The 114,606-nt window shown below is 54.6% G+C and carries 111 protein-coding genes, 2 tRNA genes and 3 pseudogenes (1 of these 116 cut by a window edge); 69 read left to right on the forward strand and 47 right to left on the reverse strand.

The window, feature by feature from the left end:
* From JK231_RS20135 to JK231_RS20185, 10 genes are all read left to right on the forward strand, one after another.
* A tRNA-Met gene (locus JK231_RS20135) sits at positions 1–43 on the forward strand; it begins 34 nt to the left of the window's first position.
* Positions 44–255: 212 nt separating this feature from the next.
* The gene (gene rimP / locus JK231_RS20140; RefSeq protein ID WP_034826528.1) at positions 256–708 is read left to right on the forward strand and encodes a ribosome maturation factor RimP; all 453 of its coding nucleotides are present in this window, start codon (positions 256–258) and stop codon (positions 706–708) included.
* A 24-nt stretch (positions 709–732) separates the two neighbouring features.
* Positions 733–2,220 (forward strand): transcription termination factor NusA, encoded by a 1,488-nt coding sequence (gene nusA / locus JK231_RS20145; protein ID WP_034826526.1) that lies wholly within the window; start codon positions 733–735, stop codon positions 2,218–2,220.
* A gap of 17 nt (positions 2,221–2,237) precedes the next feature.
* Entirely contained in the window at positions 2,238–4,928 is a 2,691-nt protein-coding gene (gene infB / locus JK231_RS20150) for a translation initiation factor IF-2 (protein ID WP_034826524.1), read from the forward strand.
* A gap of 66 nt (positions 4,929–4,994) precedes the next feature.
* Entirely contained in the window at positions 4,995–5,402 is a 408-nt protein-coding gene (gene rbfA, locus JK231_RS20155; RefSeq protein ID WP_034826517.1) for a 30S ribosome-binding factor RbfA, read from the forward strand.
* A complete protein-coding gene (gene truB, locus JK231_RS20160; RefSeq protein WP_058959446.1) occupies positions 5,402–6,346 on the forward strand; it encodes a tRNA pseudouridine(55) synthase TruB in 945 nt (314 codons plus the stop codon). Before rbfA ends, truB begins: the two co-directional genes overlap by 1 nt.
* Before the next feature lie 135 nt (positions 6,347–6,481).
* Positions 6,482–6,751 carry a 30S ribosomal protein S15 gene (gene rpsO / locus JK231_RS20165; protein WP_211729326.1) on the forward strand — a complete coding sequence of 90 codons (270 nt, stop codon included), beginning with the start codon at positions 6,482–6,484 and terminating at the stop codon, positions 6,749–6,751.
* A gap of 311 nt (positions 6,752–7,062) precedes the next feature.
* Positions 7,063–9,198: a polyribonucleotide nucleotidyltransferase gene (gene pnp, locus JK231_RS20170; protein ID WP_097118208.1), complete on the forward strand. Its 2,136-nt coding sequence runs from the start codon at positions 7,063–7,065 to the stop codon at positions 9,196–9,198.
* 129 nt (positions 9,199–9,327) lie between these two features.
* On the forward strand, positions 9,328–10,212 hold the full coding sequence (gene nlpI / locus JK231_RS20175) for a lipoprotein NlpI (RefSeq protein ID WP_008104288.1): 885 nt from the start codon (positions 9,328–9,330) through the stop codon (positions 10,210–10,212).
* A 176-nt stretch (positions 10,213–10,388) separates the two neighbouring features.
* Positions 10,389–12,272: a DEAD/DEAH family ATP-dependent RNA helicase gene (locus tag JK231_RS20185; RefSeq protein ID WP_097118209.1), complete on the forward strand. Its 1,884-nt coding sequence runs from the start codon at positions 10,389–10,391 to the stop codon at positions 12,270–12,272.
* 69 nt (positions 12,273–12,341) lie between these two features.
* Here JK231_RS20185 and JK231_RS20190 read toward each other — a convergent pair whose 3' ends face one another.
* On the reverse strand, positions 12,342–13,088 hold the full coding sequence (locus JK231_RS20190; RefSeq protein ID WP_058959444.1) for a glucose 1-dehydrogenase: 747 nt from the start codon (positions 13,086–13,088) through the stop codon (positions 12,342–12,344).
* Between the two features lie 183 nt (positions 13,089–13,271).
* Between JK231_RS20190 and JK231_RS20195 the strand changes: the two genes are divergently transcribed.
* Positions 13,272–14,189, forward strand: coding sequence for an AraC family transcriptional regulator (locus JK231_RS20195; RefSeq protein ID WP_097118211.1), 918 nt, complete (start codon positions 13,272–13,274; stop codon positions 14,187–14,189).
* A 3-nt stretch (positions 14,190–14,192) separates the two neighbouring features.
* Here the strand turns inward: JK231_RS20195 and JK231_RS20200 are convergent, their stop codons facing one another.
* The 3 genes from JK231_RS20200 to JK231_RS20210 all read right to left on the reverse strand — a co-directional run bounded on the left by JK231_RS20200 (position 14,193) and on the right by JK231_RS20210 (position 17,208).
* Positions 14,193–15,203 carry a luciferase-like monooxygenase gene (locus tag JK231_RS20200; protein WP_211729327.1) on the reverse strand — a complete coding sequence of 337 codons (1,011 nt, stop codon included), beginning with the start codon at positions 15,201–15,203 and terminating at the stop codon, positions 14,193–14,195.
* A gap of 115 nt (positions 15,204–15,318) precedes the next feature.
* Positions 15,319–16,203 carry a U32 family peptidase gene (locus tag JK231_RS20205; RefSeq protein ID WP_211729328.1) on the reverse strand — a complete coding sequence of 295 codons (885 nt, stop codon included), beginning with the start codon at positions 16,201–16,203 and terminating at the stop codon, positions 15,319–15,321.
* 9 nt (positions 16,204–16,212) lie between these two features.
* Positions 16,213–17,208: a peptidase U32 family protein gene (locus tag JK231_RS20210; RefSeq protein ID WP_058959441.1), complete on the reverse strand. Its 996-nt coding sequence runs from the start codon at positions 17,206–17,208 to the stop codon at positions 16,213–16,215.
* A gap of 203 nt (positions 17,209–17,411) precedes the next feature.
* Here JK231_RS20210 and JK231_RS20215 point away from each other — a divergent pair, with 203 nt between their 5' ends.
* Positions 17,412–17,936, forward strand: coding sequence for an SCP2 domain-containing protein (locus JK231_RS20215; protein ID WP_058959461.1), 525 nt, complete (start codon positions 17,412–17,414; stop codon positions 17,934–17,936).
* The gene (locus JK231_RS20220) at positions 17,930–18,436 is read left to right on the forward strand and encodes an N-acetyltransferase (RefSeq protein ID WP_034826492.1); all 507 of its coding nucleotides are present in this window, start codon (positions 17,930–17,932) and stop codon (positions 18,434–18,436) included. The genes JK231_RS20215 and JK231_RS20220 overlap by 7 nt, the downstream gene beginning before the upstream one ends.
* Here JK231_RS20220 and JK231_RS20225 read toward each other — a convergent pair.
* Positions 18,420–18,707 (reverse strand): GIY-YIG nuclease family protein, encoded by a 288-nt coding sequence (locus JK231_RS20225; protein WP_034826490.1) that lies wholly within the window; start codon positions 18,705–18,707, stop codon positions 18,420–18,422. The two genes, JK231_RS20220 and JK231_RS20225, sit on opposite strands and share 17 nt — an antisense overlap.
* Positions 18,708–18,787: 80 nt before the next feature.
* Between JK231_RS20225 and JK231_RS20230 the strand changes: the two genes are divergently transcribed.
* Together JK231_RS20230 and JK231_RS20235 are read left to right on the forward strand one after the other, a co-directional pair.
* Complete coding sequence (locus JK231_RS20230; RefSeq protein ID WP_058959439.1) at positions 18,788–19,228, forward strand: YhbP family protein; 441 nt, start codon at positions 18,788–18,790, stop codon at positions 19,226–19,228.
* Positions 19,229–19,355: 127 nt separating this feature from the next.
* Complete coding sequence (locus JK231_RS20235; RefSeq protein ID WP_160833912.1) at positions 19,356–20,393, forward strand: permease; 1,038 nt, start codon at positions 19,356–19,358, stop codon at positions 20,391–20,393.
* Here the strand turns inward: JK231_RS20235 and nrdG are convergent.
* Positions 20,388–20,852: pseudogene (gene nrdG / locus JK231_RS20240) on the reverse strand (anaerobic ribonucleoside-triphosphate reductase-activating protein); the annotation flags it as partial. The gene JK231_RS20235 and the pseudogene nrdG sit on opposite strands and share 6 nt — an antisense overlap.
* Positions 20,849–22,987: an anaerobic ribonucleoside-triphosphate reductase gene (gene nrdD, locus JK231_RS20245; RefSeq protein WP_211729330.1), complete on the reverse strand. Its 2,139-nt coding sequence runs from the start codon at positions 22,985–22,987 to the stop codon at positions 20,849–20,851. The pseudogene nrdG and the gene nrdD, both read right to left, overlap by 4 nt.
* A gap of 274 nt (positions 22,988–23,261) precedes the next feature.
* Here nrdD and JK231_RS20250 point away from each other — a divergent pair.
* Positions 23,262–25,646, forward strand: a pseudogene (locus tag JK231_RS20250) (family 20 glycosylhydrolase).
* A gap of 180 nt (positions 25,647–25,826) precedes the next feature.
* Here JK231_RS20250 and ridA read toward each other — a convergent pair.
* The 4 genes from ridA to argF all read right to left on the reverse strand — a co-directional run bounded on the left by ridA (position 25,827) and on the right by argF (position 28,942).
* Positions 25,827–26,213: a 2-iminobutanoate/2-iminopropanoate deaminase gene (gene ridA, locus JK231_RS20255; protein ID WP_211729331.1), complete on the reverse strand. Its 387-nt coding sequence runs from the start codon at positions 26,211–26,213 to the stop codon at positions 25,827–25,829.
* Positions 26,214–26,291: 78 nt separating this feature from the next.
* Entirely contained in the window at positions 26,292–26,756 is a 465-nt protein-coding gene (pyrI, locus tag JK231_RS20260) for an aspartate carbamoyltransferase regulatory subunit (protein WP_034826475.1), read from the reverse strand.
* A gap of 10 nt (positions 26,757–26,766) precedes the next feature.
* Positions 26,767–27,702: an aspartate carbamoyltransferase gene (gene pyrB / locus JK231_RS20265; protein WP_034826472.1), complete on the reverse strand. Its 936-nt coding sequence runs from the start codon at positions 27,700–27,702 to the stop codon at positions 26,767–26,769.
* Positions 27,703–27,934: 232 nt separating this feature from the next.
* Complete coding sequence (gene argF / locus JK231_RS20270) at positions 27,935–28,942, reverse strand: ornithine carbamoyltransferase (RefSeq protein ID WP_211729332.1); 1,008 nt, start codon at positions 28,940–28,942, stop codon at positions 27,935–27,937.
* Positions 28,943–29,105: 163 nt separating this feature from the next.
* On the opposite strand from argF, the gene rraB reads away from it, so the two are divergent.
* Together rraB and miaE are read left to right on the forward strand one after the other, a co-directional pair.
* Positions 29,106–29,528 carry a ribonuclease E inhibitor RraB gene (gene rraB / locus JK231_RS20275; RefSeq protein ID WP_034826466.1) on the forward strand — a complete coding sequence of 141 codons (423 nt, stop codon included), beginning with the start codon at positions 29,106–29,108 and terminating at the stop codon, positions 29,526–29,528.
* 59 nt (positions 29,529–29,587) lie between these two features.
* Positions 29,588–30,349 (forward strand): tRNA isopentenyl-2-thiomethyl-A-37 hydroxylase MiaE, encoded by a 762-nt coding sequence (gene miaE, locus JK231_RS20280; RefSeq protein WP_211729333.1) that lies wholly within the window; start codon positions 29,588–29,590, stop codon positions 30,347–30,349.
* Between the two features lie 33 nt (positions 30,350–30,382).
* Here miaE and JK231_RS20285 read toward each other — a convergent pair whose 3' ends face one another.
* The 4 genes from JK231_RS20285 to pepA all read right to left on the reverse strand — a co-directional run bounded on the left by JK231_RS20285 (position 30,383) and on the right by pepA (position 35,985).
* Entirely contained in the window at positions 30,383–30,886 is a 504-nt protein-coding gene (locus JK231_RS20285; RefSeq protein ID WP_211729374.1) for a GNAT family N-acetyltransferase, read from the reverse strand.
* Between the two features lie 66 nt (positions 30,887–30,952).
* The gene (locus JK231_RS20290) at positions 30,953–33,808 is read right to left on the reverse strand and encodes a valine--tRNA ligase (protein ID WP_166935957.1); all 2,856 of its coding nucleotides are present in this window, start codon (positions 33,806–33,808) and stop codon (positions 30,953–30,955) included.
* Between the two features lie 2 nt (positions 33,809–33,810).
* Entirely contained in the window at positions 33,811–34,272 is a 462-nt protein-coding gene (locus tag JK231_RS20295; RefSeq protein WP_097118221.1) for a DNA polymerase III subunit chi, read from the reverse strand.
* A gap of 201 nt (positions 34,273–34,473) precedes the next feature.
* Positions 34,474–35,985, reverse strand: a complete 1,512-nt coding sequence (gene pepA / locus JK231_RS20300; protein WP_034826455.1) for a leucyl aminopeptidase — start codon at positions 35,983–35,985, stop codon at positions 34,474–34,476.
* Between the two features lie 267 nt (positions 35,986–36,252).
* Here pepA and lptF point away from each other — a divergent pair, with 267 nt between their 5' ends.
* Together lptF and lptG are read left to right on the forward strand one after the other, a co-directional pair.
* On the forward strand, positions 36,253–37,353 hold the full coding sequence (gene lptF, locus JK231_RS20305) for an LPS export ABC transporter permease LptF (RefSeq protein WP_097118222.1): 1,101 nt from the start codon (positions 36,253–36,255) through the stop codon (positions 37,351–37,353).
* Complete coding sequence (gene lptG, locus JK231_RS20310; protein WP_034826451.1) at positions 37,353–38,429, forward strand: LPS export ABC transporter permease LptG; 1,077 nt, start codon at positions 37,353–37,355, stop codon at positions 38,427–38,429. The genes lptF and lptG overlap by 1 nt, the downstream gene beginning before the upstream one ends.
* 69 nt (positions 38,430–38,498) lie before the next feature.
* Here lptG and JK231_RS20315 read toward each other — a convergent pair whose 3' ends face one another.
* The 3 genes from JK231_RS20315 to JK231_RS20325 form a co-directional block, all read right to left on the reverse strand.
* The gene (locus JK231_RS20315) at positions 38,499–39,776 is read right to left on the reverse strand and encodes a DUF445 domain-containing protein (RefSeq protein WP_211729334.1); all 1,278 of its coding nucleotides are present in this window, start codon (positions 39,774–39,776) and stop codon (positions 38,499–38,501) included.
* Positions 39,777–39,934: 158 nt separating this feature from the next.
* Complete coding sequence (locus JK231_RS20320) at positions 39,935–41,437, reverse strand: helicase HerA-like C-terminal domain-containing protein (RefSeq protein ID WP_211729335.1); 1,503 nt, start codon at positions 41,435–41,437, stop codon at positions 39,935–39,937.
* 117 nt (positions 41,438–41,554) lie between these two features.
* Positions 41,555–43,126 carry an ABC transporter substrate-binding protein gene (locus tag JK231_RS20325; protein ID WP_211729336.1) on the reverse strand — a complete coding sequence of 524 codons (1,572 nt, stop codon included), beginning with the start codon at positions 43,124–43,126 and terminating at the stop codon, positions 41,555–41,557.
* Positions 43,127–43,659: 533 nt separating this feature from the next.
* Here JK231_RS20325 and JK231_RS20330 point away from each other — a divergent pair.
* The 3 genes from JK231_RS20330 to JK231_RS20340 are packed head-to-tail and all read left to right on the forward strand — an operon-like array spanning position 43,660 to position 47,461.
* A complete protein-coding gene (locus JK231_RS20330) occupies positions 43,660–44,391 on the forward strand; it encodes a gluconate 2-dehydrogenase subunit 3 family protein (RefSeq protein ID WP_038649342.1) in 732 nt (243 codons plus the stop codon).
* Between the two features lie 39 nt (positions 44,392–44,430).
* Positions 44,431–46,200, forward strand: a complete 1,770-nt coding sequence (locus JK231_RS20335; protein WP_034826431.1) for a GMC family oxidoreductase — start codon at positions 44,431–44,433, stop codon at positions 46,198–46,200.
* A 4-nt stretch (positions 46,201–46,204) separates the two neighbouring features.
* Positions 46,205–47,461 carry a cytochrome c gene (locus tag JK231_RS20340; protein WP_058959422.1) on the forward strand — a complete coding sequence of 419 codons (1,257 nt, stop codon included), beginning with the start codon at positions 46,205–46,207 and terminating at the stop codon, positions 47,459–47,461.
* Positions 47,462–47,491: 30 nt separating this feature from the next.
* Here the strand turns inward: JK231_RS20340 and JK231_RS20345 are convergent, their stop codons facing one another.
* From JK231_RS20345 to JK231_RS20365, 5 genes are all read right to left on the reverse strand, one after another.
* Positions 47,492–48,169 (reverse strand): MarC family NAAT transporter, encoded by a 678-nt coding sequence (locus JK231_RS20345; protein ID WP_034826427.1) that lies wholly within the window; start codon positions 48,167–48,169, stop codon positions 47,492–47,494.
* Positions 48,170–48,251: 82 nt separating this feature from the next.
* Positions 48,252–48,887 carry a hypothetical protein gene (locus JK231_RS20350; RefSeq protein ID WP_211729337.1) on the reverse strand — a complete coding sequence of 212 codons (636 nt, stop codon included), beginning with the start codon at positions 48,885–48,887 and terminating at the stop codon, positions 48,252–48,254.
* A 95-nt stretch (positions 48,888–48,982) separates the two neighbouring features.
* Positions 48,983–49,462 (reverse strand): carboxymuconolactone decarboxylase family protein, encoded by a 480-nt coding sequence (locus JK231_RS20355; protein ID WP_097118227.1) that lies wholly within the window; start codon positions 49,460–49,462, stop codon positions 48,983–48,985.
* 14 nt (positions 49,463–49,476) lie between these two features.
* A complete protein-coding gene (locus JK231_RS20360; RefSeq protein WP_211729338.1) occupies positions 49,477–50,082 on the reverse strand; it encodes an NAD(P)H-dependent oxidoreductase in 606 nt (201 codons plus the stop codon).
* Positions 50,079–50,519: a GNAT family N-acetyltransferase gene (locus JK231_RS20365; protein ID WP_211729339.1), complete on the reverse strand. Its 441-nt coding sequence runs from the start codon at positions 50,517–50,519 to the stop codon at positions 50,079–50,081. The genes JK231_RS20360 and JK231_RS20365 overlap by 4 nt, the downstream gene beginning before the upstream one ends.
* Before the next feature lie 169 nt (positions 50,520–50,688).
* Between JK231_RS20365 and JK231_RS20370 the strand changes: the two genes are divergently transcribed.
* Positions 50,689–52,065, forward strand: a complete 1,377-nt coding sequence (locus JK231_RS20370; RefSeq protein ID WP_211729340.1) for a PLP-dependent aminotransferase family protein — start codon at positions 50,689–50,691, stop codon at positions 52,063–52,065.
* A gap of 204 nt (positions 52,066–52,269) precedes the next feature.
* On the opposite strand, the gene JK231_RS20375 is transcribed toward JK231_RS20370, so the two are convergent.
* A complete protein-coding gene (locus JK231_RS20375; protein WP_160833927.1) occupies positions 52,270–52,782 on the reverse strand; it encodes a DUF2501 domain-containing protein in 513 nt (170 codons plus the stop codon).
* A 266-nt stretch (positions 52,783–53,048) separates the two neighbouring features.
* Between JK231_RS20375 and JK231_RS20380 the strand changes: the two genes are divergently transcribed.
* Positions 53,049–53,133, forward strand: a tRNA-Leu gene (locus JK231_RS20380).
* Between the two features lie 218 nt (positions 53,134–53,351).
* Here the strand turns inward: JK231_RS20380 and JK231_RS20385 are convergent.
* The 8 genes from JK231_RS20385 to fliE are packed head-to-tail and all read right to left on the reverse strand — an operon-like array spanning position 53,352 to position 60,270.
* Positions 53,352–53,759 carry a flagellar protein FlhE gene (locus tag JK231_RS20385; RefSeq protein WP_160833930.1) on the reverse strand — a complete coding sequence of 136 codons (408 nt, stop codon included), beginning with the start codon at positions 53,757–53,759 and terminating at the stop codon, positions 53,352–53,354.
* Positions 53,759–55,846: a flagellar biosynthesis protein FlhA gene (flhA, locus tag JK231_RS20390; protein ID WP_211729341.1), complete on the reverse strand. Its 2,088-nt coding sequence runs from the start codon at positions 55,844–55,846 to the stop codon at positions 53,759–53,761. Before flhA ends, JK231_RS20385 begins: the two co-directional genes overlap by 1 nt.
* On the reverse strand, positions 55,839–56,990 hold the full coding sequence (gene flhB / locus JK231_RS20395) for a flagellar biosynthesis protein FlhB (RefSeq protein ID WP_097118234.1): 1,152 nt from the start codon (positions 56,988–56,990) through the stop codon (positions 55,839–55,841). The genes flhA and flhB overlap by 8 nt, the downstream gene beginning before the upstream one ends.
* Positions 56,991–56,996: 6 nt before the next feature.
* Positions 56,997–57,635, reverse strand: a complete 639-nt coding sequence (gene cheZ / locus JK231_RS20400) for a protein phosphatase CheZ (RefSeq protein WP_034826394.1) — start codon at positions 57,633–57,635, stop codon at positions 56,997–56,999.
* 5 nt (positions 57,636–57,640) lie between these two features.
* The gene (cheY, locus tag JK231_RS20405) at positions 57,641–58,027 is read right to left on the reverse strand and encodes a chemotaxis response regulator CheY (protein ID WP_211729342.1); all 387 of its coding nucleotides are present in this window, start codon (positions 58,025–58,027) and stop codon (positions 57,641–57,643) included.
* 30 nt (positions 58,028–58,057) lie between these two features.
* Positions 58,058–59,104 (reverse strand): chemotaxis response regulator protein-glutamate methylesterase, encoded by a 1,047-nt coding sequence (locus tag JK231_RS20410; RefSeq protein WP_097118235.1) that lies wholly within the window; start codon positions 59,102–59,104, stop codon positions 58,058–58,060.
* Positions 59,101–59,946, reverse strand: a complete 846-nt coding sequence (locus tag JK231_RS20415; RefSeq protein WP_211729343.1) for a CheR family methyltransferase — start codon at positions 59,944–59,946, stop codon at positions 59,101–59,103. Before JK231_RS20415 ends, JK231_RS20410 begins: the two co-directional genes overlap by 4 nt.
* A 12-nt stretch (positions 59,947–59,958) precedes the next feature.
* On the reverse strand, positions 59,959–60,270 hold the full coding sequence (fliE, locus tag JK231_RS20420) for a flagellar hook-basal body complex protein FliE (RefSeq protein WP_097118236.1): 312 nt from the start codon (positions 60,268–60,270) through the stop codon (positions 59,959–59,961).
* A gap of 181 nt (positions 60,271–60,451) precedes the next feature.
* Here fliE and fliF point away from each other — a divergent pair, with 181 nt between their 5' ends.
* The 13 genes from fliF (at position 60,452) to fliR (ending at position 70,829) form a co-directional block, all read left to right on the forward strand.
* Entirely contained in the window at positions 60,452–62,101 is a 1,650-nt protein-coding gene (gene fliF / locus JK231_RS20425) for a flagellar basal-body MS-ring/collar protein FliF (protein ID WP_097118237.1), read from the forward strand.
* A complete protein-coding gene (gene fliG, locus JK231_RS20430; protein WP_097118238.1) occupies positions 62,098–63,084 on the forward strand; it encodes a flagellar motor switch protein FliG in 987 nt (328 codons plus the stop codon). Before fliF ends, fliG begins: the two co-directional genes overlap by 4 nt.
* The gene (locus tag JK231_RS20435) at positions 63,071–63,763 is read left to right on the forward strand and encodes a flagellar assembly protein FliH (RefSeq protein WP_160833934.1); all 693 of its coding nucleotides are present in this window, start codon (positions 63,071–63,073) and stop codon (positions 63,761–63,763) included. The genes fliG and JK231_RS20435 overlap by 14 nt, the downstream gene beginning before the upstream one ends.
* On the forward strand, positions 63,760–65,124 hold the full coding sequence (gene fliI / locus JK231_RS20440; RefSeq protein ID WP_211729344.1) for a flagellar protein export ATPase FliI: 1,365 nt from the start codon (positions 63,760–63,762) through the stop codon (positions 65,122–65,124). The genes JK231_RS20435 and fliI overlap by 4 nt, the downstream gene beginning before the upstream one ends.
* 2 nt (positions 65,125–65,126) lie before the next feature.
* A complete protein-coding gene (gene fliJ / locus JK231_RS20445) occupies positions 65,127–65,576 on the forward strand; it encodes a flagellar export protein FliJ (protein ID WP_097118241.1) in 450 nt (149 codons plus the stop codon).
* Positions 65,577–65,578: 2 nt separating this feature from the next.
* Positions 65,579–66,766, forward strand: coding sequence for a flagellar hook-length control protein FliK (locus tag JK231_RS20450; RefSeq protein WP_249221770.1), 1,188 nt, complete (start codon positions 65,579–65,581; stop codon positions 66,764–66,766).
* 123 nt (positions 66,767–66,889) lie between these two features.
* A complete protein-coding gene (locus JK231_RS20455) occupies positions 66,890–67,378 on the forward strand; it encodes a flagellar basal body-associated FliL family protein (protein WP_211729345.1) in 489 nt (162 codons plus the stop codon).
* A gap of 5 nt (positions 67,379–67,383) precedes the next feature.
* Entirely contained in the window at positions 67,384–68,394 is a 1,011-nt protein-coding gene (gene fliM, locus JK231_RS20460) for a flagellar motor switch protein FliM (protein WP_097118243.1), read from the forward strand.
* Positions 68,384–68,752 carry a flagellar motor switch protein FliN gene (gene fliN, locus JK231_RS20465; RefSeq protein WP_097118244.1) on the forward strand — a complete coding sequence of 123 codons (369 nt, stop codon included), beginning with the start codon at positions 68,384–68,386 and terminating at the stop codon, positions 68,750–68,752. Before fliM ends, fliN begins: the two co-directional genes overlap by 11 nt.
* On the forward strand, positions 68,752–69,042 hold the full coding sequence (fliO, locus tag JK231_RS20470; protein ID WP_211729346.1) for a flagellar biosynthetic protein FliO: 291 nt from the start codon (positions 68,752–68,754) through the stop codon (positions 69,040–69,042). Before fliN ends, fliO begins: the two co-directional genes overlap by 1 nt.
* A complete protein-coding gene (gene fliP, locus JK231_RS20475; RefSeq protein WP_211729347.1) occupies positions 69,039–69,770 on the forward strand; it encodes a flagellar type III secretion system pore protein FliP in 732 nt (243 codons plus the stop codon). The genes fliO and fliP overlap by 4 nt, the downstream gene beginning before the upstream one ends.
* A 10-nt stretch (positions 69,771–69,780) precedes the next feature.
* The gene (gene fliQ / locus JK231_RS20480) at positions 69,781–70,050 is read left to right on the forward strand and encodes a flagellar biosynthesis protein FliQ (RefSeq protein ID WP_211729348.1); all 270 of its coding nucleotides are present in this window, start codon (positions 69,781–69,783) and stop codon (positions 70,048–70,050) included.
* Positions 70,050–70,829, forward strand: coding sequence for a flagellar biosynthetic protein FliR (fliR, locus tag JK231_RS20485; RefSeq protein WP_097118248.1), 780 nt, complete (start codon positions 70,050–70,052; stop codon positions 70,827–70,829). The genes fliQ and fliR overlap by 1 nt, the downstream gene beginning before the upstream one ends.
* A gap of 9 nt (positions 70,830–70,838) precedes the next feature.
* Here the strand turns inward: fliR and JK231_RS20490 are convergent, their stop codons facing one another.
* The 3 genes from JK231_RS20490 to JK231_RS20500 form a co-directional block, all read right to left on the reverse strand.
* Complete coding sequence (locus JK231_RS20490) at positions 70,839–71,363, reverse strand: hypothetical protein (protein WP_097118249.1); 525 nt, start codon at positions 71,361–71,363, stop codon at positions 70,839–70,841.
* Positions 71,329–72,093: a helix-turn-helix domain-containing protein gene (locus tag JK231_RS20495; RefSeq protein WP_097118250.1), complete on the reverse strand. Its 765-nt coding sequence runs from the start codon at positions 72,091–72,093 to the stop codon at positions 71,329–71,331. Before JK231_RS20495 ends, JK231_RS20490 begins: the two co-directional genes overlap by 35 nt.
* A gap of 358 nt (positions 72,094–72,451) precedes the next feature.
* On the reverse strand, positions 72,452–73,891 hold the full coding sequence (locus JK231_RS20500) for a flagellin (protein WP_097118251.1): 1,440 nt from the start codon (positions 73,889–73,891) through the stop codon (positions 72,452–72,454).
* Between the two features lie 267 nt (positions 73,892–74,158).
* Between JK231_RS20500 and fliD the strand changes: the two genes are divergently transcribed.
* From fliD to JK231_RS20515, 3 genes are read left to right on the forward strand one after another with little or no spacing between them, the layout of a single operon-like run.
* Positions 74,159–75,664, forward strand: coding sequence for a flagellar filament capping protein FliD (gene fliD / locus JK231_RS20505; protein ID WP_211729349.1), 1,506 nt, complete (start codon positions 74,159–74,161; stop codon positions 75,662–75,664).
* A 10-nt stretch (positions 75,665–75,674) separates the two neighbouring features.
* Complete coding sequence (gene fliS / locus JK231_RS20510; protein ID WP_034826350.1) at positions 75,675–76,076, forward strand: flagellar export chaperone FliS; 402 nt, start codon at positions 75,675–75,677, stop codon at positions 76,074–76,076.
* On the forward strand, positions 76,066–76,365 hold the full coding sequence (locus JK231_RS20515; protein WP_097118253.1) for a flagellar protein FliT: 300 nt from the start codon (positions 76,066–76,068) through the stop codon (positions 76,363–76,365). Before fliS ends, JK231_RS20515 begins: the two co-directional genes overlap by 11 nt.
* A gap of 35 nt (positions 76,366–76,400) precedes the next feature.
* On the opposite strand, the gene flgN is transcribed toward JK231_RS20515, so the two are convergent.
* The 3 genes from flgN to flgA form a co-directional block, all read right to left on the reverse strand.
* A complete protein-coding gene (gene flgN / locus JK231_RS20520) occupies positions 76,401–76,844 on the reverse strand; it encodes a flagellar export chaperone FlgN (RefSeq protein ID WP_211729350.1) in 444 nt (147 codons plus the stop codon).
* A gap of 12 nt (positions 76,845–76,856) precedes the next feature.
* Entirely contained in the window at positions 76,857–77,135 is a 279-nt protein-coding gene (flgM, locus tag JK231_RS20525; RefSeq protein ID WP_097118255.1) for a flagellar biosynthesis anti-sigma factor FlgM, read from the reverse strand.
* 63 nt (positions 77,136–77,198) lie between these two features.
* Entirely contained in the window at positions 77,199–77,888 is a 690-nt protein-coding gene (flgA, locus tag JK231_RS20530) for a flagellar basal body P-ring formation chaperone FlgA (RefSeq protein ID WP_211729351.1), read from the reverse strand.
* Between the two features lie 213 nt (positions 77,889–78,101).
* On the opposite strand from flgA, the gene flgB reads away from it, so the two are divergent.
* The 20 genes from flgB (at position 78,102) to JK231_RS20630 (ending at position 96,337) form a co-directional block, all read left to right on the forward strand.
* Positions 78,102–78,515, forward strand: a complete 414-nt coding sequence (gene flgB / locus JK231_RS20535; protein WP_211729352.1) for a flagellar basal body rod protein FlgB — start codon at positions 78,102–78,104, stop codon at positions 78,513–78,515.
* A gap of 4 nt (positions 78,516–78,519) precedes the next feature.
* Complete coding sequence (flgC, locus tag JK231_RS20540) at positions 78,520–78,924, forward strand: flagellar basal body rod protein FlgC (RefSeq protein WP_097118258.1); 405 nt, start codon at positions 78,520–78,522, stop codon at positions 78,922–78,924.
* Between the two features lie 12 nt (positions 78,925–78,936).
* Positions 78,937–79,614, forward strand: a complete 678-nt coding sequence (locus JK231_RS20545) for a flagellar hook capping FlgD N-terminal domain-containing protein (RefSeq protein ID WP_211729353.1) — start codon at positions 78,937–78,939, stop codon at positions 79,612–79,614.
* 27 nt (positions 79,615–79,641) lie between these two features.
* Positions 79,642–80,847 (forward strand): flagellar hook protein FlgE, encoded by a 1,206-nt coding sequence (gene flgE / locus JK231_RS20550; RefSeq protein WP_211729354.1) that lies wholly within the window; start codon positions 79,642–79,644, stop codon positions 80,845–80,847.
* Positions 80,848–80,858: 11 nt separating this feature from the next.
* Positions 80,859–81,596 (forward strand): flagellar basal body rod protein FlgF, encoded by a 738-nt coding sequence (locus JK231_RS20555; protein ID WP_211729355.1) that lies wholly within the window; start codon positions 80,859–80,861, stop codon positions 81,594–81,596.
* A 21-nt stretch (positions 81,597–81,617) separates the two neighbouring features.
* Positions 81,618–82,400: a flagellar basal-body rod protein FlgG gene (gene flgG / locus JK231_RS20560; protein ID WP_097118262.1), complete on the forward strand. Its 783-nt coding sequence runs from the start codon at positions 81,618–81,620 to the stop codon at positions 82,398–82,400.
* 20 nt (positions 82,401–82,420) lie between these two features.
* Positions 82,421–83,101, forward strand: coding sequence for a flagellar basal body L-ring protein FlgH (locus tag JK231_RS20565; RefSeq protein ID WP_211729356.1), 681 nt, complete (start codon positions 82,421–82,423; stop codon positions 83,099–83,101).
* A gap of 7 nt (positions 83,102–83,108) precedes the next feature.
* Positions 83,109–84,218, forward strand: coding sequence for a flagellar basal body P-ring protein FlgI (locus JK231_RS20570; RefSeq protein WP_211729357.1), 1,110 nt, complete (start codon positions 83,109–83,111; stop codon positions 84,216–84,218).
* Positions 84,218–85,093, forward strand: coding sequence for a flagellar assembly peptidoglycan hydrolase FlgJ (flgJ, locus tag JK231_RS20575; RefSeq protein WP_211729375.1), 876 nt, complete (start codon positions 84,218–84,220; stop codon positions 85,091–85,093). The genes JK231_RS20570 and flgJ overlap by 1 nt, the downstream gene beginning before the upstream one ends.
* A gap of 74 nt (positions 85,094–85,167) precedes the next feature.
* Complete coding sequence (gene flgK, locus JK231_RS20580; RefSeq protein WP_097118264.1) at positions 85,168–86,802, forward strand: flagellar hook-associated protein FlgK; 1,635 nt, start codon at positions 85,168–85,170, stop codon at positions 86,800–86,802.
* Between the two features lie 11 nt (positions 86,803–86,813).
* Positions 86,814–87,710 (forward strand): flagellar hook-associated protein FlgL, encoded by an 897-nt coding sequence (flgL, locus tag JK231_RS20585; protein WP_160833950.1) that lies wholly within the window; start codon positions 86,814–86,816, stop codon positions 87,708–87,710.
* 50 nt (positions 87,711–87,760) lie between these two features.
* Positions 87,761–89,398, forward strand: coding sequence for a methyl-accepting chemotaxis protein (locus tag JK231_RS20590; protein ID WP_211729358.1), 1,638 nt, complete (start codon positions 87,761–87,763; stop codon positions 89,396–89,398).
* Positions 89,399–89,518: 120 nt separating this feature from the next.
* Positions 89,519–90,247 (forward strand): RNA polymerase sigma factor FliA, encoded by a 729-nt coding sequence (fliA, locus tag JK231_RS20595; protein ID WP_097118404.1) that lies wholly within the window; start codon positions 89,519–89,521, stop codon positions 90,245–90,247.
* A 311-nt stretch (positions 90,248–90,558) separates the two neighbouring features.
* Positions 90,559–90,900 (forward strand): flagellar transcriptional regulator FlhD, encoded by a 342-nt coding sequence (flhD, locus tag JK231_RS20600; protein ID WP_097118267.1) that lies wholly within the window; start codon positions 90,559–90,561, stop codon positions 90,898–90,900.
* Between the two features lie 10 nt (positions 90,901–90,910).
* The gene (flhC, locus tag JK231_RS20605; protein ID WP_211729359.1) at positions 90,911–91,489 is read left to right on the forward strand and encodes a flagellar transcriptional regulator FlhC; all 579 of its coding nucleotides are present in this window, start codon (positions 90,911–90,913) and stop codon (positions 91,487–91,489) included.
* 83 nt (positions 91,490–91,572) lie between these two features.
* Positions 91,573–92,466, forward strand: a complete 894-nt coding sequence (motA, locus tag JK231_RS20610; protein WP_160833952.1) for a flagellar motor stator protein MotA — start codon at positions 91,573–91,575, stop codon at positions 92,464–92,466.
* Entirely contained in the window at positions 92,463–93,362 is a 900-nt protein-coding gene (motB, locus tag JK231_RS20615; protein WP_097118270.1) for a flagellar motor protein MotB, read from the forward strand. The genes motA and motB overlap by 4 nt, the downstream gene beginning before the upstream one ends.
* Positions 93,349–95,436, forward strand: a complete 2,088-nt coding sequence (gene cheA / locus JK231_RS20620) for a chemotaxis protein CheA (RefSeq protein ID WP_211729360.1) — start codon at positions 93,349–93,351, stop codon at positions 95,434–95,436. The genes motB and cheA overlap by 14 nt, the downstream gene beginning before the upstream one ends.
* Positions 95,433–95,927: a chemotaxis protein CheW gene (locus tag JK231_RS20625; RefSeq protein WP_034826310.1), complete on the forward strand. Its 495-nt coding sequence runs from the start codon at positions 95,433–95,435 to the stop codon at positions 95,925–95,927. The genes cheA and JK231_RS20625 overlap by 4 nt, the downstream gene beginning before the upstream one ends.
* 80 nt (positions 95,928–96,007) lie before the next feature.
* The gene (locus JK231_RS20630) at positions 96,008–96,337 is read left to right on the forward strand and encodes a DUF1493 family protein (RefSeq protein WP_249221771.1); all 330 of its coding nucleotides are present in this window, start codon (positions 96,008–96,010) and stop codon (positions 96,335–96,337) included.
* Between the two features lie 37 nt (positions 96,338–96,374).
* Here JK231_RS20630 and JK231_RS25555 read toward each other — a convergent pair.
* Together JK231_RS25555 and JK231_RS20645 are read right to left on the reverse strand one after the other, a co-directional pair.
* Positions 96,375–96,875: pseudogene (locus JK231_RS25555) on the reverse strand (DUF4411 family protein).
* Positions 96,872–98,017 (reverse strand): ImmA/IrrE family metallo-endopeptidase, encoded by a 1,146-nt coding sequence (locus tag JK231_RS20645; RefSeq protein ID WP_160833957.1) that lies wholly within the window; start codon positions 98,015–98,017, stop codon positions 96,872–96,874. Before JK231_RS20645 ends, JK231_RS25555 begins: the two are co-directional and overlap by 4 nt.
* 377 nt (positions 98,018–98,394) lie before the next feature.
* On the opposite strand from JK231_RS20645, the gene JK231_RS20650 reads away from it, so the two are divergent.
* Positions 98,395–99,444 carry a DUF1176 domain-containing protein gene (locus JK231_RS20650; RefSeq protein WP_097118275.1) on the forward strand — a complete coding sequence of 350 codons (1,050 nt, stop codon included), beginning with the start codon at positions 98,395–98,397 and terminating at the stop codon, positions 99,442–99,444.
* Between the two features lie 137 nt (positions 99,445–99,581).
* Here JK231_RS20650 and JK231_RS20655 read toward each other — a convergent pair whose 3' ends face one another.
* Positions 99,582–100,259: a YecA family protein gene (locus JK231_RS20655; RefSeq protein ID WP_097118276.1), complete on the reverse strand. Its 678-nt coding sequence runs from the start codon at positions 100,257–100,259 to the stop codon at positions 99,582–99,584.
* A gap of 208 nt (positions 100,260–100,467) precedes the next feature.
* On the opposite strand from JK231_RS20655, the gene JK231_RS20660 reads away from it, so the two are divergent.
* From JK231_RS20660 to JK231_RS20675, 4 genes are all read left to right on the forward strand, one after another.
* Complete coding sequence (locus JK231_RS20660) at positions 100,468–101,484, forward strand: isopenicillin N synthase family oxygenase (protein ID WP_211729363.1); 1,017 nt, start codon at positions 100,468–100,470, stop codon at positions 101,482–101,484.
* Between the two features lie 18 nt (positions 101,485–101,502).
* The gene (locus JK231_RS20665) at positions 101,503–102,285 is read left to right on the forward strand and encodes a MetQ/NlpA family ABC transporter substrate-binding protein (protein WP_211729364.1); all 783 of its coding nucleotides are present in this window, start codon (positions 101,503–101,505) and stop codon (positions 102,283–102,285) included.
* A gap of 147 nt (positions 102,286–102,432) precedes the next feature.
* On the forward strand, positions 102,433–103,611 hold the full coding sequence (locus JK231_RS20670) for a serine hydrolase domain-containing protein (RefSeq protein WP_211729365.1): 1,179 nt from the start codon (positions 102,433–102,435) through the stop codon (positions 103,609–103,611).
* 160 nt (positions 103,612–103,771) lie between these two features.
* On the forward strand, positions 103,772–104,266 hold the full coding sequence (locus JK231_RS20675) for an RcnB family protein (protein ID WP_034826295.1): 495 nt from the start codon (positions 103,772–103,774) through the stop codon (positions 104,264–104,266).
* A gap of 30 nt (positions 104,267–104,296) precedes the next feature.
* On the opposite strand, the gene JK231_RS20680 is transcribed toward JK231_RS20675, so the two are convergent.
* A complete protein-coding gene (locus JK231_RS20680; RefSeq protein ID WP_097118279.1) occupies positions 104,297–105,748 on the reverse strand; it encodes a PLP-dependent aminotransferase family protein in 1,452 nt (483 codons plus the stop codon).
* Positions 105,749–105,854: 106 nt separating this feature from the next.
* Here JK231_RS20680 and JK231_RS20685 point away from each other — a divergent pair, with 106 nt between their 5' ends.
* Positions 105,855–106,559 carry a GNAT family protein gene (locus JK231_RS20685; protein ID WP_211729366.1) on the forward strand — a complete coding sequence of 235 codons (705 nt, stop codon included), beginning with the start codon at positions 105,855–105,857 and terminating at the stop codon, positions 106,557–106,559.
* A gap of 32 nt (positions 106,560–106,591) precedes the next feature.
* Here the strand turns inward: JK231_RS20685 and JK231_RS20690 are convergent, their stop codons facing one another.
* The 3 genes from JK231_RS20690 to JK231_RS20700 all read right to left on the reverse strand — a co-directional run bounded on the left by JK231_RS20690 (position 106,592) and on the right by JK231_RS20700 (position 110,344).
* Positions 106,592–107,251, reverse strand: coding sequence for a hypothetical protein (locus JK231_RS20690; RefSeq protein ID WP_211729367.1), 660 nt, complete (start codon positions 107,249–107,251; stop codon positions 106,592–106,594).
* Positions 107,252–107,450: 199 nt separating this feature from the next.
* On the reverse strand, positions 107,451–109,742 hold the full coding sequence (gene opgB, locus JK231_RS20695; RefSeq protein ID WP_211729368.1) for a phosphatidylglycerol--membrane-oligosaccharide glycerophosphotransferase: 2,292 nt from the start codon (positions 109,740–109,742) through the stop codon (positions 107,451–107,453).
* 212 nt (positions 109,743–109,954) lie between these two features.
* The gene (locus tag JK231_RS20700; protein WP_034826287.1) at positions 109,955–110,344 is read right to left on the reverse strand and encodes a tautomerase family protein; all 390 of its coding nucleotides are present in this window, start codon (positions 110,342–110,344) and stop codon (positions 109,955–109,957) included.
* 120 nt (positions 110,345–110,464) lie between these two features.
* Here JK231_RS20700 and JK231_RS20705 point away from each other — a divergent pair, with 120 nt between their 5' ends.
* Positions 110,465–111,388 (forward strand): LysR family transcriptional regulator, encoded by a 924-nt coding sequence (locus tag JK231_RS20705; protein ID WP_045832974.1) that lies wholly within the window; start codon positions 110,465–110,467, stop codon positions 111,386–111,388.
* Here the strand turns inward: JK231_RS20705 and JK231_RS20710 are convergent.
* Positions 111,362–112,375 (reverse strand): capsular polysaccharide synthesis protein, encoded by a 1,014-nt coding sequence (locus JK231_RS20710; protein WP_211729369.1) that lies wholly within the window; start codon positions 112,373–112,375, stop codon positions 111,362–111,364. The two genes, JK231_RS20705 and JK231_RS20710, sit on opposite strands and share 27 nt — an antisense overlap.
* A 416-nt stretch (positions 112,376–112,791) precedes the next feature.
* Between JK231_RS20710 and JK231_RS20715 the strand changes: the two genes are divergently transcribed.
* On the forward strand, positions 112,792–113,742 hold the full coding sequence (locus tag JK231_RS20715; RefSeq protein ID WP_211729370.1) for a WD40 repeat domain-containing protein: 951 nt from the start codon (positions 112,792–112,794) through the stop codon (positions 113,740–113,742).
* A 70-nt stretch (positions 113,743–113,812) separates the two neighbouring features.
* On the opposite strand, the gene JK231_RS20720 is transcribed toward JK231_RS20715, so the two are convergent.
* Complete coding sequence (locus JK231_RS20720) at positions 113,813–114,367, reverse strand: histidine phosphatase family protein (protein ID WP_097118285.1); 555 nt, start codon at positions 114,365–114,367, stop codon at positions 113,813–113,815.
* Between the last annotated feature and the right edge of the window lie 239 nt (positions 114,368–114,606).

The following is a 114,606-nucleotide window of genomic DNA, read 5'->3' on the forward strand; positions in this document are numbered from 1 at the left end:
CATAACCCGAAGGTCGTCGGTTCAAATCCGGCCCCCGCAACCACTTTCCCTTAGAGTTCTTTTTCAAATATACTGTATGCATCGACGGACGCATCCTCAGTGTTTTTTTGAAAAAAATTCTTTTGGATTGTGTGCCGATGCCGCTCTGCGGCGTACAGGGTCCAGTGATAAAAAGCCCCGAATTTTCGGGGTTTTTTGTTATCAGGAATCGCAATACTGGGCTATAGGCCCTTTTTTTATGTCTTGGGGGTGGGCTTGTCCACATTAGAGCAAAAATTGACTGATTTGATCACCGCTCCAGTAGAAGCGCTTGGCTACGAATTGGTCGGTATCGAATTCGTTCGCGGTCGCACATCGACTTTGCGCATCTATATTGATAGTGAGAATGGTATCAATGTTGATGATTGTGCCGATGTTAGCCACCAGGTCAGCGCGGTAATGGATGTGGAAGATCCCATTACGGTGGCTTACAACCTTGAAGTCTCCTCGCCAGGTCTCGAGCGTCCTCTTTTCACTGCTGAACACTATGCACGTTTCGCCGGTGATGAGGTGAGCCTGACACTGCGTATGGCCGTACAGAACCGCCGTAAATGGCAGGGGATCATCAAATCCGTGGAAGGTGAGATGATCACGGTAACCGTTGAGGGTAACGATGAGGTGTTCGCGCTGAGTAATATTCAGAAAGCGAACCTGGTCCCCCACTTTTAAAAGTCCGGATTGAGGCTAACCAGGATGAACAAAGAGATCTTAGCTGTAGTAGAAGCCGTTTCTAACGAAAAAGCCCTGCCACGTGAGAAAATCTTCGAAGCGCTTGAGAGCGCTTTGGCCACTGCGACTAAAAAGAAGTATGAGCAAGAGATCGAAGTGCGCGTCAGCATTGACCGTCGCAGCGGTGATTTCGATACTTTCCGTCGCTGGCAGATTGTGGAAGAAGTAACACAGCCGACTCGTGAAATTACGCTGGATGCGGCCCGCTTTGAAGACGAAGCGTTCAATCTGGGCGAATACGTTGAAGATCAGATCGAATCTGTCACCTTTGACCGTATCACCACCCAAACCGCTAAACAGGTTATCGTGCAGAAAGTCCGTGAGGCTGAGCGCGCGATGGTGGTTGATCAGTTCCGTCAACACGAAGGTGAAATCATCACCGGCGTGGTGAAGAAAGTAAACCGCGACAGCATCTCACTCGATCTGGGCAGCAATGCTGAAGCCGTGATCGGACGCGAAGATATGCTGCCACGTGAAAACTTCCGCCCAGGCGACCGTATTCGCGGCGTGTTGTACGCTGTTCGTCCGGAAGCGCGTGGTGCACAGCTGTTCGTCACCCGTTCTAAGCCAGAAATGCTGATCGAACTGTTCCGCATTGAGGTGCCAGAAATCGGTGAAGAAGTTATCGAGATCAAAGCGGCAGCGCGCGATCCAGGTTCACGCGCTAAAATCGCGGTGAAAACCAACGATAAACGTATTGATCCGGTCGGTGCTTGTGTGGGTATGCGCGGTGCGCGTGTCCAGGCTGTATCAAGCGAGCTGGGTGGCGAGCGTATTGATATCGTGCTGTGGGACGATAACCCGGCACAATTCGTCATTAACGCCATGGCGCCAGCCGATGTGGCGTCAATTGTGGTGGATGAAGACAATCACACCATGGATATCGCTGTTGAAGCCGGCAATCTGGCTCAGGCGATCGGCCGTAACGGCCAAAACGTGCGTCTGGCTTCCCAACTGAGTGGTTGGGAACTGAACGTGATGACCGTCGATGATCTGCAGGCTAAGCATCAGGCTGAAGCCCACGCAGCGATCGATATGTTCACTAAACATCTCGACATCGACGAAGAGTTCGCCACCGTACTGGTGGAAGAGGGCTTCTCTTCGCTGGAAGAATTGGCTTATGTGCCAATCAACGAGTTGCTGGAAATCGACGGCCTCGACGAAGAGACCATTGAAGCCCTGCGTGAACGAGCAAAAAATGCGTTGACCACCCTGGCATTAGCGAAAGAAGAGAGCCTTGGTAATCAGGAGCCCGCTGAGGATCTTCTGAATCTTGAGGGCCTGGATCGTGCGCTGGCGTATCGCCTGGCGTCCAAAGGCGTTTGCACGCTGGAAGATCTCGCTGAGCAAGGTGTTGACGATCTGACAGATATTGAAGGGCTGGATGATGAGAAGGCCGGTGCGCTGATTATGGCTGCACGTAATATCTGCTGGTTCGGCGATGACGCGTAATAACAGGAAGGAACAGCATGACAGATGTAACCGTAAAATCGCTGGCCGCCGAAATTCAGACTCCGGTCGATCGCCTGGTACAGCAATTTGCTGACGCAGGGATCCGCAAGTCTGAAAACGATGCGGTGTCCCAGCAAGAGAAAGAAACCTTACTGTCCCATTTGAATCGTGAGCACGGTCAGACCGGTTCAAGTAAACTGACATTACAGCGCAAAACGCGCAGCACCTTGAATATTCCCGTCACCGGGGGTAAAAGTAAGTCGGTGCAAATCGAAGTCCGCAAAAAACGCACATATGTGAAAGGTGATGCTGAGTCTGAGCAAGCTCAGGCAGAAGCTGAAGCCGAGGCGCAGCGTGAAGCGGAAGAGCAGGCGCGTCGCGAGGCAGAAGAACAAGCCCGTCGCGAAGCTGAACAAAAAGCGCAACGTGAAGCCGAAGATAAAGCCAAGCGCGAAGCCGCTGAAAAGGCCAAGCGTGAAGCAGCGGAAAATGAGAAAGTGACTAATCAACCTACCGATGAAGTAACCAAGGCTGCGCAGTCTGATAAGGCGCGTCGTGAAGCCGAAGCGGCTGATCTGAAACGCAAAGCGGAAGAAGAAGCACGCCGTAAGCTGGAAGAAGACGCTCGCCGTGTGGCAGAAGAAGCCCGCCGCCTGGCTGAAGAGAAATCAGCTGAATGGGAAAAACCAGAGGAAGAAGACAAAGGCGACTACCATGTCACCACTTCCACTCATGCCCGTCAGGCTGAAGACGAAAACGACCGCGAAGTTGAAGGCGGACGTGGACGTGCGCGTACCACCAAAGCAGCGCGCCCAGCCAAAAAAGGCAACAAGCATTCTGAAGCGAAAACTGATCGCGAAGAAGCGCGTGCGCAGTTCCGTGGTGGTAAAGGTGGTAAAAACCGTAAGCCAAGCGCACTGCAGCAGGGTTTCAACAAACCCGTTCAGGCTGTTAACCGTGATGTGATCATCGGCGAAACCATTACTGTTGCCGAGCTGGCAAACAAAATGGCGGTGAAAGGCTCACTGGTTATCAAAGCGATGATGAAAATGGGCGCAATGGCGACCATTAACCAAGTCATCGACCAGGAAACAGCCCAGTTGGTTGCGGAAGAAATGGGTCACAAAGTGATCCTGCGCCGCGAGAACGAACTGGAAGAAGCGGTGATGGACGATCGTGATACCGATGCAGCGCAGGAGTCACGCGCTCCGGTGGTCACTATCATGGGTCACGTTGACCATGGTAAAACCTCGCTGCTGGACTATATCCGCTCAACCAAAGTCGCTTCAGGCGAGGCTGGCGGTATTACACAGCATATCGGTGCTTACCACGTTGAAACTGACAACGGTATGGTAACCTTCCTGGATACCCCGGGCCACGCCGCGTTTACCGCGATGCGTGCACGTGGTGCGCAGGCAACGGATATCGTAATTCTGGTGGTTGCTGCCGATGACGGCGTGATGCCACAGACTATCGAAGCCATCCAGCACGCCAAAGCGGCCAAAGTGCCGGTTGTGGTTGCAGTGAACAAGATTGATAAGCCAGAAGCAGACCCGGATCGCGTGAAGAATGAACTGACCCAGTACGGAATCATTCCGGAAGAGTGGGGCGGTGAAAACATGTTCGTTAACGTCTCTGCGAAAGCGGGTACCGGTATTGATGACCTGCTGAATGCGATTCTGCTGCAGGCTGAAGTTCTGGAACTGACCGCCATTCGTGAAGGTATGGCGAGCGGCGTGGTCATCGAATCCTTCCTCGACAAAGGTCGTGGCCCGGTTGCGACCGTGCTGGTGCGTGAAGGTACGCTGAACAAAGGCGATATCGTACTGTGCGGCTTCGAATACGGCCGTGTCCGTGCGATGCGTGACGAACTGGGTCGTGAAGTGCTGGAAGCGGGTCCATCCATTCCAGTGGAAATCCTCGGTCTGTCTGGTGTGCCAGCAGCGGGTGATGAAGCGACTGTTGTGCGTGATGAGAAGAAAGCACGTGAAGTTGCACTGTATCGTCAGGGCAAATTCCGCGAAGTGAAACTGGCGCGTCAGCAGAAGTCGAAGTTGGAGAACATGTTCGCCAACATGACCGAAGGCGAAGTGTCCGAGTTGAACATCGTGCTGAAGTCCGACGTACAGGGTTCGGTGGAAGCGATCTCCGACTCGCTGCTGAAACTCTCCACCGACGAAGTGAAGGTGAAGATTATCGGTTCGGGCGTGGGTGGTATCACCGAAACCGACGCGACCCTGGCAGCGGCTTCCAACGCCATCATTCTCGGCTTTAACGTCCGTGCTGACGCTTCTGCGCGTCGCGTGATTGACGCTGAAAACGTGGACCTGCGCTACTACTCCGTTATCTATAATCTGATTGACGAAGTAAAAGCAGCCATGAGCGGCATGCTGGCACCGGAATTCAAACAGCAGATCATTGGTCTGGCCGAAGTGCGTGACGTGTTCAAGTCACCGAAATTTGGCGCCATTGCTGGCTGTATGGTCACCGAAGGCAACATCAAACGTCACAACCCGATTCGCGTACTGCGCGACAACGTGGTGATTTACGAAGGCGAGCTGGAATCTCTGCGTCGCTTTAAAGACGATGTCAACGAAGTGCGTAACGGCATGGAGTGTGGTATCGGCGTGAAGAACTACAACGACGTTCGCGTTGGTGACATGATCGAAGTCTTTGAAGTGATTGAAATTAAACGCACCATCGATTGATCATCACTTGATGTGTTGCAATTTGGGAGGCCTCTGGCCTCCCGAATTATTTGGGAGAAAGAAAAAATGGCAAAAGAATTTGGCCGCCCACAGCGCGTATCTCAGGAACTGCAGAAAGAAATCGCAATTATCCTGCAACGTGAAATTAAAGACCCGCGCCTCGGCATGATGGTAACGGTATCCGGCGTAGAAGTGTCGCGCGACCTGGCGTATGCCAAAGTCTTCGTGACCTTTTTGAATGACCAGGATGAAGATGCGGTAAAAAATGGTCTGAAGGCGCTGAAAGAAGCCTCAGGTTATATCCGTATTCTGGTGGGGAAAGCGATGCGTCTGCGTATCGTACCTGAACTGACCTTCTTCTATGACAACTCGCTGATCGAAGGGATGCGCATGTCTAACCTGGTCAGCAACGTGATCAAAAGTGACGTTGAGCGTCGTGGCGAAAGCCCGGCGGAAGATGACAAGGAGGACTAATGAGTCGTCCTCGTCGTCGCGGTCGCGACGTCCACGGTGTGTTTTTGCTGGATAAGCATCAGGGCGCATCCTCGAACGATGTGCTGCAGAAAGTGAAGCGTCTGTTCCATGCTAACAAAGCGGGTCACACGGGTGCGCTTGATCCCCTGGCAACAGGCATGCTGCCGATCTGCCTCGGTGAAGCGACGAAGTTCTCGCAGTTCCTGCTCGATTCCGATAAACGCTATCGCGTTATTGCCCGCCTCGGCGAGCGTACCGATACCTCAGACGCTGATGGCAATATCGTCGAAACGCGCCCGGTGACCTTCAATCAAGCCCAGCTTGATGCGGCGCTGGAGAGCTTCCGTGGTGACACCTTACAAGTACCCACCATGTTCTCTGCGTTGAAGTACCAGGGCCGCAAGCTGTATGAATACGCGCGTGAAGGCATTACCGTACCGCGTGAAGCACGACCGATCACCGTGTTTGAACTGCAGTTTATTCGCTGGGAAGGGGATGAGCTGGAGCTGGAAATTCACGTTTCCAAAGGCACTTATATTCGCACCATCATCGATGACCTCGGCGAGAAGCTCGGCTGCGGCGCACATGTGATTATGTTGCGTCGTTTGCAGGTGGCAAAGTATCCGATTGATCGCATGATCACCTTTGAGCAGTTGCAGGCGATGGCGGCTGAAGCCAACGCAGCAGAAACGCCAGACTACCGTGCACTGGATGCACTGCTGCTGCCAATGGATAGCCCTGCGGAGGAGTTCCCCATCGTCAATTTGCTGCCCTCTGTCGCCGCTTATTTCAAACAGGGGATGCCGGTGCAGGTGGCGAATGCGCCTGAACAGGGATTGGTGCGTGTTACCGAAGGTGAAGAACATAAATTTATCGGCATGGCAGAAATCGCTGAGGATGGACGCGTGGCGCCGCGTCGTCTGGTGGTCGAGTTTCCCGCCTAATCAACACATTCACGTTTGAGCTAACGGCGCATTTGCGTTGCAATCAGGCGAAGAGTAGAATAGCGCGGCTTTTAAAGCGGGCTGCTGAATTAGAGATCGGCACCCAACCATTCATTTATTATTTCGGAGTTTATTATGTCTCTAAGCGTAAAAGCTAAAGCAGAGATCGTTGCTAAATTCGGTCGTGGTGCTAACGACAGCGGTTCAACTGAAGTTCAGGTTGCTCTGCTGACTGCTCAGATTAACCACCTGCAGGGTCACTTCTCTGAGCACAAAAAAGACCACCACAGCCGTCGCGGTCTGCTGCGCATGGTATCTCAGCGTCGTAAGCTGCTGGACTACCTGAAGCGTAAAGACGTTGCACGTTACACCAGCCTGATCGAAACCCTGGGTCTGCGTCGCTAAGTCTGAAGAATCTGATCAACGATGTAGCACATGCACTATGCAGAAAAGCGCATCTGACGATCAGATTTGTGCGAGTTTCGCGAAAAGGGGGCCTTTATGGCCCCTTTTTTCGAGCAATCCGCAGCATTCCGTACCAAACTCATGTATTGTTGCTGAGAGTGATCTTTGCTTGCAGCGTTTCGCGCGGCTAATGAGAGGCTTTACCGCATGAGCGGTTGAAGATTGTCATTAGTCGCGAGGATGCAACTAAAGATCGGTAAACCCCGGCGAGCTCAAAAGTGCTCTGCCCCTCGAATTTAAGGACTTAAATTTTGCTGAACCCGATCGTACGCAAATTCCAATATGGTCAGCATACCGTCACGCTGGAAACCGGCATGATGGCGCGCCAGGCCACTGCAGCAGTTATGGCGAGCATGGACGACACCGCGGTATTCGTGACTGTTGTTGGCCAGAAAAAAACCAAACCAGGTCAGGATTTCTTCCCGCTGACGGTTAACTATCAGGAGCGTACTTACGCTGCTGGTCGTATCCCGGGTAGCTTCTTCCGTCGTGAAGGCCGTCCAAGCGAAGGCGAAACCCTGATTTCTCGTCTGATTGACCGTCCAGTGCGTCCACTGTTCCCGGAAGGTTTCATCAACGAAGTGCAGGTGATTGCGACCGTTGTGTCTGTTAACCCACAGGTTAACCCGGACATTGTTGCGATGATCGGCGCATCTGCCGCGCTGGCGCTGTCAGGCCTGCCATTCAACGGCCCAATCGGTGCAGCACGTGTGGGTTATATCAATGACCAGTACGTTCTGAACCCAACCGCTGATGAAATCAAAACTTCACGTCTGGACCTGGTGGTTGCAGGTACTCAGAACGCGGTTCTGATGGTTGAATCTGAAGCAGAAGTACTGACAGAAGACCAGATGCTGGGCGCGGTGGTGTTCGGCCACGATCAGCAGCAGGTTGTTATCGAAAACATCAACGCACTGGTTGCTGAAGCAGGCAAACCACGTTGGGACTGGCAGCCAGAGCCAGCGAACGATGCACTGATTGCACGTGTTGCTGCACTGGCAGAAGCCGGTATTGCTGATGCTTACCGCATCACTGATAAGCAAGAGCGTTACACTCAGGTTGGCGCAGTTAAAGACGCGACTATCGCTGCCCTTCAGGCTGAAGACGAAACGCTGGATGCTGGCGAAATCGCTGACATCGTTCACGATCTCGAGAAGAGCGTCGTGCGTAGCCGTATCATCCGTGGTGAGCCACGTATCGATGGCCGCGAAAAAGATATGATCCGTGGTCTGGATGTACGTACTGGCGTGCTGCCACGTACTCACGGTTCTTCTCTGTTCACCCGTGGTGAAACGCAGGCACTGGTTACCGCAACACTGGGTACCGCCCGTGATGCGCAGAACCTGGATGAGCTGATGGGCGAGCGGACTGATAGCTTCCTGTTCCACTATAACTTCCCTCCATACTCAGTGGGCGAAACCGGCATGGTTGGCTCACCGAAGCGTCGTGAAATTGGTCACGGCCGTCTGGCGAAGCGTGGCGTGCTGGCAGTGATGCCGAAGCAGGAAGAGTTCCCGTACACCGTCCGTGTGGTGTCAGAAATCACCGAATCTAACGGTTCTTCTTCAATGGCTTCTGTGTGTGGTGCTTCTCTGGCACTGATGGACGCAGGCGTACCGATCAAAGCAGCCGTAGCCGGTATTGCGATGGGTCTGGTTAAAGAAGACGAAAACTTCGTGGTTCTGTCTGACATCCTGGGCGATGAAGATCACCTCGGCGATATGGACTTCAAAGTAGCGGGTAGCCGCGACGGTATCACTGCACTGCAGATGGATATCAAAATTGAAGGTATCACCCGTGAGATCATGCAGGTTGCACTGAATCAGGCTAAGGGCGCGCGTCTGCACATCCTGAGCGTGATGGAGCAGGCCATCAGCACCCCACGTCAGGAAATCTCTGAGTTCGCACCACGTATCTATACCATCAAGATCAGCTCTGACAAGATCAAAGATGTTATCGGTAAAGGCGGTTCTGTTATCCGTGCGCTGACCGAAGAAACCGGCACCACCATCGAAATCGAAGATGATGGCACCGTGAAAATCGCAGCAACCGACGGCAACAAAGCGAAGGAAGCGATTCGTCGTATCGAAGAGATCACCGCTGAAATCGAAGTGGGTCGTATCTACTCTGGTAAAGTGACGCGTATCGTTGATTTCGGTGCCTTCGTGGCAATCGGCGGCGGTAAAGAAGGTCTGGTCCATATCTCTCAGATCGCTGATAAGCGTGTTGAGAAAGTGACCGACTATCTGCAGATGGGTCAGGAAGTTCCAGTGAAAGTGATGGAAGTGGACCGTCAGGGCCGCGTACGCCTGAGCATCAAAGAAGCGACAGAGCAGAAACCAGCGGAAGAAACCCCTGCTGCAACGAATGCATCTGACGCCGAGTAAGCGTTTACTGATTGGCCTCTCCCTGCAATTTGGGGAGAGGTATTTGGATCATCGCGAGGGCGGGAATCCTTGTGCACAGCAGGCGGATGACAGGATGGTTATCCCAATGTTTGTATTCGGGAGTGGGAAATGAAGCCTTTTTTGCGCTGGTGTTTTGTTGCGACAGCTATCACGCTGGCAGGATGCAGCAACTCCAATTGGCGTAAGAACGAAGTTTTGGCAGTACCTTTGCAGCCCACACTGCAGCAAGAGGTGATCCTGGCGCGAATGGAACAAATTCTTGCCAGTCGTGCCCTGACCGATGATGAACGCGCACAGCTATTATATGAGCGCGGAGTGTTGTATGATAGTTTGGGTCTGAGGGCATTAGCGCGGAACGATTTCTCGCAAGCGCTGTCTATAAGACCGGATATGCCTGAGGTGTTTAACTACCTCGGTATATACTTAACGCAGGCAGGCAATTTTGATGCTGCCTATGAAGCGTTTGATTCTGTACTTGAGCTTGATCCAACTTACAATTATGCGCATTTAAACCGTGGTATCGCCCTCTATTACGGCGGTCGATACAAGTTAGCGCAAGATGATCTGCTGGCGTTTTATCAAGACGATCCTAACGATCCTTTCCGCAGCCTTTGGCTCTATCTCGTTGAAAGCGATATGGATGCCGACAAGGCCAAAGTCACGCTGAGACAGCGACATGACAAAGCGGTCCGGGACCAATGGGGATGGAATATTGTCGAGTTCTACCTTGGCGACATCAGTGAAAAAACGCTGATGGAACGTCTCAAGGCGGACGCAACGGATAACACCTCGCTCGCTGAACATCTCAGTGAAACCAACTTCTATTTAGGTAAGTACTACCTAAGTCTGGGGGAGAAGGACGACGCGAAAGCGTTGTTCAAACTGGCGGTCGCTAACAATGTTAACAACTTTGTTGAGCACCGATACGCATTGTTGGAACTGGCGCAACTCGGCCAGACACAAGACGATTTATCAGAATCTGACCAGCAATAGCTGACGAACTTTTATTGCCTGAATACTTGTAAAGTCATCATCTTCGAGGTGAGGGCTTTTCTGTTCGTCAAAACTTCTAATTTGAGCCGGTTCACACTTTTTGATGAAAATGACTGAAAATTTTCACGACGAGTTATGTAGACTGGCCGCCGCAATCTAAGAGGCACGTGTACTACATGACTGATATTCAAACCACTTTTTCTGACCTTGGCCTGAACGCTGACATCCTCGAATCACTGAACGGTATGGGCTACGAAAAGCCATCCCCAATCCAGGCTGAGTGTATTCCTCACCTACTGGCGGGCCGTGATGTGCTGGGTATGGCGCAGACCGGGAGTGGTAAAACAGCGGCATTCTCCCTGCCGTTACTGAACAACATTGATCCATCTGTCCGCGCACCACAGATCCTGGTGCTGGCTCCAACCCGTGAACTGGCTGTTCAGGTTGCTGAAGCCATGACGGAATTCTCTAAACACATGCGTGGCGTGAACGTGGTTGCCCTGTACGGCGGCCAGCGCTATGACGTTCAGCTGCGCGCACTGCGCCAGGGACCACAGGTTGTCGTAGGTACGCCTGGTCGTCTGCTGGATCACCTGAAACGCGGCACGTTAGATCTGTCTAACCTGCGCGGCCTGGTGCTGGACGAAGCTGATGAAATGCTGCGTATGGGCTTCATCGAAGACGTTGAAACCATCATGGCGCAGATCCCAGACGGTCATCAGACCGCGCTGTTCTCAGCGACCATGCCAGAAGCGATTCGTCGTATCACCAAACGCTTCATGAAAGATCCACAGGAAGTGCGCATTCAGTCAAGCCTGACCACGCGTCCTGACATTTCTCAGTCTTACTGGACCGCTTATGGCCGTAAAACTGACGCGCTGGTGCGTTTCCTGGAAGCGGAAGACTTTGATGCTGCCATCATCTTCGTGCGTACCAAAAACGCTACGCTGGAAGTGGCTGAAGCGCTGGAGCGCAGCGGCTATAACAGCGCAGCACTGAACGGTGACATGAACCAGGCTCTGCGTGAGCAGACACTGGAGCGCCTGAAAGATGGTCGTCTGGATATCCTGATCGCGACCGACGTTGCAGCACGTGGTCTGGACGTTGAGCGTATCAGCCTGGTTGTTAACTATGACATCCCAATGGATGCTGAGTCTTACGTTCACCGTATCGGTCGTACCGGTCGTGCGGGTCGTGCTGGCCGTGCGCTGCTGTTCGTTGAGAACCGCGAGCGTCGTCTGCTGCGTAACATCGAACGCACCATGAAGTTGACTATTCCAGAAGTTGAACTGCCAAATGCAGAACTGCTGAGCGAGCGCCGTCTGGCTAAATTCGCCGCCAAAGTACAGCTGCAGCTGGAAAGCAGCGATCTGGATATGTACCGTGCACTGCTGAGCAAAATGCAGCCGGGCGAAGATCTGGATCTCGAAACACTGGCCGCAGCACTGCTGAAAATGGCACAGGGCGAACGTCCACTGATTCTGCCACCAGAAGCACCACGCCCACCACGTCGTGAGTTCCGCGACCGCGATGATCGTCGCGATTCACGTGACTCACGTGGTCCACGCGAAAGCCGCGGTGACCGTGATGGCGCTCCACGTCGCGAACGTCGTGACGTTGGCGAAATGCAGCTGTACCGCATTGAAGTGGGCCGTGATGATGGTGTTGAAGTTCGCCATATCGTGGGCGCGATTGCTAACGAAGGCGACATCAGCAGCCGTTACATCGGTAACATCAAGCTGTTTGGTACGCACTCAACCATCGAGCTGCCTAAAGGTATGCCGGGCGAAGTTCTGCAGCACTTCACTCGCACGCGCATCCTGAACAAGCCGATGAACATGCAGTTGATGGGTGATGCTCCTGCGTTCGAGCGTAGTGAACGTCGTCCAGGCGGTCGTGATGGCGAGCGTCGTGGTAATGGCGCTCCGCGTGGCGAAGGAGCACCACGTCGCTTCTCTGAACGTCGTGAAGGTGGCCGTGAAGGCGGACGCTTCAACCGTGAAGGCGGTCGTGGCCCACGTCCAGAAGGTGCTTCTGCACCACGTCGTCGTGACGCGTAAGCGATAAAACGCTAAATAGTAAAAAGGGACGCCGCGGCGTCCCTTTTTTTTATGCTCGTAAATTAAACGTTACACGCCGCCGGCAATTAACACCCGCTCTCCACTGACGTAGGCTGACTCTTCTGATGCCAGAAACAGGGCAACCTGCGCCACATCTTCTGGCAGACCAAATCGGCCTAGCGGCGTCGCGGCGATCAGTTTCGCTTTGACATCCGGATTCATCTTCTTCGCTGCCAGTAAACCTTCGGTCAGGATGATTCCTGGTGCCAGCGCATTGACGCGAATATTACGTGGCCCCAATTCACGAGCCAGACCTTGCGTTAAGGTATCGATTGCGCCTTTGGTCGCGGCCCACAGCACTGAGCCAGGCGTGCTCTGCTTACTGTGAAGCGCACTCAGGTTAATGATCGATCCACCCCGCGCAGGGAAGTGTTTTGCCGCCTGCTGGCACACTAACACTGTACCTAACAGGTTCACATTGAGTTGCTGCTGCATTTCGCTAAGGCTGAGCTCGGCAAAGTCACCGTGATGGAAGATGCCAGCATTATTGACCACAATATCCGGTGCGCCAAACTGCTCGATGCTGCGAGCGAACAGACGCTGCACATCGGCCTCGCGTGAGATATCGGCCTGAACGGCGATGGCGTCGCTGCCCAGCTCGCAGATGTCAGTGACCACATCTGCCGCGCCCGCCTCATCCTGTCGATAGTTAACCACGACCCGAGCACCGGCCGCCGCGAAAGTCATAGCAATGGCGGCGCCAATGCCTTTCGACGCGCCCGTTACCAGCGCAATTTTGCCTTCAAGTGCTTTCATTGTGTCTCTCCACCTGAGAATTCGGGGAAGGGTAAGCATGCGCTGTCCATACAATTTTGCGGTAGCGCAATCCTGCAAGCTTTTTGCACAATCCTGCAAATGTGTTGTGCAGGGACTAGGCGTCACGCGAGCGAAAGGCGAGAATGCGGAGACAGTGATCACTCATCACGGAGTGCGCAACGCATGATTCATCAGGAACAGTGGCAGCAGTTGGTGGCGATGATTGCGCGCCATACCCCGGAAGATGGCCGTCACTTCAGCCCCATCGATTTTCTCTCATTTGGCCGAAGCTCCAAACCCACGAGCCTGTCGCATATTGCGACCTGGGCCAGCTTTGCACTGGTGGCGCAAGGGCAAAAGGCATTGCGCATGGGTGAAGACGTGATGCATTACGGGCCGGGCGATCTGCTACTGGTGACGCTGGATATGCCAGTGCAATCCTGCGTGGTACAGGCCACGGAGGAAAAACCGAATCTGGGCGTGGGGATCACCATCAACGAAACGCGCCTGATGCACTACCTCGAACATTTCCCGTTGCAGCAGATCGGCGCAGCGGTGACCAACGAACGTGGTATCACTGTGCACAAAGTGGCCCCGCCGTTAGTCGATGCGGTGATCCGCCTGATTGAGCTGTTGGATCAACCTCAGGATATTCCAGCGCTGGCACCGTTAATTGAGCAAGAGATTTTCTATCGACTCCTTACCGGGCCGGAAGGACCTCGCATCCTCAACATGGCGTTGACGGAGCGGCCGGGCAACAAAGTGGCGCGCGCGGCACGCTGGCTACGTGAAAACTTTCATCAGCCGCTCAAGATGGATCAACTGGCCAGTAGCGTGGGCATGAGTATTTCGTCGCTGCACCATCACTTCAAATCGGTCACGGCCATGACACCAATGCAGTATCAAAAGCAGTTACGTCTTAACGAAGCGCGGCGTTTGATGTTGATTGATAAGTTAGATGCGGGAACCGCAGGTTATCGCGTGGGGTATCAGAGCGCTTCGCAGTTTAGCCGTGAATACAGCCGTTTTTACGGGCAATCGCCGGCTCGTGATGTGCGTATGGTGGCTGTGGGGCCAGAAGGATTGACCCCACAGCAGTAAACGTTACAGCGAGCGTGCCGCTTCCATCGCCAGTGCGAAGGAACGCAGACGGGCCTGTGAATCGAAAATCTGGCCATTAACCATGATTTCATCGGCCTGCGTTTCGCGCATCAGCGCAGCCAGCCCCTGACGCACTTTATCGCTGTCACCGACAATCGACATGCTCAACGCCTGCTGTACACCGTACTGCTCTGATGGTGACCAGAGGTTATCCATGTTTTCGACAGGAGCTGGCAGCGGGCCCGGTTTGCCCCGGCGCAGATTAATAAACTGCTGCTGCATCGAGGTAAACAGGAAGCGCGCATCGCGCTCGCTATCCGCCGCGACCACGTTGACGCACACCATGGCATAAGGTTTCGCCAGACGCGCAGAAGGCTTGAATTTCTCACGATAGAGATGCAAAGCCTGGAACAACAGGTCCGGTGCAAAGTGGGAAGCAAAGGCGAACGGCAAGCCGAGCTGTGCAGCCAGTTGTGCGCTGTAGAGGCTGGAACCCAATAACCAGACTGGAATCTTTAAGCCTAAACCCGGTACCGGTTGTACCGGAGGATGCTCACCCTCTTCGGCATCAAACCAACGAATCAGTTCTGCTACATCTTCCGGGAAGCTGTCCGCCTGGGCGCTGGAGAGATGGCGGCGCAGTGCGAGCATGGTGCGCTGGTCAGAACCTGGCGCACGGCCCAGCCCTAAATCAATACGGCCAGGGTATAAGGATTCGAGCGTACCAAACTGTTCAGCGATCACCAGCGGTGCGTGGTTGGGCAGCATAATACCGCCAGATCCGAGGCGCAGAGTTTCGGTATTCGCGGCCAGATAGCCAATCAACACGGAGGTTGCCGCACTGGCGATACCGGTCATGTTGTGGTGCTCAGCGAGCCAGTAACGATGGAAACCAAGGGCTTCAGATTGACGCGCCAGCGCCAGCGAATTGTGGAAAGCTTCGCGCGCAGCAGAACCTTGCGGGATAGGTGCAAGATCCAGCACGGACAGGCGAACGTTTTTTTTCTCAGACATGGGCACTCCAGATAATGATGGCGCAGGTGTTATCAGACCTGCGCCAGTCAGTATTACGCATCATTACCCATATTAAAACTGCTATTAACAGCAGGAATATAGCCGGAATGTGCCTTTACCGTCCGCCTTCAAGCGCCATACCCGCTAAACGACGCCAGTAACCATTGCATTCACTGCCGCGCGCCATCATCAGCGGCGCTTCACCGGCTTCGTTCGCACGGAAGCGAGCAACCTCTGTTAGCGTGGTTTCATCCTGCGGCGAGAGGCGTACGATGTCGATCCAGTTATGCATGCCGGCCAAATCGTTACCAAGGTTATAACAGTAGCCGCTCATGGTCTGGATGCCATTCAACACAAACACCTGTTGGCCCTCCTGTGACAGCACGCGGCGACCAGTGGGATAGTGAATACAGCAAGTTTGACAGTCATCTTTGGCGCGATTTTCGGAACGGGCGGTAAAGCAGCGTGCCGACAGCGCCAGCGGCAGATGGCCATAGCCCAATACCTCCACTTCGAACTTGTCGCGCAGGCCTGCGGCATCGCACTGCTGCAACAGTTGAATCAGCCAGTCGCGCGACATCTCGACCGGTAAACACCAGCGCGTCATACCCTCTTTGAGCAGCAACTGTAGCGTTTGCGCGTTGTAGACGTTAAGCGTTGGCCCGGCGACAAACGGCAGCTTACGTTCGGCTGCCATGTTAACGGTGCCGATGTCGTTGGCTTCCAGCAAAAACTCACCGTTCTCCACATAGCGCCGCAGCTCTTTGACTTCCGAAGGCGACTGCAACAGCGCCAGCGTGCTGAGCACGACCTGTTTATCGTGTTGTGCCAGGTGGCGTGCTAATTCCATCCATTGCTGGAATGAGGTTGCACGACGTTTACTGCATACCGCTTCGCCGAGGTAGATGATGTCAGCAGAGCTGACGGCAGCCTGCTGATAAAAGCGTTCCAGCGTTTCCGTTGGCCAGTACCACAGCACCGGCCCGATGGCATATTTCATAGCATCTCCTCACTGCCAGCTGCGGTGATAGGCACCGAGCGTGGTCTGGCTACCTTCAGAAAGTTCGCCCAACGCGCGCATCCAGGGTTCCTGCACCGCGAATTGCTCGGGCGAGGCCATGCAGCGATCAATCGCCTGGCGCCACACTTTTGCTACTTGCGCCACATAAGCCGGACTGCGCTGGCGGCCTTCAATTTTTACCGAAGCGATATTGGCGCGAAGCAACTCCGGCAACAGCGATAAGGTATTCAGGCTGGTGGGTTCTTCCAGCACGTGATAGCGCTGGTCATCCACTTGATAGCGCCCTTTACACAGCGTGGGATAACCGGCGCTCTCATCGGCGCTGTAACGATCAATCAGCACTTCATTCAGGCGTGATTCCATCCCCAGCGGCGTTTGCTGCCAGCGCACGAATTTTGCCGGCGAGCAGGCACCCGCACTGTTGGGTGATTCCCCCGTCAGCCAGGAGGAGAGATAGCAACGGCCTTCCGCCATAATGCACAGGCTGCCAAAGGCAAAGACTTCCAGCGGCACCGGTGTTTCACGCGCCAGCTGTTTAACCTGATGCATCGACAGTACGCGCGGCAACACCACGCGGCTGAGATCGAAATGGCGATGGTAAAAGTGGATGGCCTGCAAATTTGTCGCCGAAGCTTGCACGGAAAGATGGCGTTCCACCTGCGGATAACGCTGCGCGGCATACTCCAGCGTAGCGATATCGGCGAGAATCAAGGCATCTGCGCCGTTCTGCGCCGCCACATCAATGGCCGTTTGCCAGCGATTCATCCCATCAGGATGGGCAAAGGTATTGATGGCCACGTGCAGCTTGCGGCGATGCTGGTGCAGGAAGCGCGCCGCTTCTGCCAGCTTCTTGTCAGTAAAATTAAGGCCAGCAAAGTGGCGGGCATTGGTGTCATCTTTCAAACCGACATACACTGCATCGGCGCCATGCTCCACCGCCGATTTCAGCGCAGGTAAATTCCCCGCTGGACACAGCAGTTCCATACATTTCCTCCCCCGAATTCCGAAGCGTTAAAGTGTAGGGAAGGCGACAGGCGTGAATGTTGATTTAAGGCAGTGAAAGCGTCAGTCAGCATGCAGAGTGAAGATTATTTAATCAATTCTTCCGCAATTTCCTTGATCTCAGTGGAGGCGAGGGCGTCTGGATGTGGCAATATAGGTAAAATTTTCTGAAGGGATTGTTGATGATGTTTTCGCGCTTACGCGGCCTGATGGTGAAAAAAGGCCCAGAATTCCTTGCCTTACCTATTTCATTCACCCCATTCCCTGTAAAAAAAGTGGTTTTGCAACAACTCTTAAACTGGCAATTTCGTCATGCTTTGTCTGAAGGTGAGTTAGACTTTCTGGAAGGGCGCTTTCTTGGGATTGAGATTGCAGATGTGAATCTGCGCTGGATCACCACCTTGCAGAATGGACGCCTGACCGTTTCACGCGACGCCGAGGCAGATGTCTGGTTCCGCGGTGAAGCCAACGACTTGTTGCTGGTGGCAGCACGCAAAGCAGACCCCGATATGTTGTTCTTCCAACGCCGTCTGGTGATTGAGGGCGACACGGAGCTGGGTTTGGAGGTGAAGAATTTGATGGATGCCATTGAACTGGAGGCCATGCCCACGTCTTTGCGCACGGGGTTGCAGCAGCTGGCTGCCTTTGTTGAGGCAGGAATGAAACAGGACGCGGAGGCCGCTGAGGCGCGCGCGGGGATCTCATGTTGATTCGTACTGAAATTGGTGTGGATGCGGCGGGCATCGACAGCTTATTGAAGCGTAGTTTTGCGACCTCCGCCGAGGCTGAACTGGTGCAGCAGCTGCGTGAAGATGGTTTATTAACGCTAGGTGTAGTGGCCACGGATGATGAAGGGCAGGTATTAGGTTATGCCGCCTTTAGCCCGGTGACCTTACAAGGTGAAGACCGCAATTGGGTGGCGCTGGCGCCTCTGGCGGTGGATGAATCCGTGCGCAAGCAGGGCATTGCCAAACAGCTGGTGTATGAAGGGCTCGATTCCCTGAACGAGTTCAGCTACAGCGCGGTGGTGGTCTTGGGCGATCCCGAATTCTACAACCCGTTGGGCTTCGAACCGGCGGCACGTCACGGCTTGCACTGTCGCTGGCTGGGCAGTGAAGCGGCATTTCAGGTGTATAAATTAGCGGATGATGCATTTACGGGCGCAGAAGGATTAATCGCTTTCTCCGAACCTTTTAATCGTTTCGATTAAACCACGCATTCAGGCATGAAGGCTGCTGCGATACCAGCAGCAGCTTTTGCGTGCGACTGAGCTGCTTCACCTGATATTCCAGGCGCGAAGCGGCTGCGCGATCGCCGGCATCACAGTTAAACACCAGCGTCAGCGGACCCTTGCCACGCAATGCGCGCGCACCTTTCCCGGATTGATGCTGCTGCAGGCGGCGATGAACATCTGTGGTAATGCCTGTATAAAGCATCCCGGCGGCGGTTTGCAGCATATAGAGCTGCCAGCCCTGTTGCATATGACTTTTCCTGTTCAATGGCTGTTGGGCAGTGTAGCGCGCTTAGGCTAGCCTCGCTATCTGCCACATGGAGTTGCATTGTGTCTGACCATTCTCATCTTATTCGTTTTCTTAAAAAACAGCGTGCCCTGTCATTGTGCGCCAGTCATGGCGACGATCTGTGGTGTGCCAACTGCTTTTACGTGCTGGATGAAACACGAATGGCGTTTTGGTTGATGACCGAACCCGATACGCGACACGGCACCCTTATGCAAGCTAATCCGCGCGTGGCGGGGACGGTTAACGGCCAGCCGAAAACCGTGTTGCTAATCAAAGGCGTGCAGTACAGTGGCCGTATTCAGCAGCTTACTGGAGAGCGTGAAGCGCAGGCGCGGCATGCCTACCAGAAACGTTATCCGATTGCCCGCAAGGTTCAGGCACCCTTGTGGGAGATTATGTTGGATGAGCTGAAGATGACTGACAACGCGCTGGGCTTCGGCAAAAAAATCCTTTGGCAGCGCGATAAAACCGGCGAAAGTTAATTTTCCGCGCCCGATCAAACTTACGCTAACTTTGCGTAGCAGATTCCAATAACCTGAATAACACTATGGATTAACCGCCTCACTTCCCAGTGCGGCATTCGTTATTCTGTAGAATACGGAATCTGCTATGACCCAACTTGCATCTTCTGCACCAGCGGCGCGCTTCGCATGGTGGAAACCCTTGCTGTTCCTCGCCGTCGTCGTCATTGGCCTGTGGTACGTCAAATGGCAGCCCTATTACGGCAAAGCCTTCACAGCGGCTGAAACCCATTCAATCGGCATATCCATTTTGGCGAATGCCGCGGATTCACCGTGGCGCGCGGCGCTGGATTACGCGATGGTTTACTTCCTCGCCGTCTGGAAAGCCGCAGTGCTGGGTGTGATTTTGGGATCGCTGGTACAGGTGCTGATCCCACGCAACTGGCTGCTGCGCCTGATGGGCAACTCGCGGTTTGGATCGACGCTGATCGGCACCGGTTTAGGCTTGCCGGGGATGATGTGCACCTGTTGTGCCGCGCCGGTGGCGGCGGGTTTGCGTCAGTCGCAGGTATCCAGCGGGGCGGCGATGGCCTTTTGGCTGGCCAATCCGCTATTAAATCCCGCCACGCTAATCTTTATGGGATTTGTGCTGGGTTGGCACTTCGCGGCGATTCGGCTGGTGGCGGGCGTGATCATGGTGCCAGGCATTGCATCGCTGGTGCAGCGTAGCGTGCCAGAACAAACCATTGCCGCGCCCATGGTGATGGCTGCCGACAGCGAGCAGCCGTTTCTGACTCGCTGGCTGCGCGTGATGTGGCGGCTGTTCTGGAACACCATCCCGCTGTATATCGTTGCCGTGCTATTATTGGGTGCTGCGCGAGTCTGGCTGTTCCCGCATGCCGATGGCGCAGTGGGCAACACGCTGTTTTGGGTGATGCTGATGGCGATAGCGGGCTGTTTGTTTGTCATTCCCACCGCTGCAGAAATTCCCATTGTACAGACCATGATGCTGGCGGGCATGGGGATCGCGCCTGCGCTGGCGCTGCTGGTAACCTTACCCGCCGTGAGTGTGCCATCGCTACTGATGCTGCACCGTGCCTTCCCGGCGCGCGCGCTGTGGATCGCGCTGATTGGCGTGGCGCTGAGCGGTATGATCCTCGGTACGATCGCCCTGTGGCTGACGTAAATACCAGATCTTCTGATTGCGGCTGCCGCGCCATAGCAGCCGCGCATCTTTCTCCGCTTCCACAAACCGCCCGTCGATCAGCACATCAATTTCATCCACCACTTCACGCTGTGCCGCGCTCAGTTCCGCCATCTCATAGCCGGTCCACAGCCAGATATCTTTGTCCGGGCATTCACGCCGCACGCGTTTCACCAGACGACGGATGTGCGGCACATTGTGCGGATGCAGGGGATCGCCGCCGCTGAGCGACAACCCCTGACGCGGAATGCGCTGATCCTTGAGATCGGCAATCAACTGCTCTTCCATCTCCAGCGTGAAGGGATCACCGGAATCGAGGCGCCAGGTACTTTGGTTGTAGCAGCCGCGACACTGATGCTCGCACCCGGCGACAAACAGCGTGCAGCGCGTGCCCGGCCCATTGACGATATCGACGGCGTAATAGCGATGAATACGCATCATCCTAACTGTCCGGCATCCAGATGTTTAACGCGGCGCTGTACCTCTTCCTGCTTACCGGCGTTAAAGGGGCGCGCGTCGGGGCTGCCCAGATAGCCACAAACACGGCGCGTGACGGAAACCCGTGCCGGATTGTGGTTACCACAGCACGGACAGGTAAAGCCTTTGCTGGTGCAACTGAATTCACCCGTAAAGCCGCATTCGTAGCACTCATCGATTGGCGTATTGGTGCCGTAATAGGGCACGCGGTGATAGCTGTAATCCCACACATCCTCCAGCGCCTTGAGGTTGTGTTGAATATTGGGGTATTCGCCGTAACAGATGAAGCCGCCATTGGCGATGGCCGGGTAGGGCGCTTCAAAGTCGATCTTGTCGTAGGGATTCACTTTCTTTTCGACGTCGAGATGGAAGCTGTTGGTGTAGTAGCCTTTGTCGGTCACGCCCGGCACCACACCAAATTCGGCGGCATCGAGCCGGCAGAAGCGATCGCAGAGATTCTCGCTTGGCGTGCTGTACAGGCTAAAACCGTAGCCGGTCTCGTCTTTCCACGCATCCACAGCAGCACGCAGTCGCTGCACAATCGCCACACCTTTTTCCCGCAGGTGCTGCGCATCATACGGATGGACTTCATTGCCGCTCAGCGCGTTCAGCGTTTCATGCAGGCCGATGTAGCCGAGCGAGATCGAAGCACGGCCGTTGCGGAAAATCGCGCCGACTTCGTCATCAGCGTTCAAACGTACGCCACACGCGCCCTCCATGTAGAGAATCGGCGCTACGCGTGCTTTGGTTTTCTCCAGCCGGGCGATGCGCGTCATCAATGCCCGTTTAGCCAGTTCAAGCCGTTCATCCAGCAGCAGCCAGAAATGAGCTTCATTGCCTTTGGCTTCCAGTGCAATGCGCGGCAGGTTCAGGCTTATGACCCCAATATTGTTGCGCCCTTCGTGAATCTGCTTACCGTTTTCCTCATACACGCCGAGGAAGCTGCGGCAGCCCATCGGGGTTTTGAACGAACCGGTGACTTCCACCACCTTGTCGTAATTGAGAATGTCGGGATACATGCGCTTGCTGGCACACTCCAGCGCCAGCTGTTTGATGTCGTAGTTAAAATCACCGGGACGACGATTCACCCCTTCGCGGATGGCAAATACCAGTTTCGGGAACACCGCAGTTTTATGGTTTTTCCCCAACCCTGCGATGCGATTACGCAGAATCGACTGTTGAATCAGGCGTGCGGCCCAATCGGTGCCAAGACCAAAGCCAAAGGTGACAAACGGCGTCTGCCCGTTGGCAGTGTGCAGCGTGTTGACCTCATATTCGAGAGACTGGAATGCGTCATAACACTCTTTCTCGGTGCGCACGCGCGCATAGGCTTCCGCATCCGGGATCTGCCACTGCTGTGCCACGGCGCGATGTTTCTCCAGACTAAGCGTCACAAACGGCGCCAGCACTTCATCAATGCGGTTGATGGTGGTACCACCGTAAATATGGCTGGCGACCTGCGCAATAATTTGTGCTGTCACCGCCGTCGCGGTGGCAATGGATTTTGGCGGCTCGATTTCGGCGTTGCCCATCTTGAAGCCGTTGTTCAACATGCCCTGAAGATCGATCAACATGCAGTTAAACATCGGGAAAAATGGCGAATAGTCGAGATCGTGATAGTGGATCTCACCGCGCTCATGCGCCAGAACCACATCACGCGGCAGCAGCTGCTGCTGGGCATAATGTTTGGCAACGATGCCTGCCAGCAAATCGCGCTGGGTGGGGATCACTTTGCTGTCTTTGTTGGCGTTTTCGTTGAGCAGCGCGGCATTGGTTTGTTCAACCAGGCCGCGAATGGCGTGATGCAGTTTGCCACGCTGTTCACGGGCTAAATCACGGTCATGGCGATATTCGATATACGCGCGCGCTAGCTGCGGCCAGCGTCCGGCCATCAGCGTCTCTTCCACTGCGCACTGAATGTCACGGATATCGACCTCAATGCGATCGGACAATCGCTGGCTCACTTGCTCTGCGACTTGTGTGCACCAACTCGCATCATCAATCTGAGCAGCTTGCGCCGCCGCCTGAACCGCTAGCGCAATACGCTGCGCTTCAAACGGCACTTTACAGCCGTCTCGCTTAATCACCACCGCCGCCATTTTCTCTCCGTTAAACTATATGTAGATATTTGTGCAGAGTGTAATCGCAATATGTGGTGTTTTGGCTGAAATTAATTGCGTTGTTTTTGACCTGCCGCAAAGAAGACATAACGAAGATTGAAAGCCGCACAATGGTAAAGCGGACTAAACTTCAAAAGTTTTAAGCAGACCAAACTTCGAACTTTTACAACTTGATTTGCGATGCGAAGCAGGTTTAATGATTTTTTTTTTTTGCCTATTTTTGGCCCGTCATTTAATTAGAAGGATGCCTTACATGCCTCTGCAACGAACGCTGCTCGCCTGTTGTTTATCCCTGACTTTTTCCGCTGTTGCCGCCCCCGCCTCCGATCTGCCTTTAATGCCCTGGCCGCAAAAAGTGGTGCAGCCTGCCAGCGGCGGCGCATTGACGCTGACACCGCAATTCACGCTGCATATTACGGGCGATCATCTGGAGGGGGCTGAAGTGCGCTGGCGTGCGCGCATTTCACGTCAAACCGGTTGGCCGCTGCTGCCCGCCAGTGCGCCGAGCGATCAGGCCACCATTCAGGTACAAATTGCCCAGGCAGTGGATCCCTTGCCACAACCGGACAGCGATGAGAGCTATCGTCTTGAGGTCAACAGCGGCGGCGTGACGCTAAAAGCCAACACGCGTTTCGGTGCGATGCGCGGCATGGAGACACTGCTGCAGTTGATTCAGAATAATGAGACGGGAACGCAGATCCCCTACGTCATCATTGACGATAAACCACGCTTCCCGTGGCGCGGGGTGCTGATCGATTCGGCACGCCACTTCCTGCCGATTGAAACGGTGAAGCGGCAGATTGACGGTATCGCCGCAGCGCGAATGAACGTATTCCACTGGCATCTGACCGATGATCAGGGCTGGAGATTTGCCTCCAGCCACTATCCGCAGTTGCAGGAGAAGGCCAGCGACGGCCTTTACTACACGTAGCAACAGATGCGTGATGTGGTGCGTTATGCCACCCAGCGCGGCGTGCGCGTGGTGCCGGAAATTGATGTGCCGGGGCACGCCTCGGCGATCGCGGTGGCGATGCCAGAACTGCTCAGCGCGCCGGGCCCGTACCAGATGGAACGCGGCTGGGGCGTGTTTAAACCGCTGCTCGATCCCAGCAACGAAGCGGTCTTCACCTTCATCGATACGCTAATGGGCGAGGTTACGGCGATCTTCCCCGATCCTTATATCCATATCGGCGGCGATGAAGTGGATCCGACCCAATGGAACGACTCGCCGAAGATTCAGCAGTTTATGCGCGACCATGGCCTGAAGGACACGCACGCATTACAGGCGTGGTTCAATCAGCGAGTGGAGAAGATACTGGAAGCGCATCAGCGCCGGATGATTGGCTGGGATGAGGTTTACCATCCGGACCTGCCGAACAGCATTTTGATCCAGTCCTGGCAGGGGCAGGATGCGTTAGGTGAGGTGGCGAAGCACGATTTCCGTGGCATTCTCTCAACCGGTTTCTATCTCGATCAACCGCAAACCGCAGCCTACCACTACCGCAACGAGCCCTGGCCGCAGGGACTCCAGGGTCAGGATCAGATTCAAGCCGACGAGCAAGCGCAGAGCTGGCAGTTCACCATGCCGCGTTTGAAGGGCAGCCCGGTCAAAGGCAGTTTCACTCTGGTGGAAGCTAAAAACGGCTGGCGTGGCTATATTGATTTCAGCGGCAAAGCGCGGCGTATGGTGAGTGATATTCGCTGGCTGTCGCCCACGCAGCTGACCTTTAGCGTGGATACCTGGATGGGGCCGTTTCAGCCAATGGTCACTCTGACGCAGGACAAACTGACCGGTTATATGCTGGTGGGCAATGTGCGCTATCCCGCTGAGGGCAGCAAGCTGGCACAGGTGCCGACCGGTATTCAGCCTTCAGTGCCAACGCCTGAGCAAATGCAAAACAACCTGATTGGCGGTGAAGCAGCGCTGTGGGCGGAAAACGTCAACAGCCGGGTAATTGATACGCGTTTATGGCCGCGTGCCTTTGTGGTGGCTGAGCGTCTGTGGTCGGCGAAGGATGTCACCGACAGCGACAACATGTACCAACGCTTAAACGCGGTGGATCGCTGGGGCACGGTGTCGGTGGGATTACAGCAGCATCAGCAGGCGGAGGTGCAGATGATGCGACTGGCCAACACCAGCGATATCACGCCGCTGCGCGTGCTGGCGGAGGTGCTGGAACCGGCGCAGTATTACACGCGTCAGCACCTGAAATTCCAGGCAGGGCACTATGACTATTTCGAGCCGCTCAATCGTCTGGCGGATGTACTGCCTGCCGAAAGCGAACCGGTGCGGTTACTGGATAAACAAGTCGATGCACTGATCGCCAACCGCGAGGATCGCATGGCGGCCAACGTTATTCGTCAGCAGTTACAGCGCTGGCAGAACAACAGTGACGCGGTGATGCCGCTGATTCTGAGCAGCTATCAGCTCAAGCCGCTGCAGCAGCAGGTTCAGCAGGTGGCGCAACTGAGCCGCATGGGCATCGATTTGGTCAATGCGATGCAGCGTAATCAGGCGTACGGTGCCAGCGAAGTGGCCGAGATGCATGCCAAACTGGATGCCGCTGCCGAGGTGCAGGATGAAACCGTGCTGGCGCTGGTCAGGCCGCTAGAGAAGCTGCTGAGGTCGTCTAAATAAACGGATGCGCGATCAATTACGCCGCTACGAGGGGATGGCACACCATGGAATTACGTCGCTACGGGGGTGAAGAGCACGCCATGCATTGATGTCGCTAAGGTGATGTTCTAACACACTCATCGCGCCGCCACAGTTGAGTACAAATTTGTAGCGGCGCAATTTATTGCGCATTGCCTTTACTTAACGACGTACGGCAATGGCCTCAATCTCGATCTTCACATCTTTCGGCAGACGCGCCACTTCCACACAAGAACGTGCTGGGAAGCTGGCATCGTGCTCGGTAAAGAAGGCTTCGTAAGTGGCGTTAACGGTGGTGAAGTCATTGAGATCTTTCACGAACACGGTGGTTTTCACAATGTCGCCCACTTTCAGGCCAGCGGCTTCCACGATCGCCTTCACGTTCTCCAGTGACTGACGCGCCTGCGCAGACACATCATCTGCCACGGCACCGGTCGCCGGATCAACAGGGATCTGGCCTGAAGTGATGATCATGCTGCCGAGATCCACGCCCTGCACATAAGGGCCAATTGCTGCGGGTGCTTTTTCTGTGCTGATTTCGCGAGACATTGTTTCTCCTTAAAAGTGCGCAGCCGACCTTTGTCAGCCGCGTATTGGTTCGCCCCATTATAGGGACGATAAGCACGATTACCAGTGACCGAGCACCACGTGGCGCGCGAACTCTTTCTCGCAATATTTGCACTTCAGGTGCACATCATCGTCACGCTGTTTCACCGCGAAGCTGCTGAATACTGGCTCACTGCGGCTAATGCAGTTGCTGTTCGGGCAGGTCAGCACGCGTTCGACACGGTCCGGTAAGGTCGGAGCGATTTTCGCTACTACTTCGTATTCATCAATGCGGTTAACCGTGGCGTGAGGCGCATACACCGCCAGCTGGTTAATCTGATCATCGGTCAGGAAGGTATTCTCGATCTTAATCAAATCCTTGCGCCCCATCTCACCTGAAGGCAGATTCAGTCCAATGGTGATGCGCTGGTCGGTCTCGGTCAGGCGAAACAGCGACAGTAATTTAAAACCGACCTGCGCAGGAATATGGTCGATTACCGTGCCACGCTTGATGGCTTCAACCTGCAATTTATTATCGTGAGTCATCGGTTTCTCCTTACAGGGCCAGTTCGCTATTCAGTACCAGTGCCAGCAGAGCCTGGCGGGCGAAGATGCCGTTGCCCGCCTGCTGGAAATACCAGGCGTGCGGCGTGCTATCGACGTCAGTGGTGATCTCATCAATACGCGGCAACGGATGCAGCACTTTCATGTTGTCGCGTGCGCCGGCTAAATCGGCCGCGCGCAGGATGAACTGTGCTTTGACGTTGGCGTACTCAGACGGATCGAGACGCTCTTTCTGCACACGGGTCATATACAGGATGTCGAGTTCCGGCATCACTTCTTCGATGGTGTCGTGGCGCGTCCAGACAATGTTCTGCTCATCCAGCATATCGGTAATGTAGGCCGGCATCGCCAGCGCATCCGGCGCGATAAAGTAGAAACGGTTGCCGGTGAATTTCGCCAGCGCCTGGGTCAGCGAGTGCACGGTGCGGCCATATTTCAGGTCACCGACCATCGCCACATTCAGGTTGTCGAGGCGGCTCTGGGTTTCACGGATGGTGAACAGATCCAGCAGGGTTTGCGTCGGATGCTGGTTGGCACCGTCACCGGCATTGAGAATTGGAATGCCGCTGGAGAATTCAGTCGCCAGGCGCGCGGCGCCTTCCTGCGGATGACGCATCACAATCGCATCGACATAAGTGCTGATCACCGAAATGGTGTCGGCCAGCGTTTCGCCTTTCTTACCGAGCGAAGTATTGCTGCCGTCGGCGAAGCCCACCACTGAAGCACCCAAACGATGCATAGCGGTTTCAAACGACAGGCGGGTGCGCGTCGAGGCTTCAAAGAAGCAGCTGGCGATCACGTTGTGCTTCAGCAGTTCCGGCTGGGGATGAGCCTTGAGCTGGGCAGCGGTGTGTAACACCAGCTCCAGCTCTTCGCGGTTGAGATCGTTAATGGAAATAATGTGCTTGCGATATAGCGGGTTGGCCATAGCGTTCTCCTCTGCGCTGCCGGATTGCGGACAAAAAAAAGCCCCTGCTTAAGGGGCTTTTTTTACGATCAATGGTTGACGGAAAGAAACAGCGGCATCGCCTGTGGTCAGGCGGGGTAGAGCGGCAAATTGTACGCTGCGCTGTTGCATGTTTCCTCCGGCAAATTGTGGCGCATTATACGCATTCACTGATTTGCATCAAGCAGAAATCGCCGCAAGGTAAACGTTTGCTTTATGGGTTACCCAGCGTGGCGACCATCACCGCTTTGATGGTATGCATGCGGTTTTCGGCCTGATCGAACACGATGCTGTGCGCCGATTCAAACACCTCGTTACTCACTTCCATGCCGTCTTTGAGACCATACTGTTCAGCCATCTGACGGCCCAGCGTGGTTTGATCATCATGGAAGGCGGGCAGGCAATGCAGGAATTTCACCTGTGGATTGCCGGTCAGCGCCAGCATCGCGCTGTTTACCTGATACGGACGCAGCAGGGCGATACGCTCTTCCCATACCGATTTCGCTTCACCCATTGACACCCACACATCAGTGTAGATGAAATCCGCACCTTGTACGCCCTCGGCAATCTCTTCGGTCAGGGTGATTTTGCCACCGGTTTTCTGTGCTGCAACGCGACACTGTTCAACCAACTGCTCTTCCGGCCAGCAACCCTTCGGTGCCACCAGGCGCAGGTCCAGCCCTACCAGAGCTGCCGCTTCCAACATGCTGTTGCCCATGTTGTTACGTGCGTCACCCACATACACCAACGTCATGTCGCTCAATGGTTTACCTGGCAGATGTTCTTGCATGGTGAGCAAATCTGCCAGCAACTGCGTCGGGTGGAATTCCGTGGTCAATCCGTTCCACACCGGCACACCGGCAAATTCCGCCAGCGTTTCCACCAATTCCTGGCCGAAGCCACGATACTGAATGCCATCATACATGCGGCCTAATACGCGCGCGGTGTCTTTCATTGACTCTTTATGGCCGATCTGGCTGCCGCTTGGGCCAAGGTAAGTGACGTTAGCGCCCTGATCGTATGCGGCAACTTCGAAAGAGCATCGGGTACGGGTCGAGTCTTTTTCGAAGATGAGCGCGATATTCTTGCCTTTCAGGTACTGCGTTTCTTGGGCATTTTTCTTAGCGTGTTTTAATTCACCTGCCAGACTTAGCAGGTCGGCGATTTCAGCGGGGGTGAAATCCAGCAATCTCAGGAAGTGTCTCGAATACAGCTGACTCATACAGCGCTCCAGATGGGGACTAATAATGAATTAAAATTCAATCTAACCGTATGAATATGCATTTTCAACCCCGGCGTTAAGAAACTTTCCGTTTTGTGTAGTGGCGCGCGAGGCAGTGTGGGAAAATAATTGCATTCACGTCGAACATTTTGAGGACACGCACATGGCATATGAAGCATTGCTGGAAGAACAGCGCGAAGAAACCCGCCTGATCATTGAAGAGTTGCTGGAAGACGGCAGCGATCCGGATGCGCTTTACACTATCGAGCATCACCTCTCTTGCAACAACTTCGACTCACTGGAGAAAGTCGCGGTTGAGGCTTTCAAACTGGGCTTTGAGGTGAGCGAGCCAGAAGAGCTGGAGCTGGAAGAGGGTGGCACGGTGATGTGTGTGGATATCCTGAGCGAAGGCGCATTGAAGCCAGAGCTGATTGATGCACAAGTTGAGCAACTGGTGAATCTGGCCGGTAAGTTCAATGTCGATTACGACGGCTGGGGCACTTACTTCGAAGACCCGGACGCGGAAGATGAAGACGACGATGGTGATTTCATCGACGACGAAGAAGACGACGGTGTGCGTCACTAAGTCTTAAACGGGCGGCGCTCGCCGCCCAGAACCACTTCCCCGCCAGATAAAGAACACCGATGAATTACGCTCCCCTGTTAGAACCCATTTATGAATTCCTGCACTGCCGCACGCCACAAGCGTGGATTGACGAAGCGCGCAAGCCGGAAAACCTGACGCTGCTGCTGACCGATCACATGGTGTGCGAGTTAAAAGCGGCACAAACCGCGGTGTTTATCATTCGTAAGTATGTAGCCGATAAACCCAGTGGCGATGCCATTCTGGCGTGGCTCAAGCCGTACGAAGATTTCATCTACCGCGAAGAGCCAGACAGCAACTTCATTAACGCGCATAAAAATCTGACCAAGAGCATCATTGTGCGTAACGAACTGCCGTGGGCGGATGATTTGGTCGAGATGATGATTCTGCTGATCAAAGAAGAGCTGCATCATTTTTATCAGGTGTGGGAAATCATGCAGTCGCGTGGTTTGCCGTATCGCAAAATCACTGCCAGCCGCTATGCCAAAGGGCTGATTCGTGAAATCCGTACGTTTGAACCTGAAGCGCTGGTGGATAAGCTGATTTGCGGAGCCTATATCGAAGCGCGATCCTGTGAGCGTTTTGCCAGCCTGGCGCCGTATCTGGATGAACAACTGCAGAAGTTCTATATTTCGCTGCTGCGTTCTGAAGCGCGTCACTATCAGGATTATTTGAAGCTGGCGGAACAGATTTCAGCGAAGGATATTACGCCGCGCGTGCAGGCGTTTGGTGCAGCAGAAGCGAAATTAATCAGCGAGCCGGATGGTGAGTTGCGTTTCCATAGCGGTGTGCCCGCTTACTAAGTTGGGTGCGCAAATCTGCGCACCGCTTTTACATCACAGCACTTTCAACATTCGCACTTCGCAATCACCGTGCCCGGTACAGCCCATCGCGTTATCAATCAGCTCAAATCCCAGTGATTCATACAGCTTAATCGCGCGGGTTAGCGTGCCGGTGGTTTCCAGATAGCAGCGACAGAAACCCTGCTGACGCGCATACTCCATCGCCCGCAACGCCAGCGCACGCGCCAGCCCTAAACCGCGCACTTGGGGCAGGAAGTACATCTTCTGCAATTCGCAGATGTCCGGTGCGCTACACGCCAAAGGTGCCACGCCGCCGCCGCCCACAACACGTCCCTCATGCTCGACGATCCAGTAAGCGCTGTTCGCTTCGCTGTACAACTCGAACAGGCGATCCAGATTCGGATCGGACACGGTGTAACCTTTGTCGGCGGTCAGGCCAAACTCTGCGGAGACATCACGGATCACTTGCGCAATCAGCGGATTATCGGCCGCAACAATCGGGCGCACCTGTAAATTCAGTGGCGTAGCGGTGGTCATCATTTTCTTCCGGTGTAAAAAAGCCGGGCAGTGCCCGGCTATGATTTAGCAATTGGACTGATGCGCTTACAATGCCGCAATCACGCCCTGCTGTTCAATCAGTTTTGCTTTTGATTGTTCCAGCTCAACGATGCGCTCGCGCTCTTTCGCCACCACCGCTTCCGGTGCACGTGCAACAAAGCCTTCGTTCGCCAGTTTGACCTGGATCTTCTCAATCTCGACATCCAGCTTGGTCAACTCTTTCGCCAGACGCTCCAGCTCGGCTTCTTTGTTGACCAGATCCGCCATTGGGATCAGCAACTCAGCGCCTTCGACGATCTTGGTGACCGAGACCGGACCTTTCTCGCCCGCAGGCAGAATGGTCAGGCTTTCCAGACGCGCAAGACGTGACAGGAAGCTACGGTTCTCATCGACACGACGCTGCGCGGTTGGCGAGCAGTCACGCAGCAGCACATCCAGCGGTTTACCCGGTGCGATGTTCATTTCAGCACGGATGTTACGCACTGCCACGATCGCCTGCTTGATCCACTCGATATCCGCTTTGGCTTCCGCATCTTCTTTTGCCGCGTCAAACTGCGGGAACGGCTGCAGCATGATGGTGTCGTGATCGATGTTCTTCAGACCTTTGACACGCTGCCAGATGGTTTCGGTGATGTAAGGAATGATTGGGTGCGCCAGACGCAGCACCGCTTCCAGCACGGTAACCAGCGTATTACGCGTGCCGCGCAACTCCGCTTCGCTGCCGTTGCTCATCACAGGCTTAGTCAGCTCCAGATACCAGTCACAGAACTGGTTCCAGGTGAAGTCGTACAGGATGTTGGCAGCGATATCAAAGCGATAGCTGTCCAGCGCTTCACGATAGGCTTTCACGGTGCTGTTGAATTCGGTCAGAATCCAGCGATCGGCCAGTGACAGCTTCAGTTCGCCGCCGTTCTGCCCGCAATCATGCTCTTCGGTGTTCATCAGCACGAAGCGGCTGGCGTTCCACAGCTTGTTACAGAAGTTGCGATAACCTTCAAGACGCTTCATGTCCCAGTTGATGTCACGACCGGTTGAGGCCAGTGCCGCCAGGGTGAAGCGCAGGGCATCGGTGCCGGAAGCCACAATGCCGTCCGGGAACTGCTTCTCGGTACGCTTGCGGATCTTCTCAGCCAGCTGCGGCTGCATCATGTTACCGGTGCGTTTTTCCAGCAGGTCTTCCAGCGAAATGCCGTCGATCATATCCAGTGGATCGATGACGTTGCCTTTCGACTTGGACATCTTCTGGCCTTCTTCATCACGAATCAAACCGGTCATATACACGGTTTTGAACGGCACCTGTGGCTTGCCGTCTTCATCTTTGATGAAGTGCATGGTCAGCATGATCATGCGCGCAATCCAGAAGAAAATGATGTCGAAGCCACTCACCAGCACGCTGGTTGGGTGGAAGGTACGCAGTGCTTCGGTATTCTCTGGCCAGCCAAGGGTCGAGAAGGTCCACAGACCTGATGAGAACCAGGTATCCAGCACGTCGTCGTCCTGGCGCAGTACCACAACGTCAGCCAGGTTATTTTCCTGACGCACTTCGGCTTCAGTACGGCCAACATAGACGTTGCCGTCGTTGTCATACCAGGCCGGGATGCGATGTCCCCACCACAGCTGACGCGAGATGCACCAATCCTGAATGTCACGCATCCATGAGAAGTACATGTTTTCATACTGTTTTGGCACAAACTGGATGTCGCCGTTTTCGACCGCTTCTACCGCAACTTTCGCCAGTGGAGCCGTGCGCACATACCATTGGTCGGTCAGCATTGGCTCGATCACCACGCCGCCACGGTCGCCGTAAGGCACGGTCAGATCGTGTGGTTTGATTTCATCCAGCAGGCCGAGTTCATCAACCGCAGCCACCATGGCTTTACGCGCCGCGAAACGCTCCATTTTCTGGAACTGCGCTGGGATCTCATCGGCGCATTCGTCGCTGACTTCACCGTTGGTGTCGAACACTTCCGCACGCTCGCGGATATCGCCATCAAAGGTCAGGATGTTGATCATTGGCAGCTTGTGACGACGACCGACTTCATAGTCGTTGAAGTCATGCGCTGGGGTGATCTTCACGCAGCCGGTGCCTTTTTCCATGTCCGCGTGCTCATCGCCGACGATCGGAATGCGACGGTTCACCAGCGGCAGGATCAGTTCTTTACCGATCAGATCTTTATAGCGCGGATCTTCCGGGTTCACCGCCACGCCGGTATCGCCCAGCAGGGTTTCCGGACGAGTGGTGGCGACCACCAGATAATCTTTGCCTTCTGCGGTTTTCACGCCATCCGCCAGCGGGTAGCGGATATGCCACATTGAGCCTTTGCTCTCGCGGTTTTCCACTTCCAGGTCGGAGATCGCGGTACGCAGTTTTGGATCCCAGTTCACCAGGCGTTTGCCACGGTAAATCAGATTCTCTTTATACAGGCGCACGAAGACTTCACGCACCGCATTCGACAGGCCTTCATCCATGGTGAAGCGTTCGCGCTCCCAATCCACGGAGTTGCCAAGACGACGCATCTGACGGGTAATAGTGCCGCCAGACTCTGCTTTCCACTGCCAGATTTTGTCGATGAAAGCATCACGGCCGTAATCCTGGCGAGTTTTGCCCTCTTCAGCGGCGATCTTGCGCTCAACCACCATCTGCGTCGCGATACCGGCATGGTCAGTACCTGCCTGCCACAGGGTGTTTTTACCCTGCATACGCTGGTAACGAATCATGGTATCCATGATGGTCTGCTGGAAAGCGTGACCCATATGCAAGCTGCCGGTGACGTTCGGCGGCGGGATCATGATGCAAAAGCTTTCCTGGCTGGTGTCGCCATTCGGTTTAAAGTAGCCCTGCTGTTCCCAGTGCTCGTAGAGCGGCTGCTCGATATCTTGCGGGTTATATGTCTTTTCCATTTCTACACTGTCGTTTGCGGCGGAGGTGGCGTCGCCGTATTCAATTGGAAACCAACGCTGCGATAGGCTTTATAGCGGTCGCGCGCCAGTTGTTTTAGGGATTCTTCGTAAGGTACGAAGTCTATCACTTCATGGAAACCAGTAGCAAAATCTGCGAACTGTGGCAGCAGGCTAATCAGCAGGTCACGCGGGGAACTGCCGCGACGCTGTGGCCAGGCTAATTCCACCGGTGCGCCGTATCGCGGGCCTTCACCGGCCAGATTGTGCGGCACAAAGGCGTTGGCGGGACGCTGCCAGAGCGCTTCATCCAGACGATTAGCTTGGTCTTCATTCTCGCAGGCAATCAGAATGCGTTTGCCGTCACGCCAGCGTGTTTCGGCCAGATCGCACACCAGTGCTTCGATGGCGCTCAGGCCGTCGCTGGCGCTTTCCGACTCCATCACATAGAAAGTGGCGTTTTTCATGGCAAGCTTATTTCCATTAATGACAGTGGGGCGCATTTTGCGCCCCATGAGTTCATACGTCTATACACTTCATACTTCGAGCTGCAGATGCGTTGGCTGCTCTCGTTCACCCGAATCACTTACTTGAGTAAGCTCATCGGGACTCTCTCGTTTGCCGCCTTCCTGCACCTCGAATTATTTGTGTGTATTTTTTGCTCGGCTTTAATCGTCGCCGTTCAATCCTGCGCGGTTCAACAGGAACTGCGACAGCAGCGGAACCGGGCGGCCGGTGGCGCCTTTGGCCTTGCCAGAACGCCATGCGGTACCTGCGATGTCCAGGTGCGCCCAGTTAAACTTACGCGCAAAACGCGCCAGGAAACAGGCTGCAGTGATGGCACCGCCGGGACGGCCGCCAATGTTTGCCATATCAGCAAAATTGGATTCCAGCTGCTCCTGATACTCATCTGCCATCGGCAGACGCCACGCGCGGTCACCTGCTTGTTCTGAGGCGCTGATCAGCTCGTGCGCCAGCGGATTATGGTTCGACATCAAACCGCTGACGTGATGGCCCAGTGCAATCACGCAGGCACCGGTCAGGGTCGCGACGTCAATCACCACTTCAGGCTCGAAGCGCTCCACGTAAGTCAGCGCGTCGCACAGCACCAGACGGCCTTCCGCATCGGTATTCAGCACTTCAACAGTCTGGCCTGACATGGTGGTCAGCACATCGCCTGGACGCATCGAACGACCATCCGGCATGTTCTCACAACCCACCAGTACGCCGACGACGTTCAGCGGCAGATTGAGTTCCGCCACCATACGCATCACGCCGTACACGGACGCCGCGCCGCACATGTCGTACTTCATTTCATCCATCGAATCGGCAGGTTTGATCGAGATACCACCGGAATCGAAGGTCAGGCCTTTACCCACCAGCACAATTGGACGCGCTTCAGGATCGGTGCTGCCTTTGTACTCAATTACCGACATCAGCGATTCGTTGTGTGAGCCCGCCCCGACCGCCAGATACGCGTTCATGCCCAGCTCTTTCATCTGCTGTTCGCCGATGACACGCGTGGTGACATTTTTGCTGTAAGCATCCGCCAACTGACGCGCCTGCGACGCCAAATACGCGGCGTTACAAATATTTGGCGGCATATTGCTGAGGTCTTTGGCGGCTCTGACGCCCGCTGCCACCGCCAAACCATGCTGAATCGCACGTTCACCGCTGGTGAGTTCACGACGGGTTGGCACGTTGAACACCAGCTTGCGCAGTGGACGGCGCGGTTCAACTTTATTGCTTTTCAGCTGATCGAAGTTGTAGAGCGCTTCTTTTGAGGTTTCAACCGCCTGGCGGACTTTCCAGTAGGTGTTGCGCCCTTTAACATGCAGTTCGGTCAGGAAGCACACCGCTTCCATCGAACCGGTGTCGTTCAACGTATTGATAGTCTTCTGAATCACCTGTTTGTACTGGCGCTCATCCAGCTCGCGCTCTTTACCGCAGCCGATCAACAGGATACGTTCAGACAGGATGTTAGGCACATGGTGCAGCAGCAATGTCTGACCGACTTTGCCTTCCAGTTCACCGCGACGCAGCAGGGCGCTGATGTAGCCGTCGCTGATTTTATCCAGCTGTTCAGCAATGGGTGACAAACGGCGCGGTTCGAAAACGCCTACAACAATGCAGGCGCTACGCTGTTTTTCCGGGCTACCGCTTTTTACACTGAACTCCATGCACTCTCCTGAATCTTAAAGACAACGGCCTTAGCTGTCGTTAGAATGTAGCGCGTTCGTAACCCATTATTTTTAGCGGCGCCATGACAATTTAACGCCGACGGTCATAATGAGATGTGGTGGCAATGTGTTGTTTTTTCACCACCCTAACGCGTTCGTCATACTATTTTAGCTACGATGACGGCCATTGATGAAGAAAAATGGCTGATAAGCGTTGAAACTAGCGATTTTCCTGCAAAAAGACAAGTTATCACAGGCGTACTAAGCGTGATCATCATTAGATATCTGGTTCGGGAAACGCTCAAAAGCCAGCTGGCTATCCTGTTCATCCTGCTACTGATCTTCTTTTGCCAGAAGTTAGTCAGGATTTTGGGTGCAGCGGTGGATGGCGAGATCCCAACAAATCTGGTTCTGACATTGTTAGGACTTGGCGTGCCTGAAATGGCACAACTTATCCTGCCCCTAAGCTTGTTTCTGGCGATTTTAATGACTCTTGGGCGGCTGTACACCGAAAGTGAGATCACGGTGATGCATGCCTGCGGCCTGGGGAAAAGCGTGCTGGTCAAGGCCGCGATGATCCTGATGCTGCTGACTTCAGCGGTCGCAGCGGTCAACGTCCTTTGGTTAGGGCCATGGTCATCGCGTTACCAGGATGAAGTCACACAAAATGCCAAAGCCAACCCTGGCGCAGCGGCGCTGGCAGCGGGCCAGTTTCAGACCTCCAGCGACGGTAATACCGTGCTGTTTGTCGAGAACGTCAAAGGCAACACGTTTGGTAACGTGTTCCTGGCGCAGCTGCGTCCAAAAGGTAATGCGCGCCCATCCGTGGTGCTGGCTGACAGCGGTCATATGGAGCAGCGCAAAGACGGCTCACAAGTGGTGACGCTGGATAAAGGCACGCGCTTCGAGGGCACTGCGATGCTGCGCGATTTCCGCATCACCGACTTCACCAACTACCAGGCGCTGGTGGGCTATAAAGAAGCCACGCTCGATCCGAATGATGCCGATCAGGCGAGCATTAGCACGCTGTACCAACACAAAACGCCGCAGTTCCAGGCCGAGTTCCACTGGCGTCTAACGCTGGTGTTTGCGGTGCTGGTGATGGCGTTGATGGTGGTGCCACTCAGCGTGGTCAACCCTCGTCAGGGGCGTGTGCTGTCAATGCTGCCTGCGATGCTGCTGTATCTGATCTTCTTCCTGCTGCAGAGTTCGTTACGTTCTAACGCAGCGAAAGGCAAGTTCGATCCCGCGATCTGGATGTGGGTCGTGAACCTGGCTTATCTGGCGCTGGCAGTGATGTTAAACCTGTGGGATACGGTACCGATGCGACGCATTCGTGGTCGCTTTAGCCGTGGAGGATCGCTCTGATGTTTAAGGTCCTTGACCGCTATATCGGTAAAACCATCTTCAACACCATCATGCTGACGTTGTTCATGCTGGTGTCGCTATCGGGCATCATCAAATTTGTCGATCAGCTACGTAAAACCGGGCAGGGCGCTTACACCGCGCTCGACGCCGGTTACTACACGCTGCTCAGCGTACCGAAAGATATTGAGATCTTCTTCCCGATGGCCGCACTCTTGGGTGCATTGTTGGGCTTAGGAACGCTAGCGCAGCGCAGCGAGCTGGTGGTGATGCAGGCATCGGGTTTTACCCGTATGCAGGTGGCGCTGGCGGTGATGAAAACCGCGATTCCGCTGGTGCTGTTGACCATGGCTATCGGCGAATTTGTGGCACCGCAGGGCGAGCAGATGGCGCGTAACTACCGTGCGCAGCAGCTGTACGGCGGCTCGCTGATGTCGACGCAGAATGGGCTGTGGGCGAAAGACGGCCATGACTTTATCTACATCGAACGCATCAAAGGCGACAATGAGATTGATGGCGTCAGCATTTACACCTTCACCGACCAGCGTCGTCTGCTCAGCGTGCGTTATGCCGCCAGTGCGACCTGGAACAAGGACAAAAAGTTGTGGCAGCTGTCGCAGGTAGATGAGTCCAACCTGAGTGATGCGAAACAGATTACCGGTTCGCAAAGTCTGGGCGGGGAGTGGAAAACCAACCTGACGCCTGACAAGCTTGGCGTGGTGGCGCTGGATCCGGATGCGCTGTCCATTAGCGGTCTGTACAACTACAGCAAATACCTTAAGCAGAGTGGCCAGGTGTCAGGGCGTTATCTGCTGAACATGTGGGGTAAAATCTTCCAGCCGCTTTCCGTGGCGGTGATGATGCTGATGGCGTTGTCGTTTATCTTTGGTCCGCTGCGTAGCGTGTCGATGGGCGTGCGTGTGGTCACGGGGATCAGCTTCGGCTTCCTGTTCTACGTGCTGGATCAGATCTTCGGTCCGCTGAGTCTGGTGTATGGCATCCCGCCGATTCTGGGGGCGCTATTGCCGAGCGCCGCGTTCTTTGCCATCAGCTTGTACCTGCTGATGAAGCGCAGTTGATGGTTCAGGGATAGCCTGCTGCTATCACCAAAACTCACAGAAGCCGCCATCACGATGGCGGCTTTTTTATTACTTCAGAGTATGAATCAGAGCCGGCAGCTGCGACAACAAGTACAATACCAACCCAATGGTGCCACCCACCAACGTCCCGTTAATGCGGATAAACTGCAGATCGCGGCCAATGTTCAACTCAATCTGTTGCGACATCTCCCGCGCATCCCAGCTCTTCACGGTATCGCTGATGTGGCGCGTCAGGAATTCGGCGAACTCTGGTGCAATGCTGCGGGCGGCATCTTCCAGGTGTTGATTCATCGAGATACGCAGCGCTTCATCTGCTGCCAGCATTTCACCGAACCATAGCGCGGCAAGACGCACGCGCTCCTGCACGCGAGAATCTTCACTGTTAAGATCGGCCTTCAGCCAGCTACGCAGATCCTGCCATAGCTCGCCGATATAGCGATTAAGCGACTCATCCTCTTTCAGCCAGTTTTTGATCACCTCGGCACGTTCGGCCATTACGGGGTCGGTTTTTAGCTTCTCAATTAACCGCTGAACTGCGCGGTCAAATCCCAGACGCAGCTCGTGCCCCTGATTGATCGCCACTTCATCGAGAATCGAGTCCACTGCATTGGCCACCAGGTCAGCACTGTGCTCGCCCAGCCATTCGGTGGGTAGTATTTTGGCTTTAATCGGATGCTCACGCTTCAGCCAGCGCACAATCTGAATTGCGATGAACTCACGCGTGCCAGGCTTGTGCAGCAGACGCAGCAACTGTTGCACTGCCGCATCCAGCAGTTCCTGATGACGATTGTTTTTGGTCAGGCTATCCAGTAACAACGCGCTGGATTGGGTGAGATCGACCTTATCCAATGCACGATGCACGGCCCGGCGCAGGAAGCGCTGGATGCGTTCATCATCCGTAAGATCAAGGAAGCCGCGCATCACCTGCAACAGATGGCGACCAATGCGATCGGCGTTGCCCGGCGTGTTGAGCCAGTGCGCCAGCATCTGCGAGGGATCGTGGCGGCGAATCAGCGCCAGCAACGAATCGGAATCGAGAAATTTCTCCTGCACAAAGCGGCCAAGATTCTCCCCGATGCGATCCTTATTGCGCGGAATAATCGCCGTGTGCCGCGAGATGAACGGCACCGGCACGCGACGAAACAGCGCGACCACCGCAAACCAGTCGGCCAGCGCACCGACCATCGCCGCTTCAGCAATGGCCTTGAGACCAAGCACCCAAAAATTGGGTGGCAGAAACAGCGTCACGACAAAAGTCGCTGCGGCAACCAGCAGCAATGCGAGCGCCAGACGCTTGCTCCGTTTGAGTTGTTGATATTTATCCATATAACGATCTTAGCAGACCACACCTTAGGGCGGCGGTGCGAATCATTGCACCTATTCAATCAGCATCATTAATGTCGCGGCGCGCAGGTGTCACTGCAGCGTTGCTGATGCCCGCGCCATACATAGCGCCGCGGAGGAAGATAAATATTTTCAGTGTGTTATAGACGACGGCCGCCCATCAAACTTCCCAGCACGCCACGAATGATTTGGTTGGTGACCTGGCGCGCCGCGCTTTTTGCCACGATCTGCACCACGCCATCGCGCTTGCCGCCGCGCGGTCCGGTGGTGCCAAACAGAATGTCTTTCAACCCGCCGAGAATGCCATCATCAACTTCGACATTATTGCCTTTGGCTTCCGGCGCATCGGCCTGCTGCGGCGCGGCTTGCACCCCTTTTTGCAGCATCTCAAACGCGGATTCGCGATCCACTTCGGTGTCGTATTTTCCGTACAGCGGTGAGTTATTGATCAGGCCGTTGCGCTCATCCAGCGTTATTGGCCCCATGCGCGAGCCGGGCGCAATCACCATGGCGCGCTGCACCATCGACGGGCTGCCTTTTTCATCGAGGAACGAAATCAGCGCCTCGCCAGTGCCCAGCGCCTGAATGGCCTCCACGGTATTGAATGCCGGATTGGCGCGCATGGTTTCAGCGGCGCTTTTCACCGCTTTTTGATCTTTCGGCGTGAAGGCGCGCAGGGCGTGTTGCACGCGATTGCCTAGCTGACCGAGCACGTTATCAGGGATATCCGACGGATTCTGCGTGACGAAATAGACGCCGATGCCTTTGGATCGAATCAGACGGATCACCTGTTCCACTTTCTCCAGCAGCACCGGCGGCGCATCGGTAAACAGCAGATGTGCCTCATCAAAGAAGAACACCATTTTCGGTTTATCGAGGTCGCCCGCTTCGGGCAACTGCTCGTACAGCTCCGCCAGCAGCCATAGCAAGCTGGTGGCATAGAGTTTCGGCATTTGATACAGCTTCTCGGCGGAAAGGATGTTGATGAAACCTTTGCCTTCGTTGTCACAACGCATCCAGTCACGGATATCCAGCATCGGCTCGCCGAAGAAGTGTTCAGCGCCTTGCTGTTCCAGCGCCAGCAAACCGCGCTGAATCGCCCCCACCGAGGCGCTGTTGATGTTGCCGTACTGCGTCTGGAAAGATTTAGCGTTATCGCCGATGTATTGCGTCATGGCGCGCAGATCTTTGAAATCCAGCAGCAACAGCCCTTGATCGTCTGCGATGCGGAAGATGATTTGCAGCACGCCCGATTGCACCTCATTGAGGTTGAGCAAGCGCGCCAGCAACAGCGGGCCAAGGTCGGAAACGGTGGCACGCACCGGATGACCTTTCTCGGCAAAAATATCCCACACCATCACCGGATTTTTCTGTGCCTGCCAGTCGGTCACGCCAATCTTTTCCAACCGCGCCAGTAACTTTTCCGAGCCTTCACCGGCGGTCGCCACGCCAGTGAGATCGCCTTTGACGTCGGCCATAAACACCGGCACGCCGATATTGGAGAAGGACTCGGCGATTTTTTGCAGCGTCACGGTTTTACCGGTGCCGGTGGCACCAGTGATTAAGCCGTGGCGGTTCGCCATATTGGAAAGCAGGGATAACTGGATGTCAGGCGTTTGAGCAATCAGCAACGGGGTGGTCATATTTTTTCACTCGCAGGCAACAGGTTATGCCAGAAAGAATAGCAAGCGATGCGAGGGGAAGGATGAAGATTGTACTGAAAGTGTTGATGGGGGAAGCCATCCCCCCATCAACAGGATCTATTGCTTCTGCACCACATCAAAGAACAGCAAGCTCACGCCAATCCCTTGCTGCACATGATTGACGTTGTTCCGCACCGCCACCTGCTGCGCGCCCTGCAGCATCACCACAAACGGAGAGTTCTGCTGCACGGTGTTTTGCAGGTCGGTGTAAAGCGCACGGCGTTTGGCGGCATCACTTTCGCCTGCTGCGGCACGTGTTTTGGCGCTGAGTTCCGGAATCTCCCAGCCGACACGCCACGCCAATGTTTTCGAGCCGCCCGGCACGTTGTAAGCAAAGGCGCTGGCATTGGTATTCGGGTCAACGTAATCCGCGCCCCAGTAGATAAAGATCGACTGGAAATCGCGGCCGCGCATCTTGCTCCACAGCTCGGATTCCGCCACCGGCTGCAACTCAATCTGCACGTCCGCTTTGGCAAAGCTGGCCTGCAGCGCCTGGGCAACATCAATGTACGGCGGCTGATTGATCACCGTCAGCGCAAACTTGCTGCCCGGTTTAATCCCGCCCTTGGCTAAAATCGCTTTGGCTTTTGCCACATCATAATGGAACGGTTGGTCCTCCAGCGCGCCATCAAAGCCCTGCGGCAGGAAGCTTTGATGAATGCGGTACTGACCTTTCAGCAAATCATGTGAGATGGACTGGTAATCCACCAACCAGCGCGCCGCTTCCCATAGGGCCGAATTACCCAATGCGGGCTGCGCTTTGTTCTGCGTATTGAAGCCCAGGTAATACACCAGGCTCGAAGGGAACGCCGCAATGTGCAGGTTCTTATTGCTCTTTAGCGCATCGATTTGATCGGGGCCGAGTTGATAAGCGACATCGACATCGCCTTGCTGAATCAGCAGGCGACGCGCACCCGCATCGGCGACGCCTTTCAGCAAAATACGCTTTAGGTGTGGCTGCGGATTAGCTTGCGGGTTGGCGCTCAGCACCAGCGCCTGCTGTGGCACATACTGCTGAATCGTAAACGCGCCGCTGCCTGCGGTGTTGGTGTGCAGCCAGCCATTGCCGAGATCGTTATTCACCGCATGCTGTTGCACGGTTTTGCTGTCCACCACCGAGGCTACCGGTGCGGTAAGCAGGCGCAGCGCCAAATCCTGACCTATCTGCGCGGGCCATTGAATCTCCAGCTGATGATCATTCAGCACTTTAAATTGGCTGGCGATGTTCTCGTTGGTCCAGCCAAACTCGGCGAGAATAAAAGAGGGTGCTTTGTTCAACTGCACAGCACGCGACAGTGAGAAAATCACATCCTGCGGCGTCACCGCATTGCCGCTGGAGAAGCGGGCACCTGGTTTAAGGTTAAATACCAGGCTGTGCGGCGTACTGCCACTTTGCCAGGATGTCGCCAGCAGCGGTGCCAGTTTCTGTGGCGTATCGCGGTCGGCTTGCACCAGAGTCTGGTAGATGTTGCGCTGTACGCTGTTGCTGACCGTTTCGAAGCTTTCTGCGGGGTCGAAGCTGATAATGCCATCCAGCGGTACGGCAACCACCAGCGTGTCTTTCGGCGTCGCAGCCTGCACGGCGAATGCACTACTCCATAAAGTGACCAACAAAATCAATACACGCATTTATTGTTTTCCTGAGTGATAGATAAATTGACTCTATCGCTGCTGCCGCTCAGGCAAAATGCCGGTTTGTTCTGAGCTGTGCCGGAAATTAACAAATGATAACATTCGGCGATTATTTCACTTATTTTGTGCGCCGCCTGTCATTTCCAGGAAATAGATCGTTCATGTACTGGTCAATTAAGTAAATAAGATGTTATTAATGAGAATAATTATCTTGTATGGAAGTATGATTTATTTTTATCGATTGAATTGAGCAATTATTTCCTTGCGCGATCAATTTTGGTCATTTGCCCATCCAGACTTGCTAGAAACACAGCAATTGTACGGTTAAAAGTCCAATTCACCCTCCGAAAGCCCTTTACCTGCCCTTAACCTAAATTCAACATCATGATGGTTTCTCATCAAAACACATCCGAACATTGATTCTTATATTCAGAAATATCTATATCCCTAAGATTGCCAGGTTATTTACCGATTTATAAAGCCATTAACAAAAATAATTATCTTTCTTAGCAAGTGAGAGTCGTCGCGCCATGCTTCTAAATAAACCGACCACCAGACGTAAGTTTTTGCTTGGGTCGTTATTGGCTTTGCCATTAAGCGACCTGGTATTTAAGGGATTAACTGCGGCGCAAGCTGCGGAAATGGCAGCACCGGAACTCGCCGATTACAAACCGATCTTTTTCAGCGCTCAGGAGTGGCAGTTTATTTTGGCCGCGACCGATCGTCTGATTCCGGCCGGTGGTAAGGGCAAAGCGCCGGGTGCACTGGAAACTAACGTGCCGATCTTTATCGATCAGCAACTCCATAGCCCTGAGTTCGGCGGCGAAATTTACATGCAGGGTCCGTTCGACGTGCACGCGCCAGCCACCATGGGTTATCAGATCCCTTACACCCCGCAAGAGCTGTATCGCACGGGCATCAAGCTAGTGGAACAGTGGACGCAGAGCACCTACAAAAAATCCTTCCATGAACTGACGTTGGAAGAGAAAGACGCGGTGCTGACCAAGGTCAACAAAAATGACGGTATCGATTTCCCGGCAATGGGTGAACCGAACCTGAAAGCCTCGCAGTTCTTTGGTCAGTTACTGGCAGATACCAAACACGGCTACCTCGCCGATCCGATGTATGGCGGCAATAAGGGCATGAAAGCCTGGATTGCGATTGGCTTCCCAGGCGCACGCGCCAGCTTCACCGAATGGGTGAAGCAGCACAACGTGCCGTACCCGCTGGGACCGGTCAGCCTCTTGGGTGAGCGCGCATAAGCCGACACCCCCGTATTTGGTATGTGAGACAGGATTAACATGGCACAGATTACAAAGAAAGAAGTCGACGTCGTCGTTTGCGGCCTCGGCTGGGCCGGCTCGTTGATGAGTATCGAACTGGCATTGGCCGGGCTGGAAGTGCGCGCGTTAGAGCGCGGCGGCGAGCGTGACTACCCGGATTTTGCTTACCCGAAACCGGCTGATGAATACGCCTATAACGTGCGCAACAAAGTGTTCGCTACGCCGAAAGAAGTGGCGGTCACCGTGCGTTACAACATGAGCCAGACCGCACTGCCAACCCGTAAATGGGGCGCTTTCGCACCGGGTACTGGTGTCGGCGGCGCAGGTATGCACTGGACGGCGGTACTGATTCGTCCAACCCCAACTGATATCAAACTGAAAACTTACGTCGATCAGGCCTACAAGCCGGGCGTGCTGCAGGATGATATGCGCGTGATGGATTTCCCCTTCACGTGGGAAGAGATCGAGCCGTATTACTACAAGTTTGAGCTGATTTGCGGTCAGTCGGGTAACACCGGCAACCTGCGCGGTCAGATTCTGGAAGGCGGCGATCCGTTCGAAGGCCCACGTTCTGAACCCTATCCGCTACCAGCGCTGGAAGACACGCTGAACAACGTGATGTTCAAAGAAGCGGCCACCAAGCTGGGTTATCACCCGTTCCCGAACCCATCTGCGTGCGTATCTCGCGCGTGGAAAAACCCGTACGGCAACCAGATCGCGCCGTGTAACTATTGCGGTTACTGCTCGAAATACCCGTGCCTGAACTACTCCAAAGCCTCACCGCAAACTGCCGTGATGGATGCACTGAAGCGTCTGCCGAACTTCTCCTACGAAGTGCATGCGGAAGTGTACAAAGTGGTGCTGCACGACGATGGTAAAACCGCGAAGGGCGTTCTCTACTTCGATGCAGATGGCAATGAAGTGTTCCAGCCAGCCAAAATCGTCGTGCTGTCCAGCTTCCAGCTGTACAACGTGCGTCTGATGCTGCTGTCCGGTATCGGCAAACCGTACAACCCGATCACTGAAGAAGGTGTGGTAGGTCGTAACTATGCGTTCCTGTCCAACGGCGGCGCAACCCTGTTCTTCAAAGATAAGAACTTCAACTCCTACGCCACCGCAGGCGCCACCGGCCAGATGTTCAACGACATCTCACCAGGCAACTTCGATGGCCCAGGCCTCGGCTTCCTCGGCGGCGCGAAGATCCACAGCTCGCAAGCCACCGGTACGCCAATGGCTGCTGCACTGCCAAAAGGCACGCCAGCCTGGGGCATGGGTTACAAAGAGGGTCTGGAAGAGTGGTACAACCATTCCATGAAGATCAGCATCACGACAACTTGCCAGTCGTATCGCGATATCTATCTGGATCTGGATCCGCACTACACCGACCATCGCGGTCAGCCGCTGCTGCGTATGACGTTCAACTGGAAAGAGAACGAACTCAAGCTGCAACAGCATCTGAAGGGTATCGTTGGTGATATCGCCAAAGAGCTGAACCCAGACAGCATGAGCATGAGCTTCCTGCCGATGGGCGCGGATTTTGACCTCACTAAATACGTCTCCACGCACAACGTGGGCGGCGCGGTGATGGGCGATAACCCAAGAACTTCTGCGCTGAACAAGTACCTGCAGAGCTGGGATGTGCATAACGTGTTTGTACCGGGCGGTAACGCCTTCCCGCAAAACTTCCAGGCGAACCCGACCGATACCATCGGTGCGATTACCCTGATGGCGGCGCAGGCGATCAAAGAACACTATCTGAAAAACCCAGGTCCATTGGTACAGGCATAAGCACATGAAATTAAAATCATTGTTAATCGCTAACGCCGTGCTGCTGGGAAGCTTTGCGGTACAGGCTCATGCGGAAGATGAAGCCGCGCTGATCAAGCAGGGGGAATATCTGTCTCGTCTTGGCGACTGTATGGCGTGCCATACCGTGTCGGGCAAAGCGGATTATGCGGGTGGTCTGGCGATTGAGTCGAATCTCGGCACCATCTTCTCCACCAACATCACGCCGGACAAAGAGCACGGCATCGGCAACTACAGCGAGCAGCAGTTCTCTGATGCGGTGCGCAAAGGTGTGCTGCCGGATGGTTCACGCCTTTACCCGGCCATGCCATATCCGGATTACGCCAAAATCAGTGATGAAGACATGCATGCGCTGTATGTCTACTTCATGAAGGGCGTGAAGCCAAGTAGTGAGCAGCCGGAAGAGACCAAACTGAGCTTCCCGTTCAGCCAGCGCTGGGGCATGCGCTTCTGGAACTGGGCATTCACTTCTGATAAGCCGTTCCAGCCGATTGGCGGCGCATCTGAAGAAGTGAATCGCGGTGCTTACATCGTGGAAAGCCTCGGTCACTGTGGCTCGTGCCATACGCCACGCGGTCTCGGTATGAACGAGAAAGCGCTGGACAGCGGTGACGACAAGTTCCTCGCCGGTGGTAGCCTGAACAACTGGGATGTGCCGTCGCTGCGTGGCTTACCGCGCTGGAGTGAGCAGGAGATCGTCGATTACCTGCAAACCGGTCGTAACGACAAAGCGGCAGTGGGCGGAGAGATGAAGTCAGTGATTGAGCACTCCAGCTCGCACATGACGGATGCCGATCTGAAAGCCATTGCCTCGTACCTGAAATTTATCGGCGGCAACCCACCGCTGCAGGCGTACAACGTGCAGAAGCAGCAGGCGACGGAAGCCAAACTGACCGCAGCGAAAAACCTGACGGAAGGTGAGCGTCTGTACATCGATAACTGCGGTGCCTGTCACTTCGTGACCGGTAAAGGCGCGCCAGGGATCTTCCCGGAGCTGGATCAGGCCACGATTGTGAATGCCAACGATCCTACCGGCTTGATCCACACCATTCTCGCCGGTGCGCAGCAGCCATCGACCGAGAAGGCGCCGTCAACCCTCGCGATGCCGGGCTTTGGCAAGCGTTTGACGGATGATGAAGTGGCGCAGCTGGCGACCTTTATCCGTCAGGGCTGGAGTAACAATGCCCCAGCCGTGACCAAAGATCAGGTTGCGGATGTGCGCAAGACGTTGAAAGCAGAGTAAATCGGGTGCGGCCTTCGGGCCGCACTCTCTTTAATGAAAAGTCCGTACCACTTCTAACACGCCGTTAATCAAAAACTGTACGCCCATACACACCAGCAAAAAGCCCATCAACCGCGAAATTGCCTCAATCCCGCCTTTACCGACCAGCTTCATGATGGCACCCGAACTGCGCAGCGAAATCCACAAAATCACAGCGACCGACAAAAAGGTCAGCACCGGCGCCACGTTTACCACCCAGTTAGGAAAATCGACACCCGCTTTTACGGTGGAAGCCGAACTAATGATCATCGCAATAGTGCCCGGACCGGCCGTACTGGGCATCGCCAGCGGCACGAAGGCGATATTTACCGATTCACGATTCGCATCGGTGGCGTCGATTTCATCCTGTTTATGCCGGGCTTCAACGGAGTGGCCGACGGGTTTTGCCGGAAACAACATGCGAAAACCGATAAAGGCGACGATCAATCCTCCTGCCATACGCAGACCAGGGATCGAGATGCCGAAGGTGTGCAGCACCGCATTCCCGGCGTACCACGCCACCATCATAATCAGGAACACGTAAATCGAAGCCTGCATGGCCTGGCGATTGCGTTCCTGGAAATTCATGTCTCCCGCAAGACCGAGAAACAGCGCCACCGTGGTCAGCGGGTTGGCCAGCGGCAACAGCACCACCAATCCCAGCCCGATGGCTTTAAACAGTTCCAGCATGGTTTTCCCCGAGTTCCAGTGGCATCGCGACACACCGTAGAGGCGCGTCGCGGCACAATTTAGCGCGCGTATGCAAAATGCATCAATGTTTTGGCGTTTCTAACGCTTCCAGCAACTCCGGGAAGAAATCTTCCAGCAGTTCGGGCGTCATCAGCTCAGGGTAGCTTATCAGGTGTTCGCGAATGCGTTCATTGACGTCGGGCAGCAAACGCTCTGCGGCTTGGGTGGCGGTGATTTTCTTCTGCTTCATCAAACGCAGTACGTCATCCGGCAGGTTGTCTTCATCTTCGACTTCATCCACGCCTTCCAGATCGTCCAACTCATCCAGCATATCCATTAAGGCTTCGATCTGTGGGGTGCGAGACTGATATTCAGACGGGTTTTCGTTTTCAAGATAGCGCAGCAGGGCACGCACTGGCGAACCATCGGGTTCTGCAGGAGGCTCGCTGGCAAACCAGTTCAGGAGATCGTGCTGCGTCACCTGATGGACGTGATAGCCGTTATCGACCAGCTCATCGGCGAGGATGTCGGCAGTATCGTGCTCAATCAGGCAAATGTGGGTGCGATTAGGCGTAAACTGCTCCAGCCACTGATAGATCTCTTCAATGACGCTGTCATCGTAGCTGAAGTGGTGGCTGAGATAGCTGTCATCCTGCTGGTGAACGCTGATGTGAATCAGGTCGGGATCGAAGTAAATCGCAATATTGATGCCTTTCATGCGCGCTGTCCTGTGTGGTGCAAAATCTCACTATAGCGTCAGGCAGCGCAGATGAACATGACAACGCCAGCAGCACAGGCTACTGGCGATAAAAATTAACGCAAATCAGCACGATCCAGCCCGTAAGCGCTGTCGAGCGCACCCGGTGCCATCTGTGACAAAATCATCAGGCGATTCCAGGTGTTGATGGCGGCAATCTTAAAAGTCAGCTCACTGATTTCGCCTTCAGAGAAATGTTCACGTACTTCACCGTACAGCGCTTCATCCACGCCGTGTTCACCAATGCGGGTCAGCGCTTCGGTCAGGGCAAAAGCGACTTTCTCGCGAGCGCTGAACAGTGGAGATTCACGCCAGATAGAAACGTGATGCAGACGCAGTTCACGCTCGCCATCAATTTTCGCCTGCTTCACATGCATATCGAAGCAGAAGGCACAGTGATTGAGCTGCGAAGCACGGATATCGATCAAGTGTTTCAGTGACTTCTCCAGCGCGGTATTCGCCACGGTGTTAGAGAAATCAGACATGGATTTGGCCAGTGCTGGCGCGGTTTTAAAATGGTTAACGCGTGAAGTCATGATATTTTCCTCATTCAAAATAAGCGGTCAATAGCTTGCAGAGCCTGGGGTAATGCGGTGTCGCGGCTGACGGGATCGTGCGTACCGTCCACGCGGATAAATTCCACATCGGTGATGCCGATGTATTCCAGTGCCACGCGGATGTAAGGCGTGAACTGGTCATCCTGCATAAACGGGCCGTGGGCAAATACGCTGCCGCTGGCGACCACGCTGTATACCTTCTTGCCGCTCACCAGACCGACTTTGGTGCCTTCCGGCGTAAAGGCGAAGGTGCGCCCGGCGCGGGTGATATGGTCGAACCAGGCTTTCAGCACCGACGGTAGCCCGAGGTTCCACATCGGCGACGAGATAACCAGGGTGTCGCAGGCGAACAGCTGATCCACCATTTTTTCGGAAGTCTGAATGGCGGCACGCTGTGCATCGCTACGATCTTCGGGACGGGTAAAGAAGGCGCCAATGGTGAAGGCATCCAGGTGGGGCAACGGATGCTGCGCCAGATCCAGTACCGTCTCTTCGAGATCGCTATGCTGGGCGCGAAGCTTCTCCACCAAACGCGCCGAGGCGTTACGTGAAGCCGATCCGGCCAGATCCGGGCTGACCTGAATATGCAGCAGTTTCATGAATTTTCTCCCTCAGCGAGATCGCGATAAAAATGCAGTCCCAACGCGTGGTAACCGACGCGTTGATAAAATTGTTGTGCCCGTTGATTGCTCAGCGCGGTGTCGAGCACGATGCGGCCACAGCCTTGTTCCCGTGCTTGCTGCGCCAGACCGTGCAGTAGCGCGGCTCCCAAACCCTGGCTGCGAGTGCTGGTGCAGGTCACCAAATCATCGATGTAGCAAAAACGGCCATGAATAAAGTTTTCCAGCAGTCGATAGCCTGCCAGCGCCACCGGTTTACCACCCTGTTCGATACCCGCTAGCTGATAGCCCTGTAATTGCTGACGCTGTGCCTGCGCCACAAACGCAGCTTCATCCTTCAGTTTGAAACGCAGTTCGCGCATCAATGCATAGCAGCAGGCCAGCTCGGTGGACGTTTGGTAATGAACAATCTTCATAGCAGCCTGCAAGCGGTTGTCGGGTTGATGGGAACATCTTAAACCTCTATGTCGAAGGAAAAAGGGTCAATATAGGAGAAAACAGGTAGGACATGGTTATGCTGCTGTGACGTGCGCTCATTCTTCAGGGGCGCATTCATGTGCACTTCATCGTGATGAAGGAAGACAGATGGGTTACAAAGAAATTTACGCTCGCTATCGCCAGCAGATCCTGGAAGGGAGCTTAAAGCCGGGCGATCGGGTGCCCGCGATCCGCGTGTTAGCCAGTGAGCTACAAGTCGCGCGTAAAACCGTGGAGGCCGCCTATGAGATCCTCATTGGAGAGGGATACTTTGTCAGCCAGGGCGCGAAGGGAACACGCGTGAACCCTGCGCTCAATCTTGTTGGAGCTGCTGTTATCTCCACTGCGCCACCTTCCACGCAGCTGGAACATCCGGTGATTGAAAGTAAAGGCGAGCTGCGGCTGGGTATTCCGGCACTGGATGAGTTCCCGCACAAGAAGTGGCTGCTGATCTCCGGAAAGGCGGCGCGAACGTTGCGGCCCGATGAAATGATCATGCCCGCCATCATGGGCTACCAGCCATTGCGTGAGGCGATTGCCAGCTATCTCAATATTTCGCGCGGGCTCAACTGCCAGCCGGAGCAGATTGTTATCACCACTGGTTATCGCGCCAACCTGCGCCTCATCCTGGCCGTGCTGGCCCATCCTCACGACAAAGTGCTGTTTGAAGACCCGGGCTACTTCTTTGGGCAGAAACTGTTAAAGCGCATCGCACCGAATCTGCACTATGTACCGGTGGATCGTGAAGGTCTCGACGTGGATTTCCTGCAGCGTTATCACTCAGACGCACGCTTCGCGGTCGTCACGCCAACCCATCAGAGCCCGCTTGCGGTGACGTTATCATTACCCCGCAAGCATCAATTGCTGGAGTGGGCGCAGCAGAATAGCAGCTGGATCATTGAGGATGATTACGATGGCGAGTTTCACTACACGCGCAAAGTGATCCCGGCGCTAAAAAGCCTTGATGTGCACGATCGGGTGATCTATACCGGCACTTTCAGTAAAACCATGATGCCTGCGATGCGCGTGGGTTATCTGGTGATGCCGCAACAGACCATCGAACGCTTCCGCGAGTTGGGTGAAATCCTCGAAACCGGTATGCCGTTGTTACCGCAGAAAATCCTCGCGCAATTCCTCAGTGAAGGGCATTTCTATCGCCATATTAAGAAGATGCGCATTCTCTACCAGCAGCGCCGCCGCATGATGCTGGATGCGCTACAGCACTGTTTCCCGCAGCTGTTTGACTTTGAACTCACTGATGGTGGCATGCATATCGTGGCCTTCCTGCGGCGAGGTATTCAGGATGTGGCACTGGCGGAGATTTGGCAGCGTCATCAGCTGCGGGTGTTACCGCTTTCTGGCTGGTATACACAAACCCAAAAACGCTACGGGCTGGTGATCAGTTACACCAATATTCGATCGTTTGAGCAGGCGGTGGATGTGCTGGGCAGGGTGGTAGAAGAAACTAACGGGTTGATGAGCTGATGGATTAATGGCCCTAGCGGCGCAATTTATTGCGCTCCCCATCAATAGTAAATAAGACGCGAGGGACAGCTCGCGTCTTTTCAACAGACACAACACCTAAAATCCTTCAGATGGCAGAGCGGCGACTTTTGAGAGACACCCGATGTGCTTGTATGCGAGGGAAAAAAGCCGACAGCGCACCTGCAATATGAAAGAAGATGGGAATTACATGCCGATATATTTCTTACCTTGTTTCAGCACCACGTCACAGGCCTTGGTCTTCACTTTCTCACCCATTGGCGAGTTGCTCAGACTCTGCAGATTCAGCTGCTGACCGTTGCCGGTGTTCAGCAACCCTTGCAGACCCTGCTGATAATCAGTTTTCTGCTCTTGCGCGGCAGGGCTGCTCAGGCCGAGCTTGCTCAGTACCTGATCCTTCACTGATGAGACGTTGTTATCCACCACGTTGTGCTGCACGCAGTAGGACATCACGCCTGCGGCGTTGGTCATGCTGTTGGAGCTAACCGCTTTGTCACCACCATTCAGTAAACCGCTCAGCGAAGAGAGCGACAGACCGCCGTTCTGCGTGTTGCTGGTGGTAGAGCCGCTGTTTTGCTGAGATAACTGCGATGCCGCGCTGCTCAGCTGATCCTGCCAACTCGCCGCCGATGCACTGCCTGCTGTCAGTGCTGCCGCGATACCCAATCCCAAAATGATGCGTTGTGTTGCTTTGTTCATCTCAACCTCTTTGTTTTATACATCTGACGTTGTCAGTTTTGGTTAAGAGAGGCGTAAGCACGGAAAGTTCCGAAGTGGCGGGAGTTTGGGAATGTTCTGGAATCTGCACAGGAAAGCGCCGAAAGGGCACTTGTGCTGCCGTGTTTGCCCCTCGGAACCTGCGAAGTGCTGGTTTTTTCAACGCTTAGCGCAAAGCGCTGTCGATTAGTGTTGCGCACTCTGTTTGTAACGGTATAATCGCCAACGTTTTCCGCATCCTCTTCAGTGCCGAAGTGGCGAAATCGGTAGACGCAGTTGATTCAAAATCAACCGTAGAGATACATGTCGGTTCGAGTCCGACCTTCGGCACCATCGATTGATGCAAAATTAAGTCGCTTACGAGCGGCTTTTTTTGTGTCTGAAATTCACTAATACACACTCCCTCTAAACGAAAAAATCTTCAATAATCCTGTAACGAAAACATATAACTCAATGTTTCTTTTATTGTTGATTCATATGGAAGGTATGAGCCTTAAACAGTAATATCTCAGATGATTTAAATTATTTTACTCAGATAGTTAGCATCGATTTCACCGCACCCAATACCCCACCGTCACCTGATTACTCAACACCGTTACCGCTGGCGCTATCGTGCCGCGCACCGCTGAAAAATACTCAAACCACAACGGTCCGCCAGCCGGGAAGCCATGCGGCAGGGCCATCTCTCCACGCAATCCCGGCAGCTTCACGCAGCGACCGCCACCGCAGACCTGTACCTGAAACCCCATGGGTACGGGCCCATCGACGGCGATGCGCCATGCCAGATGCCTGGCCATCGCGCCCGCAGGAGGTGGCACGACAGGCTGTACCGGACGGCTTTTAAACACTTGTTTACCCTGAGTGATCACGCCGCCAAAGCTCTGGCTGCTCCATGATCCTTCCGCAGCCAGCGCCAGCGGCGAGAATAACAGCAGCCCAAACCACATCCAGCATCGCATCAGCTTTTCCCCCCAATCAGCCACGTCATCCGCACGTTGCGCTGGCTGCTGATCTCTTGGCTGGAGAGCACCGCCATCTGCGGGAACATGCGGCGCAGATAGCGCGACAGCATCAGGCGCAGCGCCGGATTCACCAGCAGCACTGGCGGCGCACCTAATCCTTCCTGATGCATCAGCGCTTGTTCGGTCTGTTTCATCAGGCTCTCGGCAATGCCCGGCTCAATGGCGCTGCCGCTTTGCGTGGCCTGTACCAGCAGCTGCTCCAGTGACACATCCAGCCCAATGACCTGAATGTCCTCCTCGCCGGGGAACCACTGCTGTGTAATGGCGCGCGCCAGACGTGCTCGCACGCGGGCAGTAAGTTCATCGGCATCGCTGCTGGCCGTAGCAAACTCCGCCAGCGTGTCGATAATGGTGCGCATATCGCGGATCGGCACGCGCTCTGCCAACAGGTTCTGCAACACCTTGTGCAGCAAGGTCAGGCTGATGACGGCGGGGATCAGATCCTCCACCAGTTTCGGGGCATGTTTGCTGAGCTGGTCCAGCAACTGCTGCGCTTCCTGACGGCCAAATAGCTCTTCGGTATGGGTCGAGATCAGATGATTAAGATGGGTGGCGACCACGGAACTCGGGTCGACCACGGTATAGCCCAGCGTTTGCGCCAGTTCGCGCTGCACCTCGTCGATCCACAACGCGGGCAGGCCAAAGGTGGGCTCGATGCACGGCGTGCCGGGAATCTCACCTTCGGCGCAGCCGGGATCGATCGCCATCCAGCGGTCGGGCTGGATCTCGCCGTGGCCGATCTCAACGCCTTTGAGCAAAATGCGATAGCGAGTTGGCGGCAAATCAAGGTTGTCACGGATATGCACTGCAGGGGGTAAGAAGCCCATCTGCTGGGCGAATTTTTTGCGGATACCGCGCACGCGCGTCAGCAACTGGCCTTGCTGCTCATGATCGACCATCGGGATCAGGCGATAACCGACTTCCAGTCCAAGCTCATCTTCCAGCTGAACATCAGCCCAGCTCGCTTCGTTGACCTGCGCAGCCTCGCTCTCTGCCCGCGTCACGGGCGAAGCACCGGCTGCCGGTTGCTGCAGGGCGCGGCCGCGCAGCCACCAGGCTAATCCGAGCAACAGGGCGGTAAACAGCAGGAAAACGATGTTCGGCATGCCGGGAATCAACCCGAGCAAGCCAATCACCACGGCGGCCAGCGTCAGCACGCGCGGAGAGGTAAATAGCTGGCCCACCATCTGCTCGCCCACATCCTGATCGTTGACCACGCGCGTGACGACCACGCCCGCTGCGGTGGAGATCACCAGCCCTGGAATCTGTGCCACCAGGCCATCGCCAATGGTCAACAGCGTGTAAGTCTCACCCGCCCCGCCCATGGTCATGTCATGCTGCATCACGCCGATGATCAAGCCGCCAATAATGTTGATCGCCATGATCATCAGTCCGGCAATCGCATCGCCGCGCACAAATTTACTGGCACCGTCCATCGATCCATAAAAGTCCGCTTCCTGCGTCACCTCTTTGCGACGGCGCTTGGCTTCGTCTTCGCCGATCAAACCGGCGTTAAGATCGGCGTCGATCGCCATCTGTTTGCCGGGCATGCCATCCAGTGTGAAACGCGCGCCGACTTCAGCGATACGTCCGGCGCCTTTGGTAATCACCATAAAGTTGATAATAATCAATATGATAAAAACGATAATGCCAATGGCGAAATTGCCGCCCACCAGGAAATGACCAAAGGCTTCCACCACCTGGCCCGCCGCATCTGAGCCGGTGTGGCCTTGCATCAGAATCACGCGCGTCGAGGCGACATTCAGCGCCAGGCGCAGCAGGGTGGAGAACAGCAGCACGGTGGGAAACGCCGAGAACTCCAGCGTCTTCTGCGTAAACATCGCCACCAGCAGGATCATGATCGACAGTACGATATTGAAGGTAAACAGCAGATCCAGCACGAAGGTCGGCAGCGGCAGGATCATCATCGCGAGGATGGTCATGATCAACACCGGCCCGGCCAGCACCTGCCACTGTGTCTCTTTCAGCGTCGGCAAACGTAATTTTGTGGCGATATTAGCCATCACTCTCACTCTCTTGGGCAAAATCCAGTTTTTCCGGGACCGGCAAATTCATCGGGCGTGACGGTGGGTTGCCGTAGCCTTTGCGCCAGCGGCGCAGGCCGTAAACCCACGCCAGCACTTCCGCCACGGCGTTATACAGTTCGGTTGGCACGGGGGCGCCGGTCTCGCAATGGCGATACAAGGCGCGTGCCAGTGGTGGAGCATCCAGCATCGGGATGCGGTTCTCAGCGGCGAGTTCGCGGATGCGCAGGGCAATCAGGCCGCTGCCTTTCGCCACCACCACCGGCGCGCCCATGCTGCCTTCCTGATATTTGAGCGCCACCGAGTAGTGCGTTGGGTTATTCACCACCACATCGGCGTCAGGCACGGCAGCCATTTGTCGTTGCTGCGCCATCTGGCGCTGCAACTGGCGAATACGGCCTTTCAGCAGCGGATCGCCTTCCTGTTTTTTGAACTCATCTTTCACGTCCTGACGGCTCATACGCAGCTTTTTCCAGTTGCTCCACAGCTGATACACCACATCGAAAATCACCATCGGGATCAGCGACAGGATGATGATCAGCATGCACAGCATCAGTAACTGACTGATATCGTTAAGCGCCATGTTGAGGGGTTCAAACATCAACGCGACCAACTGGCTTTTATTCAGCATCAGGAACAGACCGCCGCCGGTCGCCGCCAGTAAGACTTTAAGGATCGCTTTCACCATCTCGGACAGCATCTGTGAAGAGAACAGACGTTTGAGGCCCGACAGCGGGTTGAGCTTTTTGGGATTGAACTTGATCGCCTTGCCGCTGAGGTTGAGGCCACCGATGATTGCCGGCGCCGTCAGCGCGGTGAGATACAACCCGCCGACCAGCGGCAACAGCGCCAGCATAGCGATCCCCAGTAAGGATGCGGCCTGATCCAGCATATGCTGCGGATCGCGCACCAGCAGGCGATCAAACGCCAGTCCGTTGTGCATCAACTGCTGCAGCTTTCGCGCCAGCTGACTGCCACCGATCGCCATCAATCCCCAACCCACCAGCAGCATGGCCAGCGTGGTCAGTTCGCGCGATCGCGGAACCTGTCCCTCTTCCCGTGACTTTTTAATGCGTTCGGGTGTGGGATCCTCGGTCTTCTCGTTGTCGCTCTCTTCAGCCATGACGCATCAGAAACCCAGCGAGTCCAGCAGATCATCCACCTGCTCTTGTGAAGCGGCGATCCCCTGAGCGTGGGGATCGACTTGCGGCCCGTTCTTCAACTGCACTTCGCTCGGATCCTCAGGCGCATCACGATCGCCCATGTTCTCGACTAACACGCTGATCAGCTCGCGCTCCACGGTATCGATCACCTGCATCAGGCTGTTCAGCACCTGGCCGGTGAGATCCTGAAAATCCTGCGCCATCATGATCTCGGTGAGTTCGTCATTGGTCTGTTGGGTTAAATCAGGCACCCTTTGCAGATAAGCGCGGGTGTCGTGCACCAGCTCGCGCGCCTGATCCAGCGGTTGCGGATCGGCAAACCAGCGATCCCAGCGATCGCTCAGTGCGCTGGCGTCATCGCTCAAAGCCAGCTGTAGCGGGCGCGCGGCCTCGACGCTGGTCAGGGCGCGATCGGCCGCCTGCGAGGTTTTACTCACCACGTAACGCAGGCGGTCACGCGTATTGGGAAACGCATCGGCCACCTCAAAGATGGTCTGCTCCAGACCCAGATTAGCCATGCTGTTACGCAGCAGGCGTGTGAGATGCCCGATACGTATAAACAGATCTTTCGGGTTTTCACTCGGCATATCCGTGGGTGAGTTCATGCTGATTACCCCAGTTTTTCAAAGATTTTGCCGAGCTTCTCTTCCAGCGTGGCAGCCGTGAAGGGCTTGACGATATAGCCGTTCGCGCCCGCCTGTGCGGCGGCAATAATGTTCTCGCGCTTGGCTTCGGCCGTGACCATCAGCACCGGTAGTTTGGCCATGGCGGCATCGCTGCGAATGGCCTTCAATAGTTCCAGCCCGTCGAGATTGGGCATATTCCAGTCGCTGACCACGAAATCGAACGTGGCGGCACGCAGTTTATTCAGCGCATCCTGACCATCCTCCGCCTCTTCAATATTTTGATAGCCGAGGTCCTGCAGCAGGTTACGCACGATGCGTCGCATAGTGGCAAAGTCATCTACCACCAGAAAACGCAGGTTTTTATCTAACATCTCAATGTTCTCCTGAACCGGTTAATCCATTTATTTGCGTTGTAGGTTGTTGCTGAAACCGTCGAGTAAACGCTGGCCGACCTGATCCAAATCCACCACCTCACAGGCACCGTTCAGCGCAATGGCTTCGCGCGGCATGCCGAACACCACACAACTGGCTTCGTCCTGCGCCAGCGTCCAGGCACCGGCCTGCCGCAGCGTTAGCAGGCCGCGTGCGCCATCGTTGCCCATACCGGTGAGGATGGCAGCGCTGGCGAGTTTGCCTGCCTGCTGCGCCACGGAATGGAAAAGCACATCCACCGACGGGCGATGGCGATTGACCGGCGCGTTGTCGCTGATCTGCACTTCGTAACCCCGGCTGAGGCGCACGATCTCCAGATGACGATCGCCCGGCGCAATCAGGGCATTGCCCGGCAACAGCGGTTCACCGTGTTCGGCTTCACGTACCGAAATCTGGCACAGTGAGTCCATGCGTTGGGCGAAGGAGCGGGTAAAACCGGCAGGCATATGTTGGGCGATGACGATGCCGGGACTGCTTAACGGCATCTGTGTCAGCACCCGGCGCAGCGCTTCGGTGCCGCCTGTAGACGAACCAATGGCGATAATTTGCGAGGCATCGGTCTTGATGCCAGCCAGTAGCGCACCGGAGGCAGCGTTGAGCCGATAGCGATTGGGATTGGCTTTGGCGGCTCCACGAATTTTGTCTGCCAGCAGCGCGCCCCATGCCGCCAGATCGCCGGGCATCTGGTTACCGGGTTTAGGGATAAAATCCACCGCGCCCTGTTCCAATGCATTGAGCGTGGCGCTGGATCCGCGCGTGGTCATGCTGGAGATCATGATCACTGGCATGGGCCGCAGCCGCATCAGTCGGCTCAGAAACTCCAGCCCGTCCATGCGCGGCATATCAATATCCAGCGTCAGCACATCCGGGTTGAGTTGTTTAATCAGGTCACGGGCGATCAGCGGATCGGGTGCCGTAGCCACCATCTCCATATCGGCCTGCTGATTGACGATGGCGCTGAGCATATTGCGCATTAAGGTGGAATCATCCACCGCCATCACGCGTATCCGCTTCAAGGTGCAACCTCCATCCGTTCGTACACTGATTGCCCGCGCAACTGTAGAGGCAGCGTGGGCTGGGAGAAGTGTTCAGAGTGGCCAACAAACAGCAAACCGCCGGGTTTAAGCAGACGAGCGAAGCGCTCCAGTAGCCGCAGCTGGGTAGAAAAATCAAAATAGATCATCACGTTGCGACAGAAGATGGCATCAAAAGGCTGTGGCAGCGGCCAGCTGTCCGCCAGCAGATTGATCTGTTGATAATGGATGTTCGCCAACAGCGCGGGTTTCACTTTGACGTACTCGCGACTGTGACCACTGCCGCGCAGAAAATAGAGGCGTTTCTGCGTCTGATTCAGCATTTGAATGTCGCTAAAGCGATAGATTCCCGCCTGCGCTTTGGCCAGCACATCGGTATCAATATCAGACGCCCAGACGCGTAATCCGCTGCCCAAAACCTGATCCAGCGTGATGGCGATTGAACAGGGTTCTTCACCGGTCGAGGCGGCGGTACACCACACGCGATAATCTTTCGGACGCTGGCGTGCATGTTCCGCCAGAATCGGGAAATGATGCGCTTCCCGGAAAAACGACGTGAGATTGGTGGTCATGGCATTGATAAAAATCTGCCACTCCGGCTGCTCAGGGTGGGATTCGAGCAGGTCGGCATAAGCGGTAAAGGTGTTCAGTTTGAGTTCGCGCACCCGGCGTGAGAGACGGTTAAATATCATCTCTTTTTTTTGTGTATTCACCACAATGCCGGCGCGCTGATAAATCAGTTTTCCCAGACGAATTAATTCAATATCGGTTAATGACAGCGAGCCGGGTAATAAGCGCGCAGCTGTGGTGTTATTTTCATGCATTGCCATCAAGCCTTATACCGGCGTATTCATCACTTCCTGATACGCAGCAATCATTTTATTTTTAGCCTGCATGCCAAAGCTAAATGAAATTGAGGATTTCTGCATCGCCAGCATCACATCGTTAAGGCCGAGATCGCTGCTGCCTGACATCCACTGCTGCGTTTTGGTTTTGGCATCCAGCTGGGTTTTATTTATCTCATTGATACTGTGCAATAACTTATCTGAGAAGGAAGGGGTGTTATCGCGCGGAGATATCGCGCCTGTGACTTGTTGCGCCTGAGATTGAATCTGATCGAGTACGCCTCGTAATAAGCTCGCTGACATGCTTCACGCCCATTGGAATAAGAATACAGATTGGCAGATTAGCATTCGAGGCTATTCATCAGAAAATGCAATAAGACAACACAACTTCGAGCTTATTGCCCATTAATAAATCGCGCTTTCGATGAATAATGATTCTCTGAATATTCCTGATGACCTATCACTATTTTTACAGGAAGGCGGCATGAGTGCCACGTTAAAGGATTTAAATCATCACCCGTCCGCACAATTAAAATCGGTGCTGTTATCGCTGCGATCCAGCCCGAAAATCGCGCTGGCAATTGCCGCAGCGGCCACGCTTTCGGTGGTTATCGCGCTGGTGATGTGGGCCAATCAGCAGAGTTACAGCATCCTGCTCAGCAATATCAGTGATGAAGACGGCGGTGCCATCGTGGCGCAGCTCACCCAGCTGAACGTCCCGTATCGCATTGACGCATCCAGCGGCGCGATCCGGGTGCCAGAAGGGCAGGTGCATGAAGTCCGTATGAAGCTGGCGCAGCAGGGTTTACCCAAGGGCGGTGCAGTCGGCTTTGAGCTGCTGGATCAGGAAAAATTTGGCATCAGCCAGTTCAGCGAACAGGTGAACTTCCAGCGTGCGCTGGAGGGGGAGCTGTCGCGCACCATTGAGAATCTGGGTCCGATCCAGTCGGCGCGCGTGCATCTGGCAGTGCCCAAACCGTCCCTGTTTGTGCGTGAGCAGAAAGCGCCTACCGCCTCGGTGAGCGTCAATCTAATCAACGGCCGCACGCTGGATGAAGGCCAGATTGTGGCGATAACGCATCTGATCTCCAGTGCGGTAACCGGCCTGGCAGCAGAGAACGTCACGCTGGTGGATCAGCGTGGCAATTTGCTGACGCAGAGTGGCATGCGCGGTCTGCAAACCTCACAGCTGAAATACACCAACGACATTGAGTTTGATTACCAGCAGCGAATTCAACGTATGCTGGCGCCGCTGGTGGGTGAAAACAACGTGCGCGCGCAGGTCACGGCGCAGATCGATTTCACCCAGCTGGAGCAGACCCAGGAGCAATATCAGCCGAATAGCGATCCGCAAAAAATGGCGATTCGCAGCCGACAGGCCAGCCAGGCAGAGCAGGGCAACAACAGTGGCACTGGCGGTGTTCCTGGCGCACTCAGCCATCAGCCGCCCACGCCCGCCACGGCACCGATTACCCAGCCATTAGGTGTCAGCGACAGCAAGCGTCCCGCAGGCCAGCCTTTCAATAATCGCAACGACGAGACCACCAATTTTGAGCTGGACCGCACACTGATCCACAGCAAATCCAGCATCGGCCGCATTGAACGCCTTTCGGTGGCGGTAGTGATTAACCATCTGCCGCAGGGCGAAGAGGGCAGCGTGAGTGCGATGAGTGATGAGCAGCTGGCCCGCCTGAATACCCTGGTGCAGGAAGCGATTGGCTATCAAGCCACGCGGGGAGACAGCATCAATATCATGCATGCGCCGTTTAACGGCCTGGTCGATGAGCCTCCGCTGCCGCTGTGGCAGCAGGCGAGTTTCCACACGCTGTTAATGAATCTGTTTCGCTATCTGGTGGTGGCGATCATCGCCTGGATCATGTGGCGCAAACTGGTGCAACCGAGCTGGGAACGCCATCAGCAGACCACGCTGCGCCAGATGGAGCTGGAGAAAGAGGCGCGCGACGAGGCCGCTGCAGCGCAAAAACATGCGGCAGAGAACGATGTGCGCCAGCGTGCTCAGCAGCGTGCGCATACCGAAATTAGCACTCAGCAACTGCGTGAGCTGGCAGAGCAGGAGCCTCGCGTGATTGCGCTGGTGCTGCGCCAGTGGATGAACCAGGAGGGCAGGCCATGAATGCGGCAGATAAGAGTGCGGTGGTGATGCTGACGCTGGGCGACGAGCTGGCGGCAGAGGTGTTTAAGCATCTCAATGCGCATGAGGTGAAGCAGATCGGCGGTGCGATGGTCAACATGGCCGGATTTAGCCATCAGCAAATGGCGGCGGTATTGCAGCAGTTTGAACAGGATTCAAGTGAATATGCCGCGCTCAGCCTGAACACCAATGACTACTTACGCAGTGTGCTGGTGAAGGCGCTGGGCGAAGATCGTGCCAGTTCGCTGCTGGAAGATCTGCTGGACACCCAGCAGGGCAGCAACGGCATGGAAACGCTCAACTTTATGGAGCCGCAGGCGGTGTACGATCTGATTTGCGAAGAGCATCCGCAGATCATCGCCACCATTCTGGTGCACCTCAAGCGCAATCAGGCCGCTGATGTGCTGGGCAAGTTTGAAGACCGCGAGCGCAACGACATCATGCTGCGCATCGCCACCTTTGGCGGCGTCCAGCCTGCCGCGCTGCAAGAGTTGACCGAAGTGCTGAATACCTTGCTGGATGGTCAAAATCTCAAGCGCAGCAAAATGGGCGGCGTGCGACCGGCTGCCGAAATCCTTAACCTGATGAAAACTCAGCAGGAGGCTTCTGCGATTGAAGCGGTGCGCGATTTTGATCAGGAGCTGGCGCAGAAACTGATCGATGAGATGTTCCTGTTTGAGAATCTGATTGAAGTGGAAGATCGCCATATTCAACGTCTGCTGCAAGAGATTGAAAATGAAACTCTGTTGATTGCGCTAAAAGGGGCCAACGAGGCGTTGCGCACCAAGTTCCTTGCCAACATGTCGCGCCGCCAGGCGGAGCTGATCCTCGACGATCTGGCTTCGCGTGGCCCGGTGCGCTTGTCGCAGGTTGAGGCCGAGCAGAAAACCATCCTGAATATTGTGCGCAAACTGGCGGAATCCGGTGAGATTGTGATTGGAGGCAGCGACGATGCCTATGTCTGATCACGCACAATGGCGCCGCTGGCAGCCGGATAACCTGCTGCAGGAAGCGGCGGAAATCACGGTTGAAATCGATAGCACGGCCTCAGAGGCCCAGCGGCAGGCGGATCTGGCGCGCCTGCGTAAACAGGCTGAACAGCAAGGTTTCAGTCAGGGAATGAAACAGGGTGAAGAGGCGGGTCAGCAGCAGGGCTACGAAGCTGGATGGCGCGAAGGGCATGAAGCGGGTCTGGCGCAGGGCATCGAACAGGCCGCAGCACAGCAGCAGGCGCTGTTGCGTCAGGCTGAGTGCTGGCTGCAAAACTTCAGGCTGGCGCGCGAGAATCTCGACAGTGTGATCCCCGGTCGTCTGGTGCAGTTGGCGCTCACCGCCGTGCAGCAGTTGTATGGCCGCCAGGCACAGATCGATCACCCCGCGCTGCTGCAACAGATTCGCCAGTTACTTCAGCATGACGCACTGCTGCACGGTACTATCCAGCTCTACGTGCATCCCGACGATCGTGCGGTGATTGAGCAGGCACTGGCGCAGGCGTTAACTGAGACGGGCTGGCAGCTACACAGCGATGCACAGCTGGCGCCCGGCGGCTGTCGCATTACCTCCGCTGAAAGCGAGTTCGATGCCAGCCTGGAAACGCGCTGGCAGGCGCTGTGCCAGCTGGCGCGTCAGGAGATTGTGCCATGAGCCAGCAACTCAGGCAGTGGCTCGATGCGCTCGACACCATTGAGCACAACATGGCGGCGGTGCCGGGGTTTCGCCAATACGGCAAACTGACGCGCGCCACCGGGCTGGTGATGGAAGCTGTGGGGCTGATATTGCCGATAGGCGCGCTATGTCTCGTCGAGCGGCAGACCCCGCAAGGCAAAACCGTGGTCGACACGGAAGTGGTGGGTTTCAACGGCCACACGCTGTATCTGATGCCGCTGGCGCAGGTGGAGGGCATTGTGCCTGGTGCGCGCGCGTATGCGCCTGCGCACGATAGCGGCGGCGATAAACAGTTGCCCGTTGGGCCCCAGCTGTTGGGTCGGGTGCTGGATGCGCAGGGCCATCCGCTGGATGGCGGTGCTGCACTGGGCAAACCGCTGGCGAGCCTGTTCACCGCTTCACTCAATCCGCTGCATCGCGATCCGATCAAAAGCGTGCTGGACGTTGGTGTGCAAGCGATCAATGGCCTGCTGACGGTGGGGCGTGGTCAGCGCATGGGCCTGTTTGCCGGTTCCGGTGTGGGCAAAAGTGTTCTGCTTGGCATGATGGCGCGTTTTACCACCGCCGAGGTGATCGTGGTGGGATTGATTGGCGAACGCGGCCGCGAAGTTAAAGATTTCATTGAAAATATTCTGGGTGAAGCCGGGCGTTCGCGCGCAGTGGTAATTGCCGCGCCTGCCGATGTATCGCCGCTACTGCGCATGCAGGGTGCGGTGTATGCCACGCGCATTGCAGAAGACTTTCGCGATCGCGGCATGAATGTCCTGCTGATCATGGATTCCCTGACGCGCTATGCCATGGCGCAGCGTGAAGTGGCGTTAGCCATCGGCGAGCCGCCCGCCACCAAAGGCTATCCACCTTCGGTATTTGCCAGGCTGCCCGCGCTGGTGGAGCGCGCGGGCAATGGCATGGCAGGCGGCGGATCGATCACCGCGTTTTATACCGTATTGACCGAAGGCGACGATCCCCAGGATCCGATTGCCGATGCGGCACGCGCGATTCTCGACGGCCACATTGTGCTGTCACGTCGCCTGGCGGAAGCGGGGCACTATCCGGCGATTGATATTGAAGCCTCAATCAGCCGCGCTATGACCGAGCTGATCCCGCAAGCGCAATATCGCAAGGTGCAGCGCTTTAAGCAGCTGCTGGCCTGCTACCAGCGTAACCGCGATCTGGTCAGTGTCGGTGCCTATGCGTCAGGCAGCGATGCGCTACTCGATCAGGCCATCGATCGTTTTCCCGCTCTTGAAGCCTTTCTCCAGCAGGCGATCCACCAACGCAGCGACTACCCGACTGCAATGGCGGCGCTGGCTCAATTATTCCCTGACATCCCGGAGTGACAATGCACATGCGCAATCCCATGGTTATGTTACGTGACAGAGCCGAAGAGACACTGACCGCCTCCACGCAAACGCTGGGGCAGGTGCAGCAGACGTTGCAGCACGCCATGGCGCAGCATCAGCAGCTGCAAACCTATGCAGATGAGTATCAGCAGTCACTGCGGCGGGGCATGACGGGCAGCGGTATGTCGGTGGCGCATCTGGTCAACCATCAGGCGTTTATCGTGTCGCTCAATCAGGTGGTCAGGCAACATGAGAACCAGGTCGATCAGTGCGAACGTGCCGTCGATGGCGCGAAAAAATGCTGGATTAATGACAAGCAGCGCCTGAACGCGTTTGAAACCTTGCTGGCGCGGCGGCAGAGTGATGAGGCGCAGGCGGCCAGCCGTCGTGAGCAGAAGCTGATGGATGAGTGTGCGCAGCGAATCAATCATCAGCGTGGCCGGTTATGACGATGGATATCACGGCACTGCTTAACGGCAAACTCAGCGATGTATTGAAAACCCGCGAGCCGACTGACGAGGATTTTAGCGAACTGTTACTGGAGAAGCAGGATGGCATGCTGGCGATGGAGGAACCTTTGCTATCGGTATTGGCCACTGCCATTTCCATGCGGAGTTCGGCATCGTCGAATTCCGGGCGGGCGCCAGCGTCTGCACTCACTGGCAGCGACAATCCCCGCTGGCAGTTGCAGCAGTTGATAAGCCAACAGACGGCCAACCTTCACGGATCGGCCCCAGCCGACTCCATCGGATTAGACGACGCCGGGTCTGATGCTACCGCCAGAGCCTTTAGCGCTGGCACGCGCAATATGCTTTTCGCAGACACGGATCGCCTGTCTGTCACGAATACGCGCCATGCACTTGTTGCTAATGCAGATAGTCTGCCTGCCGTGGACACGCGCCATGCGCTTCTCGCCAACGCGAGTAGCCAGCCTGTCGTGAAGACGCGCAGTCCGCTTCTCGCCGAAATGCGCGGCGCGCCCGCCGATCGCTTTAGTCAGCCAGGTTCAGGCAGCCGGTCACCTGTGCCGCAGCCCGAAGTTTCTGCCACGGCAGCCAGCGGCCAACTCGCCGAGCGACAAAGTACACCAATTCTGGCATCGCAAGCTGACACCATAGCGATCACCGAGCTGGGACTCTCCACCAATCATCCTACTCCGATGCCGTTACAGCGAGCGCTGCCCGCGCCGGCAACGGTCACGGTGGCCCTGCAACATCCACCTGAATCTCCCGCGTGGAAGCAGGAATTCAGCCAGCAGATTGCATTACTGAGCCGTCAGGGCGTGCACAGCGCGGAGATCCGCCTGCATCCGGAGAGCTTAGGTTCGTTGCAGATTTCCCTGCGCATGCAGCAAGAACAGGCGCAGATCCATATCGTCAGCGAACATGCTGGCGTACGTCAGGCCATTGAGCAGGCATTGCCGCAACTGCGAGCGGCGATGGCCGAGTCCGGCGTGCAGCTGGAGCAAGCCAGCGTGGGCAGTGAAAACCCACATGCCAATGCAGATGGCCAGCGCGGATCCTCACAGCCACCATCGCCTGACGATGCAGATGACCATCGAGCGGGAGAAGACGAATCCACCACAGAGTTAATAGCGTCAGCACCGGGAAATAGTTATGGAATAAATACCTTCGTATAAAAGGGTGAATTAGCCTCAGGTGTGAAATGACATTGGCTTATTCCACTCCATCGGAAAATATTATAATCATGCTCTTCATCAATATTGTTGAGTCTATTAACTCTCACGCTGAGTGTATTCATTATGGAAGAAGAAAAGACCGATAAACCAAAACGTAGCCGCCTGCGAACACTCCTTATTATATTTCTCACACTCAGCCTGGTAACCACCGGTGGCGGTGTAGCCTATTGGTTTTGGCTGGAAAAACAGAGCGTCTCGACTGACGAGCCGAAAGAACCGGTAATAGAAAAAGTAGATCCGGTCTATGTGCCGCTGAATACTTTCACCGTCAGCCTTAAACCCACCGAGGAAGAAGCTGATCGCGTGCTGTATTTAGGCATTACGGTGAGTTTTATTGACTCACAGTCATCGGCGACGTTAGCGAAATTTATGCCGGAATATCGCAGTCGGCTATTTATGTTATTCACCCAGCAAACTTTTGAAACGTTATCAACGGATGAAGGAAAGCATCAGTTGATTGCCGATATTCAAACGGCACTCAGCCAGCCATTGCCACATCAACAGGCAATCACGCCCGCTGAAGTGTTAATTAATGAATTTATTCTGCGGTAAATACTATGTCAGATAGCTTTTTGTCTCAGGATGAAATCGATCGCCTGCTGAATGCCGACAGTGATAGCAGCGCCCCGGTCTCAGACAGTGCAGAAGCCAGTGATATCCGGCCTTACGATCCGCATACGCAGCGTCGGGTGATTCGCGAGCGTCTGCACTCGCTGGAGATCATTAATGAGCGCTTTGCTCGTCAGTTCCGCATCGGGCTGTTTAATCTGCTGCGTCGTGGCCCGGATGTGACCGCTGGCAATATTCACATCCAGTCCTACCACGAGTTTGCGCGCAATTTGCCGGTGCCCACCAACCTGAATCTGCTGCATCTGCATCCGTTGCGCGGCACTTCGCTGATGGCCTTCTCACCGGGGCTGGTGTTTATGGCCGTGGATAACCTGTTTGGCGGCGATGGGCGTTTTCCCACCAAAGCCGATGGGCGCGAATTCACCCCCACCGAGCAGCGTGTAATTAACCGCATGGTGAGCATGGCGCGCGAAGCCTATGAGTTCGCCTGGAGCACCATTTTCAGCATCAAAACCGAGTACATTCGTTCGGAAATACAGGTGAAATTCACCAACATCACCTCATCACCCAATGACGTGGTGGTCACCACCCCATTTGCGGTCGAGATTGGCTCGCATCGTGGCGAATTTAATATCTGTATTCCGTTTAGCACCCTCGAACCGCTACGCGAACTGTTAAGCAATCCGCCGCTCAGCCACTCCCGCAGTGAAGATGCTCACTGGCGCGGCATGCTGGCGGGCGAGATGCGCGAAACCGAGCTGGAGCTGGTGGCGACCTTTGCGCAAATGGAAACCCGGCTCTCATCGGTGCTGCGCATGCAGCAGGGCGATGTACTGACCTTTGACAAACAGGATCGCATCACCGCCAGCGCCGGCGGTGTGCCGATATTCACTGCGCACTACGGGGCCGTGAATAACCAATATGCCCTCAAGGTTGAACAAAAAATTCAGCCTGCATTGTCATCAATAAGCAAGGAGCCACATCCCCATGAGCGATAACCCAACCTCGACGGGCGCTGAAGATCCCTCTATCGACAATCTTTGGGGAGACGCCATGAGCGAGCAGCAGGCTGCCAGCAGCGCGTCGCAAAGCACTGACGATTTGAGCCTGATAATGGATATCCCGGTGAAAATGACCGTGGAACTGGGCCGCACCAAAATGACCATCAAAGAGCTGCTGCGTCTCAGCCAGGGTTCAGTGGTGACGCTGGATGGTCTGGCGGGAGAACCGCTGGATATCCTGATCAATGGCTATCTGATTGCCCAGGGCGAAGTGGTGGTGGTGTCGGATAAATTTGGTATTCGCATCACCGAAATCATCACGCCGTCTGAGCGTATGCACCGGCTAAGTCGCTAATGATCACACACTCTGCTGATGATTCGCTGCTTATGACGCTGCTCGGTGCGCTGGGATTGGTGATATTACTGATGCTGTTGCTGGCATGGAGTGCGAAACGCAGCGGCTGGCTGCAGCGTTATCAACGCAGCCATCCGGCCATTAATGTGGTGGCGCGTCTCTCGCTCGGCGCGCGCGAGCGGCTGGTGCTGGTGGATATCGGTGAGCAGCGGCTGTTGCTCGGCGTCACCGCGCATCAAATCACCTGCCTGAGCCAATCACCGCAACCTGACGCTAAGGACGGACGATGAAAGGGCGCGCGGTCATGGCGTTGCTGCTGCTCTTCACCGCCGCCAGCGCCGGGGCGGCCAACAGCGACATTGTCATCGCCCGACCCAACGGTGAAGATGGCTGGACGCTGCCGCTGCAGACGCTGGTGTTGCTGAGCGGCTTTACCTTTATTCCCGGCATTTTGCTAATGATGACGGGTTTCACCCGCATTGTGATCGTGCTGGGGTTACTGCGCAATGCGCTGGGGACGCCCACCGCACCACCGAATCAGGTGCTGGTCGGGCTGGCGCTGTTCCTCACTTTCTACGTGATGTCGCCAGTGCTGAACCAGATTTATGAAAAAGCGTGGCAGCCGCTGCAAAACAACAGCATCACCATGGAAGTAGCGTTGGCGGAAGGGGTTAAACCGCTGCGCGCGTTTATGCTGGATCAAACGCGTGAAGCGGATCTCGCGCTATTTGCACGTATCGCCAAAGCACCGCCGATGAGCGGGCCGGATGCAGTGCCGCTCAGTATTCTGGTGCCTGCCTTTGTCACCAGTGAATTGAAAACCGCTTTCCAGATTGGCTTCACGATATTCATCCCGTTTTTAATTATCGATTTAGTGGTCGCCAGTATTCTGATGGCGCTGGGCATGATGATGGTGCCACCCACCACCATCGCGCTGCCGTTCAAACTGATGCTGTTTGTGTTGGTCGACGGCTGGCAGCTGCTGCTGGGTTCACTGGCACAAAGTTTCTACAGCTAAGGAGCCGCGAATGACACCTGAAAGTGTGATGGTGCTGGGCATGCAGGCGATAAAGGTAGGGTTGATGATTGCCGGGCCGTTGCTGCTGGCCGCACTGGTCAACGGGCTGGCGATCAGCATCATGCAGGCCGCCACTCAAATCAATGAAATGACCATGACCTTTATCCCGAAGATCCTGATGATTGTCGGCGTTGCCGTGTTACTGGGTCCGTGGATGCTGAAAATCTTTATTGAATACATGCGCACGGTGTTCACCAGCATCTCATTCGCGATCGGCTAATGGCGTTTGGCATCCCGTTTGAGCTGCTGACCGCGCAGATTGCCCACGTGTTTTTTATTATGGTGCGTGTGGCCGCGCTGCTGTTTGTCGCGCCGATTTTCAGTGAGAAGGCGATCAGTAAACGGCTGCGGGCTGCACTGGCGCTGCTTATCGCCTTGCTAATTGCCAGCAGCGTGGAAGATGCGCAGGTGGCGTTGATGTCGTGGCGCGGTGCCTGGCTGGTGGTGAAGCAGGTTGTGATCGGTGCCGCGCTCGGTCTGATGCTGCAGCTACTTTTCGCTGCGGTGCGTTTGTGCGGCGAGATCATTGGCATGCAGATGGGACTTTCGTTCGCCACCTTTTTTGACCCTAATAGCGGCAACACGCCGGTGATATCACGTCTGCTCAACCTGCTGGCGATGCTGCTGTTTCTCAGTATCAATGGTCATCTTTGGCTGCTGGCGCTGCTGGCAGAGAGCTTTACCAGCCTGCCGGTGGATGCCGAACCGTTACACGCGGGTGGCCTACGTTATCTGGTGATGCAGGGCGGGTTGATCTTCAGCCAGGGATTGATGCTGGGATTGCCAATCATCACGCTGTTGCTCTGTATCAATATGACGCTGGGGTTGTTGAACCGTTTAACCCCGCAGCTCTCGATCTTCGTGGTGGGTTTTCCCCTGACGTTAGGGGCGGGCATGCTGGCGCTGTTCCTGATGGGCGATACCTTGCCCCCCTTTTTTACCCACCTCACCGCGCGCATGTTTACTCACCTTGAACAGCTGTTAGCCACGCTACGCTAAATAATCTGGCTACCTGATGCAGACATTACGCGCCACGCTCTCTGTACCGGAGGCCAGCACGCGGCCATTGAACAGATACATGGCAATCACGCTGACATCGCCTGCCTGCAAATGCGGGAAGACATACTTTTGCACGTCCTCATCGCGGCTTTTGTCACCCAGGCCACGACTGTGTTGTGTGACGGTGATTTTAAGCAGGTTGTGGTTGAACTCACCGTTAAACCACACTGCACGATGAATCGGAGTGATCGGTGCCGTCAGTTGTCCATCCTCAAAACGCGAAAGCGTGCCGAGATAGCTTAAATGGCCCTGGCTGAAGCCATCGCGATAACTGCGGTAAATCCCCTGCGTCAGCACCCATTCACGCTCACTTTTGATGTCATAAAATGCCAGCGGAAACAGGCACTGGGACTGCTGTGTGGTGGTGGTCAGCCAGCGACCGATCACGGCAGAAAACGCCAGCACAAAGCAACCGATAAACAGCCAGAGCTGCGGGGATTTAATTGACGCGAAAATAGAACGACTCGCATGCATTGTTCGCTTCCTCAAAGGGGTGTTGGCACGCAATCACACCCTGATGTTGCGGATTGTTGGCTGAACTGAGGGTGACGTACAGCACGCTGGCCGCAGGTTTATCCGGGTTCGTCTCCAGTACATAACGGCGATAAGTGCGTAACGTGGTTTCAATTAAGGCGTGCTGCGTGTGATGTCCTTTCGGCACCCAGACGCTGCTGCCAGCAGGGATGGACGGTCCCTGCCAGCTGACAAAATCAATCGGTTTTGGCGTAAGCAGAAAAAAGTGTTGTACCAGTAAAGCCACCAGACACCCGGCAGTGATGCCAGCGACGGTGACGCCTGCTACTCGCCGCCCATTCAGCGGGCTCCGTGCCGGTAGCGAAAGGGGCATTGTCAGTGCGGCGGGTTGCTCGACGGCTGGCGGCGTATTGATGATCAAGCGGTAACCGCTGCGCGTGACGGCCAGCAGGCTAATCTGCTGCTCAAGTTCCAGCGACATCAATGCACGGCGCAGTTTATTGATCATCACGCGCACGCTGTTATCGGTGGCGGCATAACCGGCACGACGCCAGCCAATCTCCATCAGCTGTTCATGCGTCAGCACTTCGCCTTGCGCCTCCGCGAGTGCATACAGGCAGCGCGCGGCGCTGGCGGGCAGCGTCACGGACATATCATCCAGCGTCCGGCTCAGGATGCGCGTACGTCGATCTAATCTGGCCGCCTGACCAAGCAAGATTGTGTTAGGCATAGAGAAGTCGTCTATCAATTAGGGTAAAGAGCGAGTCGGTTGTTAATGTTATTTTTGTGCTAACCGAACCCATTTTTTGCGGCTAAAGAGTGCCAGATTTTCAGCGCTCTCCCGCGTTTATTTTCCCGAAAGCCACCCAAAATCCTCTTAATCATTAAGGTTATTTATTTGATCTAACCCGTAAGATTTTTAGAGTTATTTTTTATCGATTATTAACAAGGCTAATGGCCGTTTCACGTTAGTTGTTCGGGTAAAAATGATTAGTATTTTTCATCAGAAAATTGCGGGCAGAAGCAAAAAAGCCCTCCACGGGGAGGGCGAAAATTGCACGCTGAATGCAATTAAGGAGAGGCACTAATTAACGCAGCAGGCTCAGCACGTTCTGAGGCACCTGATTTGCCTGCGACAGCACTGAAACACCCGCTTGCTGCAGGATGTTGGCGCGGCTCATGGCGGAGACTTCTACCGAGAAGTCCGCATCCTGAATACGCGAACGCGCTTCGCTGGTGTTGATGACGGTAGAGTTGAGGTTGGCAATGATCGAGCCAAAGCGGTTTTGAATCGCACCCAGATCCGAGCGGAAGCTGTTGACGTCGGTCATGGCGCTATCGAGACGTTCCAGCAGATGGTTAGCGACCTTCTGCACTTCATGAGTATCACGCGCACTGGCATCAGCTACCGCGGTAGCGCCGCCTGCGGCATCATCCCAGGTAAAGGATTTCACTTCACCGTCTTTGTTGATGGCGAAGTAATTGCCGTTGTCGGCTTTGAAGATCTGCATCTCGGTATCCGCCATGTCGGCTCCGAAGATGTCATTGGACATCTGATTCAGCGTGGCTTCATCAATCAGTTTGCTACCGATTTGCGCGCCGATGCCCTGACTTTTCAGGTTCTTCAGATCGCTTGGGCCATTGCGCAGGATATCGATGTCGAGGTCGGAGATTTTCTCTTTCACTGACACGGTATCGATGGTTGTAGGGTTACCCGGCGTGCCATCGGTAAATGCGATGTTTAACTCGACCTGGCTACCCGGGATGGCAGAGTCTGCCGCAAAGAAGCGCATATTGCCTTTGCCGTCATCGACGGTGAAAACTTCAGTGGTGGCAGCAGCACCACCAATTGCAGTGGCGATCTTGCCAAGTTCAGCGGTGGTCAGTTCAAACTGCTCGGTCATACCTGGTACTGTGAACGTATCACCATCAGCCCGAGCCGTCCCTGCAGCAGTAAACTTCGAATCCATCGGCAGACTGTCGATGATTTTCTCAAAGTCTTTAGCAAAGGTATCCAGACCCAGCGAACCCAGCGCCATTTTTGGCAGCTTAATATCAATGGTCTGGCCATCTTTATCACCGATCTGAATCGACAGTTTTTCCTGCGATCCATCCAGCATTTTCACGCCGTTGAAGTTGGTGGATTCGGCGATACGGCCAATCTCATCCAGACGTGCGGTAATCTCCTTTTTGATCGACTCGCGGTCTTCTTTGGAGTTGGTGCCGTTCTTCGCCTGCACCGTCAGTTCACGAATACGCTGCAGGTTTTCGTTCACTTCTTCCAGCGCGCCTTCAGTGGTTTGCGCCAGTGAAATGCCGTCATTGGCATTGCGCGTTGCCTGCGTTAAACCGCGCACAGATGAGGTGAAGCGGTTAGAGATGGCCATACCGGCGGCATCATCTTTAGCGCTGTTAATACGCAGGCCCGAAGAGAGGCGCTCAATCGCTGTTCCCAATGAGTTCTGTGATTTGTTCAGGTTGTTTTGAGCCATCAGACTCAGTGCGTTGGTATTAATGACCTGGGCCATAATCGATATCCTTTTTCCAGTGAATGCTGCTTAAGCGTGGCAGCGGGAATATGCGTGAGAGGTGACGCATACCTTATTCATCGGGGCAGCCATCAGGTGCTGAAATAATTTTTTGTTTTTTCATGCAAAGGCAAAAAATCACGACAGGTTTGTCGCTATATCGAGACTTAAGACGATGGATGAAAATCATTGTGTAAATTATTAAGCGAAATCCTGCCGGCACCGATGGGAAGAGTTGATACCCTCGATGAATTAAGGAATTTAAAAATGACGACACCTATTTCAGGATTGGGCGGATCCGGTTTAGATATCCCCGCACTGATGGAGCAGATAAAAAATGGGGAGAGCAAGAAGCTGAATCCCTATTTAAATAAGCAGAATAAATTTAACGGTCAGGTTTCGTCATGGGGAAAAATCTCTAATTCACTGGCCTCGTTAAAATCGAATCTGGATAAGCTGCAGGATGAAGGTTTTAACGGTGTCAGCATTGGCGATAACAAAGCTTTTAAAGCCACCGCCGGAAAAGGCGCAATTCCCGACAGCTATTCAGTGATTGTCGAAAAATTGGCAAAAGCACACAAAATTGGCTCGCCGGAGCAGGACAGTAACAGCGCACAGCTGGGGGACGGCTCGGCAACGCGCACTCTGACCATCACGCTGGGCAACGGTAAACCGCTGTCGGTGGAGCTGAAAGATGATGAAACCTCGCTGGCGCAAGTGGCGAAGAAGATCAATGCGCAGAATGGCGATGTCAGCGCCTCAGTGATGCCTGCCGAAGGCGGCAAGTTTCAGCTGGTGGTGACCTCGAAAAAAACCGGCAGTGACGGCCAAATCAAGATGGAAGTCAGCGGAGATAGCCAGCTGGCCGGTGTACTCAACTACGATCCCAAAGCCGCCAATGTGCCGGGAGATCCGGGTTACGATCCAACGCGCATGAAGCAGATCAGCGCTGCGCAAAATGCACTGATGAAAATCGATGGCATCACGGTGGAGCGCAGTTCAAACACCATCAGCGATGCGATTGAAGGCATTACTTTTGAGCTGCGTGAAGTCTCGGAAAAAGATCCGGACGATCCCGGTCAGTTTAAGCCTGAAACGCTGTCAGTGACGGCGGATACTTCAAAGGTGAAAAGCCTGATTGAGGAGTTCATCAATAATTACAACAGCTTCCTCAGTACTTCCGCCAGCGCCAGCACCTATAAGCCACCGGAAAAAAATTCCGATGAGCAGAACAAGCAAAATGGCCCACTGTTCAGCGATGGCACCTTACGCCGTCTGAACAGCCAGATGAAATCGGCTGCCGGCGGCAACTATGGTGAGTCGAGCGAGTTGTATCACTCGCTAGCCAGTATCGGTATCACCGTGAAGTTCGAGGAGTTAAAGCCCGGCGAAGATCGCACCGCGACGCTGGGCACGCTGAGTATCGACAGTAAAAAGCTGGATGCCGCGTTGAAAGAGCACCCGAAAGAGGTGGAAGCGCTGTTCCTTGGTAAAGACGGTGCGCAGGGCATCAAGGGCCAGATGGGCGTGGTGTTCAAAAGTTATCTGGGCGATAACGAGTCGATCCCCAAAACGGAAGGCACCATCGCTTCGACTGTTAAAGGGCTTAAAGATCAAGAAGCGCGGGTTGCGAAGCAGATCGAGCGCATGGAACAGCGCATCGAAGAGAGCCTGAAGCGCCAGCAGAAAGAGTTTATGCGTCTGGATAAAGCGATGACGGATATGCAGGCAATGAGCAATCAGTTGCAGGGTGCGCTGGCAGGATTAGGCTGAGGAACGGGCGATGTACGGTCAAACCGGTAACCGCGCCTATTCTGCGGTTTCATTAGAGAGCCAGGTAAGCGGCGCAACACCGCACCAGCTGATCGCGCTGTTGTTCGAAGGCGCGATCAATGCCATGCGCCGCGCTGAGATCTATTTTCAAACCGGCAATGTTGCCCGGCGAGGCGAGATGATCTCACGTGCGATTAACATCATTGATAACGGTTTGCGTGCCGGGCTTGATCATCAGGTGGGCGGGCAGATCGCCGCCGATCTGGAGCGGTTGTATGAGTATGTGTCGCGCAATTTGCTTTTGGCGAGCGTCAATCAATCGGCTGAGTCGTTGCCGCAGCTGATTACGTTAATGGTGGAGATGTCCGATACCTGGAAAGCCATTGATCCGCAGGTGAAATATGCTCAGTGATGTGAAAGAGCAGATTCAAGCCTTGCTGGCACTGAACCAGCGGCTGATTGCACTGGCGCATCAGGACGGGTGGGAGGCGTTTAGCGAGGAGATTGTGGAGTATACACAGCGGATGAAAGCGCTGTGTGCGTGTGATTTCAGTCAGGCGGATGCAGTGTGTTTAGCGCAGTTACTGGCGGAGGCTGCGCAGTTGATGCAGTGCATTCCGGCTCGTCTGGCAATGCTGCAAAGTGAGATCGCCGCGCTGCGTAAATCCCGTCACTCTGCTCGTGCTTATGCGGTGTCGTAGGACATGGGTGCTGGCGCGAGCCCGCACCCAGCCCCCTAAACACTGATATCGTATTTCCTGCCCACCACAGCTGGGCCAGACTCCCCGCCAGACCCGTATAGCGTATGATGATGCCCCACCTGATCCACCACCTTCTGTACCCGCTGGGTTTTCTCCAGATGATGTTGCAAACGCGCCTCCACCTCACTATTCAAAGCCTTACTGCGACGGACGCGCTCGGTGATTTGCTGCCAGCACACAAACAACTGCACGCGATGCAGATAGGGTGCGGCAATGGCTAAGCGTGTCTCCTGCTGGATCCGCATCTCATCGTGATGCTGCAAGGTCGCAAGTAACTGACTCTTGCTGTCAGTGAGCACCTGCAGCGCCACAGGGTTAATCTGGGGGCGATCAAGCTGATTCGCCTCGGCTACCATAATGGCATCCAGCTCCTCCAGCGCGCTTTTCATCTGAAGCAGTGTTGTATGCAGTGTCTCCATCACTTAAACACCTCACTGTTGTGGCGAGATAAGGGAGTGCACCATGCCGCGCGCGATCTCTTCTGCGGCAATCGGCAAATCACCGGCTTCCAGTGCGGTGCGCAATTCGACAACGCGTGCGACATTCACATCGCGGCTATCGTCCGTCTGGAGTTGTTTCATCACACTGCTCAGGCTCACGGTGCTTTGACGCTCCGCATCCGGGCGGGCGCGGAGTGATTGTGGTGTGGAGCGGGCAGGTAGCTCATGGGTGCCCGCAATGGGTGAAACAGGTTGAGTTCGGTCAATCATGGGATCCTCGAAAGCAATAGGTTGTATAGCCTTTACATCGGGGATCGCTGAGAAATCTAAAAATTATTGTGTTAGCGAGATCACCACCAAACCGCCGGCGCTGACAAGCCCGCTTAGCGTCTGTCCATTGCGCATCTGCACTCGCAACGTGTCGTTTTCCGCCGCATGATGCAGCGCCTTGCCCTGACTGCGCACACGAAATCCCTCGCCGAGTGTGATTACCTCCACCGTCTGACCGGCACGCAATAACCTCGGCTGGCGCAATTGCTGAGATAACAGCGGCTTGCCCGCTTCAACGTCACGTATCAGGCGCTGGCCGAGGATATCGCGCTGCTGAAAGATCAAACCCGCAGGTTGCCCGGCCAGATCGCCACGCTGCGCCACGATATCGCCCGCTTGCAGCACATGTCCGGCAGGCAAAGACGTTCGTGCTGCCCACCAGCGTCCCTGAGCGTGAATACGGATGGCTAAAAAGTGCTTACGCGCACCACAGCGTGCGACCAGCGTTCGCCTACCGGTCAGACGCGAATCTTTACCCGCCAGACTCAATACGGGCGCATCACACAGGGCTGCCAGCTGTTCTGACGTCGCCAGCAGCGTTGCGCTGCGTACAATCTCACCCTGGTTATCGGGGAGTTTTAATAACGCATCCAGCTTAGGCTGCAAGCGCTGCTCAGCCGCAGTGCTGGCTTGCGCCGGCGCGGAAAGGGCTACGAGAAATAAAATGATCGGGCGTAAAACATCATGTCTCATCAGGATGCCTTTTATATCGTCATCCCCGTTATGATAAATGGAATAATGAATATTCAAACGAGCTAAATAGTCTCGTTTATGAAGGTAATTAACCGGGTATGTATTTAACAGACTAATAACCCCTATTTCTGTGCACTCTTCACAGTGTGATATTTCATTATTCCTGATTAGACTGCTGATGTTTGGATAACGAGAGGCAGGATCTCCCTTATTATGAACACTAAACTCGATGAGGCGTTTCGCTTTCAACAGCATGCGCTCAATATACTCTCTCGCCGTCAGGACGTGCTGGCGGCCAATATTGCCAATGCGGATACGCCGGGCTACCTGGCAAGGGATATCGATTTCTCTCAGCAATTAAAAAGTGCCATGGCATCTCCTGCTGCTGTTAAATCAGCGGTGTCTTTGTCATTAACCGCAGACCGTCATATCGCGGCGCAATCGACAAATTTCAATGACGATAGCCTGTTATATCGCATTCCCGATCAGCCCAGTGCCGATGGTAATAGCGTCGATATGGATCGCGAGCGCGTTAATTTTGCAGATAACGCCCTGAAATACCAATCCAGCCTCACTTTTCTTGGGGCGGATATAAAGAAAATGATGACCGTGCTGAGTCAGGGGTAAATAAATGGCGTTATTTAGCGTATTTGATATTGCCGGTTCGGCAATGGCGGCGCAATCGCAGCGGCTCAACGTTAGCGCCAGCAATATGGCCAATGCCGACAGTGTGGCGGGTCCCGATCAGCAGCCTTATCGCGCCCGCCAGGTGTTGTTTCGTGTTGATGCCGCGCCGGGCAGTGAGATCGGCGGCGTCAGGGTCAGTGAGGTGGTGGAGAGCAGTGCACCCGAACGTCTGGAGTATCAGCCGGGCCATCCGCTTGCAGATCCGCAGGGCTATGTGCGCATGCCCAACGTCAATGTGGTGCACGAGATGGTCAACACGCTCTCGGCCTCACGCAGCTATCAGGCCAACGTCGAAGTGATGAACTCCGCCAAAGCGCTGATGCAGAAAACGCTCACTCTCGGCCAATAAGGAAGTGCAACCGTGATACCTCAGGTCAATAACAACAATGGCAGCGGCGACGGATCGGGCAGCAGTGCAGGCGATCTTAGCGCCAGCTTTCTGAAACTGCTGGTGGCGCAGATGCAAAACCAGGATCACACCAATCCGATGGACAACAACCAGCTCACCTCGCAGCTGGCGCAGTTCTCTACGGCGGCGGGCGTCGAAAAGCTCAATAGCTCAGTGGCGGATGTGCAGGCGTTGATGGCGCAACTGGGCGGCATGGGGACCGCCGCATGGGTCGGCCGCAGCATTCTGATCGAGGGCGACCCGACAGTGTCGTTTGGTGGCGCTGAAGAGGGGGATGAGGCGAACGACACCTTTAGTTTCCTGCTGGGGGGCGAAGCCGAAACGGTCACCGTCACGCTCACCGATGCCGAAGGCAACAGCTACACCGCACAGCTGAAGAACGTGAAGGCGGGCGTGAAGACCTTCACCCTCGACGATTTACAAAACTTCCAGCCGGAACCCGGCCCGCCGCAGGATCGGGAATACACCCTGAGCTTTGACGCGAAAAACCCTGACGGCGAGCCGCCAAAAATCTCCGGGTTGATTCAGGAACAAGTGCAGGGCGTCACCATCACGCCGGACGGCGCGGTGCTGCATCTGCTCGACCACGATCCCATCCGTATCGGCGATGTGGTGGTAATCCAAAAATAGTGCCTCACTTACTCTCTGGGAATCATTATGAGCTTTTCACAAGGTCTTAGCGGCCTCAATGCCGCCTCCAAAGCCCTCGATGTCGTGGGTAACAACATTGCCAACTCGCAAACCAGCGGCTTCAAAAGCGGCTCGATCACCTTCTCCGATATTTTCTCGGGCTCGGTGGGATTGGGCGTACAGGTCTCCAACGTCAACCAGAACTTCGCTGACGGCGGGATCAACTTCACCGGCGGCAAGCTGGACATGGCGCTGAGTGGGCGCGGGTTTTTCCGCATGGAGAACGAGGCTGGCGGCGTGTTTTACGGGCGCAACGGTCAGTTCGACAGTGATGCTGACGGCAATATCTACAACAAGAGCAATGGCCTGTTCCTCACTGGCTTTCAGGCGACCGGTACGCCGCCGACCATTGAACCCGGCGCGCCGGTGGGGAAAATCCGCATTCCCACTGACGATATGCCGCCGGATGCCTCGTCCAAAGGCTCACTGAACGGCAACCTGAAAGCAGACGACGATAACGTCATCACCGACCCGTTTAATCACGAAGACCAAAAGACCTATAACTACAGCAGCCAGATTGAAGCCACTGACAGCCTCGGCAATAAGCACACTATCAAACTCTACTTTGTGCAGACTGCGGAGGGGGAATGGAAGGCCTATGCGCGCGATGAAACTGCGCCCGATCCCGCCGGTTACAGCGAACTGGAGCTGAAATTCAACTCCAGCGGCCAGATCGACATGCCGGATGCCAACATCAACATCAAAGGTCTGTCGCTGAACGGATCGCAGCCGCTGGATATCAATCTGGATCTCTCTGCTATCACCAAATACAGCGGTGACAGCAGCATCAAACTCAATGAGATCGATGGCCAGGCACCGGGCAAATATCAAAACTTTGTCATCGGCGATAACGGCGAGATCGTGGTCACCTACAGCAACGGCAAAAAACAGACCGTTGCGCAGATTGTGCTGGCTGATTTCCCCAACAGCGGTGGTCTGTCGCCTCAGGGCGGTAATGCCTGGGCGGAATCCCCCGGCTCCGGTCAACCTTTCCTTGGCATTGCCGGAAGCGGCAGCTTTGGCAGTTTTAAAGGCAGTTCGCTGGAGGGCTCAAACGTTGATATGGGGCAAGAGATGGTCAACATGATCATCTATCAACGCAACTACCAGTCCAATTCCCAGACCATCAAAACCCAATCCGAACTGCTGCAAACGCTGGCTAACCTGCGTTAAGGACATCGACGATGGATCGCGCCATTTATACCGCCATGACGGCCGCGGAGGCGGCGTTAAACCGCCAGGCCGTGACCTCCAACAATCTGGCTAACAGTTCCACTGCTGGCTTTCGCGCCCAGCTGGCGGCCTTTCGCGCCGTGCCAGTCAACGGCGACAGTCTGCCCACGCGTGCGCTGGTGGCGGCTTCGACCCCGATGCATGACAGCAGCATGGGGCCGATTACCCACACCGGACGCAGTCTCGACGTGGCGCTGCCGCAAAACGCCTGGCTTAGCGTGGCGTTAGAAGATGGCAGCGAAGGTTACACCCGCAACGGCAACATCGAGGTTGATAACGAAGGGGGCTTGCGGGTCAACGGCAGGCCGCTGATGGGCGATGGCGCGGCGCTAACGGTGCCGCCGCAATCGCACGTCACCGTGGCCGCCGATGGCACGATTTCCGCGCTGGGTGCTGGCAATGATGCCACCGCGGTGGTGCCGGTCGGTCGCATCAAGCTGGTCAGTGCCCAGATGAGCGAGTTGCGGCATGGCGATGACGGCCTGTTCCGCGCCGCAACGGGGAATGCGCTGGCGCAGGATGAGACGCTGCGTCTCAGCCCGGAAGCGCTGGAGGGCAGTAATGTCAGCCCGGTGCACACCATGGCCGAGATGATCGCTAACTCGCGCGGTTTCGACATGAACATGAAAGTGATCCGCAGCGCCGATGAAAACGCGCAGAAAGCCAATCAGTTATTAAGCGTGGGCTAAGCGCCTGCCAGGGAGATCTCAATGATCCGATCGTTATGGATTGCAAAAACCGGTCTGGAAGCGCAGCAGACCAATATGGATGTCATTTCCAACAACCTCGCCAACGTTAACACCAACGGCTTCAAGCGCCAGCGCGCGGTGTTCCAGGATCTGCTGTATCAAACCTTGCGTCAGCCGGGTGCGCAGGCCTCGGAACAGAGCACGCTGCCCAGCGGTTTGCAGTTGGGCACCGGCGTGCGCCCGGTTTCGACGCAGAGGATCCACACCCAGGGTGGCTATAACGAAACCGGCAATGAAACCGATGTCGCTATTGAGGGCAAAGGATTTTTCCAGCTGCAAATGCCTGATGGCAGCACCGCGTATACCCGCGATGGGCACTTCGATAAAAACGAGAACGGTGAGTTGGTGAATGCGGAGGGTCATCCGGTGCAGCCGGGGATTGTGATCCCGCCGGATGCGAAAACCCTGTCGATCAGCAATGACGGCATCGTCAGCGTGACGCAGCCCGGTCAGGCGCAGCCACAGCAAATCGGCCAACTAACCCTGGCGACCTTTATCAACGAAGCCGGGCTGGAAAGCGTGGGCGGCAATCTGTACCGCGAAACCCAGTCATCTGGCGCACCGAACGAGCTGAATCCGGGCATGGAAGATGCCGGTTCGCTAAAGCAAAAGTACGTTGAGACCTCCAACGTCAACGTCGCGGAAGAGTTGGTCACCATGATCCAGGTGCAGCGCGCCTATGAGATCAACAGCAAAGCGGTATCGGCTTCTGACCAGATGCTGCAACGCCTCACGCAGCTGTAGTGCTCAACACAGGAATCAACATGCGACGTGTGGTGATTGTCAGTGCCGCGCTGCTGGCGAGCGGCTGTGCACATATTTTACAGCAGCCGTTAGTAGCGGGGCCGACTTCGGCCGCTCCGTTACCGATGGCAACGTTCGCCAGCGGCGGTTCGCTGTTTACGGCGGGGCAGGGCATGAATTACGGCTATCAGCCGCTGTTTGAGGATCGGCGCCCGCGCAACGTGGGTGACACCTTAACCATCCTATTGCAGGAAAACGTCAGCGCCAGCAAAAGCGCGTCGGCCAACGCCAATCGTAATGGCTCGGCGGGCATGGAGCTGCTGTCGGTGCCGGACAAACTCAACCGCTGGCTGGGTGACGGCAAGTGGGATCTGGATGCCAAAGGCAAGAATGATTTCAGCGGCAAAGGCGGTGCGGCGGCGCGTAATACGTTCACTGGCACCATTACTGTCACGGTGAATCAACTGCTGCCCAACGGCAATCTCGGCGTAGTGGGTGAAAAGCAGATCGCCATCAATCAAGGCACCGAATTCATTCGTTTTTCCGGCGTGGTGAACCCGCGCACCATCAGCGGCAGCAACACCGTGCCTTCCACGCAGGTGGCGGATGCACGCATCGAATATGTCGGCGATGGCTACATCAATGAAGCCCAAACCATGGGTTGGCTGCAACGCCTGTTTCTCAACCTTTCCCCTTTCTGAGATCACCATGAACAGAGCCTTTGTTGTTTTTATTGTCAGCCTGCTGTGCATTAGCGTGCTGCCCGCCGCGCAGGCCGAACGTATCCGCGATTTGGCCACCGTGCAGGGCGTGCGTTCTAACGCGCTGATGGGCTATGGGCTGGTGGTGGGATTGGACGGCACCGGCGATCAAACCATGCAGGCACCGTTTACCGGGCAAAGCCTGACGAACATGCTGTCGCAGCTGGGTATTACGGTGCCGCCCGGCACCAATATGCAGCTCAAAAATATCGCGGCGGTAATGGTGACGGCGGAGCTGCCGCCGTTTGCGCGACCCGGTGAAAAACTGGATATTTTGGTCTCTTCACTGGGCAACGCCAAAAGCTTGCGCGGTGGCACCTTGCTGATGACGCCCCTGAAGGCTGCCGACAACCAAATCTACGCCATGGCGCAGGGCAACGTGCTGATCTCCGGCGCGGGTGCGCAGGCAGGCGGCAGCCGCGTGCAAGTCAATCAACTCAATGGCGGCCGAATCAGTGCGGGTGCCACCGTTGAACGTGAAGTGCCGAATGATTTCGCTCAGCAGAGCGTGGTGCGCTTGCAGCTGAATCACTCCGATTTCTCGCTGGCGCAGCAGATCAGCGATGCCATCAATCAGCGTTACAGCGGAGGGGCGGCCATCGCGGAAGATGCGCGCACGGTGCGCCTGTTTGCGCCCGCTGATGGCCCTTCCCGCGTGCGCTTTCTCGCCAATATCCAGAACATCCCGCTACGCGTGGCGGTGCAGGATGCCAAAGTGGTGGTCAACTCGCGTACCGGATCGGTGGTGATCAATCGCCACGTTACGCTGGAGAGCTGCGCGGTGGCGCATGGATCGCTGTCGGTGGAAGTGGCGCAAAGTAATGTGGTCAGCCAACCCAACACGCCGTTTGCCGGCGGTGAAACGGTGGTGACGCCGCAAACGGATATCTCGGTGCGTGATAGCGGCGGTGCGCTGCAAAATGTACGCAGCAGCACCGATCTTAACAATGTGGTGCGAGCGTTAAATACCTTAGGCGCTACGCCCAATGAGTTGATGGCGATACTGCAGGCGATGAAAAATGCGGGCTGCCTGCGCGCGCGTCTGGAGTTCGAATGATGATCGCCGATCGTCCGGCATTTGATCTGCGTTCGCTGGATGCGCTCAAGCGCGAAGCAAAGCGCTCCTCACCTGAAGCGCTGCAGGCTGCTGCACAGCAGATGGAAGGCATTTTTGTGCAGATGATGATGAAGAGCATGCGCGATGCCACCTTCAAAGATGAACTAATGCACAGCGCGGCTTCTGACATGTTTACTGCGATGCACGACCAGCAGGTGGCGCAGGAAATCGCCCGCAGTGGCCAATTGGGATTTGCCGAAATGATTGTACGGCAATCAGGTGGTGGCGATATGCGCTCCCCGATCCCGCCGCCGCGCCGCGCCAGTGGTCCACTGCGCTTACCTGCGCCGCTGGCCTTTTCTCCTCAGACTGAAAGCACACATCCCTTTATCGCACGCTTACTGCCTGCTGCGCAGCGGGTGGCGCAGCAAACCGGCCTGCATGCGCATTTGATCGTGGCGCAGGCGGCACTGGAGTCGGGTTGGGGCCAGCGTGAAATTCCGGCCGCCGATGGTTCCCGGAGTCATAACCTGTTTGGCATTAAAGCCAGCGCGGGCTGGCGGGGAAAAACCAGTGAAATTACCACCAGCGAATACATCAATGGCGTGAAACAGCAGGTAAAAGCGGTATTTCGCGTCTATGACTCTTACGAGCAGGGGCTGGGCGATTATGCCGCGCTGTTAAGCCACAACGCGCGCTACCAGTCAGTGGTGCGCGCCACCTCAGCGGAGCAGGGTGCTAGCGCCCTGCAATCCAGCGGCTATGCCACCGATCCCGCTTATGCGCAAAAGCTTATCTCGCTGATTAATAAGGTTAAGACCACGCTGCAACAACCTGCTGCCGCCTATCAAAGTGATCTGACGAAAATATTTTAATCCGGTGTTTTAGAGAATCGGCGAATCACCGATGAAAGGTAGAGAGCAACCTCAAAGACAAGCGGTGGATAGCGATGAACAACCTGTTTAATTTAGCCCGAAGTGGTTTAAGCACCGGTCAGGCGGCCCTGAGTGTGGTGGGCAGTAATCTGACTAACGGCATGTCCGACAACTACAGCCGCCGCAATATTTTGATTGGTGAATCAGGCGGCATGAATACCTCGCTGGGCTTTTTTGGTTACGGTGCCCAGGTGAATGGCGTCGATCGCGCTTATGACGCATTTGCCAATTCACAACTGCGCGGCTCTATCAGCAACTGGGCCGGGCTGAAAGGGCGACAGGAGCAACTGTCTGAAATCGACAACATGCTCGGCGACGAATCCGACAACGTCTCGGTTTCACTTAACAATCTGTTCAAGGCCATGGCCACGCTGAGCGGTGATGCTTCTGATGGGCCAGCGCGTTCCGCACTATTTAGTGCGCTGGGTGTATTAACGCAGCGCTTTAACGACAGCGGTAAAAAACTCACTGGGCTGGAGAAAAGCACCAACACGCACATTGAGCAGAGCGTGAAGGACATCAACAGCTACAGCGACCAGTTAGCCAATATCAATAAACAGCTGGAGCGAGTGCAGGCGCAGGGCGGTAATCCCCCCGCTGATCTGCTGGACCAACGCGATGGCTTGCTGGAAAAGCTCAGCGAACAGCTGGGTGTTGAGGTCACTGAAGACAAAGCCTCGGGCCGTGTGGATGTGACTCTGCCTGATGGGCGCCCCCTTATCGCCGGTGATCGCGCCTATAAGTTACAAACCTCGCCGTCAGCCAGCGATCCCAATAAAACCGTGGTCTCTTACGTGGGTCACAATGGCAAGCCTGAGCCACTGAGTGAAACCAGCGTCACCAAAGGCCGTCTCGCCGGATTATTTAAGTTCCGTAATGACGATCTGGCGGTGGCGCGCAATGAGTTGAACCATATCGCTTTTATGATGGCGAGCCGCTTAAACGAACAGCACCATGCGGGCTTCGATGCGGACGGCAATCCCGGTCAGGATCTGTTCTCGCTGCCGGAGATCAAAGCCCTCGCTAATAGCCAAAACACCGGCAGCGGCCGGCTCGATTCCATCCGTGTTACCGACTACAAAGCGGTGAATGCCGAAGATTATAACGTCAGCTTTGATGGCACAGACTGGCATGTTACAGGTGCGGATGGTCGCACGGTTCCGGCGACGGTGACGGGCGGCATGCTGTCATTTGACGGCGTGGAAATCGATCTACCTGCTGGCGTGAATGCGGGCGACAGCTTTAGCCTCAATCCGATGGCCGGTGCTGCTGAAGGGATTGGCCGTGCCCTGGACAGCGCCAGCAAATTTGCCGCCTCTGATGATCCTGCTGGCGGCAGTTCCAATAACAAAAATCTGGAACTGATGCTGAAAATTCAGGATGAAAAACTGATCGGCAAAAATACGCTCACCGATGCCTATACCCAACTGGTTGGCACCATCGGCTCCAATGCGCGCGCGGTTAATTCCGGACTGGAATCGGCCAAAATAGATCTCGATGACAAATTCAACACCAAACAGTCGCTTAGCGGCGTTGATATGAATGAAGAGATGGTGAATATGCAGATGTTTATGCAGTACTACCAGGCCAACAGTCAAATATTGCAAACCGCCACCACGTTATTTGACACGCTGCTATCGATTAAATAAAGGAGTCAGCGATGCGATTAAGCACTTTATATATGTTCAAACAGAATGCGGAAAGTATGTCGCAGCGTGTGAGTGAGAATAACAATATTTACTTGCGCCTCTCGGCAGGTAAATCACTGTTACGCGCATCAGACGATCCGCAAGGTGCCACCGACGCGGTAAAAAACCAGGACGCGCTGGCAAAACTGGAGTTGTACCGCAGCGTGCGATCCGGCGCGCGCAGTGCCATGGAGCACGAGGAGAGTATTCTCAGCAGCGTCGGCAGTATCATCACTACCAGCCTGACGGAGAAAATCATCGCGGCGAAAAGCGATACCTATTCCGCAGAAGACCGCGCTGCGCTGGGAAAAGAGTTATCCGGCATTCGCGGCACCTTATTTGATCTTGCTAATACGCGCGACAGTCAGGGACGCTATATTTTCTCGGGTTATCATAGTGATACTGCACCCTTTGATGCGGCAGGAAATTATCAGGGCGGTAGCGAAGCGCGCCAGCAAACCGTAGCAGATGGCACTGGCATGTCGGTTAGCCGACTGGGCGATGCGGTATTTGGTGACATCTTTGCCGATCTGGATAAGGCGGTGGCGGAGTTGAGCCGTGATCCTATCGACAGAGACGAACTGGAGAAAGCCCTGAGCGCTGCCAGCCAGGCGGTCGACAAAGGCATGGATCGATTGGGCAAAGCGCAGGCTGAACTGGGCACCCATCTGCAGCAACTTGATAGCCTCGATTTAAGCGGTGAGAGTTTGATCAATGACACCATCGTCAAAGTACAAAATGCGATTGGCGCAGATTACGGCACCATGACATCGTTAATTATGGATTCTAAGATGTCTGAATATGCGTTAAATGCGTCGATGATGGTCTTTCAGTCGATGCAAAAAATGAACTTGTTCAATAAATTATAAATTTACCTTTCTGATTCTCAATATCATCGTGTAGCGCGAGAGTAAATCCTATGTTTAATAAAATAAAAATCTACACTGCGGTCAGCTTGATTATCGTGATGTTTGCTGTCGTCCTCTTTTCTACCGTCACTTTTTCGCTATTTAACGCTTATTCCAATAACGAGAACTTTAATAAAATACAGATCGCCTCGTATAGTAATAATCAGATGCGCGATGCTGCCTATAACATCAGTGCAGCACTGGCTAACACCAACGGCATTATGCTGCTGCAGGCGCAGGGAGAAACGGCCTCGCCAACGCTGCTGCAAACCACGGCGCTGATCCTGAAAAGCGCTGAAGAAGATATGCAGCAGTTTATGAGCTCACCGTTCAACAGCGAAGAGGAAACCAAAGTCGCCGAAGAGGTGAACACCGCTTTTAAAGCGGTGTATGACGTGGTGCAGATTAAACTGGATCAGCTCCAGCGCCAGGAGAGTTATCGCGGTTCACTGGAAAGTGAACTGGGGTTGCGCACCACATTGAATCAACGCATTGAGGGCTATAACCAGATTAATTTTAAGCAGAATCAGGAGTATGTCAGCCACGCGGCGAGCAATTACCGCACCATGCTGGTGATTGGGATCAGCGTTACCGTTCTGGCGGCACTCTTACTGATTAGTGTGCGTATCTGGCTGCGCAAGACGCTGGTGCGTCGTATGGAAGGCACGGTTGAGGTACTGAAACGCGTGGCGGCAGGTGATTTGAGCCGCCGCGTCGAGATCGGCAGCGCCAATGAAATCGGCACTATGCTGAGCGAATTGGAACAAATGCGCGTGTCGCTGACCGGCACCATTCTCAGTATTCGTGAGAGTGTGCAGCACATTCATACCAATGCGCAGGAAATTGCCCAGGGCAACAGCGATCTATCTGCGCGTACCGAGGAGCAGGCAGCCTCGTTGCAGCAGACCGCCGCCAGTATGGAGGAGATCAAAACCACGGTGCGGCAGAATGCCGACAACGCCCACACCGCGCGCCAGCTGGCGGTTAGTGCCAGCGACAATGCGCAGCAGGGCGGCAATGTGATGCAAAGTCTGGAGCAGATCATGGCGCAGATCACCGTCAGCTCGCGCCAAATCGCCGATATCAACGGCGTGATTGACAGCATTGCTAATCAAACCAATATCCTGGCGCTGAATGCCGCAGTCGAAGCGGCACGCGCCGGTGAACAGGGACGTGGTTTCGCGGTGGTGGCTGAAGAGGTGCGTAACCTCGCCAGGCGCAGCGCTGATGCAGCCAAAGAGATCAATCAGCTGATCCACACCTGCGTCAGCAATATGGATACGGGATCGCGCCAGGTGAAACAGGCCAGCGTCGTGATGCAGGATATCGTCAGCTCGGTGGCGCAGGTGACGCAGATTATGGGGGAAATTACCTCAGCGTCAGATGAGCAGAGCACCGGTATCAACCAGATTTCGCAGGCGGTAAACGAAATGGATCTGGTGACTCAACAGAACGCGGCGATGGTGGAAGAAGCCGCGATGGCGGCTGGTGGATTAGAAGCGCAGTCCGACGCGCTGGAGAAGCTGGTGGCACAGTTTGTGTTAACTCATGAAGGCTCCGCACAACCGGCTCGTTTGGTCAATAAAGTGAATAACCGCCATCAGGATCTGATATCGGAAAAAGAGAATACGCAGTGGGAATCGTTCTAACGTATTATCCATTAGTGAAATAAAGAGATTAAATAGCCCAGGTACTAAGAGCTTATTGCGCTATATAAATAATAACGCTCAGCTGATAATTAATAACAAGACTATCAGATGGGTGGCAATATGGATAGGTTATATAATGCATCCGGTCTGAATGATAAAAACGAACTGTGGCTAACCTACCATTATCTGGTGCGGCAGGAAGTGTTACGCCTGCAAAAAAGATTACCGGCTAGCGTCGAGTTCGATGATCTCATTCAGGCAGGTGCGATAGGATTTATTGCTGCGGTTGACAGTTATGACGCGAAGAAAGGTGTCACGCTCAGCGCCTGGATTACACAACGCGTGCGCTGGGCGTTAATCGATGAATTGCGAGAACGTGATTGGGTGCCGCGTCGGGTCAGAACCCATTCGCGTGAGATATCTGCGGTTATCCAGATAATTGAACAGGAGCAGGGCGCCAGTGCCAGTGAAAGAGATATTGCCGAACGAATGGGCGTATCGCTGCGGGATTTTCAACAGATGCTGGCAGATAATAACAACAGCCAACTTTTTTCCATGGATGAATTGCAAGAGCATTATGCCGATCTTTGGGAACAAGCTGATGAAGAACATGCCTTGCTGAACCCCCTGCATCACTCTATTCAGGAGGATTTGATTGAGCGTATTGCTGACTACGTACGTTATATTCCTGAGCGGGAGCAGCGCATCTTACAGTTTTATTATCACTATGATCTCAATATGCGCGAGATTGCTTTACTTCTCGACATTACGGAAACACGAGTGAGTCAACTTCACAGTCTGGCAATAAAACGTTTGCGTAGTCGAATGGATTATGATGGAGCAATCTAAAGTGATGCAGCACCTGCAAAGTTGTAAAAGGACATCATCGATAATTAATAACAATTAATAATATTATTATCGTTATTAATCATTTGGTTAGTTGGGTTTTTCATGTGAGGGTTTTCTGACGTGTTGTTACGGAAATTTCTGATGGCTATCATTTTTTCATTGCTGGATGCGGCTCAATCGTCGGCTGTTGGGATGATCGATAGTCACAAAAATGTTCACCCTACGACCACACGATTATCAGCATCACATGGGGAATGGATATTCCTCTCTTAATGACCTCTGCTTTGCACGATAAATATAAGGTGTTATCAATGTCTGACTTTGATGAGTATCTTCAGCATATCCACGATATGAATTTATCTTACCTTCTACTGGCGCAACAATTAATTCGACAGGATAAATTTGCGGCAGGTTTTCGCCTTGGATTATCGGAGTCTACCACTGATAATTTGAAGGCGCTGACGTTACCCCAATTGATGAAGCTGGCCTCGACCAATCAATTAATTTGCCGCTTACGCATTGATGATGAAGTCTTGATTGAGAATCTCACGAAAGAATCGCGGATTGAGGCTCTGCAGAAAATTCACACCGGCATTATCTTGTCGACGGATTTGCTTAATTCAATTAATAAAGAACCTATGGCTGTGGATTAAGGGGGCGAGAATGAGTGAAAGAAATTTATTGCAGGAAGTGCATGACGTTCAAATCGCCATGGAGTTGATCTCTCTCGGAGCACGTATGCAGGTTTTAGAATCTGAGACATCTCTAAGTCGACGACGACTATTACGCTTGTATAAGGAGTTACGTGGATGCCCACCACCGAAAGGCATGTTGCCTTTCTCCGAAGACTGGTTTATGTCGTGGGAACAGAATATTCACTCGTCGATGTTTTATAACATCTACCTGTATTTGAAAGTGACGGAAAAAGGTCCGCCGATTAACGTGTTGATGAAAACGTATCGGCTCTATCTGGAACAGTGTTACGGTCAGAGTCATGAGGAGCCCATATTAGGTCTGACGCGCGCCTGGACGTTAGTTCGCTTTATTGAGTGCGGCATTATTTCCCGTAAAGCGTGCCGGATCTGTCAGGGGGGATATGTGGTGATCACCGAGAACATCAAGAAACCCTTTACCTGCAGTTTGTGCAGCCCACCCTCACGCGCCAGTAAAAAATCTCAGGTTGACCACGTTAATCAACGGCACATTCAGGCCGCCGCCACTTTTATGCCGGTCATTGCCTGAGGCGCTAGCCCTATTTCAGTGACAAGAAAGTCATACGCCCGTGGCCAGTCTGGCGCGGGCTATCAATAATACAAGGAGCAATCGTGTTAGTTATTTTTGGCTATCTTGTTGTTATATCAACAGTGTTTGGCGGATTTATGCTGGCTGGCGGTCAAATGGCCGCGCTGTTTCAACCTATCGAACTGCTGATCATTGGTGGCGCGGGTATGGGTGCCTTTCTGGTGGGCAACAATATTAAGTCGCTGAAGGCCACGGGCAAAGCGCTGGTAAAGCTGTTTGTTGGCCGCAGCTACAGCAAAGCGATTTACATGGATTTGATGGCTTTGCTGTTCCTCTTGCTGTCGAAGAGTCGCATGCAAGGGTTGATGTCGCTGGAGAAGGACATTGAAGAACCGGAAAGCAGTGAGATCTTCAGCGCCTATCCGCGTCTGCTCAATGACCCCATGCTAAAAAATTTCGTGCTGGATTATTTTCGCCTGATGATCGCCGGCAGCATGAATGCGCATGAAATCGAAGCGCTGATGGATGAAGAGATTGAAACCTGCGAAGAGGAGCTGGAAGTGCCGGCTAACAGCATGAACACGCTGGGTGATGGCTTTCCCGCTTTCGGAATCGTAGCGGCGGTGATGGGGGTGGTGAATGCGCTGGCCGCCGCCGATCGACCGGCCTCCGAGCTGGGCGTGCTGATCGCCCACGCCATGGTCGGCACCTTCCTTGGCATCCTGCTGGCGTACGGTTTTGTATTGCCGCTCGCCACGCTACTACGACAGAAGAGCAGCGATCAGGTCAAAATTTTGCAGTGCATCAAAGTCACGCTGCTCTCCAGCCTAAATGGCTATGCGCCGCAGATTGCGGTGGAATTTGGTCGCAAAACCATCTTCACCAGCGAACGCCCCTCCTTTGAAGAGCTGGAAGAGCACGTGCGTAGCGTGAAATCGAACGCCAGCAAAATGAAGCCGTCGGACGCCAGCGCATGAAGGACGGCAGCCCGGTCATCATCGTTCGCCGCCGTAAAAAGCATAAACATGCGCATCATGGGGGGACGTGGAAAATCGCTTATGCCGATTTCATCACCGCGATGATGGCGTTCTTTTTAGTGATGTGGCTACTGTCGCAGTCCACCGCGCAGCAACGCGAAATGATTGCCGATTACTTTCGCACCCCGTTAAAAACCACGCTGGCGCAGGGCAACAAAGCCAGCCTCAGCGACAGCGTCATTCCCGGCGGCGGGGACGATCTGATTAAACAGCAGGGCGAAGTCTATAAAAGCAGGCTGGATGCGTTAAAGCGCCAGATGGAGAGCCTGAAGCGGGCAAAACAGAAACTGCAGCAGATGATTGCCACCGATCCCCGACTGAATAATTTCCAGTCAAATCTGCTGCTGACGCTCACGCAGGATGGTCTGCTGATTCAGATTACCGATTCGCAACAGCGCCCGATGTTCAAGCTGGGCAGCGAGCAGCCCGAACCCTACATGTTGGGCATTCTGGAGGCGTTGGTGCCGCTGCTCAACGAGTTGCCGAATGCGATCAGTTTGACCGGCCACACCGATTCGCTGCCCTACGCGGGCGGTGTCAGTGGATACAGCAACTGGGAACTGTCAGCGGGACGTTCCAACGCCACGCGACGCGTGCTGACCCATAGCGGATTGGCGGATGAACGTTTTCTGCGGGTGATTGGCACCGCCAGCCGTATGCCGCTGGAAGAAAGTAGACCAGAGGATCCGCGTAATCGCCGCATCAGCATTCTTGTCCTCAGCCACATGAAAGAGCAGGAGATCCAGATGGAAAATACCCTCGCGCAGCACCCTGATGCCCTATTGCAGGATGCCTCCATTCAGCCTGTTGAAGGACACTCCGATGGAATTGAATGATTTTTCGCAGATATTTTTCAGTGAAGCTGAAGAGTTGCTGGCAGAGATGGAACTGCACCTGTTGCAGCTGGATATTGCCGCGCCCGATATTGAGCAGCTCAATGCCATCTTTCGCGCCGCGCACTCGCTGAAGGGCGGGGCGGGTACCTTTGGTTTTGATGCGCTGCAGAAAACCACCCATCTGCTGGAAAACCTGCTGGATGAGGCGCGCAGCGGTGAACGCAGGCTTAACCGGGCAACGGTTCAGCTGTTGCTGGAGAGCAAAGACATCATGCAAAACCAGCTTGCCGCGTACCGCGCGTCTCAGCCGCCCGATGAGGCGCGCTTTCAATACATCTGCGAAGCCCTGCGGCAGATTGCGCTTGAGGCTGCCGAGCCAGCTGCGATAGCAGGTGATGCCGCTGAAGCTGAATTATGCATTACGCTGAGTGATGTCGAAGAAGGCGAACAAACGCTGCTCAGACAAGAGCTGGAAAACCTCGGATCGCTGCGCCATCAGGAGCAGACGTCGAAAAGCCTGAAAGTGGTGCTCGCCACCGCTACGCCAGCCGACGATATTCGTGCGGTGCTTGGTTTTGTGCTGAATGACACGCAGATCGCTATTGAACCGGTGGTCGCCGTACCTGCTGCCCCCACATTGACTGCGGAACCCGAGCCCACGGCTTCCGTATTGGCTGCACCTTCTGCGCCGACATCTACGGTGCCGCTTACTGCTCCGGCGCCAACCGCGTCCCCGGGCACTTCTACTGCTCCGGCGCCAACCGCGTCCCCGGGCACTTCTACTGCTCCGGCGCCAGCCACGTCTACGGCCACGTCTATACCCCCGGCACCCACGCCTTCTACCGCGCCGCGTGCGGCCAGCCAGGAATCCAGCAGCATTCGTGTTGCCGTTAGCAAAGTCGATCAAATCATTAATCAGGTCGGCGAGCTGATCATCACCCAGGCAATGCTGTCTCAGCTCACCCAAACATTGGATAACGCCAATCATGACGCGTTGCTCAACTGCGTGGCGCAAATGGAGCGCAACACGCGTGAACTGCAAGAGTCGGTGATGTCGATTCGTATGATGCCGATGGACTACGTTTTTAGCCGTTTTCCTCGTCTGGTGCACGATCTCGGTTCGCGTCTCGACAAAGAGATTGAGCTGACGCTGAAAGGCGGTTCCGCCGAGCTGGATAAAAGCCTGATTGAACGCATTATCGATCCGCTGACTCACCTGGTGCGCAATAGTCTCGACCACGGCATTGAAGCCAAAGCACAGCGCATTGCCCAGGGCAAACCGGGCACCGGCAATCTGACGCTCTCCGCTGAACATCACGGCGGCAATATCGTGATCGAAGTAACGGATGATGGCGCGGGCTTGAACAGGGAAAAAATTCTCGCCAAAGCGCGCTCGCAGGGCATGAGCATTAGCGACACGCTCAGCGATGACGAAGTGTGGATGCTCATCTTCGCCGCCGGATTCTCCACCGCAGAAAGTGTCACCGATGTCTCCGGGCGCGGCGTGGGTATGGATGTGGTGCGGCGAAATATTCTGGCGATGGGCGGCCATGTGGAAGTGCAATCGCGGCAGGGCAAGGGCACCACAGTGCGCATCCTGTTGCCGCTGACGCTGGCGATCCTCGACGGCATGTTGGTCAGAGTGGCCGAGGAGATTTATGTGTTGCCGCTGGGTGCGGTGATGGAATCGCTGATGCCGCAGGAGGAGATGCTGTACCGCTATGTGGGTGACGAACGTTTGCTGCAGGTGCGCGGCGAGTATTTGCCGCTGGTGATGCTGCGTCAGCGTTTTTCGGTAAGCGGGCAAGCCCCGAGTGATAACGGCATCGTGGTGATTGTGCAGAGTGCCGGCTGCCGCTACGCGCTGTGGGTCGATCAACTGATTGGCCAGCAGCAGGTGGTAGTGAAAAACCTCGAACAAAACTATCGCAAAGTGACCGGCGTGTCTGCTGCCACCATTCTCGGTGATGGCAGCGTGGCGCTGATTCTGGATGTGGTTGAGCTGGCAACCTTAGCGCATCCACAGGAAAACGCTGACCGTCTGCGTGTCAGCCAACAGGAGGTAGCAGCATGACATTATCGAAAGCGCTTCAGAGTGATACGGCAGCGCAGGAGTATCTGATTTTTCGTCTCGGCGATGAAGAGTACGGCATCGATATTCTCAAAGTGCAGGAGATCCGTGGCTGCGACCGGGCGACGCGCGTGCCCAATGCGCCGGACTTTCTCACCGGTGTGACCAACCTGCGCGGTGTCATCGTGCCGATTGTAGATTTGCGCGTGCGGTTCAGCCTCCAGGTGGTTCACCAGAATGAGAACACCGTCGTGATTGTGCTGAATCTCAGCGACCGCATTGTCGGTATTGTCGTGGATGGCGTGGTGGACGTGTTGTCACTGGATCACGAGCAGATCAAACCCACGCCAGATGTCTCGGCAGCGCTTTCCAGCCGTTATTTGTTGGGTCTGGGTGTGGTGGATAATCGTATGATGATTTTGGTGAATATTGAGAAACTGCTAAGCCGTGAGGAGTTGGATGCCATGGATGCTGTGACCGATGCGTTAGCGTAGCGGCACCGCGCTATCTTTTACGCTACCAGGCGGATGAGATTGCATGGCAGAATAGCCGCTCGTTTAACAGGAGGTGGATCATGACCGACGAAATCGACCAGCGTATCTACGAATTAGTACGTCGCTACGACGGCGTCTATCTGTTTAAACAAAAAACGCTGACGCCACAGATCGATATCGATACCGATCTTAACTTCGAGCGCGAAGAAGCGCAGGCATTAATGGACGAGTTCTTCAGCGAATTCGAGGTGGATCGCGGCGGATTTATGATTGATACCTACTATCCGGAAGAACCGTCACTGGCGCAGATCCTGAATCCCTTCAATAAGCGAGAAGTCCCGGTGGTGCCGGACTTTACCCTGGGTATGCTGATTGAATCCGCCAAAGCAGGGCGTTGGCTGTATGAGTAATACCAACGCCCCGCGATCACTTCACGTGCAGTTGCGGTTAATAATCGTGCCGTTCCAGCACGAAACGCGCGTTGAGCTTTCTTAAAAACTCAAATGTGGTCATGCAAGGAACACCAAATTGGCGGCAGATATTGGGCACTTTCACTTTGCGTGCGTTGGCAGGCAGAGGAAGTTCATGCGTGATAACGGTAGCCCCGATGCTTTTACTTTTTGCGATAATCCATGGGTCAGCTTTTGCCAGAAATAAATCGCGTGACCCTGGATTGAAATCGGCTTTCATTACACCTTCCTCTATTTGCTAAAAAATCAGCTGGGTATCATGATCATCATTAGCAATGAAATGTGCAGGCCTCGCTTTTACCCAGTCTGATAGCTCATCATTTCCGTCTCGTAATTCGCGGGCGATCATGTCTACGCTGCCGACAATGTTGAATGCAAACTGTCTATCCAGCCATTCCCAATAGCCGGGGCAAATATCCATTCCGTAATAAAAGTTTTTCGCCATGATATAAGTGTTTGCATCCAGCAAATATTTCAAAGCCCCATCTCCTCTGCAAATTTTGATAGCCTGGAAGGCTGCATACCATCCAGCAAATCGCTGGCTTCACGTAATAACATTTGACCACTCAGTGCCTGGCTTAAGACAGCACGAGAAAAAGAGGGGCTTATTTGTGCCTTCTTCGTTCTGAAATAACTGGGACCGCCGCTATCATTTTTACTGCGCTGTTGATGGGCAAGTTTCTGCTCTTGGATAAATTGCTGATAATCCTCATGGGAAATCAACTGAAGTGTCAAAGCTCTGCGGGCGATGACCCAACAACTGACATGAAAATGCCCTTCCAGCGGGGCAAGATTTTCGCGCCAGTTTTCCTTATAGGTATTCCATAAAGAGAGGAATTCACTCGCCGGAACCAGGAATTCGGCAGCAACGGCATTGCACAGGATTTCTTCCTGTCTGTGAGTTGATGTGCCTCCATCAGAAACACCGGATTGTCCAATCCAGATATGACCAAGCTCATGAATTAACGTAAATAGTCGAGCGCCGGGTGTATCTGCATGATTTATGAAAATAATGGGAGCAAAATCATCCGCAATGGCGAATCCTCTAAACTCATCCACGTTGAAAGGACGCGTATGATGATTGAGATAAGGCGCTCGCATTACCAGAATACCGAGATCTTCGATACGCTTTATCAATTCATTGTAATAGCTCTCCCAGGTACCGCGTGTTGGGTGCGCCGGTAGATTAAGCTTGTGGCGCATATCCTCAACTATCGCGTTAGCTGAACTGCCGACGGTAAAACGCCCACTAATATTGGGTGCCGCAATTAACTGTTGCTGTAAGTACTCTCTGTACCATTCCTGGCGCATCAGCATAACTTTCAACAGGTCGATCAATTCAGCACTTGGGCGCAGTGGCCCTTTGCTGCCAATTGTGCGCAAGTCTGGGATGGGCAGTTGTTCTTCGGGAGGATGGGGCAGGAAAAGGTAGCCAAAGGGAACATGTACTTTGCCAGCAAACGCCATTGCCTGATTGAATGTTAAGGGTTGCTGGCCACTTTCCCATTCCTGTAGACGTTCCAGGCTGATGCCGCACTTTTGTGCCAATTTATCCAGGGTAAAACCTGCCCGTTCGCGGGACCAACTGAGCATGGCAGGATTAATATTGGCAATTGTCATAAGGCATCGGGCGTTCAATGAATGTGATGAGAGTATGTGCGCAAGCTTTGAGTCGTTCAATACCTGACCAAATAACGCGTTCCACTCAAGCCAATGTGGCTCATTACGTGAGACGTTAACGCCGATGTTTCCATCAACCCAGCGGTCATGCCACTTCAGACTCCTTTTCTGCTCTAATATCAGCGCGCCAGTTGCCGTTCACTTATTAAAAAAAAAAGAGGAAATAGTGAGTTTTATTTTCTTGCGGGGCATCCGATTCACTGGTGTGGCGTCATTATCACGCAGGATCATGGAAAACCTATCAGCGCAAAAAATTCACTTCTCCCGCGCACTAAAAATCATCACACTAGCCACCTTTACCGTTATGGAGTGATGGCATGAAAACCCGATTGCTGCTGGCGTTCGCGCTGCTCACCAGTTTGAGCGTGCCATTGCTGGCAGATGAAGATGGCGTCTCCTTCAGCCATAAAGACTGGGAACTCGCCTGCGACAATACCTTAACCTGCCGCGCTGCGGGTTACAGCGCTGAAGAGGGCGCGGGTGGTTCAGTCCTGCTCACACGTGAGGGCGGGCCCAATGCACCGACCCATGGACGCGTGGTGCTGGCCGATACTGGCGATGATGACTCCAGGCAAGTGGATGCACTGGCGCTGTGGATTGATGATCACGCGCAGGGCGAGGTCACCAAAGTCGAGAACGATGAGTGGACGCTGACCGATGCGCAAACGCTGGCGCTGATTAATGCCATCAAAGGCAGTAGCAAAGTGGAGTTTCGCGGCGGCGAAGAGCCGTTCGAGCTTTCCAGCAATGGTGCCTTTGCCACGCTGCTGAAGATGGACGATGCACAGGGTCGTCTGAGTACGCCTGGCGCGCTGGTGCGCAAGGGCAATAAGCCTGAAAACAGTGTTCCTGCGGCGGTCGCAATGCCGGTGATTCAGCAGGTCAAAGTTGAGAAAGCCGCGCCTCGTCCGTTGAGTGCGGATGAACTGGCGTTGCTCAAGCCGAAGCTGATTGCTTCGCTGACCGATGACGACAGCTGCGATAATCTGGACCCTACGGATGATCAACCTGAAGAGGGCGCTGAGCCGCTCACGTTAACGCCAGTGGATGATACGCATGTGCTGATTGCCGCGCTGTGCTGGCGCGGTGCCTATAACGAAGGCTATGGCTATTGGCTGATGGATCGTGCATTTCAGGGTAAACCGCAGCTGATCACCGATTCCGGTTCCGATTACAGCCAGGGCGTGATTTCCGAGGCGCAGAAAGGCCGCGGTATTGGCGACTGCTGGAGTACAGCGGCCTGGGTATGGGATGGCAAGGATTTCGTGCAGAGCAGTGATGCTACCACCGGCATGTGTCGTGCGATTCGCGCTGGCGGTGCATGGCAATTGCCGACCCTGGTCACTGAGGTGAAGCCCGCCTCTTAATGCGTTGTGAGATTTTGTGAAGCCGGCACAAGGGCCTAATCGCCCTACACGCCCTGAGTTGGGTTCAGTGAAGTTGCAGCATTGAAAGTAGATTGAGTAGAGGGCGCGACCTGGCGCCCTCTCACGGTGATGAGGCGTTATTTACCGCAACACTGCTTGTACTTCTTGCCGCTGCCGCACGGGCAGGGATCGTTACGGCCGGTTTTCTCGCCCGCGAAGTGTGGCAGTTGGGGTTCCGGATCGGGCTGTGCCATGCGCTGTTCCTGCCAGTATTCATGCAACTCCAGCGCCGCCGGGCGAATGGCGTCAATGCTGGCCTCAAACTCCTCTGGCGAGAACGCTTCACGCTTTGCCAATTCCGCTTCACTGCCGTGCAGCGTGATGGCGGCCATCGCCGGTTGCAGGCTTTCAGGCAGTTGATCCCAATCTTGATCTAACGCTACGCCGCGCAGATAGCCATAACACCAGTCTTCCACCACAGTGAACTCCTGACCTTCCATCTCCTGCATGCCAAACAGGGGATCAAACTGATCCGGAAAATCAGCCAGACGCTCAGCAATGTCGTTGAAGTGCTGGAAAATCAGCGCTATAAAGCGATCCATTTCACGCTCGTTGGCCCATTTGGGAATGTGTTTCTTGTCGCCCCACAGCGCCACCAGCCACTCACTCGGTTCGATATCGTTCGGGCCGGAGAGCAGAGCCGTCAGCATGCCATCCAGCTCGGAAGTATCCACCACCGACTGTTCATTGCCGTATTTCTCCAGCATATCTTCCAGCCAGTTCAGTTCTTTCTCGGTTAACGGGCCTTGGTTCATACGGCATCTCCTGTGCGGTGCGGGTAGGCAAAATTTTGACGGCGCGATTATAGCGGTAAGCGGCACGGATTTACCGCTTTTTGCATATAGATTGCTGAAGCTTTCCTAAAAATCATTCGCCATAACATATTGCGCAACAGTATTGGCTGGAATGGAACGCGAGTGGCAGCGTAAACGCAGAACTTTACTGCGTTAAGGACCAAATTGTATGGCAGAAACATTGCCGGTGCTGGATTTGGCACTGCTGGAACTCCCGGATGCTGATCAGTCGCCTTATCTCGCCGAACTGCGCACCACGGCGCGCGATGTCGGTTTTTTCTACCTGATCAATCATGGCATCAATCCACAGTTGCTGCAGAACGTGCAAAGCATCACCCAGGCGTTTTTTGCCCTGCCGGATGAGGAGAAGCAGCGTGTCTCGATGATCCACTCACCGCATTTCCGCGGCTACAACCGGGCTGGCGTGGAATATACCCGTGAGCAACGCGACCAGCGCGAGCAGTTTGATATTGGCGCGGAACGTGTGGCGTTAGCGTTACAAGCGGGCGATCCCGCCTGGAAGCGTCTGCAGGGGCCAAATCTATGGCCAGAGACGCTGCCGCAACTCAGGCCAGTGATCCACGCCTGGCAGCAGGCGATGACCGGGATTGCACTGCGCCTGTTGCGTGCGTTTGCCAAATCGTTGTCGCTGCCGCCAGATGCATTTGATGCACTGTACGGCACGCATCCCAACGAGCATGTGAAACTGATTCGTTATCCCGGCCAGGCCAGCGATGCCAGCCAGCAGGGCGTCGGCGCGCACAAAGATTCAGGCTTCCTGACGTTTCTGCTACAGGATGAGCAGCCCGGCTTACAGGTTGAAGTGATGCCGGGTCACTGGGTGGATGCATTGCCGAAACCGGGCGCATTTGTGGTGAATATCGGCGAATTGCTGGAGATTGCGACCAATGGTTATCTGCGTGCCACGGTTCACCGTGTGGTATCGCCACCTGCACGCAAAGAGCGTGTTTCCATCGCCTTTTTCCTCGGTGCACAGCTGGATGCCGAAGTGCCGATTTATCAATTACCGCCGCAGCTGGCGGCAGAAGCGCACGGGCCGACCAGCGATCCCGCCAATCCCTTGCTGCGTGAAGTGGGCTGGAACTATCTCAAAGGGCGTTTGCGATCGCATCGCGACGTGGCAGCGCGTTACTACGCCGACGCCCAGAACACGGTTCAATCATAATAAAAGTAAGGAAAGCACATGACTAAAAAGGTGATAGCAACCCTGGTACTGCTCTCGGTATTCAGCACTTATGCTTCGGCAGCTGCCTTGCGTGTGGCGGCCGATCCGGTGCCGCACAGCGAAATCCTCAACCACATCAAACAAACCGATAAAAAGCTCGATCTGAAGGTGATTGAGCTCAACGGAAATCTTAACGCCAATGAACTGTTAGCGCGCGGCGATGTGGATGCAAACTACTTCCAGCATGTGCCTTATTTGCGCGATCAAGAAAAAGCGTTGGGGGAGAAATTTGCAGTGGTGGCGACGGTGCATATTGAGCCGTTGGGTATTTACTCGCATAAAGTGAAATCCCTGAAAGATCTGCCTGATGGCGCGCAGGTCGCGGTGCCCAATAATGTCACGAACCTCAGCCGTGCGCTGTATCTGCTGCAGGATAGCGGTCTGATTAAGCTCAAGGGCAGCAACGCCAGTTCACTGGTGACGACGGCAGACATCAGTGACAATCCGCATCACCTCAAGATCATTGAAATCGAAGCGCCACAGCTGCCGCGTGCACTGGATGATGCGCAACTGGCGATCATTAACGGTAACTACGCGTTGCAGGCGGGGTTAGTGCCATCGAAAGATGCGCTGGCGCTGGAGCAGCCAAAAGATAATCCGTATGCGAACGTGCTGGTGACGACGCCAAAACTGGCCCATGATCCGCGGATTCTCGAATTAGCCAAAGATCTGGAGTCAAAGCAAACTGCTGAATTTATCAACCAGCACTATCAAGGTTCGGTGATTCCGGTCAACCCATAATCCCGCCTCGCCACCTGTTTCTGGCAGGTGGCGATTCACCTCTTCTGTGTTATATTTCGCCACAAACACCCATCGCACTTTTTGCTAAAAATAAAAAATATCTTATAAATCAATTGCTATGAAAACTTTCACCAGGAATAATCGGTGATGCGCTGCATCATTCCGCGATCGCTGCTGTTGTGCTTCAGTTTGCTATTGAACGCCTGTGGCACGCTGTCACAAACTTCTGCGCCGGTCGGCGATAAAGTCTATCTCTCCCATGCGACCTTCAATGAAAACGTCGATGACATCGTGCGGCATTACATGCAGCAAAAGCAGGTGTCGGGCATCAGCATTGCAATTATCCATCAGCGCCAGCCTGCGCAGTTTTATAGTTTTGGCGTCACTGATGCGGTACACCGTTATCCGATCACACCCGATACGTTGTTTGCGCTTGGATCGCTCAGCAAAGGCATAACGGCGGAGGTGATCATTGAGCTGGTGGATCGCGGTGAGCTGCGCTGGAAGGATACGCTTGCTACGCTGCTGCCGCCGGAGGTGCCGCTCAGTGAAGATGCAAAACGCATCACGCTGCTGCAACTGGTCACGCACACCTCTGGCTTGCCGCGTCAGGATATGGATTTACCGATGTTTATGAAATTTATGGCGTATCTGCGCAGCGGTGAGAATTTTTACGGCAACCTCGATAGCGATGCAGTGCTGAGCTATCTGGCTGATTTTGACGCACCAGCAAAACCCGCGGCGCAGTACTCCAATCTGGGCTATGCGCTGCTCGGCTATATTCTGAAGCATCGTCTGCATCAGGGCATCGAAAGCCTGGCGCAACGCAATCTGTTCCAACCCCTGGGCATGACCAGCAGCAGCTTCAAACCACAAAGCCTGCGTGGCTATCCGATGCGTGCGCTGGGCCATGCGGGCGACCAGCCAAAGCTGATTCCGCGTGGTGAGTTGACGCCGGATTGGGCATTCAGCAATAACATGGTGGCCGCCGCCAGTTTGTATAGCAACGCACGTGATTTAATCCGCTATCTGGATGCGCATCTGCACAATGACGCCAGCGCACCCATCAATGCGGCTTTTGCGCAGGTCAATCACGGTTACGAGCAACATGGCAATCAGTCTCAGAATATTGCCTGGGTAACAGACACCTATGGTGATCAGAAAATCACTTACCAGGTGGGTTACATTGGCGGTTACTCCAGCTTTATCGGATTTGATAAGCAAAATGGCAATGCCATTGTGGTGCTGCAGAACGCCTTTAACTGGAGCAACTATCTGGGTATTGCTCTGTTGATGGATCTGGCACAGAAGAATCAGGCAGAGTAGCGAACATGGTTGCTTGCAATTTTACTGCGCCAAAAGTCGCTTTTGCTGAGGTATGCTGTGCAGCGAAATTTGACGCGCAAAACGCGCCGGGGGAACCTTGTGCGTGCTGCACTTGTCAGTAGATTGGACAGTTAATAATTAACCAGAGTGGAAATCACCAATGCGCAGGACACACGTCACCCTTCTTTCTGCAGGAATTTTTCTGGGCGCTTTGAGCCTGACTCCAGCCGCACTGGCTGAAGGCGAGCAAACGGATAACGTACCACCGCCACCTCAGGTGCAGCAGACCGCACCCGACGCACAAACTCAGGCTCCGGCAGTGGATGCCCCGGCCAGCAATGAACCAGCCGAATCCAGCGGTGATGTGGCACCGATTCGCCCATCGCAGAACGGGATGCAAGATGCCCCTGCCGGGCAAAATAATTACGATCTGAATACCATCATTATCGACTACAAAGAGTACAAAGTCGGTGATGTGGTACCCGATGAGTATCGTAAAAAGCAGTACACCATTGTGGAGTGGCAGCCACGCCACCTGCCAGCACCGCAGCCTGGTACACACTGGGCTTATATCAATGCCAACTACATCCTGATCACCGACGACAGCGGCAAGATTGTGATGGGTAAATCTGGCGACATCTTCTTCAAAGGTTAATCCTTTGTCGCGGCGGCTATCAGGCCGCCGCTACTTCACGTCCAGACATTGCGCGATGCGCGCGACGCCGGCAATGATTTGACTGGTACTGCTGTTGCCATACCCGAGCACCAACCCTTGTTGCTTTTCCTCTCCCAGATAAAACCCCGACAGTGCACCGGGCGCATAGCCGCTGGCCATCAGCCTCTCCACCACTTCTGCATCTTGTTGTGTATCAGCCAGGCGCAATACCAGATGCATGCCGCACTCGCCGCCCAGCAACGACGTCTGCGTCCCCAGGGTTAGCAACAGTGCTTCGCGCAAGCTGGTTTGACGCTGCCGATAGAGGCGACGCATTTTGCTCAGATGACGGCTGTAGTCCCCGCTGTGAATAAACTGGGCCAGCGCTTGCTGTTCGGGGCGATTTCCCCCGCGCAGTAACTCATGCAAGGCCGGACGTAACAGGGCCAATAGCTGGGGCGGCAGCACCATAAATCCAATGCGAAGTGCCGGAAACAGCGTTTTACTGAACGATCCCACATAAATCACCGATGATGGCTGCATCATGCCTTGCATCGCAGCGATCGGTTCGCCGCTGTAACGGAAATCACTGTCGTAGTCGTCTTCTATAATCCATGACTGATGTTGGCGCGCTGTGGCGAGAAGAGCCATACGACGAGGCGCGCTCATCACCACGCCTGTAGGATATTGATGAGTTGGGGTGTTGTAGATCAGCCGCGGCGGGCGCTGTTGCCAGTCACGGGTTTGCGGAGCCAGGCCTTGTGCATCCACCTGAATAGGCTCAACGCGCATATCCCCAAGGCGCATGGCGGCTTTTGCTCCGCGATAGCCCGGCTCTTCCACCCAACCTATGTCGCCGCGCTGGCTTAGAAGAGACACGCACAACGTCAGCGCCTGCTGCGCGCCTTCGGTAATGACGATTTGCTCCGGTGTGCAGCGGACGCCGCGCGCCAGTGCCAGATGTTGGGCCAGTGCGGCACGCAGAGCAGGCTCGCCGAGCGGATCACCGTAGCCGAGGAGCTGCTGTGGCTGATGCTGCATCACGCGATTAAGCGTTCGTCGCCACTGGGCCAGCGGGAAGTGTGCCAGCGCGGGAACACCGGGCCGCAGCGCCATCTCCTGGCTTAGGGGGCGGTGGTTGGAGCGAAGCTGCGCCACTCTTGGCGGTAACAGAAGGTCACTGGCGCTGACGTCGTGATTAGGGGAGGATGGCGGTTGCGCGAAAGGACTGATGCGGCTGCCCTGACGATCGCTAATCAAAAAGCCTTCGGCCTGAAGCTGTGCCCAGACGCCGGTTACGGTATTGCGTGACACCTTAAGGTCGGCAGCCAGTTGACGTGTTGAGGGCAAAGGCGTTCCTGCGGAGAGTGCGCCTGTCAGAATGGCTTGTTTAATGCGTTGTAACAGCTGCTGCTGTAGCGTAAGTGCGCCCTCGGGAAGTAACGGTGCCAGTAGCAGGCTGTGCAATTCACTCTCATTCATTATGATTCTTCGTGGATCCATAAATTTCACTGAATGTGGTGCTTTTTAACATGCCAGCGAACTGGCACGCTGTGCAACAGGTATTCTCTGACAAAGGAATAGAGCGATGACGCAACACACTAACCAGTACGGACAACCGGTAGGCGCACCTTTGCCAGAGTGGCAATCGCGCAGTTGGCCCGCTTATGAGACCTTTACCGGCCACTACTGCCGACTGGAACCACTCAGTGCTGAACGCCATGGCCGCGAACTCTATGCTGCCTATGCGCAGGCCAGCGACGGGCGTGACTGGACCTATATGTTTGCTGAGCCTTTCACCGATGAGGATGCTTATCTGGCCTATGCCAGCAAGATCGAGCAGGGTCGCGATCCGATGCATTTCGCGGTGATTGACCTGCAGACTCAGCGTGCCGTCGGAACGTTGGCGCTGATGCGCATCGATACCACGCACGGTTCAATCGAAATCGGGCATGTGGCTTTTTCGCCGCTGCTCAAGCAAACCCGTATGGCAACGGAAGCGCACTATTTGTTGATGCGCTACGCACTGGAGCAATTGGGTTATCGTCGCTACGAATGGAAGTGCGATAGCTGCAACCAGCCCTCACGCCAGGCAGCATTGCGGTTAGGTTTCCAATTTGAAGGCACTTTTCGTCAGGCAATCGTGTACAAAGGCCGCAGCCGTGACACCTGCTGGTTCTCCATTATTGATGGAGAGTGGCCGCAGTTGAAACAGGCCTTTGAGCGCTGGCTGGCAGCAGACAATTTCAATGAGGATGGAACGCAGCGCGCAAAGTTGCAGGCGCAGTGTTAATAGCATGTTGACAGCCGGGCGGGATACCCGGCTCAGTTGCTTAACAGATATTTGGTGGTAAACGCGATCATTGTGGTGGCGATAGTGAACATTATGCGTCTCATCCAGACATTGTCTTGTTTTAGCTCGGTAAAACCAATCTGCATGCGTTGATCTAATTCGTTAAATTTAGCATCGTGCTGGCTGAGTTTTTCATCGATTTTCTCAAACCGCTGGTCGATCATTTCAAACTTTTCATCTATTTTTTCAAATTTTGCATCGATCTTTTCAAATCTTTCATCGATCTTTTCAAATTTCATATCGATTTTGTCGAATCTTTCATCGATCTTTTGAAATTTCACATCGATTTTGTCGAATCTTTCATCGATCTTTTCAAATTTCACATCGATTTTGTCGAATCTTTCATCGATCTTTTCAAATTTCACATCGATTTTGTCAAACCTTGCATCGATTTTGTCAAATCGCTGATTGACCTCCGTTTCGAACTTGTCAACACGCCCTTCAAGAGAATCAATGCGCTGATTAGTCGCTCTTTGTTCTCGTACTAAGATTTCCGTTGCTTGCGACAAGTCGAATTTGGTTAAGGCATTTTCTTGCTGCATGTCAGCAAAAATATCCACCATGACTTCGGCCTGCTTGTCCGCAACGCCCGCGTCCTGCAAGGCTTTATAGGCTTTATGAGTGTTAAGCATTGTCAATATCATCCTTATTTCCTCTGGTGTCGTTCCATGAAGAAGCAAGCGTATCCAGAGGGTGATAGTTTCTCAATGTGACAATATGGATTTTGCGCGCTACCTCGGAAAAAATCAATGCTTACAATGAGTAACGTGAATGGCTAATAAAAAGGCCTGCGCACAGGCAGGCCTTGGTTTGTGAAAGAAATAGTTCGCGTTACGGCTGTGGAATTATTTTTATCTCTACCATACCGATACCCAATTTACGCGGGTCCTGGCCCGTGATGTTGCCATCGTTGGAGGGCTGGGGCTCCGGCGGTGCGATAACCAAATTGTGGCTGCCGTTGGGGTTACTGAAGTGCAGCGTGGTGGTAGAGAATTCATCACCGAGATTCAGTCTCTGCTCCTCATCACCGACGCGCACCGGGATGGGCCGATGCGCATTAGGGCCATAGGCGCGTGCGGTGATCACCAGATCAAAACGGGCGGGCAACGGATCGACATATTCGATGTTCACTTCCGGTGCCAGATTGGCATTCGACCATCTTCCCCAGCTCTCGGGCCGTGAAATCCCGGTGAAACCTTTCACGCCAGTGGGGGCGCCAGGCACGGTCAGCAGGAAGCTGTCGGCGTTATAGCGAATCGCATTATCTTCCACGCGAATCTGCTGCTCGTTAAGTTGATAAGTCGCGGCACTCACCTCGACTTTCGGGAATTGCGCTTTGCCCTTCCACTGCGGTTTATCGATGCGCGTTACCGTCGGTTTTGCGCCCATCTGGCCCATGGCGACACAGAGATCGGTAGAGAGGGCCAAATCAGGCTGCCATAAGCGGCCCATCTTGAAGCAGCGATCGACCCAGACGAATTTATCCGAGGCGGTAAAGTCCGCGAGCTGGTAGCGCAGTGGAGCAGAATATTCGCCTTCTGGCAGTGGCTCGACGCGATCCTGCCCGACGCGGAACAGAATCGGCAATTTGAAGGTTGATCCCGAGAAGCTGAAGGTGTTTTTGGGCTGATCGATGGTGAAGACATCCATCTTACTGGGGAATTTCCACAGCTGAATGATATCGGCTTTCCATGCCGTCACCTTCTGCGCCATGTCTTCAAACTGAGCCGATAAAGATGTTGAAGAGAGGCCGCTGCGGCCGAGTCCAATTGCCTTATCACCACCCAGAATATCCAGCACCGTCGCACCGTTATCCAGGGTGCTGCGTTTGCCATCCAGCACTTCCGCCTGTGGCTCGTCACCACGAATCACCATAAACAGATCGCGGCGCGGCTGCTTAATCAGATACTGATGCGCAGTGTTATTCATGGCCAGATGATCCGAACTGACCACGATGATGGTGTTTTTAAACCATGGCGACGCTTTGATACGCGCAATCAAACGCGCGACATGCTCTTGTGAGCATGCCACAGCGCTGAAGGATTGATTGGGTTTTCCATCGTAGCTGTAACTTTTACGCTGACAGCTGCGCGAGATAAAGCCGTCAGGATGATGGGTGTCCACCGTCAGGGTAAATAAGGCAAAACGCTTTTGCTGACGTGAAAGTTCTTCATACTTCTCAAACACTTCGTCCATCACCGTGTCATCGTAAAAACCCCAGTTGTTGCGGTAGCCAGGATCGGCAACCCGGCTCTTTAACTCTTCTGAACCATACATATGTGCGGGCGAAAAGCCGTGTGACAGCAGGAAGGTGTCCTTGCCCGCAAAGCGTAAATCCGCGCCCTGAATAAACCAGTTTTCATAACCGGAGTTCTTCAGGATATCGCCGAGGCAAATATTCTGTGGGTAGAAGCTGGAAAGCGAGGCCGAGGCGTTGCCATCAAAAGGCGCAAACAGGGGAATACCGCATTGCGAAGCCACCATCCCCGCGATGGTGTAATCGGTGCCTGGCAACTGTTCGGTTTCACTGAAATCGATGCTCTGGTCTTTTTCGCGACTCAGTTCCGGCGCGAGTCCGGGGAAAGCATCTTGATCAAAATAGGTGCGTTCAAGGCTCTCACCGTAGATGTACACCAGGTTAAGTTTGGGTTCGGGAATGGTTTTATTGGGCGTCTTATAATAGTTATCGAAATCAGAGTCGGCCAGACGTGAGTGCGAGGCAATAAGATCTTTCACCTGACGAAAAGCAGGTGTGGTTTGCACCGAACCTGCCGCGCAGGCGATAGCCAGTAAACTCCAGCCTAAATGATGCGGCCGTCTACGGCGGCGTAGCAGCCAGGAAAGTAGGCAAAACAGCAAAAACAGGCCAATGATTAATCCAATGGCGGGCACCACATATTTACTGACGCCGGCACCTGTCAGGCTGTTGGTCAGGGTATACAGCACCGCATCGGTGATGCCATCGCCGGTAAAATAGTTGCTGGCAAACAGCGTGGCATTGAGCACGATAAACAGCGTGAGCAGCACTAAGATCAGGATAAACCAAAATTTATTTCGCCCGGCTTTACAGGAGTAAACGGCGATTGCCGCTAAAAAGAGTACAACCGAAACCAACTCGGACAAGGTTTGATCCTCACATAAATTAGTGACGCCATCCCTGCGCCCTCGGCCCTCTTTGGGGGTTATGCGTCAATTTATATGGGCTGTCACAGTGCTGCAACATAACCACACAGAATTGTGCGGCGGGTTCCGATCCGTTTAAGGCAGGTTTATATTGACTATGGTTTGACCTGGCAGCAACGCGCGCGTCGCTGCCAGCGAGGGGCGAGGAGGGATTAGAGCTTACCAGTCAGATACTGCGCTTCGCCGTCGGCAAAGCTCCAGTCGCCTTTGCTGTTAGTGATAAAACTGATCATCAGATCGTTGCCCTGCACGCCACAATTTTCCTGCAACTCGCGCGCTAACTCTGCCATGAAGAGCGTTTTCTGTTCTTCGCTTCTTGGGCTGGTGTACACGCGCACCATCACCAGGTTATCGGTCCGCTCGAAACCCAGCCCAGTATCCTGAAACACCATTTGATAGCGTTTATTCTCATGAACAATCTGATAGCGATCCCGCGCGGGTACTTTGAACGCGGTTAATACCGCGCGGTGCGCGGCGTCCAGCAAGGTACGAATTTCTGATTCAGAACGGCCCTGAATCACATCAAAAGTCAGTAACGGCATAAATAAACCCTCGTTTTTGCTCACAAGATAAGAGTAGGATGTGGCTTTATGCTGCCGCTTGCTGCAGGAAAGAAAAAGCGCGCTGGTTGAAATGATTATTTATTATTTTGAACAATCCATATGAAAGAAATCAAAACTGATGCGCTCTGGGTGCATTTGCACTGGCTAACGGTGCTGGCTGAACTGGGCAGTTTTACTCGTGCAGCTGAACGATTAGATGTCAGCAAAGCGGCCATGAGCCAAAAGATTAAAGAGTTGGAAGAGATGGCGGGGGTGTCACTGGTGCAGCGCACCACGCGCAGCGTGCGTCTGACCTCGGCGGGCGAGAAGCTGGTGGATGAGTTGCGCGATCCTTTCGCGCGCATCGCTCAAAGCTTTTTCAGCGTACGTGATGAAGCCGGGCCAGTTCGCGGCCTGGTGCGTGTCAGCGCGCCGGTGGCATTTGCACGTCAGCAGCTGGTGCCGATTATCGGTGATTTTTTGCGAGAGTATCCGCAGGTGCGGCTGCAGTTGGATGTTACCGATCGCTTAGTGTCGTTAGGCAGTGAAGGATTTGATCTCGCCATCCGCCACAGCCAGACATTGCCCGAAACCCATGTGGCGTTGCCGCTGTGTGAGACGCGCGCGCTGTTAGTGGCCTCGCCGGCTTATCTGGCGCAAAACGGTGTGCCTCAGGTGCCAGAATCGTTGCAGCAACATAACTGCCTCTACTACCCGCGTGGTCTGGAATCGCCACAATGGCGTTTCCGCCCGGTGAGTGGCGGCAGTGAATCCGTGCAGGTGAAAATTCAGGGTAATTTTGCCACCAATAACAGCGAATCAATCCGCGATGCCGCGTTGCAAGGGCTGGGCATTGCCATGCTGCCCGATTTCAGCGCCGCGGCGGCGCTGGCAGCAGGCACGTTGCAACAGGTTCTGCCGCAGTGGCAAACCGTGGATGCTTTTGCCGATCGGCTGTGGGTGGTACGCCCGTATGCGGCACAGGTGCCACGGGCGGTGACCACCTTTATCCACTGGCTACGCGCGCGCTTTGTTGATGGGTGAAGCCAACGCCATCGCCGCATGCGGCTGCATCATCTCACCCAGCAGGCTGCTGCGGTTGTAATTGCCTAAACGCAGGTTGAAGTCGAGGTGCATCTGTTCGTTACCGCTGAGCTTAATCACCGGTGGTGGTGTCATAGGACGCTGGTTGAACAGGATGGCATGTGCAAACGCCTCGCTTTTCCAGCCGCTCAAACGCTGATAATAGTAAGCGTTGGCTTCACACTTGCGCAGATAGAGATTCACCCGACGATATTCCCGCATCGCCGCCTGTTGTGCCAGTGAACCCAACTGCTGCTGAGGTTGATCAATTTTCTGGGTCAGGAGTGAAAAGTCATCGCGCTTGTTGAGCTCGTTGAAATAATTCTGCTCACCCAGATGTTTGATGGGTGCGTATTGCTTCTGCCATTCACGAATAAACGGGTTATTCGGAGCCGCCGCCAGAAACCAGTTTTCAATCACTGGCGCCAGATAATTGACGGTGGAGTTTTCACGATAATAACCAATCACATCCATGCAGCGCTCTTGATGAGCACGATGTACCCATGAGAGATCTTCAAATAACAGCGTTCTGCAATCAATGGCAATACCGCCGTAGCGCAACAGCAGTTCCAGACGAATGACTTCGCTTTTTTGCTGTTCGCTTAATAATGTTGAGGTGAAAATAAAATCAGGTAAAACTTCTTTTACCGTTAATCGATTGAGCAAATAGATATCGTGATCAGGATTATCTTTGCGCAGCTTTTGAATATTTAACATCATGGATTTCGGTAAATATTCATTATCCCAATACATCCACACTTTTTTCGGTATTTCTGGCAGCGACTTTTCGCCAGAAAACAACACGATATTGTCCTCTTCGCGAGGATCGTACTCCGGCGCGCAGAGCGCAGTATGCTGTTTTTTCTGCAGTAATGTCTGGCTGGTAAAAGCGATTCTTTTCCAGTTCTGCCAGAGCGCGAGCGCTGGCTGGAGACGTTTTTTATTCATGGTGCACCTGATTATTGTGATTATGGTGGCAAGGATTCCCTGATGCTGGCAGCTTATGCGCTCTTATGTTTCCTCACGGCTGTGTGTAAAAAGTACTCACATCAGCTTAATAAAGCATTCTGGCCTTAGAGGCTATGACTTTTTTTTTCTTTCAGATAAAACGGAAAATGAAGGATCCGTTAAGGGTAAAATTTCCCGGAAATAATTGAATGGCCGACTGATTTTATAATTAATCATCATTAGGACTATTCCTAATAAAATAACTTGGCCTTGGCGCTGGCTGCGGCTTAGATAAAAAATCCCCGCATTCAAATGGTTTAAAGCGGCTACATTTTTCGCTGGCCTGGCAGGGATTTGCCCCTTCCTGATGCAGGTTAACTACGCTTAGACGAGGTGGTTAACACAAAGGAGGCACTATGCAGCCACACAACCGTGGATTACTGGCGGTCGATAAGCAGGGGAATCGGGTTCTGTTTCTCGATCCCGACACCTTTGCCGTGCAACAGGAGCTGAATGCGTTTCCGCCGCGTCCGCATGAGCTACTGATGTTGCCTGAGCAAGATAAAGCCTATGTGCCGATCTATGGTGATGGCATTCATGGAGACAATCCCCACCCCGGTCACAAAGTGGCGGTGATCGATCTACGCAAACGCCAGATCAGCGGTTTTATCGACTTATCTCCGTTGCAGTCGCCCCACAGTGGCCAATTGGGCCGCGATGGCAAAGTCTACCTCTGCTGTGAAAACAGTGCGGCCGTGGCAGTCATCGATCCCGTTACCGATAGGTTGGAAAAAATGATTAAGCTGCCATCGCACAATGCGCATCGTCTGACGCTCTCACCCAGCGGGCGTAAATTGTTCACAGAGAACGAAGAAGACGCCAGCATCACGGTGGTGGATCTGTGCGAGGCAGAAGGGCGCATCATTGACAACATTCTGCTGCCGGGGCCGATCTCCGGTATCGCGGCCTCGCCGAAGCATCCTTATCTGGTCGCTAGCGCGGCCGACGCGCCGTTACTGTATGTGGTCGATCGCCAAAGCCATCGTATTCGCCAGCGCATTAAACTCACGGCCCATCAACAGCCCTGCCAGGTGGTACGTTTTAGCGCCAACGGTGAGCGATTGGTAGCAATTGGCGATCAGGAGCCGCTCATCACACTGTTTGATGATTTACTCAATCCGTTGGGGGATGTTCCGGTCGGCAACAAACCGATGGATGGCTGTTTTAGTGCTGATAATCGAACGCTGTTGATTGCCAATGAAGGCGATGGATCATTAAGCGTGATTGATTTGCTGCAAATGAAAGTGATAGCGACCCCGAACGTCGGAAAAGGCTGTGAGGTGCTGAGTTACTTCCAGTTGAACTGACTGCGGGGGATCTCCTTGTGGCAACGTTCGTCAGGCACCTGATCGCGACGTTTGATTGGACGTAACAGGGTTAAATAAACGGGCGGTGGTAAATCGCGCTGCTCCAGTGGCGGCTGCTGGCATGTTTTTCCGCCTGCCAGCCGCGTTTACGCAATTCCCGGGCGATCATTTTGTTCATGATGCCGTGCCCCACCAGTAACACCGTTCCCTGTTTTGATAACGTGACCAACTTATCTGCCGCCTGACGCGCCCGTGCTCGGGCATGAGTCAACGATTCCACATGCCCGGCGTAACCGCATAACCATAACAGGCGCAAAAGAGCGAGCCAAACAGTCAGCGGCAGGTGCAGGCGTTCGAACGGCAGCAGCGGCATGGCCACTTCACTGAAAACCTCATCCACCTCATGCGGTTGCAGGCCGAGACGCGTGAGCGATGAACGCGCGCGGGGTAGCGGGCTGGAGGCGATCACGCGGGCCATTCGAGCGATGGCCATACTGCGCGGCGGCGGCGAGTCGCAAATGTCGGCCAGGTCATAGCCTTCACACCAGTCGGCCAGCGCTCGCGCAGTAAAGCGCCCGCTGACCGGATGGTCAGGTTTACCGTGTCGCATGAGGATGATGGTCATAGGCGCCCTGTGTGATTTTTACCCAGTGTAATGCAGGTGATAGCTGAACCGCACTGGCGAAAGGGTTTTAAGATTAATTCGCAATTGTCATTAAAGCTTAACTGATTTGTGCGAAAAAAAGCGCGATGAAGGATCAGCCACAACTCAGCTAATGATAAGCAACGCTCGTTAATTGCATTGAGGTTAATGCGCTGCTGTTGGTTTGAATGAGCTGTAATGTTATGAATTAACGCCATTTT

It is taken from the genome of Pantoea sp. JGM49 (assembly GCF_018257655.1).
In the GTDB taxonomy this organism is placed as follows: domain Bacteria; phylum Pseudomonadota; class Gammaproteobacteria; order Enterobacterales; family Enterobacteriaceae; genus Pantoea; species Pantoea communis.

Coding starts and splice junctions, on each gene's coding strand:
- nusA (WP_034826526.1), top strand. CDS start 733: ATGAACAAAGAGATCTTAGCTGTAGTAGAAGCCGTTTCTAACGAAAAA.
- infB (WP_034826524.1), top strand. CDS start 2,238: ATGACAGATGTAACCGTAAAATCGCTGGCCGCCGAAATTCAGACTCCG.
- rbfA (WP_034826517.1), top strand. CDS start 4,995: ATGGCAAAAGAATTTGGCCGCCCACAGCGCGTATCTCAGGAACTGCAG.
- truB (WP_058959446.1), top strand. CDS start 5,402: ATGAGTCGTCCTCGTCGTCGCGGTCGCGACGTCCACGGTGTGTTTTTG.
- rpsO (WP_211729326.1), top strand. CDS start 6,482: ATGTCTCTAAGCGTAAAAGCTAAAGCAGAGATCGTTGCTAAATTCGGT.
- nlpI (WP_008104288.1), top strand. CDS start 9,328: ATGAAGCCTTTTTTGCGCTGGTGTTTTGTTGCGACAGCTATCACGCTG.
- JK231_RS20185 (WP_097118209.1), top strand. CDS start 10,389: ATGACTGATATTCAAACCACTTTTTCTGACCTTGGCCTGAACGCTGAC.
- JK231_RS20190 (WP_058959444.1), bottom strand. CDS start 13,088: ATGAAAGCACTTGAAGGCAAAATTGCGCTGGTAACGGGCGCGTCGAAA.
- JK231_RS20195 (WP_097118211.1), top strand. CDS start 13,272: ATGATTCATCAGGAACAGTGGCAGCAGTTGGTGGCGATGATTGCGCGC.
- JK231_RS20200 (WP_211729327.1), bottom strand. CDS start 15,203: ATGTCTGAGAAAAAAAACGTTCGCCTGTCCGTGCTGGATCTTGCACCT.
- JK231_RS20205 (WP_211729328.1), bottom strand. CDS start 16,203: ATGAAATATGCCATCGGGCCGGTGCTGTGGTACTGGCCAACGGAAACG.
- JK231_RS20210 (WP_058959441.1), bottom strand. CDS start 17,208: ATGGAACTGCTGTGTCCAGCGGGGAATTTACCTGCGCTGAAATCGGCG.
- JK231_RS20215 (WP_058959461.1), top strand. CDS start 17,412: ATGTTTTCGCGCTTACGCGGCCTGATGGTGAAAAAAGGCCCAGAATTC.
- JK231_RS20220 (WP_034826492.1), top strand. CDS start 17,930: ATGTTGATTCGTACTGAAATTGGTGTGGATGCGGCGGGCATCGACAGC.
- JK231_RS20225 (WP_034826490.1), bottom strand. CDS start 18,707: ATGCAACAGGGCTGGCAGCTCTATATGCTGCAAACCGCCGCCGGGATG.
- JK231_RS20235 (WP_160833912.1), top strand. CDS start 19,356: ATGACCCAACTTGCATCTTCTGCACCAGCGGCGCGCTTCGCATGGTGG.
- nrdD (WP_211729330.1), bottom strand. CDS start 22,987: ATGGCGGCGGTGGTGATTAAGCGAGACGGCTGTAAAGTGCCGTTTGAA.
- ridA (WP_211729331.1), bottom strand. CDS start 26,213: ATGTCTCGCGAAATCAGCACAGAAAAAGCACCCGCAGCAATTGGCCCT.
- pyrI (WP_034826475.1), bottom strand. CDS start 26,756: ATGACTCACGATAATAAATTGCAGGTTGAAGCCATCAAGCGTGGCACG.
- pyrB (WP_034826472.1), bottom strand. CDS start 27,702: ATGGCCAACCCGCTATATCGCAAGCACATTATTTCCATTAACGATCTC.
- argF (WP_211729332.1), bottom strand. CDS start 28,942: ATGAGTCAGCTGTATTCGAGACACTTCCTGAGATTGCTGGATTTCACC.
- rraB (WP_034826466.1), top strand. CDS start 29,106: ATGGCATATGAAGCATTGCTGGAAGAACAGCGCGAAGAAACCCGCCTG.
- miaE (WP_211729333.1), top strand. CDS start 29,588: ATGAATTACGCTCCCCTGTTAGAACCCATTTATGAATTCCTGCACTGC.
- JK231_RS20285 (WP_211729374.1), bottom strand. CDS start 30,886: ATGACCACCGCTACGCCACTGAATTTACAGGTGCGCCCGATTGTTGCG.
- JK231_RS20290 (WP_166935957.1), bottom strand. CDS start 33,808: ATGGAAAAGACATATAACCCGCAAGATATCGAGCAGCCGCTCTACGAG.
- JK231_RS20295 (WP_097118221.1), bottom strand. CDS start 34,272: ATGAAAAACGCCACTTTCTATGTGATGGAGTCGGAAAGCGCCAGCGAC.
- pepA (WP_034826455.1), bottom strand. CDS start 35,985: ATGGAGTTCAGTGTAAAAAGCGGTAGCCCGGAAAAACAGCGTAGCGCC.
- lptG (WP_034826451.1), top strand. CDS start 37,353: ATGTTTAAGGTCCTTGACCGCTATATCGGTAAAACCATCTTCAACACC.
- JK231_RS20315 (WP_211729334.1), bottom strand. CDS start 39,776: ATGGATAAATATCAACAACTCAAACGGAGCAAGCGTCTGGCGCTCGCA.
- JK231_RS20320 (WP_211729335.1), bottom strand. CDS start 41,437: ATGACCACCCCGTTGCTGATTGCTCAAACGCCTGACATCCAGTTATCC.
- JK231_RS20325 (WP_211729336.1), bottom strand. CDS start 43,126: ATGCGTGTATTGATTTTGTTGGTCACTTTATGGAGTAGTGCATTCGCC.
- JK231_RS20330 (WP_038649342.1), top strand. CDS start 43,660: ATGCTTCTAAATAAACCGACCACCAGACGTAAGTTTTTGCTTGGGTCG.
- JK231_RS20335 (WP_034826431.1), top strand. CDS start 44,431: ATGGCACAGATTACAAAGAAAGAAGTCGACGTCGTCGTTTGCGGCCTC.
- JK231_RS20340 (WP_058959422.1), top strand. CDS start 46,205: ATGAAATTAAAATCATTGTTAATCGCTAACGCCGTGCTGCTGGGAAGC.
- JK231_RS20345 (WP_034826427.1), bottom strand. CDS start 48,169: ATGCTGGAACTGTTTAAAGCCATCGGGCTGGGATTGGTGGTGCTGTTG.
- JK231_RS20350 (WP_211729337.1), bottom strand. CDS start 48,887: ATGAAAGGCATCAATATTGCGATTTACTTCGATCCCGACCTGATTCAC.
- JK231_RS20355 (WP_097118227.1), bottom strand. CDS start 49,462: ATGACTTCACGCGTTAACCATTTTAAAACCGCGCCAGCACTGGCCAAA.
- JK231_RS20360 (WP_211729338.1), bottom strand. CDS start 50,082: ATGAAACTGCTGCATATTCAGGTCAGCCCGGATCTGGCCGGATCGGCT.
- JK231_RS20365 (WP_211729339.1), bottom strand. CDS start 50,519: ATGAAGATTGTTCATTACCAAACGTCCACCGAGCTGGCCTGCTGCTAT.
- JK231_RS20370 (WP_211729340.1), top strand. CDS start 50,689: ATGGGTTACAAAGAAATTTACGCTCGCTATCGCCAGCAGATCCTGGAA.
- JK231_RS20375 (WP_160833927.1), bottom strand. CDS start 52,782: ATGAACAAAGCAACACAACGCATCATTTTGGGATTGGGTATCGCGGCA.
- JK231_RS20385 (WP_160833930.1), bottom strand. CDS start 53,759: ATGCGATGCTGGATGTGGTTTGGGCTGCTGTTATTCTCGCCGCTGGCG.
- flhA (WP_211729341.1), bottom strand. CDS start 55,846: ATGGCTAATATCGCCACAAAATTACGTTTGCCGACGCTGAAAGAGACA.
- flhB (WP_097118234.1), bottom strand. CDS start 56,990: ATGGCTGAAGAGAGCGACAACGAGAAGACCGAGGATCCCACACCCGAA.
- cheZ (WP_034826394.1), bottom strand. CDS start 57,635: ATGAACTCACCCACGGATATGCCGAGTGAAAACCCGAAAGATCTGTTT.
- cheY (WP_211729342.1), bottom strand. CDS start 58,027: ATGTTAGATAAAAACCTGCGTTTTCTGGTGGTAGATGACTTTGCCACT.
- JK231_RS20415 (WP_211729343.1), bottom strand. CDS start 59,946: ATGCATGAAAATAACACCACAGCTGCGCGCTTATTACCCGGCTCGCTG.
- fliE (WP_097118236.1), bottom strand. CDS start 60,270: ATGTCAGCGAGCTTATTACGAGGCGTACTCGATCAGATTCAATCTCAG.
- fliF (WP_097118237.1), top strand. CDS start 60,452: ATGAGTGCCACGTTAAAGGATTTAAATCATCACCCGTCCGCACAATTA.
- fliG (WP_097118238.1), top strand. CDS start 62,098: ATGAATGCGGCAGATAAGAGTGCGGTGGTGATGCTGACGCTGGGCGAC.
- JK231_RS20435 (WP_160833934.1), top strand. CDS start 63,071: ATGCCTATGTCTGATCACGCACAATGGCGCCGCTGGCAGCCGGATAAC.
- fliI (WP_211729344.1), top strand. CDS start 63,760: ATGAGCCAGCAACTCAGGCAGTGGCTCGATGCGCTCGACACCATTGAG.
- fliJ (WP_097118241.1), top strand. CDS start 65,127: ATGCACATGCGCAATCCCATGGTTATGTTACGTGACAGAGCCGAAGAG.
- JK231_RS20450 (WP_249221770.1), top strand. CDS start 65,579: ATGGATATCACGGCACTGCTTAACGGCAAACTCAGCGATGTATTGAAA.
- JK231_RS20455 (WP_211729345.1), top strand. CDS start 66,890: ATGGAAGAAGAAAAGACCGATAAACCAAAACGTAGCCGCCTGCGAACA.
- fliM (WP_097118243.1), top strand. CDS start 67,384: ATGTCAGATAGCTTTTTGTCTCAGGATGAAATCGATCGCCTGCTGAAT.
- fliN (WP_097118244.1), top strand. CDS start 68,384: ATGAGCGATAACCCAACCTCGACGGGCGCTGAAGATCCCTCTATCGAC.
- fliO (WP_211729346.1), top strand. CDS start 68,752: ATGATCACACACTCTGCTGATGATTCGCTGCTTATGACGCTGCTCGGT.
- fliP (WP_211729347.1), top strand. CDS start 69,039: ATGAAAGGGCGCGCGGTCATGGCGTTGCTGCTGCTCTTCACCGCCGCC.
- fliQ (WP_211729348.1), top strand. CDS start 69,781: ATGACACCTGAAAGTGTGATGGTGCTGGGCATGCAGGCGATAAAGGTA.
- fliR (WP_097118248.1), top strand. CDS start 70,050: ATGGCGTTTGGCATCCCGTTTGAGCTGCTGACCGCGCAGATTGCCCAC.
- JK231_RS20490 (WP_097118249.1), bottom strand. CDS start 71,363: ATGCATGCGAGTCGTTCTATTTTCGCGTCAATTAAATCCCCGCAGCTC.
- JK231_RS20495 (WP_097118250.1), bottom strand. CDS start 72,093: ATGCCTAACACAATCTTGCTTGGTCAGGCGGCCAGATTAGATCGACGT.
- JK231_RS20500 (WP_097118251.1), bottom strand. CDS start 73,891: ATGGCCCAGGTCATTAATACCAACGCACTGAGTCTGATGGCTCAAAAC.
- fliD (WP_211729349.1), top strand. CDS start 74,159: ATGACGACACCTATTTCAGGATTGGGCGGATCCGGTTTAGATATCCCC.
- fliS (WP_034826350.1), top strand. CDS start 75,675: ATGTACGGTCAAACCGGTAACCGCGCCTATTCTGCGGTTTCATTAGAG.
- JK231_RS20515 (WP_097118253.1), top strand. CDS start 76,066: ATGCTCAGTGATGTGAAAGAGCAGATTCAAGCCTTGCTGGCACTGAAC.
- flgN (WP_211729350.1), bottom strand. CDS start 76,844: ATGGAGACACTGCATACAACACTGCTTCAGATGAAAAGCGCGCTGGAG.
- flgM (WP_097118255.1), bottom strand. CDS start 77,135: ATGATTGACCGAACTCAACCTGTTTCACCCATTGCGGGCACCCATGAG.
- flgA (WP_211729351.1), bottom strand. CDS start 77,888: ATGAGACATGATGTTTTACGCCCGATCATTTTATTTCTCGTAGCCCTT.
- flgB (WP_211729352.1), top strand. CDS start 78,102: ATGAACACTAAACTCGATGAGGCGTTTCGCTTTCAACAGCATGCGCTC.
- flgC (WP_097118258.1), top strand. CDS start 78,520: ATGGCGTTATTTAGCGTATTTGATATTGCCGGTTCGGCAATGGCGGCG.
- flgE (WP_211729354.1), top strand. CDS start 79,642: ATGAGCTTTTCACAAGGTCTTAGCGGCCTCAATGCCGCCTCCAAAGCC.
- JK231_RS20555 (WP_211729355.1), top strand. CDS start 80,859: ATGGATCGCGCCATTTATACCGCCATGACGGCCGCGGAGGCGGCGTTA.
- flgG (WP_097118262.1), top strand. CDS start 81,618: ATGATCCGATCGTTATGGATTGCAAAAACCGGTCTGGAAGCGCAGCAG.
- JK231_RS20565 (WP_211729356.1), top strand. CDS start 82,421: ATGCGACGTGTGGTGATTGTCAGTGCCGCGCTGCTGGCGAGCGGCTGT.
- JK231_RS20570 (WP_211729357.1), top strand. CDS start 83,109: ATGAACAGAGCCTTTGTTGTTTTTATTGTCAGCCTGCTGTGCATTAGC.
- flgJ (WP_211729375.1), top strand. CDS start 84,218: ATGATCGCCGATCGTCCGGCATTTGATCTGCGTTCGCTGGATGCGCTC.
- flgK (WP_097118264.1), top strand. CDS start 85,168: ATGAACAACCTGTTTAATTTAGCCCGAAGTGGTTTAAGCACCGGTCAG.
- flgL (WP_160833950.1), top strand. CDS start 86,814: ATGCGATTAAGCACTTTATATATGTTCAAACAGAATGCGGAAAGTATG.
- JK231_RS20590 (WP_211729358.1), top strand. CDS start 87,761: ATGTTTAATAAAATAAAAATCTACACTGCGGTCAGCTTGATTATCGTG.
- fliA (WP_097118404.1), top strand. CDS start 89,519: ATGGATAGGTTATATAATGCATCCGGTCTGAATGATAAAAACGAACTG.
- flhD (WP_097118267.1), top strand. CDS start 90,559: ATGTCTGACTTTGATGAGTATCTTCAGCATATCCACGATATGAATTTA.
- flhC (WP_211729359.1), top strand. CDS start 90,911: ATGAGTGAAAGAAATTTATTGCAGGAAGTGCATGACGTTCAAATCGCC.
- motB (WP_097118270.1), top strand. CDS start 92,463: ATGAAGGACGGCAGCCCGGTCATCATCGTTCGCCGCCGTAAAAAGCAT.
- cheA (WP_211729360.1), top strand. CDS start 93,349: ATGGAATTGAATGATTTTTCGCAGATATTTTTCAGTGAAGCTGAAGAG.
- JK231_RS20625 (WP_034826310.1), top strand. CDS start 95,433: ATGACATTATCGAAAGCGCTTCAGAGTGATACGGCAGCGCAGGAGTAT.
- JK231_RS20630 (WP_249221771.1), top strand. CDS start 96,008: ATGACCGACGAAATCGACCAGCGTATCTACGAATTAGTACGTCGCTAC.
- JK231_RS20645 (WP_160833957.1), bottom strand. CDS start 98,017: ATGACAATTGCCAATATTAATCCTGCCATGCTCAGTTGGTCCCGCGAA.
- JK231_RS20650 (WP_097118275.1), top strand. CDS start 98,395: ATGAAAACCCGATTGCTGCTGGCGTTCGCGCTGCTCACCAGTTTGAGC.
- JK231_RS20655 (WP_097118276.1), bottom strand. CDS start 100,259: ATGAACCAAGGCCCGTTAACCGAGAAAGAACTGAACTGGCTGGAAGAT.
- JK231_RS20660 (WP_211729363.1), top strand. CDS start 100,468: ATGGCAGAAACATTGCCGGTGCTGGATTTGGCACTGCTGGAACTCCCG.
- JK231_RS20665 (WP_211729364.1), top strand. CDS start 101,503: ATGACTAAAAAGGTGATAGCAACCCTGGTACTGCTCTCGGTATTCAGC.
- JK231_RS20670 (WP_211729365.1), top strand. CDS start 102,433: ATGCGCTGCATCATTCCGCGATCGCTGCTGTTGTGCTTCAGTTTGCTA.
- JK231_RS20675 (WP_034826295.1), top strand. CDS start 103,772: ATGCGCAGGACACACGTCACCCTTCTTTCTGCAGGAATTTTTCTGGGC.
- JK231_RS20680 (WP_097118279.1), bottom strand. CDS start 105,748: ATGAATGAGAGTGAATTGCACAGCCTGCTACTGGCACCGTTACTTCCC.
- JK231_RS20685 (WP_211729366.1), top strand. CDS start 105,855: ATGACGCAACACACTAACCAGTACGGACAACCGGTAGGCGCACCTTTG.
- JK231_RS20690 (WP_211729367.1), bottom strand. CDS start 107,251: ATGCTTAACACTCATAAAGCCTATAAAGCCTTGCAGGACGCGGGCGTT.
- JK231_RS20700 (WP_034826287.1), bottom strand. CDS start 110,344: ATGCCGTTACTGACTTTTGATGTGATTCAGGGCCGTTCTGAATCAGAA.
- JK231_RS20705 (WP_045832974.1), top strand. CDS start 110,465: ATGAAAGAAATCAAAACTGATGCGCTCTGGGTGCATTTGCACTGGCTA.
- JK231_RS20710 (WP_211729369.1), bottom strand. CDS start 112,375: ATGAATAAAAAACGTCTCCAGCCAGCGCTCGCGCTCTGGCAGAACTGG.
- JK231_RS20715 (WP_211729370.1), top strand. CDS start 112,792: ATGCAGCCACACAACCGTGGATTACTGGCGGTCGATAAGCAGGGGAAT.
- JK231_RS20720 (WP_097118285.1), bottom strand. CDS start 114,367: ATGACCATCATCCTCATGCGACACGGTAAACCTGACCATCCGGTCAGC.